Source organism: Herbaspirillum sp. BH-1 (assembly GCF_002870055.1).
Lineage (GTDB): Bacteria > Pseudomonadota > Gammaproteobacteria > Burkholderiales > Burkholderiaceae_D > Herbaspirillum > Herbaspirillum frisingense.
Map to the genome: position 1 here is coordinate 1 of NZ_PKOI01000010.1, position 113,327 is coordinate 113,327.

The window sequence follows — 113,327 nt, forward strand, 5'->3', positions numbered from 1 at the left end:
GGGGGAAGGGCGTGGCAGCTTGGTTCATGAACGGAAATGGTCGAAGGAATCCGGCGTGTCCTGCAGGGGTTCGCCTGCCGCATCCAGCAGGCGCAGGCCGGCAGCCGCATCGATGCTGCCGATGCGGGTGACCGGCGTGCCGGCGGCCTGGGCGGCCTTGTAGACGGCGTCGCGCTGGCGTACCGGAGCGGTGAAGCAGAGTTCGTAATCGTCACCACCGGAGAGCGTGAAGCGGCGGCGCAGGTGCAGGTCGCGCTGCTGCAGCGCCGGGCCGGGCGGCAGGGCGTCCACGTCCAGCGTCGCGCCGACGCGGGAGCGCGTCAGGATGTGGCCGAGGTCACCGGCCAGGCCATCCGAGATATCGATGGCGGCGTGGGCGATGCCGCGCAGGGCCAGGCCCAGTGCCACGCGTGGGGTCGGTGCGTGCATGCGCGGCGCGGCGACGGCTAGTTCTTCCGCATTGACGGCCTGGTCCTCGCTGAATTCGTGGCGATAGCCGGCCAGTGCCAGGCGCGCATCGCCCAGGCTGCCGGAGACCCAGAGATCGTCACCGGCGCGCGCGGCGTCGCGGCGCAGCGCCTGTTGCGGCGGCACTTCGCCGAACACGGTGATGCTGATGGTCAGCGGCCCCTTGGTGGTGTCGCCGCCGATCAGTTCGCAGCCATGTTCATCGGCCAGCGCCAGCATGCCCCGGGAAAACGGCGCCAGCCATTCGGCGCGGGCTTCCGGCAGGGCCAGCGCCAGCGTGAAGGCGATCGGCTGCGCACCCATGGCGGCCAGGTCGGACAGGTTCACGGCCAGGCACTTGTGGCCCAGCGTGGCGGGATCGGCATCGGGGAAGAAGTGGCGGCCGGCGACCAGCATGTCGCTGGAAATGGCCAGTTGCATGCCCGGTGCCGGTGTCATCAGCGCGCAGTCGTCCCCCACGCCGAGCGCCGTGCGGCTGTCGGGGGCGGGTGGGCGGCTGAAATAGCGCGCAATGAGTTCGAATTCGGAAAGCATGGGGCCGATTGTAACCAATCCGTCATGGCTTCAGGCGCACAATATCCGTCAGTTCTTGTGTGCGCATTGTGAATTGCTGCGGTGCAGCGAAAGCCGGCCGGGAGGGCGCTATCCAGGCTAGTCCCGTGTGTTCCTCAAAGTCTAGGGGTTTTCCCCAATACCCGTCATTGGGTGGCGGTGGCAGCCTGTCGTGCCGGAAATCAAGCTGTGCGCAAATGCGCACATCACACGGTAACCGGACGTCATCTGCCCGCTGAAAGGCCATGTTCGCGAACATCATGTGCCATTGGTGAAACGCCGCAAAGCCAGTCCCGAAAAGGCTTTGCGCGGGGCAGCATAAGGCCGTCGGCCTATGATTGAGGGCCGACCTCTGCTAGAATCGACCCCCTTCGCAAGTCAACTAGAGAATACAGAGTTATGGATTCGATGATCAGTAAGAAAGAAGAAGTGCGTCAGCAACTTCGTCAGGCAGCGCTGGATTACCACGAGTTTCCGACCCCGGGCAAGATCGCGGTCACGCCCACCAAGCTGCTGACCAACCAGCGTGATCTCTCCCTCGCGTATTCTCCCGGCGTGGCCGCGGCCTGCGAAGAAATCGTGGCCGACCCGCTCAACGCCTTCCGCTACACCGCCCGTGGCAACCTGGTGGCCGTCATCACCAACGGCACCGCCGTGCTGGGCCTGGGCAACATCGGTGCGCTGGCTTCCAAGCCGGTGATGGAAGGCAAGGGCGTGCTGTTCAAGAAGTTCGCCGGCATCGACGTCTTCGACATCGAAATCAACGAAACCGACCCGGACAAGCTGATCGACGTCATCGCGGCCCTGGAGCCGACCTTCGGCGGCATCAACCTGGAAGACATCAAGGCCCCCGAGTGCTTCTACATCGAGCGCAAGCTGCGCGAGAAGATGAAGATCCCGGTCTTCCACGATGACCAGCACGGCACCGCCATCATCGTCGGCGCCGCCATCCTGAACGGCCTCAAGGTGGTCGGCAAGGACATCAAGAACGTCAAGCTGGTGGTCTCCGGCGCGGGCGCGGCAGCGCTGGCCTGCCTGGACCTGATCGTCGACCTCGGCTTCCCGATCGAGAACATCTACGTCACCGACCTGGCCGGCGTGGTCTACAAGGGCCGCAAGGAACTGATGGACCCGGACAAGGAGCGTTTCGCCCGCGAAACCGATGCCCGTACCCTGGCCGAAGTGATCCCCGATGCCGACATCTTCCTGGGCCTGTCGGCCGCAGGCGTGTTGAAGCCGGAGATGGTCAAGCAGATGGCGGCCCGTCCGCTGGTGCTGGCCCTGGCCAACCCGACCCCGGAAATCCTGCCCGAAGAAGTGATGGCCGTGCGCGACGACGCCATCATCGCCACCGGCCGTTCGGACTATCCGAACCAGGTCAACAACGTCCTGTGCTTCCCCTACATCTTCCGTGGTGCGCTCGATTCGGGCGCCACCACCATCACCCGCGAGATGGAGATCGCCACCGTCCACGCCATCGCCGAGCTGGCCCAGGCCGAGCAGTCCGATATCGTGGCCGCCACCTATGGCATCGCCAACCTGTCCTTCGGCCCGGAATACATCATTCCCAAGCCCTTCGACCCGCGCCTGATGATCAAGATCGCGCCGGCCGTGGCGCGTGCTGCCGAGAGCTCCGGCGTGGCCGCCCGTCCGATCCAGGACATGGATGCCTACATCGAGAAGCTGGAACAGTTCGTCTACCACAGCGGCACCTTCATGCGCCCGATCTTCCAGGTCGCCAAGAAGGCCGCCGAAGCCAACAAGCGCATCGTCTACGCCGAAGGTGAAGAAGAGCGCGTGCTGCGCGCGGTGCAGGTGATCGTCGATGAAAACCTGGCCAAGCCCATCCTGGTGGGTCGTCCGGAAGTGCTGGAACAGCGCATCAAGAAGTTCGGCCTGCGCCTGCGCCCCGGCACCGACTTCGAGGTCATCAACCCCAACTTCGACAATCGCTACCGCGACTACTGGCAAAGCTTCCTGGAGATGTCCCGTCGCAAGGGCGTCACCGAGCAGTACGCCAAGCTGGAAATGCGTCGCCGCCACACCCTGATCGGCTCCATGGCGATCCACAAGGGCGATGCCGACGGCATGATCTGCGGCACCTACGGCACCACCCAGCTGCACCTGCACTACATCGACCAGGTCCTGGGAAAGCGCGAAGGCGTCAATGTCTATGCCGCGATGAATGCGGTGATCCTGCCCAATCGCCAACTGGTGATGGTGGACACCCACGTCAACGAAAACCCCAACGCCCGCGAGCTGGCCGAGATCACCATGCTGGCTGCCGAGGAAATGCGTCGCTTCGGCCTGCACCCGCGTGCCGCCCTGCTGTCGCACTCGAACTTCGGTTCCAGCAACAGCGAATCGGCCCGCAAGATGCGCGAAGCGCTGGGCATCCTGCGCGAGATCGCACCGGACCTGGAAGTGGATGGCGAAATGCACGGCGACACCGCGCTCGAATCCAAGCTGCTGCATGCAGTGATTCCGGATTCGCCGTTGAAGGGTGACGCCAACCTGCTGGTCATGCCCAACATCGATGCCGCCAACATCGCCTACAACCTGCTCAAGACCGCATCGGGCAACGGTGTGGCGATCGGCCCCATCCTGCTGGGTTGTGCCAAGCCGGTGCATATCCTGACGCCGTCGGCCACCGTGCGCCGCATCATCAACATGACCGCCCTGTGCGTCATGGATGCGCTCTCGGAGCGTTGATGGCACGCTGATGGCGCATTGATTCAAGCGCAAGACCGCGAAGGCGGCGCATGTCGAACAGACATGCGCCGTTTTTTTTCGTCCCGTCCAGCGGGGTGGTCAGGATGGATTCCCGGACATGCGGCGCGGCAGCATTCCGGGAATCCGCCCGGACGCCTGCACGTTTTTATCTGCCATGGAAATGAAAATACAATTAAATCAATGACTTACGTATTTTCGAGACCCTGCCTGGTTGTTGGCACGAAGCCTGCAATAAGAGCCACAAAACAAAAGCAAAAACGGAGACAGACCTCTGATGCGGGCCAGCATCGTCCACACCCTGACGGCTGCTTGCGTCGCTCTCCTGATTGCCTTGTTCCGGTTCCACCAAAAGCAAGATGACCCGCCGCACGACCGACGCGCCAGCGCCGGGAAGGAGCGGCCCACACAGGAGATATCCATGAGCGACAACGTCAAACTGAGCGCGGCAGAGTACCGCAAGCGCATCTTCGCCATCCTCGGCGCATCCTCGGGCAACCTGGTCGAATGGTTCGACTTCTATGTCTATTCCTTCTGCGCGATCTACTTCGCGCCGGCCTTCTTCCCCAAGGGCGACCCCACCAGCCAGTTGCTCAACACGGCAGGCGTGTTTGCCGCCGGCTTCCTGATGCGCCCCATCGGCGGCTGGCTGTTCGGCCGCATCGCCGACAAGCATGGCCGCAAGACCTCCATGCTGATCTCGGTGCTGATGATGTGCGGCGGCTCGCTGGCCGTGGCCGTGATGCCGACCTACGCCACCATCGGTGCCTGGGCTCCGGCCCTGCTGCTGCTGGCACGCCTGTTCCAGGGCCTGTCGGTGGGCGGTGAATACGGCACCTCGGCTACCTACATGAGTGAAGTGGCGCCCAATGGTCGTCGCGGCTTCTTCGCCTCCTTCCAGTACGTGACCCTGATCGGCGGCCAGTTGCTGGCCGTGCTGGTGCTGTTCGGCATGCAGCAATGGCTGACCAAGGCCGAGCTGATGGCCTGGGGCTGGCGCGTTCCCTTCGTGCTGGGCGCGGTCGGTGCGCTGGTGGCGATGTACCTGCGCAGCTCGCTGGCCGAGACCTCGTCGGCCGGTGCACGCAAGAAGAAGGACGCCGGCACCTTGAAGGGTCTGCTGCAGCACAAGCGCGCCTTCCTGAACGTGGTCGGCTTCACCGCCGGTGGGTCGCTGATGTTCTACACCTTCACCACCTACATGCAGAAGTACCTGGTCAACACTGCCGGCATGGACCCCAAGGTCGCCAACGGCGTCATGACCGGCGCGCTGTTCGTCTACATGATCCTGCAACCGATCTTCGGCGCCATCTCGGACAAGATCGGCCGTCGCAATTCCATGCTCTGCTTCGCCTTCTTCGGCATGATCGGCACCTTCCCCATCCTGCACTTCCTGAAGGATGTGAGCAGCCCGGGCGTGGCCATGGCGCTGGCCATCCTGGCCCTGACCATCGTCAGCTTCTACACCTCCATCAGTGGCCTGATCAAGGCCGAGATGTTCCCGCCCGAAGTGCGCGCCCTGGGCGTGGGCCTGTCCTATGCGGTGGGTAACGCCATCTTCGGCGGTTCGGCCGAGTTCGTGGCGCTGTCGCTGAAGTCGGCTGGCGTGGAATCGGCCTTCTACTGGTATGTCAGTGCCCTGTGCCTGGTGGCCCTGATCATCAGCCTGCGCATGCCCGACCCGCAACGCCATGGCCACCTCAAGGGTGATGTCGCCATGAACCCGGACGAGCAAGATACCGCCGAGCCGGGCAAGCTGCACAAGCCGGCCTGATTGGTGTAACGCCAGCATCAGCGCAGGTTCAGCGCGGCAGCTTCGGCGGTCGCGTTATCATGTGGCCTTCAACGCGGCGCCCAGCGGGGCGCCGCGCTGCTTTTATCCCCGCGGACCTGTCATTTCGAACGCATGCGAGCCAGACGCAACCTGCTGATCCTGATCCTGTTCTTCGCCACCACGCTGCTGGTGTGCGGGATCACCTATCGCGTAGCCCTGCGCAAGGCGGCGACCGACCAGCAGAACATGGGCGCGGCGCAATTGCAGATCGCCGCGCTGGACCTGGAATCGATCCTGCAGAAGTACGAGGCCTTGCCCTTTGCCCTGGGCTTCCAGACCGATGTGCGCCAGGTCCTGCAGCATCCCGAGGACGCCCTGGCGGTGGATCGCCTGAACCGCGCCTTCAAGACCATCCAGCAGCAATCCCGGGCGGTCAATATCTTCATGCTGGATCGCCGTGGACTGACGCTGGCGTCCAGCAACTGGGACGATGAGTTCAGCTTTGTCGGGCGCGACTTCGGTTTTCGCCCCTACTTCCGCGAGGCAGTACAGGGGCGGGCAGGGCGCTTCTACGGCATCGGCAATATCTCCAGCGAGCCGGGCTATTTCATCGCGCAACCGATCTACCGGCGCCAGGACCAGGCCGAGGGTGACCTGCCCATCGGCGTCATGGTGGTCAAGGTGGACCTGGCCGAATTCGAACATACCTGGCGCAGCAGCAGCGATCCGATCACCCTGACCGATGCCGGCGGCGTGGTCTTCCTCTCCAACCGGCCGGAATGGAAATACCACAGCTTGCAGGCCCTGAGCGCGCCGGTGCAGCAGGAGCTGGCCGGCACCCACCAATATGCGGACCTGCCCATCACTCCGGTGACGGCGCTGCCGCCGGCCCTGCAGCGCGGCTTCGGCACCCACGTCTCACGCACGGTGGGGCGGCTGGGCTGGCAGCTGATGCTGTTTCCCTCGCAGGCGCGCATGCAGCGCACGGCCATGCTCTCCACCATGGCCGCCGCCCTGTTCATGCTGGCGCTGGCCATTTCGCTGCTGGCCTGGTACCAGCACCGGCGCCGCCTGCAGGAGCGGCTGGAGTCACGCGATGCCCTGCGCCGCGCCGCCGAGGAACTGGATCAGCGCATCGCCCAGCGCACCGAAGAACTGACCGCCGCCAACCAGGCCATCGCCACCAAGTACGCCAAGCTGCAGCAGACCGAAAGCCTCTTGCGCAGCACCCAGGACGAGCTGGTCCAGGCCGGCAAGCTGGCCATGCTGGGGCAGATGGCGGCCGGCGTCACACACGAGCTGAACCAGCCGTTGGCGGCGATCCGCGCCTTTGCCGACAATTCGGTGAAGTTCCTGGCCCGTGGCCAGCAGGCCCAGGTGGCGGAAAACCTGCAACACATCAGCAGCGCCAGCGCCCACATGGGCCGCATCATCGGCCAGTTGAAGGGCTTTGCGCGCAAGAGCGGCGATGCGCCGGTGGCGGTCGATCTGCGCCAGGCCATCGAGGCCTCGGTGCTGCTGCTGTCGGGCGACTTCGAGAAGCAGGGCGTCGAAGTGCGCATCGAACTGCGCGAAGCCGTCCACGTCACCGGCGACGTGGTGCGCACCGAGCAGGTCCTGATCAATCTCTTGCGCAATGCCCTGGATGCCGTTGAAGAGGCGCCGCGCAAATGCGTCTGCGTGCTGCTGGAGGTCGATCACGCCCAGCGCCAGGCGGTGCTGCGCATCCGCGATTCCGGTACCGGCATTGCCGACGAGGTGGCCCCGCACCTGTTCGAACCCTTCTTCACTACCAAGTCTTCCAGCAAGGGCCTGGGGCTGGGACTGGCGATTTCCTCATCGATCGTGCAAGCCATGAATGGTCAGTTGAGCGCGCATAATCATGAACAAGGCGGCGCCGAATTCGTGGTGCGCCTGCCCCTGTTGAAGACGGAGAATTGATGGACAGACCAAGCGGCGCCCAGAGCGCCATCCTGATCGAGGACGAGCAGGCCGTGCGCCACGCCACCGCCCAGGCGCTGGAGCTGGAGGGTTTTACGGTGACCGCCTGCGCCAGCGCCGAGCAGGCCCTGCCTTTGCTGACCCGCGACTTTGCCGGCGTGCTGGTGACCGATGTGCGCCTGCCGGGCTGGTCCGGTCTGCAGGTGCTGGCGCATGTGGTGGCCATCGACCCCGACCTGCCGGTGATCGTGGTCACCGGCCACGGCGACGTCGGCATGGCGGTGGAGGCCATGCGTGCCGGCGCCTATGACTTCGTCGAAAAACCCTTCAGTTCGGACGGCCTGCTGGAGATCGCCCTGCGCGCCCAGGAAAAGCGCAGCCTGGTGCTGGAAAACCGCCGCCTGCGCGAAGCCTGGGCGCATGACCCGGAACTGCCACCGCTGGTCGGCCAGTCGCCCGCCATCGAACGCGTGCGCACGCTCATCCGCAGCCTGGGGCCGGCCGACGTGGATGTCCTGATCAACGGCCAGACCGGGACCGGCAAGGAAGTCGTGGCGCGCCAGCTGCATGCCGCCAGCGGCCGCAAGGGGCCGTTCGTGGCCCTCAATTGCGGCGCCTTGCCGGAAACCGTGTTCGAGAGCGAAATCTTCGGCCACGAAGCCGGCGCCTTCACCGGTGCGCAAAAGCGTCGCGTCGGCAAGCTGGAATATGCCGACGGCGGCACGCTCTTCCTCGATGAGATCGAAAGCATGCCGCTGGCCTTGCAGGTCAAACTGCTGCGCGTGCTGCAGGAGCGGCGCCTGGAGCGCCTGGGCGGCAACGAGTCGGTCGCCATCGATTGCCGCGTGATCGCCGCCAGCAAGGCCGACCTGCTGAAGCTGGCCGGCGAGGGCCAGTTCCGCGAAGACCTGTACTACCGCATCGGCGTGGTCGCCATCGACCTGCCGGCGCTGAACCAGCGCAGCAGCGACATCCCGCTGCTGCTGGCGCATTTCTGCCAGGCGGCGGCGGTGCGTTACCGGCGCGAGTCGCCCCCCTGGACGGCAGCGCAGATGCAGCAGTGGCAACAGCGCGACTGGCCCGGCAACGTGCGCGAGCTGCGCAATTTCGCCGACCGCTGGGTGCTGGGCGTGGAACAGATTGCCGGCCTTGGTGCGCCGGCCGGCGACCTGCCGGCGTCCCCCTTGCCGGAGCAGGTGGAACAGTTCGAAGCCGGCCTCATCGCCGCCGCCCTGAAGGACAGCGAGGGTAGCGTGGCAGTGGCCGCCGAACGATTGGGGATTCCGCGCAAGACGCTCTACGACAAGATTCGCAAGTACCAGCTGGCGGCTGCCTGACCTGACTGCCTACGCGCAAAACGCCAATCACAGATCGCCAATAGAAAACGCCGCTGCGAAGTGCTCGCAGCGGCGTTTGCTTGCCTGCTTACCTGGTTACTGATGGATCACGCCAGCAAGTTCAGTCCTTCTGGTATTGCGGCGAACGCGGGCCGTACAGCAGTCCGTTCTGGCTGCCGGCACGCAGCAGGCGATAGCTGGTGATACCGGCCATCTTGTAGCTGGTGTCGCTGGCGGTGTTGATGATCTGGTTGACCATCGCCGACACCAGCACGCCGAGCAGTCCGCCGCCGGAGTTCTGTTGCTGCTCCAGGCTGGACGCCCTGGCCGATCCCTCCCACAGCAGCTTGCCGGAGCGCAGGTCGACCAGCTTGGCATCGGCCGACACCAGGGTTTCACTCTGCACCACCTTATAGGCGGTGCCGTAGTTGGTGATGGTCATGTACAGCGCGGTGTCCGCACCAAAGATCTGGCGCAGCTTGGCCGGCGGCAGTTCCTGGATGTCCGTCGGATTGCTCAGGCCGTTCTGCTTGAAGGTCTCCGCCGCCAGCGAGACCGGGATCACGTAGTAACCCGATTCTGCCAGCGGTTGGGTGGCCTGGGACATCAGGCCGTAGGGTGCGATCACTTCCGACGAATTGTTCACCGGTGGCAGCACCAGGATCGAGGCCGGGCGGGCGGCCTTGAACTCGGCGTAGTCATAGGGCTTCTTCTGGGTGGCGCAGCCGGTGGCCAGCAGCACCAGCAGGGTAGCGGCGAGGCTCTTGAATGTGCCCGAAATCATTTTGCTGCTCCCTTCTTGTAGTTACGCATCAGGAAATCCATGTAGGCGGTCGATTCGGGGAACAGCGCCTTTTCGGTCTGCAGTTCCTGGATCAACTGGTCTTCCTTGCCGATGGAGGCGTACAGCATGCCCAGGTGGGCGTGATAACCAGGGGGAACGGCGTCGCCGCTGGCGCGGATCTTCTGCAGGTTTTCTTCCAGCGCAGCGATCTCGGCTTCATTGCCGTTGCCTTCGGTCTTGAAGTGTTCGTAGAGCTGGTCCTGGTAGTTGCCCCAGCCGTACAGGGACTTCTGTGCGTGATTGGCGCATCCGGTGAGTACCAGCGCCAGGCCGAGGGCGAAGCCTGCGGCAAGCTTTGTCTTCATCATTGGGTTACTCGCTTCCTGTGGGGGAATCAGGGCTTCCAGGCGCCGGAATCGATACCGGTCACCAGTTTCTGGACGGCTTCGCGGATGGCCAGGTCAAGCACCTTGCCATTGAGCGTGGAGTCATAGCTGGCGGTGCCGCCGAAGCCGATGATCTCGCGATTGTCCAGGCTGTATTCCCCCGCACCCTGGGTCGAATAGACCACCTGCGAGGTATTCACGTCCACGATGTTCAGGTTGACCTTGGCGTAGGCGACCTGCGACTTGCCGCGGCCGAGGATGCCGAACAGCTGGCGGTCGCCGGTTTCCTTGCGGCCGAACTCGGTGACGTCACCGGTGACCACATAGCTGGCACCCTTGAGGGATTGCGCCTGCTTGTTCAACTGGGCTTCCTGTGCCAGTTCGTTCATGTTGTCGCGATCCATCACCGAGAAGCGATTGCTCTGCTGCAGATGGGTGATCAGGATGGTCTTGGCCTGGCCGCCGAGACGGTCGACGCCGTCCGAGAAGATGCCGCGCAGATAGCTGGAACGGTTATCGAACTTGCCCACCGCGATCGGGCTGCGTGCGCCCTGATAGGCCTGGTTGGCGCTGGCCACCTGGGCCACTGGCAGACTGCGTGAACTTTCCGTGGCGCAACCCCCGAGCACGGAAACCATGGCGATAGCTGCCACGGTGGTGACATACCTAGTGATCATAAGTTTTTTTTCCCCGATTTATTAATAGAAATGGTCACCCCAAAGCGACCAGGACTGCCTCGAAAAGAGCCCACAGAGAGCGTGGTGCTCCTCCGAGCCTCGGAGTTTATCAAAGGAAAGTATTAGAAATCTCAAGTGAAAAACTTAATTTTTGCTATTCATTGCTATTCATTGCTATTTGCGCAAGAAAGGCGATGTGTCCCGATAGATAAGCGTAGCCGTCAGCATGTTCGAAATCCGGTTCATAATGTCGCCGTTGAAACTTAATATTTGAGGCGACTCCCCCCATGCGCGACATCATCAATGGCTTCCTGCGCTTCCAGCAGGACGTCTTCCCCTCCCGCAAGGAGCTGTTCAAGACCCTGGCCACCGGGCAGACACCCAAGGCCCTGTTCATCTCCTGTTCGGACAGCCGCATGGTGCCGGAGCTGGTCACCCAGCGCGAACCGGGCGACCTGTTCGTCATCCGCAACGCCGGCAACATCGTGCCGTCCTTCGGCCCCGAGCCGGGCGGCGTGAGTGCCACGGTGGAATACGCGGTGGCGCAGTTGAAAGTCTCCGACATCGTCATCTGCGGCCACTCCGACTGCGGCGCCATGACCGCGGTGGCGACCTGTGCCTGCCTGGATCACATGCCGGCCGTGCGCAACTGGCTGCACCATACGGATGCGGCCCGCATGATCAACGAATCCCGTCCGCACGCCACCGAAAAGGACCGTATCGACGGCATGGTGCGCGAGAACGTGATCGCCCAGCTGAACAACATCCGCACCCATCCCTCGGTGGCGGTGGCCCTGGCGCAGGGCCGCCTGGCGCTGCACGGCTGGGTCTATGACATCGAATCCGGCTCCATCCTGGCGCTGGATGCCGCCAGCAATACCTTCGTGCCGCTGGCCGAACATCCGGCTGCCAGCAGCGCCGACTGAGGCGCTTCTCGCTGCGTCACCGCCCGCCGTCGTTCGATGGCGGGACCCCTCCTGACTTACCGACCCCACCCCGGCAACAGCAAAACTACGAGATGCCAATCGGCGTCCGCAGTGATAGCATCTAGTAAGTTGCATTATGAAAGTAAGTTGCCTTCCGGCCTCTTGTCGGGATGGCAACGGTGTGCCGCTGCCTGTCAGCGCCCCCCGTCGGGTGGTCGCAGGCGGGGCATGGGTGATGAACGACTAGTGAGGAAGGAGCAGGCCATGCAGCAGGAAATCGTGATCAGTTCGCCGCGTCGCACCGCGATCGGCAGCTTTGGCGGCAGTCTGAAGGACGTCCCCGCCGTGGAGCTGGGCGCCCAGGCGATCCGGGCGGTCTTGCAGAACACCCGTATCGCCCCGGAAGTGGTCGATTCGGTGGTGATGGGCAATGTGATCCAGGCCGGCAACGCCATGAACCCGGCCCGCCAGGCCGCGATCAAGGGCGGTCTGCCGGTCGAGACCCCGGCCATGGCGATCAACCGCGTCTGCGGTTCCGGCGCCCAGGCGGTGGTGACGGCACTGGGCGAGATCAGCGCCGGGCTGTCGCGCTGTGTCATCGCCGGCGGCATGGAAAACATGGAGCGCGCCCCCTATCTGCTGCCCGGGGCGCGTGCCGGCATGCGCATGGGCGATGGCGCGGTGATCGACGCCATCCTCAGCGACGGCCTCAACGATGCCTTCTCCGGCAAGCATTCCGGCTGGCATACCGAAGACCTGGTGCAGCAGTTCAGCCTCAGCCGCGAGCAGCAGGACCACTACGCCGCGCAGAGCCAGCAGCGCTTCGCCGCCGCCCAGGCGGCCGGCTACTTCAGCCGCGAGATCCTGCCCATTACCCTCACCAGCAAGAAAGGTGAACAGATCTTCGACCAGGACGAGTCCGTGCGCCCGGACACCACGGTCGAATCGCTGGCCCGCCTGAAGCCGGCCTTCCGCAAGGACGGCAGCATCACCGCCGGCAATGCGCCCGGCGTGAATGCCGGTGCGGCGGCGATGATCGTGAGTACCCGCGAGACCGCCGATTCTTTGGGCCTGGCCCCGCTGGTGGTTGTGCGCGCAGCGGCCGTCAGCGGCGTGGAGCCGGGCATGTTCGGCCTGGGACCGGTGCCGGCGATCCGCCAGGCGCTGGCCCGCGCCCGTTGGAGCCTGGGCGAAGTGGACCGCTTCGAGATCAACGAAGCCTTTGCCGCCATCGCCCTGGCGGTGCAGCGTGAGCTGGACATTCCGTCCGACATCCTCAACATCGACGGTGGCGCCATCGCCCACGGTCACCCCATCGGCGCCACCGGGGCCATCCTCATCACCAAGGCCGCCCACGCACTGCAGCGCACCGGCCAGCGGCGCGCCGTGGTGTCGCTGTGCATCGGCGGTGGCCAGGGTATCGCCCTGTGTCTGGAAGCGCTGGCCTGAGAACGTAACGGCCACCGGCTTCGGGGAACAAAAAAGCCGAGTCCGACCACATGGGTCGGGCTCGGCTTTTCTACGACGGGCGCCCGCAGGCGCTCGCTCAGCGCTTCAGCGCGGGCTGCGAACCCTTGCCGAAGATCAGGTTGGCGATCACGGCCACGACCACGTTGAGGGTCAGGGCGATCAGGCCGGTGTAGAGCGTGTAGGTCTCGCCACCGATGATGAAGCTATGGACCGGCTTGATGCCATCGGCAAAGGCCATCCAGCTACCACCGACGATGCCCACCGCCCAGCCGCACAGCAGGGCGCGCGCACCGAACCAGCCCACGAACAGGCCGAACACCAGGGCCGGGAAGGTCTGCAGGATCCACACGCCGCCCAGCAACTGGAGGTCCAGCGCGAACTTGGTCGGCAGGAACAGGATGAACACCAGCGCGCCGAACTTGACCACCAGCGACACGATCTTGGCCACCTTGGCTTCGCCTTCATGGCTGATGCCAGGATCGACGTAAGGCTTCCAGAAGTTGCGGGTGAACAGGTTGGAGGCACCGATGGACATCACCGCAGCCGGCACCAGCGCACCGATGGCGATGGCAGCGAAGGCGAAGCCTGCGAACCAGCCCGGGAACAGGTTGTTGAACAGCGCCGGGACCACGTCGTTGTTGGCTTGCACCTTGATGCCAGCGGCATAGGCCATGTAACCCAGCAGCGCGATCAGACCCAGCAGCACGGTATAGGCCGGCAGGAACACCGCGTTCTTGCGGATGGTATTGGCGTCCTTGGCGGCGAAGATGCCGGTCAGCGTATGTGGATACATGAAGGCCGCCAGTGCCGAACCCAGGGCCAGCGAGGCGAAGGGCAGGAACTGCGTGGGCTTCAGGGTCAGGCCGGTAGCGCCACCCTTGAGGGCGAAGGCATCGCGCGCCGAGCTGAACACCGCACCGTAGCCACCCAGCTTGGCCGGCACCACCACCACCGCCACGATCACCACGATGTAGATCATGATGTCCTTGACGAAGGCGATCAGCGCCGGTGCCCGCAGGCCGGCCGAGTAGGTGTACAGCGCCAGGATCACGAAGGCCGCCAGCAGCGGCAGTTCACCGGTCAGGCCCAGGGCCTTGATGACCACTTCCATGCCGATCAGCTGCAGCGCGATGTAGGGCATGGTGGCGACCACGCCGGTCAGGGCGATGGCGAACTCCAGCGGACGCGACTGGTAGCGACCCCAGACCACGTCGGCGGCGGTCACGTGACCGGCCTTGTGGGCGGCACGCCACAGCTTGGGCATGATCACGAACACGATGGGATAGACCAGGATGGTGTAGGGCAGGGCGAAGAAGCCATAGGCCCCCACCGCATAGACCAGCGCCGGCACGGCGATGACGGTATAGGCGGTATAGAAGTCGCCGCCGACCAGGAACCAGGTGATCCAGGTGCCGAAGTTGCGGCCACCCAGGCCCCATTCATCGAGGTGGGCGCCCTTGTTGCTGGGGCCGGCCATCCATTTCGAGGCCATGAAGCCCAGCACGGTGACCAGCACGAAGAAGAACAGGAAGACCCAGAGGGCGGTCCAGTGGATGTTGGTGGTCTCCATCACTCGACTCCCTTTTTCAGGCCATCACGATAGACCAGCCAGATGATCAGGGAAGTCAGCGGCACCCACGCCAGCTGATACCAGTAGAAGAAGGGGAAGCCGAACAGGCTGGGCAGTTCCTGGTTGTAGAACGGTACCCAGAGCAGGGCGATGAAAGGCAGCAACAGCAATAGGCGCAAAGGACTCTTTGCGGATGGGGCAGCGACGGACATCTGTTCTCCTCTGTCGTTTTGAAGGTGGTAGGGCGTTTTTGACGCCCTGTTTTTTTATCCCCCGGACAGGTCATGTCCGGGTGTTGATGCTGAACCTGTGCGCAGCGGCAGCCTGCCGACGGATGCGCTCAGCCGGCTGGCTGCAGCCTGGTGGTGAATGTCCCTGATCGTGGATTGTCGGCACGCGGATGCGGCTTTTTTTGTTGGTCGTAGTATTGGCATTTACGACAAGCAGAACAAGCGGGGCACCACGTAGAGCGACTCAGTAGGACTACGTAGGGGCGGGGCGGAAGGTCGGTGGTTCGGGGAGGTCGCCGGCCCGGCGCCGAGGTCGGCGCCGGGTGCGGGGTCTGCTGCGGGATCGGCCAGGCGGCGGCCAGGGATCGGCCAGGGGGCGGCCAGAGAATCAGCCGTTGAGCAGTTTCATGCTGGCTTCGGTGTAGCGTTCACCGGCGGCGGCGCCGCGTGGGAAGACCGCGTCCAGGTTCTGCAGATCCTGGGCGGAAAGCTTCACATTGCAGGCGCCGGCATTTTCTTCCAGATAGTGCCGGCGCTTGGTGCCGGGGATGGGGACCAGATGCGGGTCCTGGGCCATCACCCAGGCCAGTGCCAGCTGGCTCGGCGTGCAGCCGTGCTGGCTGGCGATTTCCTTCACTTTTGCCACCAATTGCAGGTTGCGCTGGAAATTCTCGCCCTGGAAGCGCGGATTGCTGCGCCGGAAATCATCCTCGGCCAGATCCTCGACGCGCTGGATGGCGCCGCTCAGGAAGCCCCGGCCCAGCGGGCTGTAGGCCACGAAGCCGATGCCCAGTGCACGGCAGGTGGCCAGCACGTCGCTTTCCGGGTCGCGCGTCCACAGCGAATATTCGCTCTGCAGCGCGGTGACCGGGTGCACCCGGTGCGCCCGCTCCAGCGTGGCCGACGAGGCCTCGGACAGGCCGATGTAGCGGATCTTGCCGGCCCGCACCAGATCAGACAGCACGCCCATGCTGGCTTCGATGGGGGTGTTGGGATCGATGCGGTGCTGGTAGTAGAGGTCGATGGCCTCGATGCCCAGGCGCTTGAGACTGCCCTCGACCGCTTGCCGGATATAGGCCGGGCTGCCGTCCACGCCGCGCACGGTGGGATCGGCCGGGTCGCGCTTGAAACCGAACTTGGTGGCGATGAAGAACTTGTCGCGGCGCCCCTTGATGGCACGTCCGACCAGCTCTTCATTGGTGTAGGGGCCATACATGTCGGCCGTGTCCAGCAGGTTGATGCCCAGCTCCAGGGCGCGGTCGATGGTGGCCAGCGATTCCTGGTCGTCGCGCCGGGCGTAGAAATCGCTCATGCCCATGCAGCCCAGGCCGATGGCCGAGACCAGCGGGCCGTTGCTGCCCAGGCGGCGGGTGCCGACGGCGGATTCCGGTTGCAGGTGGGAGGTGATGGGTTCGGTCATGGTGCAATCCTTTCTTTGGTTGAGGCCGGTCGGGGCAGCCCTGCCGGAATGGCCGGCGCCATGCGCGCCTGCTGTTCCAGGGTGTCGTACAGCGCCAGCTTGTGGTGCAGCACGGCGAGGTTTTCCTGCAGTTCGGCCAGGGTTTGCTGGACGCTTAGCGTATGGGCCTGCAGCATCGCCTTGCGTTCCATGACACTCTCCACGGTATTGCCGTCGCGCCGCAGCTCGGCGTAGCGCAGCATGGCGCGCACCGGCAGGCCGGTGGCCTTGAGCTTCTTCAGGAAGGCGATCCAGTTCAGGTCTTCCTGGGTATAGCGCCGATGCCGGTTGTCGCGCCGCTCGACCGGATCGAGCAGGCCTATCCTCTCGTAGTAGCGCAGGGTATGCACCGACAGGCCGGTGGCCGCAGCAGCTTGGGCAATGGTCAGGGAAGAGGTCATGGCAGCCAGTCTAGAAGTTGGAGTGCGCTCGAAGTCAAGCGTGATTCTCTTCATTATCGGCGGGTCCGGGACAGCGTGCCGACGGGGCCGATTTCATCGCTTGGTCGAAGCTGGACTTTGGTCGATGGCGCCCCTGACAGTACAATGCGCGCTGCCCATTCCCCTCTCATTGCCGGAGCCCTCATGCACATCGACGCCGCCACCCAACTTCTGCTCGACGCCCGCCACAGCGGCCTGGCCCTGGACTGGCGCCGGCTGGCGGTGGGCGACGCCGAGACCGCCTACGCGGTGCAGGATGCACAACTGCGCCGGCTGGGGCCGGTGGGTGGCTGGAAGGTGGGCAGCAAGGGCGATGGCAGCACGCCCGGCTGCGCGCCGCTGCCTCAGTCCGGCATCCAGCCCTCGGGCGCCCGACTGGCCGGGCAGCAGTGGCGCATGCGCGGACTGGAAGTGGAACTGGCCTTGCGGGTGGGGCGCGATTTCGATCCCGGCGCGCAACTGCCTGACGAGGCCGAACTGCGCACCGTCTTCGACGCCATCCTGCCGGCCATCGAAGTGGTGGAGACGCGCCTGGGACATCCGCCCTGCGGCAATCCCTGGGCCGGCATGGCCGATCTGCAGAGCCATGGCGCGCTGGTGACCGGCCAGCCCCTGCCGCTGCCGCCGCAGTTGTCATTGCGCACGGTGGAGGCCAGCCTGGTCATCGATGGCCAGCCCATCACCCGCACCAGCGGCGGCAACCCGGCCGACCTGTGGCCCATGCTGGGCTGGCTGGCGCAGCATTGCGCCCAGCGCGGCCAGCCCTGGCGCCGGGGTCAGATCATCACCACCGGCTCCTGTACCGGCCTGCAACTGGCGCGCGGCGGTCTGCTGGTGGAAGCCGCGCTGGAAGGCGTGGGGCCGGTGTCGCTGCAGTTTGCCAACTGAGCCTCAACTGAACCTCAATTGAGCACGGACGCGCTCAGCCCATCACCTGCGCAATCAGGCGACCGACTTCGGCATGCACGGCGTCGCGCCGGGCCGCTTCGGCCGTGTTCTCGGTGAGATAGACCGCAAACAGCAGCGGCGCGCCCTGCGGCGTCCACACCACACCCACGTCGTTGGCCGTACCGCGGTCGCCGGTCCCGGTCTTGTCTCCCACCTTCCAGCCCGCCGGCAGGCCGGCGCGCACGCGCTTGTCGCCGGTCTGATTGGCCAGCAGCCACTGCGTGATCTGCTCGCGCGAGGCTGGTGCCAGGGCATTGCCCAGCACCACCTGGCGCAGGTCGTCGGTCATGGCGGCCGGGGTGGTGGTGTCACGCGGGTCGCCGGGGATGGCTTCGTTGAGCGTGGGTTCGTTGCGATCCAGGCGCGTGAGATCGTCGCCCAGGGTCCGCACGAAACCGGTCAGCCCGGCCGGGCCGCCCATGCTGGTCAGCATCAGGTTGGCGGCGGTATTGTCGGACAGCGTGATGGCCGCCTCGCACAACTGCGCCATGGACAGGCCGGCGCCGCCAGTGTGCTTGCCGGTGGTGGGCGAGTAGGGGACCAGGTCCTGCTTGCGATAGACGATGCGCCGTGCCAGGCGCTCCCGGCCTTCATCGACCCGGCGCAGTACCGCCGCCGCCGCCAGGAACTTGAAGGTGCTGCACATGGGGAAGCGCTCGTCGGCGCGATAACCCCACTGCCGGCCATGGACGGTATCCACCAGCGACACGCCCAGGCGACCGCCGATATCGGCTTCCAGCCGCGCCAGTTTCTGGACGACACTGGACGAGTCCATAGTTTTACTTGCGCCTTGTACGTCGCCAGCCCAGCTACGGCTGATCAGGCCACCGGCCGCCAGGGCCGTGAGGGCCAGGAAATTGCGTCTTCCGGACATGTTTTCTCCTAGTAATTTATTGATTGCGGGTTTGCGACAGGCCAGATCATAGGCAGTGGCGGCGATGGCCACAATTCATGATAATTGGCCGTAGACCCAAGAAAATCTGATGCCTGGAGACTCCATGTATTTGCCGTTGAATGCCTTGCGCGCCTTCGAGATGTCGGCCCGCCACCTGTCCTTCACCCGCGCCGCCGAGCAATTGAGCGTGACCCAGACTGCCGTGAGCATGCAGGTCAAGAACCTCGAACAGCGGCTCGGCGTGGCCCTGTTCCGGCGCTTGCCGCGTGGCCTGGCACTGACCGACGAGGGCCTGGCGCTGTTGCCGGTGGTGGCCCAGTCCTTCGGACGCATTGCCGACGTGCTGGGCCAGTTCGAACATGGCCGTCGCCGCGAAGTGCTCACCGTGGGTGTGGTCGGCACCTTTGCCGTGGGTTGGCTGATGCCGCGCCTGCGGGAATTCCAGCAGAACCATCCCTTCGTCGACCTGCGCCTGCTGACCAACAACAACCGGGTCGATCTGGCCGGCGAGGGTCTCGATTATGCGATCCGCTTTGGCGATGGTGCATGGCACGGCACCGAGGCTGAACGTCTGTTCGAGGCGCCGCTGGCGCCGATGTGCGCGCCGGCCCTGGCCGCGCAATTGCGCAGCCCTGCCGACCTGGCGAGCCAGACCCTGCTGCGTTCCTACCGCAGCGACGAGTGGAACCAGTGGTTCGCCGCCGCCGGCGCGCCTTGCCCACCCTTGCGCGGCTTCGTGTTCGACTCCTCGCTGGCGCTGGCCGAAGCGGCTGCCCAGCAGGCCGGTGTGGCCCTGCTGCCGGTACTGATGTTCGAACGGGAGCTGCGCCAGGGGCGGCTGGTCTGCCCCTTCGAGACCGGTATCGTCACCGGCGCCTACTGGCTCACCCGCCTCAAATCCCGGCCGCAGGGGACGGCCATGACGGCGTTTCGCGACTGGCTGCAGGGGCATGCGGCCGGGATGTAGGCGCACCGAAAGTGATGATTACCTGCAACAGGAAGCCAATGTCAGAAAATTCCTGATAGACGCGGCCGCCACATGCAAATAGAATAAATCATATAAACAATTTATACGGTTCGTGCCGGGCCGTGAAGCGGGTGATGTGGGTGGGGTGGTAAAGCCGGCATGGGTGGTTCGTCAAGCACGGACACCATCAGCCAACAGACAGCCAACAGAGGCACATTGAAAGGGGGTAAGTCATGCACTACTTCGCAAAGCTCTATCGCAAGCTGGTCGATTACCTGAACGATTCCAGCGAACTGGACACCGGTTCCCATCGTGGCGCGCCGCATAGCTGCAGCCTGTACTCGGGTTTGTCGACAATGTCGCGCGACAACTCTTCCCGCTGATCCTCCCGCCGGCGGCCCCTGGTCGCCGGTTACGGAGCGGGACTTCGCTGCCCGCACCGCCTGCCGCCTGCCTCCCACCACGCCCCATTCCACCGCGCCGCTCCAAAAAAAGGCCGCATCATCGATGCGGCCCAAGTACTGCTACTTACCGGAAGTGTTTCAGTACCGCACCTGGCGGCCACTGCATAAAGGTCTGATCTAGTCGGGAATCACCGCCGTGGCATCCACCTCGACCAGGTATTCCGGACGAGCGAAGGCGGTCACTACGATCCCTGTCGAGACCGGATAGACGCCCTTGAGCCACTTGCCCACCACCGTATAGACATCCTCGCGGAAACGCGGGTCGGAGATATAGATGGTGAGCTTGCAGATATGGTCCAGCTGGCTGCCGGCTTCCTTGAGCAGCATGTCGATGTTCTTCATGGCCTGCTCGGTCTGTCCCTTGACGTCGCCGATGCAGACGCTCTCGGAGGTATCGAGGTCCTGGCCGATCTGTCCCCGCAGGAAGACCATGGTGCCGCGGGCCACCACGGCCTGGCAGAGGTCGTTGTCCAGCTTCTGTTCGGGATAGGTTTCACGAGTGTTGAACTTGCGGATGCGGGTATGAGCCATGTCGGTTCCGGAAATGGGTGGTTGGGATAGTGAGCGGGGCTTCTTACTTCTTGTCGAAATAGCCGGCGCGGATGGTGGCGCCGATGAGATTGACGATCAGGCGGCCGGCGGTGACGCCACTGATCTTGCTGGCATTGTCCTTGGCCGGCTGGATTTCCACGATGTCCATGCCCACCACGCGGCCCTTGCGCACCAGGCCGTGGATCAGCTTGCGCGCCTGCAGGAAGGTGACGCCGCCCGGCGCGGGGCCATCGACGGCCGGCATGATGGCGCAGTCCAGGCCATCGGCATCGATGGTCAGGTAGTAGTTGCCGCCATCGGGAATGCGCGCCAGCACCGCATCCATGCCGATGTCGTGCAATTCATAGGCGCTGATCAGGTCGGCACCCCATTCCTTGGCGGCGCGATAGTCAGCCGGCCGCCCGCTGCCCTGGGCGCGCAGGCCGATCTGCACGATGTGCTTGACGTAGGGCAGTTCCGAGGCGCGCCGGATTACGCTGGACAGGCCGTCGCGCACGCCGTTGACCTCGTCGCGCCAGTCGAGGTGGGCATCGATATGGACCAGCGTGATCGGCCCGACTTCGTCGAAGCCGCGCAGCACCGGGTTGGTGATGCCATGGTCGCCACCCAGCACGATGGGCAGGGCGCCGCCGCGCAGGATCTGGCGCACCGCGCTTTCGGCACGCTGCTTGTGCAGCTCCGGCTGGGCCAGGTCGGGCAGGACATCGCCGCAGTCGACGAAGCGGATATCCTCGCGCTCCTGCAGCAGCGGGCCATCAATATCGAAGTCATAGTGGCTGGGATGGCGCACCATGCGGTCGCTCAGGTCGCGCAGGGCCTGAGGCGCATTGGTCTGGTCGTTGCTGTACTGGCGCGGGCCGTAGGCGGCGCCGAAGGGGACCCCCAGGACCGCGATGTCGGCCTTGAAGTCGGTGAGGTCGGTGACCAGCTCCGAATACAGCAGGGTCTTGTGGCCGGTGCGTGGTGCGGTGAGATTGTCCATGGGTGGTTTCCTGATAGAAGAAATGCAGCGGGCCTGCATGCATCGATGAGGCAGCGATGGGCCGCTGTGCATGCATTCACTGTAGTGAGTCGCGGTGATGATAGAAAATGATTCTTTTGGAGGTATAGTTTCATTTTTCGAGACTTTGCAATTTCACCGCAACGGTGCATGCAGACAGGAGCGTCATGATCAGGCTGGATTTCGATGAGCGCGACCTGCGCTCGCTGCGGGTCTTCTGCAACGTCGCCGAGGCCGGTGGCTTCGCCGCCGCCGAGCGGGTGCTGCTGATGTCCAAGGCCTCCATCAGTCGCCATGTACGCGAGGTGGAGGAACGCCTGGGCGTACGCTTGTGCGAACGCGGGCCGGCCGGTTTCCGGCTCACGCCCGAGGGCGAGGTGGCGCTCAAGCTGGCCACCACCGCCCTGCGCTCGCTGGAGCGCATCCGCCCCGAGATCGATGCCGTGCATGGTGTGCTGTCCGGGCCGCTGGCGCTGGGGGTGGTGGAGCATGCCCTGAGTCATCCCGATTGCAAGTTGCCGCAGGCCATCGCCGCGCTCAAGCGGCGCGCGCCCCAGGTACAGCCGCGTATCGAGGTGATGACCTTTCCCGAACTGAACCAGGCGCTGCGCGAGCAACGGGTCGATATCGCCATTCGCGGCCGTTATCCGGGCGATGATGAATTCGATTACCTGCCGCTGTTCGTCGAGAGCCATCGCCTCTATGGCGCCGTGCGCAAGGAGGGCGGCGAGCCGCGCAAGGCGGTCTGGCCCCTGGTCTACCGGCCCCATCCCTATGTCGATCAGGTGCTGGCCGGCGACGGATACGAGCGCGGGCCGGAGGCCGGTGGCCTGGAAGCCATCGCCCTGCTGGTGGCCAGCGGTGACTATGTCGGCCTGCTGCCCACCCACTACGCGCAATTGATCGGCAAGCGTTATGCCCTGCGCGCGCGCCGCGCCAGTCCCACCTTCGTCCATCCCATCTGCGCCGTGACCGACCCGCACCGTCCTTCCACGCACCGCGCTGAACTGTTCCTCTCCCTGCTGCGCGAATTGCACACCCGTTCCGCCGCGCATCTGGCGAGCTGAGGGCGCAACATCGCCCACGGCTTTGCGTCGGCATGGGGCGTGATGTCCCATGACGGGGCGCCGCGCAGCGGCTGACACGGTCCGGGCGCCGCGCCATCCCCATGGCGCGGGAGAGGCGACCGATACAGCAAGGGCCGATTTCTGTTTCGTTTGTATCGCCCCCGGTCGTCGCCGGGACGGGGCAAGCCTGGTGGCAGGCCCGTGCTGATGCAGGCCAAGCGCGGACGCAAATGGTTCATTTGTATCGTTTGCATCGGCAATTGGCACACATGTTGCTCATGCAGGGCTATCTTCCGCCCCTTGTCCTGCATCGTGAACCAAGCTGCGCTGACCGCCCTCATCAAGGAACGCTTCGACCGCCTGCCGCGTCAGGTGCGCGAGGTGGCTGCCTTCGTGCTGGATCACCCGCATGAGGTGGCGGTGCTGTCCATGCGCGAACAGGCGCGCCTGATCGAGCTGCCACCGTCCACCATGACGCGTTTTGCCAAGGCGCTCGGGCTGTCCGGCTACGACGCCGTGCGCGAAGTGTTCAAGGCCAGCCTGCGCAGCCATGGCAGCGAATTCGGTTCACGCGCCCAGGGCCTGGTGGAGTTGCACCAGCGCATCGGCGAGGAAGCCCTGGCCATGGACCTGGTGCAGACCGCCGAGGCGCAGATACGCTCCTTCGCCAGCGGCTCCACCATGCCGGCCATCATGCGCGCGGCCAAGCTGCTGTCGGCGGCGCGTGACATCTTTTGCCTGGGCCTGCGCGGCTCTTTCCCGGTGGCCTTCCAGTTTGCCCATGTGTGTGAATTCTTTGCGCGCAACGTCACACTGGTGGATGGCGCCGGCGAGAGCGGCATCATGAAGCTGATGCACCAGCCCTCCTCGCGCGACGTGGCGCTGATCTGCAGCATGGCGCCACATTCGCGCCGGGCCATGTCGATTGCCACCCATCTGCAGAAGGCCGGCGTGCGGCTGGTGGTCATCACCGACAGCGCCAGCTCGCCCATGGCGCGCATGGCCAGCGAAGCCATCATCGTGCCCAACAAGGGCGCATCGTTCTTCGATACCTTGCTGCCGGCCTTTCTGGTGGCAGAAATCCTGGCGGCGCTCATGGCCGCCACCGCAAAGATCAACATCAAGTCACAGATCGCCGACACCGAGAGAAAACTCTGGGGCGTGGGCGAATGGTGGGGCAGCCAGGGCGAGGAAGCCCCCGCGCTGGAACCGCGCGCGGCGGCGCCCACCCGCAACAGACGACGCCGCACCTGAAGAGGCAGCAGCGCAAAAAGCATTACCGGAGCGGCGCATGCCCGAGACATGCGACGGACAACAAGCACGCCAGAAGGCGGCAGGGGCTCGCCCCAGGTTCTCGAACTTTCTTACTGCGTATCGACGGAGCTTGGCTCCAGAAAGGTTTTCCATGAAACGCCGCTCCCTACTTGCCATGCTGACTCTTGCGGCTGGCCTGGCCGTGGCCAGCTCGCCCGTGCTGGCCGACGACCTCTACAGCACCATCATGGCGCGCAAGTCCATCCGCGTGGCCGTGCCGACCGACTACCCGCCCTATGGCTCGGTGGGCAGTGACATGACCCCGCGTGGCTACGACATCGACATGGCGCAACTGATCGGCAAGAAACTCGGCGTGAAGGTCGAACTGGTGCCGGTGACCGCGCCCAACCGCATCGCCTACCTGCAGACCAACAAGGCCGACATCACCATCTCGTCGCTGGGCAAGACCGCCGAGCGCGCCAAGGTGGTGGACTTCAGCCTGGCCTATGCACCGTTCTTCGATGCGGTGTTCGGCACCAAGAAGGTCAAGGCCAGCAGCTTTGCCGAACTCAACGGCAAGACCATCTCGGTGACCCGTGGCTCGATGCAGGACCAGGAGCTGGAACAGCTGGCGCCGGGCGCGGTGGTCAAGCGCTTCGAGGACAACAATGCCACGCTGTCGGCCTTCCTGGCCGGGCATGTGCAGATGTTCGCCACCGGCACCACGGTTGCCGCCGCGCTGCAGAAGATGAACCCCTCGCTGGACATGGAACTGAAGGTGATCCTGGCCAATGCGCCTTGCTACGTGGCCATGCCCAAGGGTGAATCGACCCTGCTGGCGAAGATCAACATGATCATCCGCGAAGCCCGCGCCGATGGCACCATCGACAAGTTCTCGCAGACCTGGCTGGGCGCCCCGGCCGGGCAGCTGCCGGATTGAGCGGGCCGCACTCCGCCACGACAGGCGATGCGCCGGGTGTGAGCCTCGCCATCCCTGCCATGGCACGCTGGCTGGTGCGGCAGGAGGCGGGAAGCATCCCCCCGCGCATCCGCCGCATCGCCCTGCATAGCCTCATCGATACCCTCGGCGTGATCAGCGCCGGTGGTCGCACCCGCGGGGCGGCCCATGCCCGCCTGCTGGTGCAGGGCGATGGCGCGGCCGGTACCTGTGGCCTGGCCGGCAGCGACCAGCGCACGCAGGCGCGCCACGCCGCGCTGGTCAATGCCGTGGCCGCACATGCGCTGGACTTCGATGACAACTGCTACGCCGGTTTCGTCCACGGTTCGGCGGTGATCGTGCCGGCCGCGCTGGCGGTGGCCCAGCAGATCGATGCCGATGGCCAGGCCCTGTTGACGGCCCTGGTGGTCGGCGCCGAATGCCAGTACACGCTGGGCCTGGCAAGCGACAACCGGCTCTATCGGCGTGGCTGGTGGAGCAGCGGGATACTCGGCCCCATCGGCGCTTGCGCGGCGGCAGCCTGGCTGCTGCGGCTGGATGCGCAGCAGGCCGCGCATGCACTCGGCCTGGCCGCTGCCAGTGCGGCCGGCATCAAGGCCGGCTTCGGCACCGACGCCAAGGCCCTGCTGGCCGGACGTGCCGCCGAGGCCGGGGTGATGGCGGCCTGGCTGGCACAGGCCGGCGCCACCGGCCCGATCGATGCCTTCGAGCATCGCCATGGCGTTGCGCATCTCTTCAATGACGATCATTTCGATGGCAGCGTCTTCAGCGCACTGGGACAACGCTGGACGCTCGAAGATCCGGGGCTGGACGTCAAGCGCATCCCGGTCTGCCTGTCTTCGCATGCCGCCGTCGATGTGGTGGTGGAGTTGATCGCGGCGCATGGTGTGCGCAGCGAGGAGATTCTTGCCATCCGCTGCGACGTGCCACCCATCGTGATTGCCAACCTGATCCATGATCGCCCACAGACGCCGCAGCAGGCACAGTTCAGCATGCCCTTCGCCATCGCGGCGGCGGTGCTGCACGGCGGGCCGCGCCTGCAGGACCTGGAGGCGGCGCGACTGGCGCAGGCCGACATGATCGCGCTCATGGCCAGGGTCAGCATGTGCAGTAGCACGCAATGGCAGAACCCGGCGCGGCAGCAGCAGGCCCCCGAGGGGGCCGAGGTCTGTATCCAATTGAGTGATGGCAGGCAGTTGCATGGCCGTCGCGATGCACCGCGTGGCGCAGCACGCGAGCCTTTGACGCCGGAACAGCGGCGCGAGAAATTCCTGGAATGCCTGCGCTACGGTGGCGTCGATGAGCACATCGCCAACGAGCGGCTGGCACAGCTGGAGGGGATGGAGGCGCTTACTGGCGTACGCACCCTGTTCCCCTTCTCGACCTGAACGGATCAGCGCGCCCCGAGGATGTGGGCAATCCGTTCGTCGTTGGCCGGATGGCTGGACAGGTAGGGTGACACGCCGCCGTCGGCACCGCCGCCGGCCTGTTCCAGCTTTTCGAACACCTTCGCCAGCTTCTGGCGCGGCAGGCCGTTGGCCTGGAACATGGCGATGGCGTAGTCGTCGGCTTCGCGCTCGATGTCGCGTGAATACTTCAGGTCCAGCATTACCGTCGGGATATTGGCCAGCACCGCCGAGACGTCCCCGAACAGCACCGTCGCCGTGGCCGCCATGGCCGAACTCTGGATCAGCCGGCGCATCAGGTGGCGTCGGTGGACATGGCCCAGCTCGTGCGCCAGCACGCCCATGAGCGCATCGTCATCGTCCAGCAGGCGCACGATCTCGTCAGTCACCACGATCTGTCCGGAGGGCAGGGCGAAGGCATTGGGACCGATGCGACTCTTGCGGAACACGATGTCATAGGCCGGCGCATCCGCCATGGGCGCCGTCAAAGCCTGGAAGCGCGCCTTGATGGCGGCCGCCCGGCGCACGTCCAGCTGGCTGGGGGCCAGCACATGCAGATCCAGGAATTCCAGCGTGCCGCGTCCGATCTGCTGATCCACCTGCACCGGCAGCGCCGCCGCGATGCCGCGCGCAGCCAGCGGCAGCAGATAGAGATAACCCAGTGCCACCACCGCGATCAGGACTGCGCAGGCGGTCAGGGCATGGCGCCAGCTCTGCTGCAGCCGCACCACCAGCGTGTCGCGGTGACCGGTCTGCTGCAGCAGATCGCGAAAGGCCTGGGCATCGATGATTTCCAGATAGGCGCCGTCGGCGAAGCTGACCTTGCGCGCCGCCCGGTTGAAGCGCTCGGACACGCGCAATTGCGAGATCGGGCAATCGCGCTCGACCTCGCCGCGCACCTGCGCCACGCCATCGACCACCGTCAGCGTCACCTGGTGACGCCGCGAGGTCTTGCCGTCGTAATAGGAAGCCTTGACCATCCCTGGCCTACATCGACAGGTCGAAGTCGAGCAGATCGCCCAGGCCCTCGCCGGTGGCCGAACCATGGGCTTCGCTGGAGGCGATGAAATCATCCAGGCCACTGGCTGGCAGCAGCGTCAGCGATTCGATGCGATACCGCAGCAGGCGGATCTGTGCGAAGGGGGTGAACAGACCCAGCGTGAAGGCGATGCCCAGGATATTGGTGAAGACGATGAAGGCAGTGCGGCCCCAACGCATCCTGCTCTGGAAGCGATGCTCGCCCAGGCGGGTGTTGTTCCAGACCAGGTTCTGCATCAAGGTCATCCACAGCGGGATGGCCAGGAAGCTCCAGACATACAGGGACAGGGACATCAGCACCAGCTTGCCTCCCCCCATGTCGCCCGACTTGGCAAGCTCGATCAGCATGAGGCCGCCAAAGCCGACGAAGATGACCACCAGCCCGCCCAGCCATAGCCCCAGCCCGATCACGACAGCCTTGTAGAACGCACCCACCGATCCATGGAAGGAAAAGTGCGTCGCCCCGAAGCGCGCTTCGCTGTGCTGGTAGCGCTTGAAACGCTGGTAGGCCAGCGGCGCCAGCAGGCCCAGGGAAACACTGGCCAGCATCGGCCACATCAGGAAGTTGCGGGCTGCGCCGCCGAGGCTACCGCGAAAACCGAAGCGGATGCCGCGATAGCTGGTGTTGTAGAGCTTGAACTGCAGGCTGCGCCAGATCAGCCAGGGGCCGGCCAGCACCATCATTAATGCCGCCGCCAGGCCCAGCAGTGGATTGGCCGCACCGGCAAAGTGATAGACCGCCAGCAACACCACGGCGATGATGCGGCCCTTGAGGATGGAAACGGGATTGCCGTGGTAGTCGAAGCTGCCCTCGGCCACCGAGGTATTGTCATAGAAGTAGCGCAGGCGGCGCACCTTGGCCCAGGCCGAGTAGATGCCCAGGGTGAGGATGGACAGCAAGAGATTGACGGTCCAGATGCGGAAATATTCCGAACCGCGCCCGCTGAAGACAAAGGGTTGCGAGGAAGGGGCTGGGGTGATGCTCGCTCTCGGCACTGGCTCGGGAGCTGGTTCGGACGGGAAGGGCAGGTCGATGGTGTCGTTCATGGGAGCTCTGGTTTGGATTTGTCTGAGGAAGAGGCTGCCGACGGGTCGGGCAAGAATCTATTGCTCGCAGACAAATGTCAAGCCAAGCCCTTATCCATGCGGCTTGTATGGAGATTGTAGGGAAACACCTCGCATTATGACGAGGTCAAGTGGTATGACCTCCTGCAGAAATGCACTGTTTGTGCGAACATTGTTGCCCTGATGCGGTCAAGGTGAAGGCATTGCTGAGCTGGTTTCCGGCTTGCGTTGTCAATCTGTAGCCGCAATCCGCGCCCAAATAAAAGTTTCCTGAGCGCCGGCCGGTCTCCACACCGGCCGGCGTTTTCCACCCAAAGGAGCCTCCATGTCCACGTCCTGGAACACCGCCGCCATTGCCGCCAAGCTCGGCATTGCGGTCAGCGATCTTGCCCTCGAAACGATTTCCCATAGCGCCGACGGCGTTGATTACGAAAGCGTCCTGCTCTATAACAAAGCCAAGCCGCCCGTTTCGGGTGTGCTGTCGGTGCCCAACTATTTCGGTCTGCGCCAGCAGGCACTGGAAATCGCCGCCACCACCATTGGTGCCGGCCACGCCATCCTGGTGGCCGACGTGTTCGGCAAGTCGGTACGTCCTACCGATGGTGACCAGGCCCTGGCCGCCATCATGCCCCTCAAGAAGGACCGTGCGCAACTGCGCCGGCGCATGCAGGCGGCGCTGAAGGTCTTGCGCGAGCAGAGTTTCGTGAAGCTCGCGGCCGACAAGATCGGCGCCTGCGGCTTCTGCTTCGGCGGCACGGCCGCGCTGGAACTGGCCCGTGATGGCGCCGAACTGCGCGGCACGGTCTCGTTGCACGGTGCGCTCGATACCCCGGCGCCGGCCGAGAGCAAGATCAAGGGCGCGGTACTGGTGCTGCATGGCGTGCAGGACCCTTCGGTCCCGCGTGAGCAGGTCAATGGCTTCATCGACGAGATGAGCGCGCTGAAGATCGACTGGCAACTGGTCAACTATGGCCAGGCCGGCCATTCCTTCACCGATCCGGATGCCAACAATCCCGGCTTCTTCTATCACCGCCAGACCGCCGAGCGCGCCGCCGTGGCGCTGCAGGCCTTCTTCGGCGAAGTGCTGGCCTGAGTTCGGACCGTGTTCCTGACCTTGCCGGTCGGCGCCAGGAGCCGGCCGGCAGGGGGCATCACCTTTACTACAAGAGACAAGCGTCCATCAAGGGGGCAGGGTGCGCATTCCTGCTTCCGGCCGTGGCGTAGTGTCCGTGTTTTTCCCTCGTCAAATCCCACGTCCAAAGGATAGTCATGTCACAAGATAAAGAGCCGAGGCGGCGTTTCCTGCGCCAGGTATTGGCCATCGTCCCAGCAGCAACAACGCTAGGTGGCGCCACTACCGTCGCAGTCAGCCAGCAGGCAATCGCCGACAGCGGCTCACCGGGCAAGCCCCGCGCCTACACCCCCACCTACTTCAACGCGGCCGAATGGGCCTTCATCAACGCCGCCGTCGACCACCTGATTCCCTCCGACCAGTACGGTGCCGGCGCCCTCGAAACGGGCGTGCCGGAGTTCATCGACCGCCAGATGGAAACCCCCTATGGCGCCGGCAAGCTGTGGTACATGCAAGGTCCTTTCCATCCTGACAGCGTTCCCGAACTGGGTTACCAGCTTTCGCTGGTGCCGCGTGACATCTATCGCCAGGGCATCGCCGCCTGCAACGACTGGTGCAGCAAGAACCACGGCAAGGTCTTCGCCGAACTGGACAAGGCCAAGCAGCTGGAAGTGCTGAAGATGATGGAAGGCGGCAAGATCGCCTTCGAGACTGTCCCGGCCAAGACCTTCTTCAGCTTCATGCTGGGCAATACCAAGGAAGGCTATTTCGCCGACCCGATGTACGGCGGCAATCAGAAGATGGGCGGCTGGAAGATGGTCGGCTTCCCCGGCGCGCGTGCCGACTACGCCGACTGGGTCGATCAATACAACGTGAAATATCCATACGGCCCCGTGTCGATTCTGGGAGAGAAGGGCTGATCATGGCTATCAAAAAAGACAAAGTGGATGTAGTGATGGTGGGCCTGGGCTGGACCGGTTCCATCATGGGCATGGAACTCACCGAAGCCGGCCTGAACGTGCTGGCGCTGGAACGCGGCGACATGCGCGACACCAATACCGATACGCCCTATCCCAAGGCGGTCGATGAACTGAAGTATTCCGTGCGCGGCGCGCTGTTCCAGGATCTCTCGCGCGAGACCGTGACCATCCGTCACACCCTCTCCGACGTGGCTGTCCCGTATCGCCAGCACGGTTCCTTCCTGCTGGGCGATGGCGTGGGCGGTGCCGGTTTCCACTGGAACGGCATGATGTACCGTAACCTGCCCGAAGAGCTGGAGATGCGCACTCACCACGAGCAGAAGTACGGCAAGAAATTCATTCCCGAGGACATGACCATCCAGGATCACGGCGTGACCTACAAGGAACTGGAGCCGTTCTACGACTTCTCGGAAAAGGTCATGGCCGTCTCCGGCAAGGCCGGCAACCTCAAGGGCAAGATCGTCCCCGGCGGCAACCCGCTGGAAGGCGAGCGCACCGACGAATTCCCGACCCCGCCGCTGCAATACCAGTACAGCGCCTCGCTGGTGGAAAAGGCCATGCGCGACGTCGGTTACCACCCGTATCCGGCACCCGCTGCCAATGCTTCGCAGCCTTTCACCAACCCGTATGGCGTGCGCATCGGCCCCTGCAACTACTGCGGCTTCTGCGAAAACTACGGCTGCTACATGTACTCCAAGGCCTCGCCGCAGACCACCATCCTGCCGGTGCTGTTGAAGCGCAAGAACTTCGAGGTGCGCACCAAGGCCCAGGTGATCAAGGTCAACCTGGACGCCTCCGGCAAGCGCGCCACGGGCGTCACCTACATCGACGCCCAGGGCCGCGAAGTGGAACAGCCGGCTGACCTGGTGCTGCTGACCGCCTTCCAGACCCACAACGTGCGCCTGCTGCTGCTGTCCGGCATCGGCAAGCCCTATGACCCGGTCACCGGTGAAGGCGTGGTGGGCAAGAACTTCGCCTACCAGTACAACGGCGGCATCAACGTGGTCATGCCCAAGGGCACCCAGTTCAATCCCTTCATCGGCACCGGTGCCGGTGGCGTGGGCATGGACGACCTCAACGCCGACCAGTTCGACCACGGTCCGCTGGGCTTCATCGGCGGCGCCTCGATCCGTCACGTGCGCTATGGCGGTCGTCCCATCAAGCAGGCCGGCACCATGCCGGGCGAGAAGGTGCCCAACTGGGGTTCCGAGTGGAAGGCCAGCGTGCAGGACGCCTACCAGCGCACCCTGACCATCGGCATGTCCGGTTCGGTGATGGCCTATCGCGACTGCTACCTGTCGCTGGACCCGACCTACAAGGATGCCAATGGCCAGCCGCTGCTGCGCATGACCCTGAACTGGAAGGAAAACGAAGGCAAGATGCTGACCTACATTGCCGGCGAGATGGAAAAGGTGGGCCACGCCATGAACCCCGAGAAGGTGGTCAAGGCCGTGCGCAAGACCGGTTCGTCCTGGGATACCCGGGTCTACCAGTCCACCCACCTGACCGGTGGCGCGATCATGGGTACCACGCCCAAGAACAGCGTGGTCAACAAGTATCTGCAGAGCTGGGATGTGCCCAACGTGTTCGTGTACGGCGCCTGCGCCTTCCCGCAGAACATGGGCTACAACCCGACCGGGCTGGTCACGGCGCTGGCGTATCACTCCGCCAAGGCGATCCGCGAGCAGTATCTGAAAAACCCCGGCCCGCTGGTGCAGGCATAAGGATAACGACCATGATCAAGCATTATTTCATCGCCGCCTGCGCGGCAGTCATGTCGCTGTCCGCGTTCACCGCAGCGGCACAAGGCACGACAGCGGCGCCGTCCGTCGACCAGCAACTGGTACAGCGCGGCGAATACCTGGCCAAGGCCGGCGACTGCGTGGCCTGCCACACGGCCAAGGGCGGCAAGCCGTTCGCCGGTGGTCTGGCCATCGCCACGCCCATCGGCACGGTGTATTCGTCCAACATCACGCCCGACAAGGAACAGGGCATCGGCAGCTACAGTGAGGCCGATTTCGACCAGGCCCTGCGCCACGGCATCCGCAAGGATGGCGCGTCGCTCTACCCGGCCATGCCCTATCCGTCCTACGCCAAGGTCAAGCCGGCCGACGTGAAGGCCTTGTATGCCTACTTCATGAACGGCGTGCAGGCTGATCCCACGCCCAACCGTGGCGTGGACATCACCTGGCCGCTGTCGATGCGCTGGCCGCTGTCGATCTGGCGCAAGGTATTCGCACCGGCGGTCGCGGTCGATGGTCCCGAGGACAACAGTCCTCTGGTTCGCGGCCAATACCTGGTCGAGGGCCTGGGCCACTGCGGCGCCTGCCACACCCCGCGTGGCGTGGGCATGCAGGAGAAGGCGCTGAGCAATGACAGCAGCGCATTCCTCTCCGGCGGCGTGATCGATGGCTACCTGGCCAACAACCTGCGCGGCGATGCCCGCGACGGTCTGGGCAACTGGAGCGAGGCCGACATCGTGGCCTTCCTCAAGACCGGCCGCAACAGCCATTCCGCTGCCTTTGGCGGCATGGCCGACGTGGTCGCCAACAGTACCCAGTACATGACCGAGCAAGACCTGGCGGCCATGGCCACGTACCTGAAGTCCCTGAAGCCGGTGAAGGAAGGCACGGCCGCGCTGGCCTATGACGACAAGACCCACCAGGCCTTGCGCAAGGGCAGCGACCAGAGCCCGGGCGCCATGGCCTTCCTGAACAACTGCGCGGCCTGCCACCGCAGCAGCGGCAAGGGCTATGACGAGACCTTCCCGACCCTGGCGCTGTCGCCCACGGTCAATGCGGAAAATCCGGCATCGCTGATCCGCATCGTGCTGGAAGGTGCAGAAATGCCCTGGACCCACAAGGCCCCGACGCAGTTCGCCATGCCGGCCTTCGGCAGCCGCCTGTCGGATCAGGAAGTGGCCGATGTGGTCACCTTCATCCGCAGCAGCTGGGGCAACCAGGCCTCGTCGGTGAGTGCCTCCGATGTGGCCAAGGTGCGCAAGCAAGTGCCGGAGAAGAAGACGGTGGAGGCGGGCAGTGCGCCGCTGGCCAAGCAATAGGTTCTTCTGCTTGAGCTGCAAGTAATACGCAGCAATGAAAAAGCCCGACGTCCGCGAGGACGTCGGGCTTTCTCTTTGGGGGACGAGGTTCTTATTCCTTCACCGCCCCCGTCATCCCCGAGACGTAATACTCCACGAAGAAGGAATACACCACCGCCACCGGTAGCGAGCCCAGCAGGGCGCCGGCCATCAGGGCGCCCCAGTGGTAGACGTCGCCATCGACCAGCTCGGTGACGATGCCCACCGGTACCGTCTTCACTTCGGATGAAGAGATGAAGGTCAGGGCGTAGATGAACTCGTTCCACGACAGCGTGAAGGCGAAGATGCCGGCCGAGATCAGGCCGGGCACGGCCAGCGGAAGGATGATCTTGACCAGGATCTCCCAGCGCGTGGCGCCGTCGATGAGGGCGCATTCTTCCAGCTCGTACGGAATCGAGCGGAAGTAACCCATCAACAGCCACGTGCAGAACGGGATGAGGAAGGTCGGGTAGGTCAGGATCAGCGCCCAGCGCGTGTCGAACAGGCCCAGCTTGAACACGATCGCCGCCAGCGGGATGAACAGGATCGAGGGCGGGATCAGGTAGGCCAGGAAGATGCCCAGGCCGACCTGCTTGGAACCCTGGAAGCGCAACCGTTCGATCGCATAGGCAGCAAAGACGCTGGCTGCCAGCGAGGCGAAGGTCGACACCACCGAGACGATCACCGTGTTCAGCAGCCAGGCCGGATACTGGGTGTCGAACAGCAGCTTCTTGAAGTGCGCCAGGGTCGGCGCCACCACCCAGAAGGGATTGCCGGTCTGGGAGAGCAGTTCGCCGTCAGGCTTGAAGGCGGTGATCACCATCCAGTAGAACGGGAACAGCAGCACGAACAGGAAGATCAGCAGCGGGATATAGATCGTCACCCAGCGGCGCGGTGTCGATTGCAGGAAATCCATGCCCTGGGTTTCCTGTTGGTCGTCTTTTTTCTTGGCCATTATTTGTCACCTCCTTGTTGCCAGCCGCGACGTTGCAGGCCGAAGTACGAGAACATGATCGCTGCCAGCAGGAACGGGATCATGTAGGTGGCCATCGCCGCACCTTCACCCAGGGCACCACCGGGGATCGCGCGCTGGAACGACAGCGTGGCCATCAGGTGGGTGGCATTCAACGGACCACCGCGGGTCAGCACGTAGATCAGCTGGAAGTCGGTGAAGGTGAACAGCACCGAGAAGGTCATCACCACCGCGATGATCGGGGTCAGCAGCGGCAGCGTCACATGGCGGAACTGCTGCCAGGGCGTGGCGCCGTCGATGGCGGCCGCTTCGTACAGCGAAGGCGAGATGGTCTGCAGCCCGGCCAGCAGCGAAATGGCCACGAACGGGATGCCGCGCCAGACGTTGGCAAAGACGGTAGACCAGCGCGCATTCCAGGGGTCGCCCAGGAAGTCGATGTAGTGGTTGATCAGGCCCATCTTGGTCAGCGCCCAGCTGATGACGGAGAACTGCGCGTCATACAGCCACCAGAACGCCAGCGCCGACAGTGCGGTCGGCACGATCCAGGGCAACAGCACGATGGCGCGGAAGAAGGTCTTCAGCGGCACGTTCTTGTTGAGCAGGATGGCCAGCCACAGGCCCAGTGCGAATTTGAGGATACTGGCGCTGACCGTGTAGAACACGGTGTTGAACAGCGACAGCTGGGCCAGCGAATCGCCGGCCAGGTAGGTGAAGTTGTCCAGGCCGACGAAGTTGCCTTCGCCACCGATCTTGGTGTCGGTGAAGCCCAGCCAGATGCCCAGTCCCAGCGGGTAGGTCAGGAACACCACCAGCAGGATCACGGCCGGGGCCATGAACAGCATGCCCAGTACGTTACGGTTGTTCAGGAATCGGGATAGCATGATTTGCCTCGATGAAAGGGCCGCAGGACAGGCCTGCGGCCGATACGGTGTTCGCTTCTGGTGATGGCCGGACGCCGTCGCGCCGGGTCGGCAGGCCCTGACAACCTGCCCCTTGCCCGCTGTCCCGAGGGAACCCGGCGCGGCGCCGTCCCGCCATCATGCCGTCGGCATCAAGCCTTGTAGTAGCGCTTGGCGCGTTCGGCGGCGCGGTCGATGGCCTGCTGCACGGTCTTGGAACCGCTGGCAGCTTCCGCCACCATGTCCACCACCACGTAGTCGGCCATGCAGGCCGCCGAGGCTTGTCCCAGCGGGCCTTCGTGACCGTGGTCCAGCATCAGCGAAGCCGAGTCGCGATAGACGGTGGCCTTCGGGTCTTCGGTCCAGATCGGGTTCTTCTCGTAGGCCTTCAGCGGCTGGCTGACGTAGCCGATGGAGGCCTTCATCCACGGGTTGTACTGGTCCGGCTCGAACATGAACTGCACGAAGGCCTTGGCGGCATTGGGGAACTTGGTGTGCTTGAACACCATCATCTGGGTGATCTGCATCAGCTCGGTGGGCTTGCCGGCCGGGCCGATCGGGAAGTGCGCGTGCTGCGTATCCTTGCCGATGTCCTGCATCTTCGGATCGGTGGAGTTCTTGGCCGCGTAATAGACCGAGATGCCGTTGGCGGTCATGCTGATCTGGCCGTCCAGGTAGGCCTTGTTGTTGGACGGGTCCTGCCAGGACAGGGTGCCGGGTACGAAGGTGGCGTACAGCTGCTTGGCGTATTCGAGTGCGGCACGGGTCTCGGGCGAGTTGATGGCGACCTTGCCGCTCTTGTCGACCAGCTTGCCGCCGTGCGACCACAGCAGCCAGTGCGCCCAGTTGTTGGCATCGCCCACGGCCTTGCCGAGGGCGAAACCGACCGGGGTGTCCTTGGCCTTCAAGGCCTGGCACAGCTTCAGGAAGCCGGCGGTGTCCTTGGGAATGGCGTCGAAGCCGGCGGCCTTGATCTGGCTTTCGCGATAGACCAGGGCATTGCCGATCACGCCCAGCGGCAGGGCGATCCACTTGCCGTCCTTGGTGCCGTACTTGCGGCAGACGTCGTACCAGCCACCATAGCGCTTGCCCAGCGAATCGGCCAGGTCGGTCATGTCGATCAGCTTGGTCGGATACTGCTGCGGGTCGTCGAACCAGCCCAGCACGATGTCCGGGCCGCTGCCCACGTTGGCGGCCACGGCCGACTTCGGACGCACGTCTTCCCAGCCTTCGCTGTCGGTACGCACGGCCACGCCGGTCAGTTCGGTGAATTTCTTGACGTTGGCGTTCCACAGGTCTTCGTCACCCTGGACGAAGCGCTTCCAGCGCAGCACGCGCAGGGTCGCACCTTGTTCGATCGGGTACTTGATGCTGTCGGCGCCGGCAGCGCCGGGGCCGGCGGCAAAGGCATTGACGCCCATGCCGGAAGCGGCCGCTGCGGCCGCACTGGTGACCAGGAATTCGCGTCGTGTCAGCTTGCTCATGTCTCCTACTCCTTCGGTTGAAAGTCGAATTGGACCGCTTTCGGATCGCGACGGAATCGCTCCCCTGCGGATGGACTCTTGTTCTTCTGATGCTGCGCTACTGGTGTTGCCTGGGTACTGCGGTAATGGAGCTTGCGGTTCAGCGGGCTGCCAGCGACTTGCCCGATTCGGCGTCGAACAGGTGCGTGCGGCTATGGTCCGGGACCAGGTGGATCAGGTCGCCGGCACCGAAATCGTGGCGTTCGCGGAAGATGGACGTCAGGCTGGTCTCGCCGAAGCGCGAGAACACTTCGGTATCGGCGCCGGTCGGCTCCACCACGATGACCTTGGTGGCGATGCCCTGGCCGGCGCCACCGATGGAGAGGTGTTCGGGACGCACGCCATAGGTCACCTTCTGGCCATCGCTGCCCTGCAGGGCGCTGCCGTAGGGGGCTGGTACGCGGGTGCCGTCGGCGAACTCGACCTCGGCCGCGCCGCCGTTCTTGCGCAGCGTGGCGGGGATGAAGTTCATGGCCGGCGAGCCGATGAAGCCGGCCACGAACAGGTTGGCCGGGTGGTCGTACAGGTCCAGCGGACGGCCGCGCTGTTCCACCAGGCCATCCCGCATGACCACGATCTGGTCGGCCATGGTCATGGCTTCGATCTGGTCGTGGGTGACGTAGATGGAGGTGGTCTTCAAGCGCTGGTGCAGTTCCTTGATCTCGGTGCGCATCTGCACGCGCAGCTTGGCGTCGAGGTTGGAGAGCGGTTCGTCGAAGAGGAACACCTGCGGATCGCGCACGATGGCGCGACCCATCGCCACGCGCTGGCGCTGGCCACCGGAGAGCTGGCGCGGATAGCGGTCCAGCAGCTGGTTCAGGCCGAGGATGTCGGCGGCTTTCTTGACGCGCTCATCGACGAAGGACTTGTCCTTCCTGGCCAGCGTGAGCGAGAAGGCCATGTTGTCGCGCACCGTCATGTGCGGGTAGAGCGCGTAGTTCTGGAACACCATGGCGATGTCGCGGTCCTTGGGCTGGACGTTGTTGACCACCGTGCCGCCGATCAGGATTTCGCCGCCGGTGATCTCCTCCAGCCCGGCCAGCATACGCAGCAGTGTCGACTTGCCGCAGCCGGAAGGGCCGACCAAAACCGTGAACTCGCCATCGGCGATATCGATGTCGACGCCCCGGATGATCTGGGTGCTGCCGAACTGTTTCTTGACTGCGCGAATCTGTACTGATGCCATCAAATGCTCCTCGTGTGTATCCTCGTATCGACGCTGCGGAACCGGTTCCAGGCGGAGACGGCCACAACGCACTTTGTTCATGCACACCCTGCTCGGGCATGTGGGGGATCTGGTCGATCCCCCTTTTTTTTCTGTTTTCTACACTGATGCATCGCCGGCTGGCGGCCGGCGATGGTGCTGCATTGGCGCCCCGCGGAGGGGTTGATGATTATGGATTCTTGCCAGCGACGACCACGTAGGAGGGCCGTCCGTTGCGGTCCCAGTCGATCAGGTTCTGGGCCGCCTTGCGCCGCAGTTCGCGCGCTGCGACATCGGAGAAGAAGGCCGCGTGCGGCGACAATAGCACACGTGGATGCTGGACGATAGCCGCCGATGTCTGGGGTGGTTCGACCGGCAACACATCCAGCGCCGCGCCCTTGAGCTTGCCGTTTTCCAGTGCCGCCAGCAGGTCGTCGATCTTGATCAGGCCACCGCGTGCGGAGTTGACCAGATAGCTTTGCGGCTGCAACAGGTTCAGCAGCGAGGCATCGATCATGTTGCGCGTTTCATCGTTGAGCGGCGTGTGCAGCGAGACCACATGGGCCTGGCGGAACAGTTCCTCGCGGCCGACGCGCTCCACGTAGGCGGGGAAGTCACCGTCGATGATGTAGGGGTCATAGGCGATCACGCGCTTGAAGAGATTGCGCGAGATATGCGCCATGCGCTTGCCGATGCGACCCAGGCCGATGATGCCGATGGTGAGGTCGGAGGCGCGCGGGATGATGCCGGCCGTGGTGTAGTGCCATTCCCCGGCCTTGACGGCACGGTCATAGACGGTGATGTTGCGGATCAGGTCCAGCGCCATCGCCAGGGCATGGGTAGAGACTTCGCCCACGCCATAGTCGGGCGAGTTGGCGACCCAGACGCCGTGCTGCGCAGCGTCGGCGGTATTGATGGTGTCGAAGCCGGCGCCATAGCGGCTGGCGATGCGGATTTCAGGACGTGCCGCGAACACCTTGGCGTTCACCGGTGCGTATTGCACCAGCAGGCCCTGGCAGCCCGCGGAGGCGGCGATGACCTCGTCTTCGGTGCGGCATTGCGCGGTCACGACTTCCACACCGGCTTCCTTGTAGAGCGCCAGCTCCAGGTCGACATCGGGGAAATCGTAATCGGTAATCAGTACTTTCATTGCTCGTCTCCGTGATGGTTGTCTTGGTCCACCTGATGCAATTACTTCCTGGAGCATGGCCGCCGCTTGTGTGGCTGTACCGTGATCCCGGGTACGACTGATGCTGATATTAATGTGCTGCTAATGCTGATTGAGTTGCCGTTAATCCTTGCTTAATGACGCTCGATGATGCTCGATGTTGCTTCAGGTGGAGTTCGCTGCAATCGTGTTTCTTGAAAAAAATCCTTGCTGCCCGCGTCCCGGCCAGCCAGCCGGGACGCGGATCGTTCTGCCTGCCTAGTGGTTATCCTTGGGTACATAGGGGCCGCTCTTGCCGACCAGGAAATCGAGGTCGGCACCCTGGTTGGCCTGCTGCACGTGGTCCACGTAGAGCTTGACCCAGCCACGCTGCATCTGCGGCGGCAGTTCCGGCTTCTGCCACTGGGCGCGACGGCGTGCCAGTTCTTCCTCCGACACATCCAGGTGCAGCTTGCGGGCTTCCACATCCAGTTCGATGAAGTCGCCGTTCTGCACCAGCGCCAGCGGTCCGCCAGCGGCGGCTTCCGGCGAGACGTGCAAGACCACGGTGCCATAGGCGGTACCGCTCATGCGCGCGTCCGAGACGCGCACCATGTCGGTGATGCCTTTACGCAGGACCTTCGGCGGCAGCGGCATGTTGCCGGCTTCGGCCATGCCGGGATAACCCTTGGGGCCGCAGTTCTTGAGCACCAGTACGCAGGTTTCATCGACGTCCAGATTCTCGTCGTCGATGCGGCGGTGCAGGTCGTCGCTGTTCTCGAAGACCACGGCGCGGCCGCGATGCTTCAACAGGGCAGGGGTGGCGGCCGAGGGCTTGATCACGGCGCCATCGGGGGCCAGGTTGCCCTTGAGGATGGCGATGCCGGCCGCTTCCTTGAATGGCTTGTCGAAGGAGCGGATGACTTCCTCGTTCCAGTTCGGCGCGTCCTGGCAGTTTTCCCACAGGGTCTTGCCGTTGGCGGTGAGGGCGGTCTTGTCGATCACGCTTTCCAGCTGGCGGATCACCGCCGGCAGGCCACCGGCATAGTAGAAATCTTCCATCAGGAATTTGCCGGAGGGCTGCAGGTCCAGCAGGCAAGGGAGCTTCTGGCCGATGTCGTCCCAGTCCTTGAGGTCGAGATCGATGCCGATGCGACCGGCGATGGCCAGCAGGTGGATCACCGCATTGGTGGAGCCACCGATGGCGGCATTGACGCGGATCGCATTTTCAAACGCTTGGCGCGTCAGGATCTTGGACAGCACCAGGTCTTCCTCGACCATCTGCACGATGCGGCGGCCGGCATTGCGGGCCAGCACGTTGCGGCGCGCGTCCACGGCAGGAATGGCGGCGTTGTGCGGCAGACCCACGCCCAGCGCCTCGACCATGCTGGCCATGGTGGAAGCGGTACCCATGGTCATGCAGTGCCCGTGCGAGCGGTGCATGCAGCTCTCGGCCTCGAAGAATTCTTCCTGCGACATCTTGCCGGCGCGCACATCTTCCGACATCTGCCACACGCCCGTGCCGGAACCGAGTTCACGGCCACGGTACTTGCCCGAGAGCATGGGGCCGCCGGACACGCCGATGGTCGGCACGTCCACCGAGGCCGCGCCCATGAGCAGGGCCGGGGTGGTCTTGTCGCAGCCCATCAACAGCACCACGCCGTCCAGTGGATTGGCGCGGATCGACTCTTCCACATCCATGCTGGCCAGGTTGCGGTAGAGCATGGCGGTGGGGCGCAGCAGGGTCTCGCCCAGCGACATCACCGGGAACTCCAGCGGGAAGCCGCCGGCTTCCCAGATGCCGATCTTGACCTGTTCGGCCAGGGCGCGGAAGTGCGAGTTGCAGGGGGTGAGTTCGGAATAGGTGTTGCAGATGCCGATCACCGGACGGCCATCGAACTGGTCGTGCGGGATGCCGCGGTTCTTGACCCAGGAGCGGTAGATGAAACCATCGCGGTCCTGGCGGCCGAACCAGGCCTGGCTGCGGCGGGTGGGTTTTTTTGTGTCGTCAGTCATGATCTTCCCTGACAGGCAGGCCGGATTGGGTGGCGCTGCCCGTGCAAATCCATCTGCTGCAGGCCGGATGGGCCTGCAGTGCGTGCAATGCGGTTGGTGCTTGCGTGATGCTTGCGTGCTGCTGCGCGCCGGCCCGGTCAGGACTGGCGCACGGGGACCGGGTGACTGTCGCCCTGGTCAAAGAAATAGCGGGAAAAATCGATCAGCAAAAAGGCCAGCAGGGACCCGAAGGAAGAGGCGCGATGCAGGGCGCGACGGGCGCGCACGCTGGAAGCCGAGGCGGCGCAGACGCTATGCGCCCAGCCAGCCGGGATCCTGCGGTTCAGACTCGTTGCTCTGCCTTGGTAAGCCAATGAGATGTCTCCGTTGCCTGAAGCCGCCGGCGTCTGCCGTGGCGGCTGGGTCTGTGCCGTCCGTTCTGCATGCGCTGCGGTCAACGGGTGGAAACCACCTGGGCCAGCCTGCGGATGCGACGTGACTTGTTCGATTGGCTGCGAGTCTATTGCAGCAGGATTTGTTTGGTCAAGTGGTAATACCAGAACATGGGAAAGCTTTTTCCGCGACACCACACCGGCGCTTTCTGCTGCGCCCCTGCAACATCGGGTGAAAGCGGCCATGTGGCTATAAACCAGTGCTGGCAAGGGTTTGCGGCCGGTGGAAAATGTTGCGGAGCACCAAGCATGAATTATTTTGATGCGTTCCATTCATCCTTGACACTGCCCAAGTGATGTGAAATTCTAGGCCCCGCTGGTCAGACCACATTACCTGTCGCTTTCATGCCTGCCTGGATGAAAGACCAATGAAGGGCGACGGGAAAGCGTCCAGAACAAACATCCGGCCCGAACCGGAGCATAAGAAAGCAGCAAGGCACCAGGCCTGCACAACGACGAGACAGTCGGAGACATTCCGCAAGCGCAGGGACAACATCTGTCCTGTCGTTTCGGCGCGCTCACGCAGGTCATGCAGCGGCAACGAAAGTCCTTTGCCAAACGTTGGCCGTCACCCAGTGTTAGTCGCAACCGACAACGGAGGAGACAATGGAATTGACCCGCAGAACCCTGTTGAAGAGCCTGCTCGCGGCCAGTGCCGCCTGCAGCATGCTGGCCGCGCCGATGGCCTTTGCCGCCTGGCCGGAACGTCCCGTGACCCTGGTGGTACCCTGGGGTGCCGGGGGCGGTACCGATGCCACCGCGCGCATCATCGGCGCCTTGCTGGAAAAAGACCTGGGCCAACCGGTCAACGTGGTCAACCGTACCGGCGGTAACGGTGCGGTGGGCCACCAGGCCATCGCCAGTGCGGCACCGGATGGCTACACCATCGGCATCGCCACCGTGGAAATCTCGATGATGCACCACCAGGGCCTGACCAAGCTGACCCCGCGCGACTTCACGCCACTGGCGCTGATGAACTTCGATCCGGCCGCCCTGACGGTGAGCCACGAGTCGCCCTACAAGAACTTCGACGACCTGCTCAAGGCGGTCAAGGCCAATCCGGGCAAGCTCAAGGCGTCCGGTACCGGGCAGGGCGGCATCTGGCACCTGGGTCTGGCGGGTATGTTGAATGACCTGAAGGTGGCGCCCAATGCGGTGCGCTTCGTTCCGTCCAACGGCGCGGCACCGGCCATGGTGGACCTGGCGGCCGGTGGCGTGGATATCGTGGCGGCATCGCTCCCCGAGGCGCGTTCGCTGATCGATGCCGGCAAGGCGGTACCGCTGGTGGTGATGGCCAATGAACCGGCGGCGCTCTATCCCAAGGTGCCGACCCTGAAGAGCCTCACCGGCAGCACCTGGACCAACGGCGCCTGGCGCGGCATCGTCGCGCCCAAGGGCTTGCCGGCCGACGTGCAGGGCAAGCTCTCGGCCAGCCTGAAGAAGATCTACGACAGCAAGGAGTACAAGGACTTCATGAGCGGACGCGGTTTCGGCGTGATGTATGCCGATTCGGCCGAGTTCGGCAAGTTCATGGACAAGAGCGACCAGGACATGGGCGCCATCCTGAAGACACTTGGCATGGCCAGGTAATGCCTTGAGCGCGCCCTGCCTCGTTGGGGGGGGCGCGCCGCTGTCGTCGTTTCTTTTCCAGGATCGCTTCCATGAAAATCAATGATGCTCTGTCCGGACTGCTGGTCGCGTTGTTCGCGGTGGTGCTCTGGATCGCCTCTTCCCGCCTGCCCGCGATGGGGCAGGATATCGGGCCCCACGTGTTTCCGCAGGCCCTGGCCGGCGGCCTGATGATCTGCGCCGTATTGCTGGTGCTGCGCGGCCTGCGTGGCTTGCGCAAGACGCGTTCGTCCCACGGCACCACCATCTCCACCATCTCCACCACCGGTGCCGATGACCAGGACGCGCACTGGTTCACGCTGCCGGACTGGTTCGGCAGCCGCCATGCGGTGCTGGCCTTCCTGCTTATTCCGCTTTCGCTGCTGTTCTATATCTGGGTGTCGGAACCGTTGGGCTTCCTGCCCACCGCCGTGGTGCTGCTGCTGGTGCTGTTCCTGACCTTCCGCACCCGTCTGATGGTGGCCGTGCCGGTGGCGCTGGCCAGCGCGCTGATCATCCATGCCATCTTCTACAAGCTGCTCAAGGTACCCCTGCCCTGGGGCATCCTGACGCCGCTGGCCTGGTAAGGAGAACACATGCTTGCCAATATCTATGCCGCCTTCGGGATGGTGTTCGATCCCTACGTGCTGGCGGTCATCCTCGGTGCGTCCATCTTCGGCCTGTTCATGGGAGCCGTGCCGGGCCTGTCGGCCACCATGGCGGTGGCGCTGCTGGTGCCGGTGACCTTCTTCATGCCGCCTGTACCGGCCATCGCGGCCATGGTGTCGGCCACGGCCATGGCGATCTTCTCGGGCGATATTCCGGGCTGCCTGCTGCGCATTCCCGGCACGCCCTCGTCAGCGGCCTATACCGATGAAGCCTATGCCATGACCATGAAGGGGCAGGGCGAGATCGCACTCGGCGCCAGCCTGGTGTTCTCGGTCATCGGTGGCCTGTTCGGTACCATCGTCCTGATCCTGGCCGCGCCCGCGCTGGCCGAGCTGGCGCTGAAGTTCTCCTCCTTCGAATACTTCTGGCTGGTGCTGCTGGGGTTGACCTGCGCCATCTTCATTGCGTCCGATAACCCGCTGAAGGGTTTTGTATCGCTGTTCCTGGGCATGTTCATCGCCTCGGTCGGCATGGGTAACCCGGCCGGTGCGCCGCGCTTCACCTTCGACCAGCCCGACCTGCTGGGCGGGGTCTCGCTGGTGCCGCTGATGGTGGGCATGTTCGCCATGTCGGAGGTGCTGCGCTTCGCGGTCTCGCGCGACTTCAGCATGAAGGTGGCCGAGAGCCGGGTCGGCAACGTCTTCAAGGGCATGTGGGGCCTGATGGTGAAGTACCCCAGGTCGGTACTGCGCGGCAGCGTGCTCGGTACGCTGGTGGGCGCCTTGCCGGGGGCCGGCGCCGATATCGCGGCCTGGATGTCGTATGCGATGAGCAAGAAGATGTCCAAGGAGCCGGAGAAGTTCGGCACCGGCCATCCGGAAGGCATCGTCGAATCGGGCGCGGCCAACAATTCGGCGCTGGCCGGTGCGTGGATCCCGGCGCTGGTGTTCGGCATCCCGGGAGACTCCATCACGGCCATCGTCATCGGGGTGCTGTACATGAAGAACCTCAATCCGGGGCCGATGATCTTCGTCGAAAATCCGGTGTCGATGTATGCGATCTTCCTCGTCTTCATCCTGGCCAATCTGCTGATGCTGCCGCTGGGCTTCTGGTGTATCAAGATGGCCAAGCGTATCCTGTCCATTCCGCGTGGCATCCTGATGCCGCTGATCCTGCTGTTCTGCATCGTCGGTTCCTACGCCACCAACAACAGCGTGACCGATGTGGGCATCATGCTGGTGTTCGGGCTGTTGGCCTATGTGATGGAAGAGAACGGCTTCCCGGTGGCGCCGGCAGTCCTGGGCGTGGTGCTGGGCGGCATGCTGGAAGAGCATTTCGTGACCTCGATGATCAAGTCGGACGGTCAGTTCCTGGCCTTCTTCGAGCGTCCCATCGCCGGCACGCTGGGCGTGATCACGCTGCTGCTGTGGTTGCTGCCGGTGGTGCTCGGGCTGGTGCGCAGGAAGAGCATGGCCGCCGCGTAGGACATGTCAGTTTCTGTCAATGATTCAAGCAAGGAAAGGATGGTTGTTGCAATGGCTGCACCCGAACGTTTTTCCGCTGATGCGTTGCGTCAGTTTGCCACCACGCTGCTGCAGAAGGCCGGGCTGGACGCCGACAAGGCCGACAGCGTCGCCACCACCCTGGTCGATGGCGACCTGCTGGGCCACGACACCCACGGACTGGCGCTGCTGGCGCCCTATGTCAAGGAGCTGGAAAAAGGCAGCATGACCAAGACCGGCCAGCCGGAGGTGCTGTCCGAACGCGCCGCCGCACTGGCCTGGGATGGCCGCCGCCTGCCGGGGCCGTGGCTGGTGCATCAGGGCATCGATGCGCTCATCCCCAAGGCGCGTGACTACGGCACTGCCTCGCTGACCATCCACCATAGCCATCACATCGCCTGCCTGGCTGCCTATCTGCTGCGCGCCACGCAGGAGGGCTTCATGATGATCCTGGCCAGTTCCGACCCGGCGGTGCAGAGCGTGGCGCCGTTCGGTGGCACCCAGGCGGTGTTTACGCCCAATCCGATTGCGGCCGGCATTCCCACCTCCGGCACGCCCTTCCTGGTCGATATCTCGGCCTCGATCACCACCAATGGCATGAGCAATCGCCTGCACAAGGCCGGCAAGCAGTTCGAGGAAGAATGGCTCATCGATGGCCAGGGCAATCCCAGCCGCGACCCGGCCGTGCTGGCCACCGATCCGCCTGGCACCATCCTGCCGCTGGGGGGCTTGTCGGCCGGGCACAAGGGCTTCGGGCTGGCGGTGCTGATCGAGGCGCTGACCGGCGGGCTGTCCGGTTTCGGTCGTGCCGATCCGCCAGCGGGATGGGGCGCGACGGTGTTCATGTCGCTCTACGATCCTTCGGCCTTTGGCGGCGAACAGGACTTCCGGCGCCAGATGGACCATATCGCCGCATCCTGCCGCAACAATCCGCCGCGTCCGGGCGTGGGCCAGGTGCGCATGCCGGGCGACCGGGGCATGCAGCGTCGGGCCGAGCAGATGGCGCAAGGGGTGGCGCTGCATCCGACGATTGCGCCCATACTGCGTGAAAGTGCCGCCGCCTACGGCCTGGAGTTTCCCGCCACCCTGAGCTGATCACACACAACATGCCCATCGAAGCGATCGAACCGCAGCGGCTGTACCGGCAGATCAGCGACCAGTTGCGCAAGCTGATCGTGGATGGCGAGTTTGCGGTCGGTTCGCGCCTGCCTTCCGAGCGCGACCTGGCGCTGCAACTGGGGGTGAGCCGGCCTTCCTTGCGCGAGGCCCTGATCGCGCTGGAGGTGGAAGGGCATATCGAGGTCAGGATGGGTTCGGGCATCTATGTCTGCCCGCCGGTGCAGCGCGAGCGTCGCAGTGACCTGTCCGGCGAGGAGGGACCGCTGGAGCTGATCCGTGCCCGCGAGATGATCGAAGGGGAGGTGGCCTATGCCGCCGCCCAGCATGGCAGCCGGCAGCAGATCGCCGCCATCGAGGAGGCCTATGCGCTGATGATTTCCAATGCCGAGGCCGGCATCGATCCGCTGGAGGCTGACCGGCTGTTCCATATCCGGATGGCCGAGGCGACCGGCAACAGCGTGCTGGTCGGGCTGGTGACGCAGTTGTTCGATGCCCGCCTGGGACCGCTGTTCGAACGCCTGCACAGTCACTTCGACGGGACCCGCGTGTGGCAGGAAGCCATCGATGAGCACGGCCTGATCATGCAGGCCCTGCGCGAGCGCAATCCCGAGCAGGCCCGTGCGGCCATGCGGCGGCACATGGATATCGCCTTCACGCGCTACAGCGCCAACCTGATCCGCGAATACGGCAATCGCCAGCAGCAGGAGGGCAAGCCGCGCAAGCGCACGGCCCGCAAGGTCGACACTCAGTTGAAATAGGTACGCGCCATCTCGAAGCGGGTGGCGAAGTAGGGGTTGTCCATCCGCGTGATGTGCACCTTGCCGTTGGTGGAGGGCGCATGCACGAAGCGGCCGTCACCGAGGTAGATGCCCACGTGCGAGAAGGGCTTGTTCATGGTGTTGAAGAACACCAGGTCACCGGCGCGCAATTGCGAGGGATCGATCTGCCGACCACGCCGCGCGATGTCGGCGGCGCTGCCGCTGATGCGGTAATTGGCGGCCTGACCGAAGATGTAGGAGACCATGCCGCTGCAATCCAGGCCGGCCGAGGGATTCTTGCCGCCGAAGCGATATCCGGTATCGATCAGCGAGAGCGCATAGAGCGCCACTTCATTGCCGTTTTCGCTGGCCGGCAGTGCCGGCACCTGCGATTGCGGGGCGCCGGGCAGCCGTTCGATGGGGGGCGCGGTCGGTGCCGTGCCGCAGGCGGCCAGCACCAGCGCGGTGGCCAATGCGGCCACTGCGGCCAGGGTCGATCGGGGGGATGGCGCGCTGGCCATCCGGTTCGAAACAATCCGCACGCGCCCCGCCATCGCTTACTTCCCGATCTTGGCCAGGACCACTTCCAGCATGTCGAACATCTGGTCGATTTCTTCCTTGGTTACGTTCAGGGCCGGCATGAAGCGCAGCAGGTTGGGGCGCGGGGAGTTCAGCAGCAGACCCACCGGTTCCAGGTTGCGTGCCGCTTCGACGATCTGCGGGCCGATGTCGCGACCCAGTTGCAGGGCGCGCAGCAGGCCTTCGCCACGCTCGCCTTCGAAGCCGTACTTCTCCGAGATTTCCAGCGAACGCTGGCGCAGGTACTGCCCGCGCTCGCGCACGCCTTCCATGAAGCCGGGCTTGAGCAGTTCCTTGATCACGGCCACGCCCACTGCGGTCATCAGCGGATTGCCGTTGTAGGTGCCGCCCTGTTCACCGGCTTCGAAGCAGGCGATCTCTTCACGCGCCAGCAGGGCTGCCAGCGGCACGCCGCCGCCGATGCCCTTGGCCAGGGTCATGATGTCGGGTTCGATACCGGAGTGCTGGTAGGCGAACAGCTGGCCGGTACGGCCCATGCCGCTCTGCACTTCATCGACGATCAGCAGCAGGTTCTTTTCCTTGGTCAGGGCGCGCAGGCCCTGCATGAATTCCTTGGTGGCGGGGATCACGCCGCCTTCGCCCTGCACCGGCTCCAGCATTACGGCCACGGTGTGTTCGCCGATGAGCGCCTTGACGCTGTCCAGGTCATTCAAGATGGCCTTGGGGAAGCCCGGCACCTGCGGGGCGAACATGGTGTCCCAGCCGTCCTTGCCGCTGGCCGACATGGTGGCCAGGGTACGGCCGTGGAAGCTGTGCTTGAAGGTGATGATCTCGAAGCGTGCCGAACCGTTGGCGGCCGGGTTCTTCTTGCCCCACTTGCGGGCCAGCTTGATGGCGCCTTCGTTGGCCTCGCCGCCGCTGTTGGCGAAGAACACGCGGTCGAACACCGAGTTCTCGGTCAGCAGTTTGGCCAGCTCGATGGAGGGCTGGTTGTAGAAGGCCGGGGAGGGATTGATCAGCTTCTTGCTCTGCGCGGCCAGGGCATCGGCGATACATTGCGGCGCATGACCCAGGGTGTTGACGGCCCAGCCCTGGAGGTAGTCGAGGTAACGCTTGCCGTTATGGTCGGTCAGCCACATGCCCTGGCCTTCGGTGAAGACCAGCTCGGGGCGGTTGGTGACGTACATCAGCTTGTTGGCGTCGGACTGGCTGTATTGCATCGATGGACTCCTGCAAGGATTGCTTGCGATAGGGTGATAGGAATGGTGCGGGACAGACCGTTGCTGACACACTGGCAGGAAGCGGTAGGCGCACGACAGACCCGGATGGCGGATAAAAAAAAGCCACAGGGTTTGCCTGTGGCTTCGCGATTCGTTTCACTTCACGCGCGCAGCAGCAAACCTTTCTCAGGTTGGCTGCGACGTCGTAAAAATGTGGCGTTGGCGATCATTCGGTGAATATTAGGACGTTTTGCGCATAGCGTCAAAAAGAAATTTCCCGTCGGACCCGCTCACGGGCGCATCCGGCGGGCCACCGTTGCAATTTCATCGTATCGCGCCGGGCCGCGTGGCGTCAGGCTTGGGCGGCATCTTCGCAAATGCGCGTGACGCCGGCATGACAGTACGCTGCTCAGCTTGCCGGGCTGTCCGAGACGGCCTTGGCCAGGTCGGCTTCGGAGGTGAAGGAGTCGGCGTAGAACTCGTCTTCCGGCAAACCGCACTGGGCGCTGAAGTCGCGCTGTGCCGATTCGACCACGATGGGCGCGCCGCAGGCGTAGACCTGGTGGCCGGAGAGGTCGGGGAAGTCTTCCATCACGGCACGGTGGACGAAGCCGCTGCGGCCGCTCCACTGGTCTTCCGGCTGGGCGTTGGATACCACCGGCACATACTTGAAGTTGGGCAGGTCGCGCTGCCACTGCTGGCACAGCGCGTCCATGTACAGGTCCTGCGGCCGGCGACCGCCCCAGTACAAGGTGACCGGGCGGGTGGAGCCGGCGTGTTCCAGCTGCTCGACGATGGCCTTGATGGGCGCGAAACCGGTGCCGGAGGCGAGCAGGACGATGGGCTTGTCGGAGTCCTCACGCAGGAAGAAGGTCCCCAGCGGGCCTTCGATGCGCAGGATGTCGCGTTCCTTCAGGGTGGTGAAGACCTGGTCGGTGAACAGGCCGCCCGGCAGATGGCGGATGTGCAGGCTCATGGGCTCATCCTTGTGCGGGGCGGTGGCCATGCTGTAGCTGCGGCGCTTGCCGTCACGCAGCAGGAATTCCACGTACTGGCCGGCCTTGTACTGCAGGCGGTCGTTGGCCGGCAGTTGCAGCGAGAGCACGATGACGTCCTCGGCCACCTTGTCCAGCTTGGCCACGCGCACCGGCAGCTTGCGCACCGGGATTTCGCCCACGCCGGCCACTTCGCGGGCCTCGATGGTGACATCGCTCTGCGGCTTGGCCACGCAGAACAGGGCATAGCCCAGTTGCTGCTCGTGCGCCGACAGGGCGCGTTCCTGGTGCGGGCCGTGCTCCACCTGGCCGGCCACCAGCTTGCCCTTGCAGGAGCTGCAGGCGCCGTTCTTGCAGCCGTAGGGCAGGCCCACGCCGGCGCGGATGGCCGCGGTGAGGATGGATTCACCTGCGTCGCAGGAGAACTGACGGCCGCTAGGCTGGACTGTGACTTGGAAACTCATACAATTCTGCTTCTGGATAAATTTGGATTGAATACCGTGAAAAAACTGGGCCTGCCCCGCGTACTGATCCTGGGCTGTGGCGATGTCGGCCTGCGCCTGCTGCCGCTGCTGCTGCCGCGCTATCGCGTGCTGGCCGTGACCAGCCACCCCGAGCGCTGCGCCGAACTGCGCGCGGCTGGCGCCATTCCCATCGTCGCCGACCTTGACGCCCCCCTGACGCTGGGCCGCCTGGCACGCCTGGCGCCGACCATCCTGCACCTGGCGCCACCGCAGTCGGACGGCCGCATCGACCGCCGTACCCGCAATTTGGCCGCCATTTTACCCGAGGGCGCGCGCCTGGTTTACATCAGCACCACCGGCGTGTATGGAGATTGCGCTGGCGCAAGCTTCGACGAGACCCGCCGCGTCAATCCGCAGAACCTGCGCGCCGTGCGCCGGGTCGATGCCGAAACGGTCCTGCGGGCCTGGGCGCGACGCCGGCACGGTCGCCTTTCGATCCTGCGCGTGCCGGGCATCTACGCCGCCGACCGCCTGCCGCTGGAACGCCTGCAGAAGGGCCTGCCGGCGTTGGTGGCCGGGGAGGACGTGCATACCAACCACATCCATGGCGACGACCTGGCCCGCATTGCCGCCGCTGCCATGCGCCTGGGCGCGCCCAACCGCGTCTATCATGCCGTCGACGACACGCAACTGAAGATGGCCGACTACTTCGACGCCGTGGCCGACGCTGCCGGCCTGGCCCGTCCGCCGCGCCTGCCGCGTGCCGAGCTGGAACGCAGCGTCTCGCCGATGATGCTGTCCTTCATGTCGGAATCGCGCCGTCTGGCCAACCAGCGCATCAAGCAGGAACTGGGCGTGCGGCTGCGTTATCCCGACGTCCAGGCCTTGTTGACTGAATGGAAACTGACGAAAACCTGACGCCTTTATGCGTTTTGGGTGTCTTTCTTATTCGAAATACGAATAAGCATACGATTTTTAAGTAGTTGTTCGGCCTGGCCGGCAACAGTACAGTGCATCCCTGACAAAAAGGGGGAAAGCGCGCCCGGGGGCGCTCTGCCATCCCTTCCATGCATCCTGATCCAGGCATTTCAACCGCATCTCAACCTGCGCGGCTCGGCCGCCGGACGACATGAAGCTATCTTTCAACAACGTCGCCAAGCGCTTCGGCGACCTGCACGTGATCGAGGAATTCACCCGCGACATCGCATCGGGTGAACTGGTCGCGCTGGTCGGCCCCTCCGGTTGCGGCAAGTCCACGCTGCTGCACATGGCGGCAGGCCTGGAGAAGCCCAGCAGCGGCACCGTTGCCGGTGACGGGCAGGCCATACGCGGCCCGCATCCCGAGCGCACCCTGATGTTCCAGGAAAACGCGCTCTATCCGTGGCTGACATTGCAGCAGAACGTGGCCCTGGCCCTCGAATTCCAGAACATCGACAAGAAGAAGGCCGCCGAGCAGGCCGCCGTCTGGCTGGACAACGTCAAGCTCAAGGGCTTCGAACACTATTACCCGCACCAGGTCTCGGGTGGCATGCGCCAGCGCGCCGCGCTGGCACGCGCCTTCATCTCGCAGCCCAAGGCCCTGCTGCTGGACGAGCCCTTCGGCGCCCTCGATGCACTCACCCGCATGACCCTGCAGGACGCCCTGCGCGACCTGATCCGCCAGCAGGGGCCGACCGTGGTGCTGGTCACCCACGATGTGGACGAGGCGCTGTTCCTGGCCGACCGCATCTTCGTGTTCAGCCCGCGCCCGGCCAAGGTCTTGAAGGAATTCAATCTCGTGCATCACGAAAAGACGCACGACCTGTCCGAATTCGCGGCCACCCGTCGCGAGATCCTCTGCCTGCTGGGCATCCATGCCGAGCAGGACGAATTTGCCAAAAACATTGAAGGGGTTGGAGTATGAAACTTGCACGCATCCTGGCACCGGCCATCGCCGCCGCGGCCCTGGCTTTCACCGGCAATGCCTTTGCCCTGGAAAAATTCAAGATCGGCTACCTGCGCGTCATGGACGATGCCCAGGCCATGGCCGCCTATGAAGCCGGCCTCTACAAGAAGTACGGCCTGGATGTGGAGCTGATCGAATTCAAGTCCGGTACCGACCTGGTCAAGGCCATCGTCGGCGGCCAGCTCGACAGCGGCGTGTTCGGTTTCTCCAACGCCGTGGCCTGGGCCTCCAAGGGCGCCGACCTGAAGGTGGTGGGCGGTGCGCAACTGGGCTATCACGCCCTGGTGGCACGCGAGGATTCGGGCATCAACAAGGTCGCCGACCTGAAGGGCAAGACCCTGGCCTCGCAAGCCGAGGGCAGCACCGCTGACACCGTGCTCAAGGGCGTGGTCCTGCGTGATGCCGGCGTCAATCCTGACGACGTCAACGTGATGGGCGTCTCGCCCCAGGTGGCGGTGCAGTCGCTGGTGGGCAAGCGTGTGGACGCGGCCTTCCTGTTCGAACCGCAGGCCCGCATCGCGCAGCTGATCGCACCGGTCAAGCAGGTCTACGAGATCGGTGAAGTCTGGCCCTTCCCCTGCATGGTGGTGATCACTTCCGGCGAGACATTGAAGAAGAAGCGCGACGCTGTCTGGAAGTCGCTCGACGCCCAGCGTGACGCCATCACCCTGCTGCAGAAGAAGCCCGCCGAGGCATCCAAGCTGATCGCCGGCTACTTCATCGCCGAGCCGACCCTGAAGACCTTGAAGCATGGCGAAATGCTGCGCGAAGACGTGATCCGCGATGCCATCAAGAGTCAGACCTTCACTGCCAAGATCAACAAGAAGGACCAGGACCGCATGCAGGAAATCGCCGATATCCTGCAATCCCAGGGTTCGCTCAAGACCCGCGATGGCAAGCCCTTCGACGTGAACTCCATCACCGACCTGTCGTGGCAGAACGCGCGCAAGCTGTGATGCCGGGATGGCCGGATGCCTGAGGATTGTGCTGCCTACCGTTCGCCCTGAGTAGCGGCGCAGCCGCGTATCGAAGGCACTCCGTCGGGGCGCCTTCGATACGGCCCTGCGGGCCTACTCAGTCCGAACGGTTGGAGGTCGGGTTGAAGAGGTTTAATGTTTTTTGATCTGGCCGGACCGAGTCCGGCCATCGTCTTTTCTTAGTCTTATGAGCTCACAGCGTCGCGTTACCGGCATCCGCAAAAAGCTGGCCATGGTTCTGGCCATCGTCTTCATCCTTCTGATGTGGCAGATCGCGGCCTGGTCGCTGCCGTCCTTCCTGATGCCGGGCGTGCCGTCGGTGGCCGCGCGCCTGTTTGAAGAGGTGCAGTCCGGCAATTTCCGCCTGGCCCTGTTCGGCAGCCTCTATCGCCTGGGCCTGGGCTATGGCTCGGCGCTGGTGCTGGGCATCGGTTTCGGCCTGATCGGCGCAGTATTGTTCTTCTTCCGCGAAGTGCTGAAGTCGGCCATCGTGATCCTGCAATCGATTCCTTCCATCGCCTGGGTACCGCTGTTCCTGATCCTGATGGGCTTCGGCAACCTGCCCATCGTAGTGGTGGTGGCCATCGCAGCCTTCTTCCCGGCGGCACTGTCGGTGATGAACGCCACCGAGAGCGTGCAGCAGGTGCATGTCTCGGCGGCCCGCGTGATGGGCGCGTCGCGCCTGTCCCTGCTGCGCCGGGTCTACCTGCCGGCGGTGATGCCGGAGCTGATCACCGGCGCCCAGCTGGCCTTCGGCAACGCCTGGCGCGCCCTGATCTCGGCCGAGATGCTGGTCGGTTTCGGCAAGGGGCTGGGCCGCACGCTGGCCTACTCGGGGGAGACTGCGGACATGATCGGCGTGATGGCCAACATCCTGACCATTGCCATCCTGGCGGCGCTGATCGACCAGGTCATCCTGGAAAACCTCAAGCATCGCCTGCTGCGGTATCAGTATGTCTGAGCAGGATGTCTGAGCAAGACTCCTGATCCGGGTTTGATCCAACACCAAGTATTCAAGTCATCTGGACTCACGATGCGCGGTCTTCATTCTTTCATTTTTGCGCTGGCGGCATTGCTGTCATGCAGCCTGCAGGCCGGTGTGCTGGATGACGCCCGTCGTAGCGGGCAACTGCGCATCGGGCTGGATCACGTTCCGCCGACGTACAAGGGCGGCATGAAATTCCGCACGCCGGAAAACATCGCCACCGTACTGGCCGATGACCTGGCCGCGCAGTGGAAGGTGAAGGCCGAGCTACAGACCAACGGTGCCGAACGTGCCGCCCTGAAGGGGATGCGGCCCGAACTGGTATTCACCCGCACGGCGCCCGGTCAGGCCGCGGTGAGCGATGTGGTCGAGATCCCCACCGGCTACAGCGCCGGCGGCATGGCCATCATGCGCACCGACACCACCATCCGCAAATGGGAAGACCTGAAAGGCCGCAGCGTCTGCGTCTCTACCGGTTCGCCCTATGTCGGCACGCTCGCTGCGCGTTACGGCGCCATCGAAAAAGTGATGCCGGCCCCCGCCGATTCCCTGCTGGCGGTGCGCATCGGCCAGTGTGACGCGGCGGTGCATGACGACACCCTGATGAAGGCCCTGCTCAAGCTGCCGGAGTGGAGGAAGTTTTCCGCCCAGTTGCCGCCCACCTCTCGCCAGGCACTGGTACTGCAGGTGCGCAGCAGCGACCCGGCCGATCTGGCGGCGGCACGTCAGGTGGCGGCGCGCTGGAACGATGCGTTCTGGGGCAATGCCATCAAGAAGTGGGTCAATAGCGTGGCCTTCGAGGTCTATCTGGATCAGAACGTTCCGGATTGTCACTGACCCGCCCGCAAAATTCGCGCCTTGCACTTCATCCCAAACGAGACTCGCAGCTACACGGTCGGCACTGTGCCGCCGTCTATCCGATACTCGGTTCCCGCCATCGAAGCCGCTCGCGGGGATGCCAGAAACGCGATCAGATCGGCGACCTCCTGCGGTTGTGCGGGCCGGCCTACCGGGATGCCTCCCAACCAGTCCATGATGATTTTCTTGCCACCCTCGTAGTCCGTCCCGGCCTGCGTCGCCATCCGCTGCGCGAACGTCACGGAAGCCTCGGTCTCGATCCAGCCCGGAGCGACGCTCAACACGCGCACGCCCTTTGGCGTCACCTCTCTCGCCAGCGACTTGCTGTAGGTCGTGAGCGCCGCCTTGGCAGCGGCATAAGCGGTGGTCGACTCGGGCAAGGGCAGCACGCGCTGGATGGAGCTGACGTGAATGATGACCCCGGAGCCTTGCGCCAGCATGGCGGGCAACAGTGCACGATCCAGACGCACGGCCGGCATCAGGTTCAGGTTGAGCTCGGCGAACCAGTGCTCGTCGCTGATCGCAGCAAAACCGCCCACGGGCGTCCTTGATCCGCCAAGCACGTTGATCACGATATCGACGCCGCCCCATTCCTGCAGGATGGCGTGGGCGAGTTGATCGCTACCCTCCGCCGTCGACAGGTCCGCAGCGAGGTAGGTCACCCCCTCGATGGGCTGCACAGGCAGGGAGCGTGCGGACGTCAGCACCCGGGCACCGGCCTGCGCAAGGGTTTTTACGACGGCAGCGCCAAGACCCTGCGTGCCACCGGTGACCACGGCCCGCAGGCCCTTGATCTGAAGGTCGAAGCTCATGCGCTGATCTCCAGCGAGGCGATCAGACCACCCTCCACGCGAAAGCGATAGTTCAGCACGATCGGGCTGCCGGGGAAGTTGCCGGAGACGTTGGCGCGTACGAGCTGGATGCCGTCGTCCAGTTCCATGGCAAACGGCACGCTGGTCGCGCTGTACCTGGCCGATGCCTCGGCCATGAAGGCCGTGATGGCGTTGACGCCGGTATAGGTATGGCCGTCATCCCTCATGACGGCCTGTGCCGAGAAGCAGCGCGCCAGCGCTTCGGGATTGTGTTCGGCCGCGAAGTACGCGGCAATTGGCTCAGGAAGGGGCAGGGTGTCCATGTGCTTGGCTCGGTGAGGTCAGTAGAGGCCTCAGGATGCGCGCCAATGTGAATTTAGTTAATATCCTAGAATTCGTATGTTCTATGTAGAAAATAATACATAATGCGTGGATCCGATTTTGCTGAGTTGAAGGCCTTCGTCGCTGTCGTGGAGCGGCAGAGTTTTGCCCGCGCGGCGGAGCATCTGGGTCTCTCGCCGTCGGCCCTGAGCCAGACCATCCGGCAACTCGAAGGCCGCATTGGCGCTCGTCTGCTGAACCGGACCACGCGCAGCGTCGCGCCCTCGGCAAGTGGTGAACTGCTCTACAGACGTGTGGCACCGCTGTTTCGGGAGATGGCTGCTGCAGTCGCCGAAGCCAGCGAGGCCACAGGCAAGATGAGTGGCACGCTGCGCATCAATACGCTAGGGATCGCGGCGCGAACCCTCATTGCGCCCCGGCTTTCACGTTTCCATCAGGCGCACCCGGACGTCGTCCTCGACATCGTCGTGGACGACGCGCTGGCCGACATCGTGGAGGGCCGTTTCGATGCAGGTATCCGCGTCGGTAACCGGCTCGAGAAAGACATGGTGGCGGTCCGCCTCACACCGGACCTGAACATGGTGGCCGTGGCGTCTCCGGACTATCTCGCCCGTCGCGGAACGCCCAGGACACCTGCCGACTTGCACCAGCACACCTGCATCAACTGGCGGCTCCAGATGGACGGCAGGCACTACCGTTGGGAATTCAAGAAACGTGGGCGACAGATGGAGGTCGCGGTGAACGGCCCCATCGTCACCAACCATGCCGATATCGGCATCGCTGCAGCACTCGACGGGCTTGGCATTGCCTATCACTTTGAACGGGATGGCGTGGCCGGACTTCTGGAACAGGGGCGGCTGGTCCAGGTGCTGGCGGACTGGTCGATTTCGCGCCCGGGGCTGTTCCTCTATTACCCGAACAGGCGGCATCGACCAGCTCTCCTCGGTGCGTTCATCGACTGTCTGCTGGATCGGGAGCCAGAGACCGTCTGACCGTATACGTCGACGGCCGGGAAGCCGGTCTAAGCCATCGTGGCCGCATTGAGCGTGCCGTTCTTGGCCATCTCCTTGATCCGCTCGCGGACCTTCTCTGCCAGTTTCTGCTTGTCGTCGGACGACATCTGCTCGTATTGATCTTTCGTTACCCCCAGGGACTGCAGCACCATATAGAACAGCCGCTGATCCGGCGACATGGCCGCCCATTCCTGCAGTTCCCGCGCCGGATCGGACTTCGTCGAGGCTGACAGCGAGCCACTGGCCTTGGCCAGCTGCAGCCTGCTCTCGAAAGAAGATCCCGATGCGTTGCCCCCGCCTTGCGTCGAACCACTGCCCGGATAGGTGGCATTTTTATCAATCGAATCGATGATGTTCATGATGAGTTTGTGATCTCCGATAAAACTTCATTGTGCGTGGGCTGGACGCATGCTTGCAGCCCAAGGTCTGACAGGTCAGCGGCCGCCGATCCGTCCTGGCGGGCGGAGTCATTTTAGAACTTATTTTATAAACAGGCGTGAGAACCGGCTGGGGCGACCACATCGATATGAGGTACCCCCCATCCGCAGCATGTGGGCTGGACGCCTGCTGTTTTCCGCCGGATCTTGGCCAAGGGTCTGAATGACAATACCCCGTGCGCCAATATAAACAGGGGATTGCATGCTCGTCGGGGCGGGGAACATCAGGGCTATCAACGCTTGCCAACAACCCGATAACTCTTTCCCGTGCGAACAATCTGGACGAAGCCTTCCTCACCGAGGTGCATACCCGCGATAAGTAGTTGATCAGCACTCACCCTATCCAGCAAATGAACCCGGGTTGCCGTCGCCAGATGCGGATCAAGGTCGAATGCGATGGAGACGTCGGGGCGAGCGATCTGCAGGTGCGGGAAATGCACGATATCGCCCCAGATCAACAGGCGCTGCCCATTTGAGTTGATGTGATAGCCGCAATGTCCGGCGGTATGTCCCGGCAGCGGCTGGGCGCTAATGCCGGGAAGGACCTCGCCGCCGGCGAAGGTGCGCAGCCTGTCCCGATACTTGCCGAATACCCGGCGCGCGAAGATGAAATTTCCGCGCGCCCGCTCGCTGGCACGGCAGAAATTGGCGTCGTTCTCCCAGAAGTCCAGTTCCTGCCCCTGCACTACCAACTCCGCATCGGGGAAGGCGCGGTCTCCTGCGCTATCGAGCAGGCCACCAATGTGGTCGGGATGAGCATGGGTCAGAAGGACGGTATCGATGTCGGAAGGCAGCACTCCGGCCCGCTTGAGATTGTCCTGTAATCGGCCGCCCCATTGCTTGAAGCCACCGGCGCCGGCATCGACCAACACGGTTTGCGTCGGGCTGCGGATCAAATAGCAATTGATATGGATGGCAGAAGGGTCGCTCATTCCTGCCGCATGCTGGAGCCTGGTCGCCTCTGCGGGATCGATATTGGACAGCAGCTCCAGAGGTGCGCTGAGAAAACCATCGCTGATGGCGGTGACGGAGAAATCACCGATTTGCTGACTGGGGAAATGCATTTTCGTCTCGTTTGCTGTGGGTAGGAATCAATGCCTTGCGCTGATGGACTGCGCGGCATAGGCAAAGCAGCGGATGCGGGGCAGCAGTCCGGTATGGTCCTGGATGGCCTCGTCCAGCTGCTGCATGAAATCTTCCATGACGGCCGGCGTCCTGTTTGCCGACATCCGATAACGGACGTCGGCGAATGCAGGGTGGCCTGTCCCATGACCGACCGCAACGTAGATGACGTGGATGTTCTCGGGCCGCGCCTCCAGAATCTTCGTGCAGAGCTGTATGCAGCGCGCGGTGAGCCGATCCAGGGATTGCGCGGCGGGCATCTGGTCCTGGCGGATGTATAAAGTGAGATTGGGCATCGTGCTAGCTCGCGCTGACGATGGCTGGCTCGCTACCGCTGCGCAGTTGCGCAGTCATCGGAGCATAGAGATACATTCCTTCGGGTAGGGTAATACCGTCGATATCGACAGGATCGGACAGGACTGCCATCCATCTCCATTCCGGGAATTTCTCCAGGGCGACGGCATGCAGGATCGATGGCGACAGCCCCATCGCCACCAAGGGATCGGGGCCACGCGCACTGAGCAGCAGATACTCCCCGCTACGCACCGCAGGCGCAGTAGCCGATGTTTCATAGAGATTGCGATGCCAGTCGGTGATGTGTTGCTGCCATCGCGCGAAATTGCCACCGCCTTTTCGCCGGTATTCTTCAGAGAGAAGCACGTCGTGATGGTCAATCGTATGCAGCGCGAGATAGACCGGGCAGCCTTCCCTCAAAGCCTTGAATCGCTGCGAAGTGTGAAAGCCGCGCACGGAGATAAGGGCGGGCAACTTTTCCAGGCTGTAGAAATCGTTCCATTCTGCTTCGCTGATGGGGTCGGCGAAGCTGCATTCGACGGTATAGATCATAATGATGACGGGCCACGGCCACCCTTGTGGCGGCTTGCTTGGTTGAGGAGTTGTCATGATAGGTAGCCAATGCCGGCCAATAAATCGATATTTAGGCAAGCTTCACTGACATAAGGTAAAGCTCACGTCATCAACCCGCTTATGGAATACGAGGAATACGATGCGGCGCAGGATTCCCAGCAACAGCTCACTGATGGCATTCGAGGCTGCGGCGCGTCACGGCAGCTTTGCACGTGCCGCCGAAGAACTGGCCTTGACCGAAGGCGCCATCAGTCGGCAGATTGGCCGCCTGGAGGGATTTCTGGGAGTGACCCTGTTCGAGCGGATCGGCAACCGCGTGCGCTTGCTGCCGCATGGCCAACGCTATGCCAGCCATGTCCGGGAAACCCTGGAGCGCCTGGACCGAGACAGCCAGCATCTGATGTCCCAGCCTCCCAACGGGGCCAGCCTGGATATCGCGGTCAGCCCTACGTTTGCGATGCGCTGGCTGATCCCTCGCCTGCCGCGCTTTGCTGCTCTGCATCCCCACATCACGGTGCATCTCTCCGAACGCATGGAGCCGTTCCTGCTGCCTGGTAGTGGCCTGGATGCGGCGATCCATTTCTTGCATCCGGCCTGGGCCGGAATGCACACCTATCGTCTGCTCGATGAGGTGCTGGTGCCGGTATGTCATCCTGCATTACTGGAAGGAGCGACAGGGACCCCTGCCTTGGACACTCTGCCTCGCCTGCATCGACGTCAGAATCACGATGCCTGGAACCGCTATGCCGCGCAGACAGGGATTAGCCTGAGCCATTCTGCGCAAGGGCCCCGCTATGATTTGCATGGAATGCTGATTGAGGCAGCATTGGCCGGGCTGGGCGTCGCGCTGGTGCCGCGTCTGTATGTGGAAGTCGAGCTGGCGCAAGGTCGCCTGGTCGCACCGTGGCCGCAGGACGGCAGCATTTCCAAGACATTTTGCCTTGTGCTCCCTGAGCCGTTGCAACTTGGCAGTGAGCCCCTCAGGGCGTTCGCACAATGGATTCTTGAAGAAGCGAGACCGTTGGCCGGACTTGAATGAGCGAATGGCCGACTTTCGTATGACCTCGTGGCACCCTCCGGAAGGCAATGAAAGGTGGTCAGGAGGAGCGAGTCATCCTGCGAGCGAATCATGAATGGCTATGTCCCCCGGATGATACGGTTCATCGGTGCGGAAAACGCGCGTGAGATGGCCTGGGCCAGCGCAGCCGAAATCATGAAGTAAGCGGGCAGGAGGACCATCTTTCCTCCTCCTGAAATGGTTTGCGGCGGGAATCCTGCGCGCATCAGGCCGAGTACGATCAGATGAAAAAGATAGAGCTCATAGCTCAAGCGCCCGCATGCAGCCAGCCCACGGCACGCGACTGTCGTGCAGCGTGCGGGCCTGTATTGCGCGGTGACCAGCATAAGTGCCGTCCCTGCAGCCATGACCGTGCAACCCAGCACCTTGCTCTGCGCGATCGGCCAAGCCAGATATAACACCGCCATGGATAGTCCGAGTGCGACCCGCACGACAGGGTGATTCAGCCATGCGAACCCGCCGCGCCTGGAAAAGATCGCAGCACAACAGCCGATCGCGATACTGTCGAAGCAGGCCCAATAGCCATACAGGAATTGCCCCTCGTCGCCGGGGTGCGCAAAACGATAGACCGGCCCGACCACGATGATCACCGCCATGAAGACCAGAAGCCGGCGCTCGCTTTTCAACACCAGACAGGCCAGCGGGAACACCAGATAGAACACCTCTTCTACGGAAAGCGACCACAGCACGCCGAGCGCATAGTTCACCCATCCATGCCGCGCAATCAGCACGTTCATGTGGAAAGCCACCCCGGCCAGGTTGACGCGCCACATCGACACGCTGCCTCCATCGACGACGCGGTTCTGAAAGATGGTCAGCCCCGCCATAGCCAGCAGATCCACGAGGCATAGCAGGAGCAGCAGGCAAGGCAGGATGCGCGCGATGCGCAGACGGTAGAAGCCGGCCAGGTCGATCTGGCCGATCTCCCGCCGGCGCTGAAAGACTTTGGACGTGATCAGGAAGCCCGAGATGGCGAAGAAGATGGTGACGCCGTAGTTGCCGTTGCGCGCCAAGGCGCGTAATGCCGGCCATCCGAACACGTCCGCCAGCCATGTCTCTTCAAGCCGATAGGCAATATTGAAATGGTGAAACAGTACTAGCAGGATCGCGATGCCTCTGAGTACATCGATCCGGGGATTATGCGTCGTCAGCATGCGGTCGTGACAATCGGTGGAGGGCATCGAGGGTATGTTGGCCTTTCAGAGGTATAGACATTTTAGTCTAGACACTTTGGTCTAGAAAATATATTCTACTTCGCAACGATCATGCCTTTTGGAATCCGATATGGAACCAGCCCACAAGAAATCCAGGCCCACCGCGGCCGAATTGAACCTGTTGCGCGTGCTGTGGCAGCTGGGCGGTGCCACCGTCAAGCAAGTGCATGAGGCCATGCTGCCGGAGCGGCCCGATCTCTCCTATGCCACCGTGTTGCGGCAGATGCAGGTCATGCACGGCAAAGGCTTGCTGACGCGCGATGAAAGCGAGCGCTCTCACGTCTATGCGCCGGCTCAGCGGCAGAAGTCGCTGCAGGCGACCCTGCTGAAGGATCTGATCCAGAAGGCGTTCTCGGGATCGGGCAAGGCGCTGGTGATGGCGGCATTGCGCCATCACGTGACGCAAGAAGAGAAAGACGAGATCAGGAGACTACTGCACGGAGATGAGCGGTGATCGCGGAATCATCTACCGTGGTCACGGCAATCGGCTGGGCGCTTCTGAATTTCCTCTGGAAAGGGGCACTGATCGGTGCCGTCGCTGTCGTGCTGCTGCGCCTGCTCCCCACTGCGGCTTGCAGGCAACGTTATCTGATGCTGTGTCTGGCGCAACTGTCGTGCCTGGCGTCGGTGTTGCTGGAGGCAGGCCTGTCTATTGCAATGACCACAGCATCGACAGGCGCCGGCCACGGTCTGGCCGGGATGATCGGAAGCCAGCCCTTTTCCATCTTCCTCACCTCCGCAATGCCATGGCTGGTTGCCTGCTGGTCGGTCGGCGTGATCGCAATGGGAGCGCGGCTGGCATCCGGGCTGTACTGGAGCAGGAATATCGCAGTACAGACCGGCGCAGCGCCCACGCGTTGGCAGGGCTGCGCCAGCTCCCTGGCGATATGTTGCGGCATCCGCCGACCGGTCTTGCTACGTGTGGCGCATGGCAACCATGGACCGCTGACGACAGGATGGTGGCGGCCAGTCATCATCGTCCCGGGAGCGATTTTTCTGAACATGCCACCGCAGATGCTGGAAGCCTTGCTGGCTCATGAGATCGCCCACATCAAGCGCCTGGATTACCTCATCAATCTGTTGCAGAACGCGATCGAGGCATTGCTCTTCTTCCATCCAGTGGTGTGGTGGCTCTCCCGGCACATCCGTATGGAGCGCGAGTTGATCGCCGACGATCTGGCCGGTACGCTGACCGGCGAGCCGCGGCAATTGGCGCTCGCGCTGGAGCGCCTGAGTCAATGCCAGACGCGGGACAATACGGTAGGCGTGTCGCTGCAAGCGGCGAGCGGGGAATTGCTGGAGCGCGTGAAGCGGCTGGCGCGGCCGTCAACACGGATACCGCCCACGGTCATGATATCCACGGTGCCGGCGGTGATGCTGGCCCTGACGATGGCTGCCGCGCTCGCGGCTGGTCTGCAGTTTGTGCCGGCTACGCCATCATCGATGGCAGCGACGCGCGCCGCGTCGGAGCATCGGCAAGCCGGCACCTTGACGGATGCCGTTCAGGAGGGGGAAGCCTCTATGCTGGGACGGCTGTTGGAGTCGAATCATGTGGCGGTTCTGGATAGCCATTCCGGTCGCGTGCTGCTGCGAAAGGACGCCGATGCGGTGGTGCCGATCGCCTCGCTGACCAAGCTGGTCACGGCGATGGTCGTACTCGATGCAAAGCCTGATCTGGATCGACTGGTTCGCATCGAACAGCAGCACGTCAGCGCCTTGCGGCAGGTCAGTTCCAGTCTGCCGCAAGGGGCCCGCGTCAGCCTGCGCACGCTCATGCAACTGGCACTGGCTTCTTCGGATAACCGTGCTGCCTATGCGCTCGCTCAAAGCTATCCGGGTGGTCTGCCTGCGTTCAGGCGAGCGGCCAGTGCCAAGCTCACGGAGCTCGGCCTGGCGCACACCACATTGGATGATCCGACCGGGCTCTCGCCGCGCAACACCTCGACTGCGCTGGAGCTGGCTGCCATCGCCGGCGCGGCCGCAGGCTATCCGGACATCGCACGTTATACGACAGCCCCGGCGGGCGCGATCACGATCGCCGGGCAGCGCGTCACCTATCGCAACACCAACCAGCTGGTCGGGCAAAAGGGATGGGACATCGCCTTGTCCAAGACTGGCTTCACGGCAGCGGCGGGCCGCTGCCTCATCATGCGGCTGAAGTCGCCACAGCAGGATGTCACGCTGGTCTTGCTCGACGGCGCCAGGCCTGACGCCATGGAACGTGACGCCCGCAGTATTCGCCGCTTGCTCCCCGCGATTCCGCAGCAGCAGCAGCAGAACGGCTGACACTTTTCCCGATCGCGGATCTCGTTCTGGTAGCGCCGATGCCTGCCGGGGCGAGTTGCGCCCTTTTTCCATCTCCTTGCACTGACGAGAAAATTTCCCCATGACCATTTCCTTCAAACGCCGGCAACTCAGCATCGGCCTTCCCCTGGCATTCGGCCTCGGCGGTATCGCCTTTGACCTGCGCGCCGCTACCTCGCCGCTAGCCGAACTGGAACAGCACTATGGCGGGCGCCTGGGCGTGTTCGCGGTCGATACCGGTTCGGGCAAGACACTGGCGCATCGGGCCGACGAACGTTTCCTGATGTGCAGCACGTTCAAGGGCATGCTCGCTGCACAGGTGCTCGCCCGCGTCGATCAAGGCAAGGAGAGCTTGCAACGATCAATACCCTATACCAGGAAGGATCTGATCTTCACCTCGCCGACCACCCTGACCAACGTCGGGCGCGGCAGCATGACGGTAGGCGAGCTGTGTCAGGCGACCGTCGAACTGAGTGATAACACTGCCGCCATCCTGCTGATGCGCAATGCTGGCGGCCCGGAGGGCTTGACTGCTTTCTTGCGAAGCCTGGGCGACACCGTGACGCGTTCCGACCGTTATGAGCCGATGTCCAATCAGTACAGTGGTGAGCGGGACACAACCACGCCGCGGGCCATCGTCGGCAATGCACGCGCCATCCTGACGGGCGATGTCTTGAGTCCGGATGCGCGCCAGCAACTGGAAGACTGGATGATCGCTTGCCGCCCGGGACGCAATCGCCTGCGTGCGGCCCTGCCGGCGGATTGGCAGGCAGGCGACCGCCCCGGCACCAGCGTGGAGCGGCAGACCAATGACTACGCGATCGTGCGTCCACCGCAGCGTAATCCGCTATTTGTCGCTGCTTACTATGATGCGCCGACGTTGGATATGCCGCGCCGCGAAGCCGCCCTCAGAGAGGTGGGAGATATATTTGTGGCGTGGGCCCAGACATCGTCCAGATAGATGGGTCTCCTTTGCATAGCGCTTCGCCCCCGAGTTATCCTGAATTCTTTCTGCACTATCCGAAGCATTGCCAAACACCAGTGGGACTTCGTGAATTCGAGGAGTTTCCAGAAAACTCATCCCGCGAGTTAGTGGCCGGTGCAAGCTCCGAAGCGGGCAGTTCCAGACATCCAATTGTCCGCATACAATGCGTATCCCCTTAATCAACACTCAAGCAATGAATCAAGTGCATCTCGTTGAAGGCCCTGTCGGGGCTGGCAAATCCACCTTCAGCACCGTCTTGGCGGAAAATGTCGGAGGTGTACCTATTGCGCTCGACGAGTGGTTCGCCAGCCTCTTTAGTCCTGATCGCCCCGAAGGTGATTTCGTCCCCTGGTATGTCCAGCGCAAAGAGCGCTTGTTGGACCTGATCTGGATTCATAGCCAAAAAATACTGGATTCAGGGCGAGATGTGGTGCTGGAACTCGGCTTGATCCAACAAACACCTCGAATGGCGTTTTGCCGGCGCATCATGGACCAGGGATTTTCACTTCGTATCCATGTGCTTGATGCCCCTCTGGAACTTCGTCGCGAACGTGTCCGACGAAGGAATGAGGAGCAAGGTCCCACATTCTCCATGCTCGTGCCGGATCATATATTCGAGATCGCGAGCGCACTTTGGGAGCCGCCGGATGAATTTGAGTGTGAAGAATTCGATATCGATTTCGTCAGCACTAGCCGATAGCGCCGACTCTTGCCTGAAGACATATGATGAATATTAGAAAATCACATCGCGACGATGGTGATCGAGTGCTGGACATCTGGCGCCATGCCGTACTGGCCACGCATGATTTTTTGAGTCCGACTGACTATGCGGAAATTGCCAATGAGGTCCGGGAATTTCTTCCAGATGCTCCATTGCTATTAGCCGTCGACGAGAACGACAGACCGTTGGGCTTCATGTTGTTGAATGACGCGCACATGGAGGCATTGTTTGTCGATCCCGCCCATCATGGCAAAGGCATCGGGCGTGGCCTGGTCGAATACGCATTGGGCTTATCGCCTGTTCTGACGACGGATGTCAACGAACAGAACGAGCAAGCATCCGCTTTTTACTTGCACTTGGGCTTCATCAAGACAGGGCGATCAGAACTGGACGGTCAAGGACGTCCTTACCCGTTGCTTCATCTGGAATGCCGACGCCTGCGGTCAATCTAGTGTTGACCCGGTTTGCGAGCAATACCGACACTGGGGGCATTGCAATTCGTAACTGTCACTTTCGGCCAGTGGGGAGGAAGCGCGACGCTTGCTGCGGGCTGCCCAACAGGCGGGAGCCATCCGCCGAGCGCTACGGTAAGGTTCCATCTGGCTTGTCTGTACGGCAATCACTTGCCGCCCTGATATCGTTGTGCACCGGGATTGGGCAGTTTATTTGCCAGATTCATCACAGTTTGCTCACCGCACCCCGGTAAATTCGCATGCCTCAGGTTTTTCCCTGTGGCAGAGCGCGACAATGGGCGTAACATAGCGAATTCGTACCGGCAGCGGTACGCCCGATCCGGTCCAGTATCCGTCTTCAGTCTTCGCAGTCACAGGGAGCCCAACATGCCCATCGACATTTCTTCCGCCGTCAACGCCGTCGTCTCCGACCCCAACGGCAATACACCCACCACGGGCAAAGCCAACGACCCGGTCGCCGTGCGTCGCGCCGAAGAGGCCGCAGCCGCCGCCAAGGCCGAAATGCGCCGCCAGGAAGAAATCCAGGCTGACGAAACCCGTGCCGAGACCGCCAACGAAGAACGCAATCGCCGCGAACAGGCTTCGCGCAACTCCACCGGCGAAATCATCGGCACCACCATCAATTCGGTGGCCTGAGCCGCTTCATTCCGTAGGGCAATGAAAAGCCCGCGCTGCCAATCCAATGGCAGCGCGGGCTTTGTCGTTGCCGCTCCTCCTCAGTGATGCTGGCCGGGGCCGTTCAGTGAGCCCAGCAGCCAGGTCTCGGCCATGTCGATCTGGTTGATCAGCATCAGGAAGGTTTCATCGTTGATGCGCTGTTCGGCGCGCAGGTAGTGCACCTCCAGGCGCTCGGCGCGGATCGCCTCCAGCCGCAGTTCGCGCTCGAACTGCTTGAAGCGGTTGGCGGCGCGCTGGGTGTCTTCCGAATCGCTCTCCGCATTCATCCGCATCCGGTAGGTGGCCAGCAGGCTGCCGCTGACTTCGGTCAGCAGCGCCAGGTCGTTTTCGTCCAGGGTCACGCCGATGCGTTCCTGGGCGGTCTCGATACTGCGCACGGCCGCCTCCGACAGGCGCAGGCGCGCCATCATCTCTTCGGCCCGGCGCCGCTTGACCTCGGCATCGAGCTGCAGGTCCTTGAGCATCCACGGCAGCAGGAAGCTGCCAAACAGCAGCGAGCAGACGATCACCCCGGTGGCCAGGAAGATCAGCAGGTCGCGTGCCGGGAAGGGCGTATGTTCCTTCAGCAGCAGCGGGATCGACATCACGCCGGCCAGGGTAATGGCGCCGCGCACGCCCGACAGCGCAGTGATGCTGATCAGGCGCAGGTCGAACTTGCGGTTGCGTCCGCTCTGGCCGCGCAGTGCCGACGCGAAGCGGCGCATGCGCAGGTTGATCCACACCCACACGAAACGCAGCACGATCAGCGCCAGCGTGATGGCCAGGATATACACGAACAGGTGCCACACCGGGACGTTGCCGGCCATCTGCGCATCCACGTGAGCCAGGCTGACGATGCCCGGCAACTGCAGGCCCAGCAGCAGGAAGGACATGCCGTTGAAGACGAACTCCAGCATCGTCATGATGCTGCGTCCCTGCAGCCGGGTGGCGGCCGATTCGCCGCCGGCCGTTTCCAGGTAGGGCATGAGCATGCCGGCAGCGACCGCCGCCAGGATGCCGGACAGACCAAAGTGTTCCGCGAAGATATAGGCCGTGAAGGGGATCAGCAGTAGCAATACGACCTGGATGCCCGGTTCGTCACCGGCCCATTCGATGATCTTGCGCCGGATCAGGCCGAAGCCCCAGGCCACGATCAGGCCCACCGCGATACCGCCGGCGGCGATCAGCACGAAGGAAATGCTGGCATCCAGCAGCGAGAAGCTGCCGGTGATGACGGCGGCGATGGCGAACTTGAAGGCCACCAGACCGGAGGCGTCGTTCATCAGCGCTTCGCCCTCCAGCACATGCTGCATCGACGCTGGCAGGCGCCCCTTGCCGATGATGGAAGAGACCGCCACCGCATCGGTGGGCGAGAGCACCGCCGCCAGGGCGAAGGCCGAGGGCAGCGAGATGACCGGGATCATCCAGTGGATGAAGTAGCCCACCCCGACCACGGTGAACATCACCAGACCCAGCGCCAGGGCCAGGATGGGGCGCGCCAGCCGGAAGAACTCGCGCTTGGGCATGCGCCAGCCATCGGTAAAGAGCAGTGGCGGGATGAACAGCAGCAGGAACAGTTCCGGATCGAAACTGATGCGCAGGCCGAACATGGGCAGGGCCAGTACGGCACCCAGCGCAATCTGGAACAGCGGCAGGGGCAGCTTGAATGGTGCCAGCCTTGCCACCACGCCGGAGACGGCGACGGCCAGCAGCAGGATCAGGACGGTAAAGACGATTTCCATGAGGCAGCGGTAGTGTGTTCTTGTGATGAGGCGCGGGAGGGTCAGACCCGCTTGACCGCACTGAGTTGCAGGGGAGTTACAAAGGCTTGCAAGCCGGTTGCAGATGGCTTGCCAGGCGATGCAGGAGAAGGGGAAGTATACGGCAGGAGGGTGCGATCCGTCGCCCGGGTGCGAAGCGGCCCTATGTCGTCAAAAGAAAATGCCGCCCGGCGTGGTACCGGGCGGCATCATGGTTCGGAGGAATTCAGCGGAAGACCGGTAGCGATCTCAGCCTGCGACCTTGGCCAGGTAGCGTGCGCGCCAGGGTTTCAGGACCATCAGCGCCAGGCAGGCGGTCAGGATATCCAGCGTGATGGCGGTGCCGAAGACCGGATGCCAGCTGCCGGTCTTCTCGTGCATCATCGCCGCCAGCGGACCGCCGAAGATGGAGCCGATGCCCTGCGAGATGTACAGCCAGCCATAGTTGGCGGTGGCGTTGCGGGTGCCGAAGGTATCGGTGAGGGTGGAGGGGAAGAGCGAAAAGATCTCGCCCCAGCCGAAGAACACCACGCCCGACAGCAACACGAACAGCACCGCGTTCTCGCGCGTGGCCAGCCACAGTGCCATGGCCACGCCTTCCAGCGCGAAGGCGAAGAACATGGTGTTCTCGCGACCGTAGCGGTCCGAGATCCAGCCGAAGAAGGGGCGGGTCAGGCCATTGGTGAGGCGGTCGATGGTCAGCGCCAGCGGCAGCGCGGCCAGGCCGAACACCATCACGTTGGCCACGCCGAAGTCGCGGGCGAAGGTGGCCATCTGCGAGGTCACCATCAGGCCCGAGGTCGACATCATGGTCATCATCGCGAACATCAGCCAGAACAGCGGGGTGCGCAGCATCTGGCGCGGCGCCAGGTCATGCGTGCTGGCGGCAATGGCCGGGGCCGGCATGGCGGCGGCGTGGCTGGCATCCGGCGAGCGCAGGGCCTGCGAGGCGATCACGCCGATCACGGCAAACACCAGGCCGAACTGCCAGAGCGTGGTTTCCAGACCGGCGCTGGCCAGCGAGGCGGAGATCGGGAAGGTGGTCAGGATCGCGCCCATGCCATAGCCGGCCGCCACCATGCCCACGGCGAAGCCGCGCCGGTCCGGGAACCAGCGCACCATCTGGCCGACCACGCCGACATAGACGATGCCGGTGCCCAGCCCGCCCACCAGTCCATAGGCCAGGTAGAACATGCCGATGCTGGAGACCTGCGCCGCCAGGACCCAGGACAGGCCGGACATGAAGGTACCGATGGCGATCAGGCGACGCGCGCCGAAGCGTTCGATCAGGCTGCCCTGGAAGGGCGAGAAGAAGGTCTGCAGCACGATCAGCATGGAAAAGGTGATCTGCAGTTCCGACAGCGGCACGCCCAGCTTGGCGGTCAGGGGTTTGGTGAACAGGGTCCAGACGTATTGCGGGCTGGAGATGGCCATCATGCAGATCAGGCCGATCAGCAACTGGAACCAGCGGTTGCGCAGCAAGCCCTGCGTGCTCGCCGGGGCGGTTTGGGTGAGGGTGGTCATGCGTTTCTCCTGTACAGAAAGCCGGATGGGAGGCCAGGGACTGCCGGATGAGGCAGCGGGCCGCGTGCCTGAATTTATGTATGCATAAATCCTGGGCTCACAAAAGCAGCTTTCATGCCATTTGCCTGGCGGCAAGCGCGCATGTGGAAAAAACCGTCCGCTACAGGTTCAGACAGAGGGGGTACAGGGCAACCGGGGAGGGTGAGCGGGCTTGCTCAGCCGAAGCGCTTGCGTCGTGCCGGTGCTCCGCCGGCGACCAGATTGCCTTGCAGCGGTGCGGTCTGCACCGACTCGGCGCGCACCTGTTCCAGGCGGGTGATGGTGAGGCGCTCGACCACAGTGTGGCTGTCCTCGATGTGACGGGCGATCAGGGCGCCGGCCAGCTCGGCGTCGGCGCCGGCGATGGCATCCAGGATGGCGCAGTGTTCGGCGTAGGTGTCGTCGATGCAGTCGCCATAGGCGAAATCGAGCCGGCGCATGATGCGCAGCTGGTCGGTCAGCTGGCGATAGACACTGTCGGCCTCGCCATTGCCGGCTGCCTGCACCAGCGCTGCATGGAAGCCTTCATCCAGGGCCGCCACGGCCAGGCCGTCCGGCAGGCGGTCGGTGGCGGCGCACTGCCAGATGGCACCCTGCGTCGCGACCAGTTGCTGGCGATGTTCGGGCGCGACGCGCGGGGAGCACAGCTTGCGCACCGCGTGCAGTTCCAGCATTTCACGCAATTCATAGAGGGAGGCGAAACGCGCCAGGTCGATCGGCACTACTTCCCAGCCGTTGCGGAAATGGCCGCGCACCAGTCCCTCGCTCTGCAGTCGCATCAGCGCTTCGCGCACGGGGGTACGCGAGACCTGCAGGCGTTCGGCCACGTCATTCTCGGCGAAGCGGTCGCCGGGCAGCAGGCGGAAGGCGTAGATGTCGTCGCGCAGGCTGGCGTACACGGTATCGGTCAGCTTGCCGGTGCGGTGCTGGGCCAGTTCGGTAGAGGCGATGCGGGGCTTCATGAGGGTGGCGGGCGGGCAGGTGCGCTGCATGGAATGACGTGGCGGCTATCTTAACGCGCGGTCGGCGTTGCTTGGAAGATGCTCGCCAGCAGAGTTTGCGGGCCACGCCTACAATGGTCGCCACTGTTTCCGACCATCATGACAAGGAGATTCCGATGCAACAACGCAAACTGGGTCAATCCGATATCACCGTGGCACCGCTGGCCTTCGGCGGCAACGTGTTCGGCTGGAGCATCGACGAGAAGACCTCCTTCTCCATCCTCGACAAGTTCGTCGAGGCCGGCCTGAACCTGATCGATACCGCCGACGTCTATTCGCGCTGGGCGCCCGGCAACCAGGGCGGCGAATCCGAGACCATCATCGGCAAGTGGCTAGCCCAGGGTGGCCGGCGCGACAAGGTGGTGATCGCCACCAAGGTCGGCAAGGACATGGGCGAGGGCCGCGTGGGCCTGAAGAAGGATTACATCCTGCGCGCCGTGGAAGATTCGCTGCGTCGCCTGCAGACCGACCATATCGACCTCTACCAGTCGCATGACGACGACCGCAGCACGCCGCTGGAAGAAACGCTGGCCGCCTACGACACCCTGGTCAAGGCCGGCAAGGTGCGCCTCATCGGGGGCTCCAACTACGAGGTGGACCGGCTCGCACAGGCGCGCGACATCGGCCGTCAGCTCGGCCTGCCGCTGTACCAGACCCTGCAGCCCGAATACAGCCTGGTCGCCCGCGAAGGGTTCGAACGCACGCTGGAGCCGTATTGCCTGGAGCAGGGCGTGGGCGTGATCGGCTTCTATTCGCTGGCCAGCGGCTTCCTCAGCGGCAAGTACCGGAGCGAGGCCGACCTCGGTAAAAGCGCCGCCCGTGGCGGCAAGGTGAAGTCCTATCTCAACCCGCGTGGCTTCCAGATCCTGGCTGCGCTGGATGCAGTCGCCGCCCGTCACGCCAGCACCTCGGCCGCCGTCGCGCTGGCCTGGCTGATTGCGCGCCCCAGCGTGACCGCGCCGATTGCCAGCGCCACCTCGCTGGCGCAGCTCGACGAACTGGTGGCCGCCACGCGCTTGCAGTTGAGCCGCGAAGACATCGCCGCGCTCGATCAGGCCAGTGCCTATTGAGCGACCCCGACCCGTCTCATACGAGGGCGCAATGCAAACAGGCCGGCGTTTTGGCGCCGGCCTGTGCTTGCTGCCCTGCGGGAACGGTCAGGCAGTGGTGACCGCCGCTTCCAGCTCCTTGCCCTGCGTTTCCGGCAGGATCAGGCAGGCCACGATCACCAGTCCGTAACAGCCGGCGGCGATCCAGCCGATGGTCTGTCCCAGCGGCATGCTGTTGCTCAGATAACCCACCAGCGCCGGGCAGATCGCACCGATGGCGCGGCCGAAGTTGTAGCAGAAGCCCTGGCCCGATCCCCGCACATCACTGGGGAACAGTTCGGACAGGTAGGCGCCCATGCCCGAGAAGATCCCCGACAGGAAGAACCCCAGCACGAAGCCCAGCGCCAGCATCCAGGCGTCGGTGATGATCATCTGCGTATAGCTCAGCACCAGCAGGATGCCCATGGCCGCGAACAGCATGAAGCAGCGGCGGCGACCGATGGTGTCGGACAGCCAGGCCGAGGTGAGATAGCCGCAGAAGGAGCCGCCGATCAGCACCAGCAGATAGGTACTGGTACCCAGCACCGAGAGATGACGCTCGGTCTTGAGGAAGGTCGGCAGCCAGGTGGTCACCGAGTAGTAGGCACCCTGCATGCCGGTGGCCAGCAGGCTCGCCAGGATGGTGGTGCGCAGCAGGTCGCGATGGAAGATGCGCAGGAAGTTGCCGCGCTGGCCGCTTTCACGCATCTTTGCCTGGGCCGCCACGAACACCGCCGGCTCGCTGATGGCGCGGCGGATGTAGAGCGTCAGCAGGGCCGGCAGTACGCCGATCCAGAACAGCACCTTCCACGCCTTTTCCGGCGGTAGCACTGCGTACATGCCCCAGAAGGCCAGTGCCGACGCCGCCCAGCCCACCGCCCAGCTGCTCTGCACCAGGCCCGAGGCCTTGCCGCGATGGCGCGCCGAGATGGTCTCGGCGATCAGCACCGAACCGACCGCCCACTCGCCTCCCATGCCGAAGCCCTGCATGGCGCGGGTGAAGAACAACTGGCCGAAGGAATCGGTGAAGCCGGAGAGGAAGGTGAAGAAGGCGAACCACAGCACCGTCCATTGCAGCACCCGCACGCGGCCGTAGCGGTCAGCCAGGATGCCGGCGGCCCAGCCCCCCACGGCCGAGGTCAGCAGGGCGCCGGTGGCAATGTAGCCGGCCTCGGCGCGGCTCATGCTCCAGGCCGCCAGCAGCGTGGGGATGAGGAAGGTGTAGATCATGTAATCGAAGCCGTCCACCGCATAGCCGGTGAAGGTCGCCGTCAGGGTGCGTCGTTCCGCGCTGCTGGTTTCTTTGAGCCACATGGTTGTCTCCGGGGCGGGGTGTCAGAGTTCGCTGTTGAGCTTGTCGGTGACCAGCATGTAGCCGGGCGCATGGGTGATGCAGAAGGCCGGGCGGGCCGCCACGATGGCCGCCTGCGGCGTGACGCCGCAGGCCCAGAACACCGGCAGTTCATCGTCGTGGACCGCCACTGCATCGCCGTAGTCGGGCTGGTTGATATCGCTAATGCCGATCAGGGCGGGGTCGCCGATGTGGATCGGTGCGCCATGCACCTGCGGTGTGCGGGCGGTGATCTGCACGGCGCGGATGGCGTCGGCGGCCTTGAGCGGGCGCATGGAGACCACCGTGGGGCCGGAGAAGACTCCCACCGGTTTGGTCGGAATATTGGTGCGATACATGGCCACGTTGCGGCCTTCGCTGACATGGCGCAGCGGGATGCCCTCGGCCAGCAGCGCGTGCTCGAAGGAGAACGAACAGCCCAGCGCGAAGGTCACCAGGTCGTCGCGCCAGTAGGCGCGCAGGTCGGTGACCTCGCTCACGCGTTCGCCATTGCGCCAGATGTGATAGCGCGGCACGTCGGTACGGATGTCCAGGTCCTGGCCCAGTCCCGGGATGGCCGGCGAGCCTGGCTCGGAGACGCCCAGCAGCGGACAGGGCACCGGATTGAGTTCGCAGAAGCGGCGGAAGTCATCGGCCAGCGCGGCCGGCAGGATGGCCAGGTTGACCTGCACATGGGCGCTGGCCACGCCACTGGTGTGGCCGGTGAAGTCGCCATGGCGGGCGGCCAGCCGCACTTCCAGTGCGGTCGAATCGGCGGTGAGGGAAATGCTGCGGGGGGCGTGCGGCATGGTGGGCGTTTCGGGCATGGCGGTCTCCTGCGTCGTGCTGGCGCTTGATGATGGGATGGGAATGCCACCGATGGTAGGAGGGGCATCCAGCACGCGTCCAACAAAAAATTTATATCTTTTGTTATCGATTTTTTCGATGACGTCAGCGTTTTTGTTGATTGACTTTTTGTTGTTCCCGTCAGCTGATAGGTGTTTCCCGACTGGCGCGAAACGGCTGCCTGATGGCGATGGCCGGGGGGATGGTGTCGGATTCAGTCTTCGTCCGCCGTGGAAGCGCCGCGCCGTTTGCCCTGGGCGCGCCGGGCGTGTTCCAGGGCCGAGTCCAGCACCAGTTCGGCCACGCTGGAGCCGGGCTCCTCGCGGTAGCTGGCGTGGATCTGCAGCGGCGGCAGCGTTTCTTCGCAGCGCAGGATGCGCAGCGGCAGGCGGCGGGTCAGTTCACGCATGGCCAGCTTGGGCAGGGTCGCCACGCCGAAGCCGCCCTCTACCAGTTGCACCATGGCCGAGATCGAGGAGATGGCGTGCACGCGTGGCATCGGCAGTCCCGACTCCTGCAGCAGCTGCAGCAGCCCCTGGTGCGGCTGCGAGCCGCGCTGGAAGGTGATGAGGTCATCGGCCGCCAGCTCTTCCAGCCGATAGCGACGCGTGCCATGGGTATCACGATGGCCGACGAAGACCATCTCCATGGACGCCATGATGCGCGAGCGTACCGCCGTATCGCTGCCCACGATGGAGGTGAAGACCAGGTCCTGGGCGCCGCGCCCGATCTGTTCCATCAGCACCGGCGAGGTTTCCACGGTCAGTTCCAGCGCGAAATCAGGATAGCGGCTGCGGATTTCCTTGAGCCAGCCGGGCAGCCAGCTGTGCACCACCGATTCGATGCTGCCGATGCGCAGCGCCATCGGCCCGGCCGGACTGCCGCCCAGTTCCTGGCGGATCTGGCTTTGCAGCGACAGCAGCTTCACCGCCAGCAACTGGAAGCGCTGGCCCGAGGCGGTGAGACGGAACTGCTTGGCGCGACGGTCCAGCAGGACCACGCCCAGTTCTTCTTCCAGCGAGGCGATGCGGCTGGACATGGTCGATTGCGTGATATGCAGCTTTTCGGCGGCGCGGGTGATGCTCTTGAGCGAGGCGGCCCAGTGGAAGGCCTCTACGAAGCGCAGGTTCATGGATGAGAGCGGTAAATTTGTTCGTCGATAGGCTACCAGAAGCCGGAGCTTGTATCGCTTGGCCGTGGCCCGGCGAGCAAGAGTGGCGGCAGTTTCTTGCGCGCCGCACCAATGTTCCCGCCGCTTGACACATCCCGCCCCGATACCTATCCTCCACAGCCATTGGTCTTACCTTTGCGACGCATGCGTCCCAGGCCAGCAAGACGTTGCCGATGCGGCAACGAATCATCCCTACAGGTCTTCACCCCCGACAGCATGTCCTTTGATCCCATCGTCCAGAAATCGATTTCCGAGCAGGTCGCGCAGCGCTTGCTGACCATGATCCGCAGCGGTCTGTTGAAGCCCGACCAGCAACTGCCGCCCGAGCGCGAGCTGGCGGCCATGCTGGGCGTGGGCCGGCCGGCCGTGCGCGAGGCCATCCGCGGGCTGGCACTGCTGGGCTTGCTGCGCATCCGCCAGGGCGAGGGGACCTTTGTCAGTTCGCTGGAAACCCGCGAACTGCTGGAGCCGCTGGAGATGATCATCGACCTCAATCCCGGCACCCTGGAAGCGCTGTTCGACGCCCGCCTCATCATCGAGACCGGGGTGGCGGCGCTGGCGGCCACGCACATGGAGCAGGCCGAGCTGGACCGGCTGGTGCGCAACGTCGAGGACGAGGCGCGCTTGCTGTCGGACCCCGCTGCTTTCTCTGCGGCCGACGTGGAATTCCACGAAGCCATCATCGAGGGCTGCAACAACCCCTTCCTGCAGAGCGTGGCTGGCAGCCTCTACATGCTGGGCAAGAAGAGCCGTTCCATCACCTCGCGCATTCCGGCCACGCTGGAGCGCAGCCTGCAGGACCATCGCGACATCCTTGATGCGCTCAAGGCCCGCGATCCGCAGAAGGCCTCCGAAGCCATGCGCAATCACCTCATGAATGTGCGCGACGCCTACCGCAGCGCCGGTCGCAACCGCGACGAATCGGTGCACGACTGATCAGGCAGCAAGCGTCGCCGTTGCCGCCGGACCGGGTCCCGCAGCACTCCACAACGGCGACGTGGCAGGACAGCCGCAGTGCGATTTTCTGCGGCGCCCAGAACACAAGAAGCGATACCGGCAGGGCGCGCAGGGCCGCCCCATGCACAAGCCGGAGCATGAATGATCAACCGTTTATGAACAGGAGAACAGCATGCTGGATCTGGCAGGAAAAGTCGTCTTCATCAGTGGTGCAAGCACCGGCATCGGCGCCGCCGCCGCGCGTGCCTTCGCCGCCCGTGGTTCCCATGTGGTGGTGCACTACAACAGCTCGGCCAAGGAAGCCGAAGCGGTCGCCGCCGAGGTGCGCGCCGCCGGCAGCAAGGCCATCACCATCGGCGCCGACGTGCGCGACAGCGCTGCCATCAATACCGCCGTGGCCAAGGCGGTGGAGCAGATGGGGCGCATCGACGTACTCATCAACAACGCCGGCAGCCTGGTCCAGCGTATGGCGCTGGAGCAGGTCACCGATGCCTTGTTCGACGACATCATCAATATCAATTCCCGCTCGGTGGTGGCCTTCACGCGGGCGGTGATTCCGGTCATGCGGGGCCAAGGCGGCGGCAACATCATCAACGTGACCTCGGTGGCGGCGCGGCATGGCGGCGGCCCGGGTGCGCTGATCTATGCGGCCTCCAAGGGCTTCGTGAGCACCATCACGCGTGGCATGGCCAAGGAATTGCTGGCCGACAAGATTCGCGTCAACGCCGTGGCGCCGGGCGTGATCATGACCCCGTTCCAGGAACGCTTCACCACCCCGGAACAGCTGGAGGGGTTCCGCAAGACCATCCCCATGGGCCGCATCGGCGACCCGGACGAGTGCAGCGGTGCCTTCCTCTACCTGGCCTCGGACCAGATGTCGGGCTATGTGACCGGCCAGATCATCGACGTCAACGGCGGGCAGTACATGCCGTAGCGGGGCCGGCCGGTACCACTGTCGGGCCAGGCCCCGGGCGGCGGGCACTGGCATGCCTCTTGCGGGCAGGTGGGGATCATGCACAACGATCCCCACCTGCCCGTTTTTGCTTCCGATGCCCTGGCCGCCCCCGGCGGCCTGCTGCGCGACAAGCTGGCGCTGCTGCTGGACTCCACCGGCGAAGGCATCTACGGCATCGACCTGGAGGGCCTGTGTACCTTCATCAATCGCGCCGGCGCCGACATGCTGGGCTATGCCCCGGCCGAGGTACTGGGACGTAACATGCACGATCTGGTGCACCACAGCCATGAGCACGGCGGTCATTATCCCGAGGCCGACTGCCCCATCCTGAAGGCCTTCCGCAAGGGCGAGTCCTGCCGGGTCGATCAGGAAGTGTTCTGGCGTGCCGATGGCAGCTTCTTCCCCACCGAATATTCTTCCTACCAGATCATCGACGGCGGCCAGGTACGCGGTGCGGTGATCACCTTCAGCGATATCTCCAAGCGCCGCCAGGCCGAGGAACAATTGCAGCGCGCCAAGGCCGAGCTGGAAGTGCGGGTGGCCGAGCGCACCCGCGAACTGTCGGCCGCCCTGCGCCAGGTCCGCCAGTTGTCGGCCCATGCCCACTCGGTGCGCGAGGATGAGCGCACCCGCATCGCCCGCGAGATCCACGATGAACTGGGCAGCCTGCTGGTGGCGTTGAAACTGGATGTGAACTGGATGGCCAAGCGCGTTACCGACCTGGAACCGGTGGCCCGCAAGTGTGATGCCATGAGCCGCCTGATCGAGACGGCGGTGGACAATGTGGGGCGCATCATCACCGACCTGCGGCCCAGCATCCTCGATCACCAGGGCCTGATCGCCGCGCTCGAATGGCAGGTGCAGGAGTTTTCGGAAGCCACCGAACTGCCCTGCGAGGTCGAGTTCGATATCGCACCCGAAGCCTTTCCCCCGGATGGTGCCAAGGCCACGGCGGCGTTTCGCATCTTCCAGGAAATGTTGTCCAACGTGGCGCGTCATGCCAATGCCACGCGGGTGCGCATCGCCGTGCACCTGAGTCCGTCGGAACTACGCATGGAGGTGGAAGACGATGGCGTGGGCGCCCCCCGTGCGGCGCTGGAGGCGGCCACCTCCTACGGCGTGATGGGCATGCGCGAACGGGCCTTGCACTTTGGCGGCGCATTGAGCATTGCTGGTGCGCGTCTTGCACCAGAGAGCGGCAGGCCGGGGACCCTGGTCTGCCTGCGCCTGCCCAGTCACGGCGGCCGGGAGGCGGCATGAGTGCCGGCGCCGAGACCATCCGCATTCTCTTGTGCGACGATCATCGCATCGTGCGCGAGGGCCTCAAGCAGATCCTGGCCGATACCCCCGATATCGAGGTCGCCGCCGAATGCGCCAGCGGGCCGGAAGTCTTGCACCGCGCCCGGGTGGAGGCCATCGACCTGGTGCTGCTGGACATCGCCATCCCCCAGCAGGATGGACTGGACGTGCTGCGCCAGATCAAGCAGGAGATGCCGCGCCTGCCGGTGCTGATGCTGTCCACCTATCCCGAGAAGCAATATGCGGCGCGCTGCTACAAGCTGGGCGCGGCCGGTTATCTCAACAAGAGCGCCGATCCCGAGCAACTGGTGGACGCCATCCGCAAGGCCGCCGGCGGTGGTCTCTACGTGAGCGCGCAGATGGCCGAGACGCTGGCCTCCGGCCTGGCCCAGCACGCCGGTGCTGCGCCGCGGGCTGCGCACGAGAGCCTGTCGCACCGTGAATACCAGGTGTTCCAGCTGATCGCCGCCGGCCGCAGTGTGCGCGAGATCGCCGAGCAGCTGGAACTGAGCCCCAATACGGTGAGCACCTATCGCAGCCGCATCCTGGAAAAGACCGGCGCCGCCAATGACGTCGGCATCGCCATGTATGCGGTACGTCATCAGTTGCTGCCGGTCTGACGCGGGTTTGGCCCCGGCTTGTAGTGCCAGCACTACAGGATGTCGTGACAGCATGACGTAGCCCATGAGGCTGGCAAGTCCCTTGCAATGGTGGATGGTGAAGCAAAGAAATCACCGCACACTCACCAAACGGGGGAATCATGCCGAACGCAGCAGACACCAATCTGTTCCACACCTACGACGCCGAGCGCGCCGGCCAGGGCTGTTCCTGTGGCCGCCACGGCAGCCAGCAGCAACACGATGTCGAGGTCGAAGCACTGCGCCAGCAGCGCGGCCAGGATGTGGAAGCCCTCACCAACGACGTGGTGGAAGAAGCTGTGATGCGTTCGCTCTTCCCGCGGGTGGCCGAGCGCCGCGACTTCCTGCGGGCGGTGGGCCGCAATGCGGCGCGGGCGGCCATTGCCAGCGTGTTGCCGCTGGGTTCGCTGCAGGCCATGGCGCAGGAAAAGAATGGCGCCCTGGAAAAGAAGGACCTCAAGATCGGCTTCATCGCCATCACCTGCGCGGCGCCGCTGATCATGGCCGACCCGCTGGGCTTCTACCGCAAGCAGGGCCTGAACGTGTCGCTCAACAAGACGGCCGGCTGGGCGCTGATCCGCGACAAGATGATCAACAAGGAACACGACGCCTCGCACTTCCTCTCGCCCATGCCCATGGCCATGTCCATGGGGGTGGGCAGCAATGCCACCCAGATGCGCGTGGCGACCATCCAGAACATCAACGGCCAGGCCATCACGCTGCACAACAAGCACAAGGACAAGCGCGATCCCCGGCAGTGGAAGGGCTTCAAGTTCGCGGTGCCCTTCGAGTATTCGATGCACAACTTCCTGTTGCGCTACTACCTGGCCGAACATGGCCTGGACCCGGACCGCGATGTGCAGATCCGCGTCACGCCGCCGCCGGAGATGGTGGCCAACCTGCGGGCCGGCAACATCGACGGCTTCCTCGGCCCCGATCCCTTCAACCAGCGCGCGGTGTATGACGAGATCGGTTTCATCCACATCCTCTCGCGCGACATCTGGGACGGCCACCCCTGCTGTGCCTTCGGTACGTCGGAAGAATTCATCAAGCAGAACCCCAACACCTTCGCCGCGCTGTTCCGCGCCGTGCTGACCGCCGCCGCGATGGCGCGCGACCCGTCCAACCGCTCGCTGGTGGCCAAGGTGATCTCGCCGGCAGCCTACCTCAACCAGCCCGAGACGGTGGTGGAGCAGGTGCTGACCGGGCGCTTTGCCGATGGTCTGGGCAATGTGAAGAACGTGCCGGGCCGTGCCGACTTCGACCCGGTGCCCTGGGATTCGATGGGGGTGTGGATTCTCACGCAGATGAAGCGTTGGGGTTACATCAAGGGTGATATCGACTACAAGGCCATCACCGAGAAGGTGCTGCTGCTGACCGAGGCCAAGAAGCACATGAAGGAACTGGGCCAGCCGGTGCCGGAAGGCGCCTATCGCAAGTATTCCATCATGGGCAAGGAGTTCGATGCCAACAAGGCCGAGGCCTACGTCAACAGCTTCGCCATCAAGAGGAGCGCATGATGCCGGCCAGGCATCTCGGCTGGCGTGCCGCACTGATCTCGCTGTTGCTGCTGGCAGCGTTGCTGATGGTGTGGCATTTCGCGACGCTGCCGCAGGAGGGCGCGGCCAGTGCCGCCCAGGATGAATACGCCAAGCTGATGGGCAAGAGCAGTGGCGCGGCCAAGCGCGACGGCTTTCCCGGACTGGCGCAGATGGGTGAGACCATCCGCAAGGAATTGGCCAATCCCTTCTACGACAACGGCCCCAATGACAAGGGCATCGGCATCCAGCTGGCCTATTCGCTGGGCCGGGTCGGACTGGGGTTTGCGATTGCGGCGGTGGTGGCGATTCCGCTGGGTTTCCTGCTGGGCATGTCGCCGCTGATGCAGCGCGCCTTGAATCCCTTCATCCAGATCCTCAAGCCCATCTCGCCGCTGGCCTGGATGCCGCTGGCGCTGTACACGATCAAGGATTCGTCGATCTCGGGCGTGTTCGTGATCTTCATCTGCTCGGTCTGGCCGATGCTGATGAACACCGCCTTCGGCGTGGCCTCGGTGCGGCGCGACTGGCTCAACGTGGCCAAGACGCTGGAGGTGTCCTCGTTGCGGCGCGCCTTCCTGGTGATCCTGCCGGCGGCGGCGCCCACCATCCTGACCGGCATGCGCATTTCCATGGGGATCGCCTGGCTGGTGATCGTGGCGGCCGAGATGCTGGTGGGCGGCACCGGCATCGGCTACTTCGTCTGGAACGAATGGAACAACCTGTCGCTGACCAGCGTGATCTTCGCCATCCTGGTCATCGGCGTGACCGGCATGGTGCTGGACCTGATCTTCGCCCGGCTGCAAAGACTGGTGACCTATGTCGAGTAAATCGCGTACATCGAATGAAGAGGGTAAGAGCATGGACCACAATTTCCTGAGCGTGCAGGGGCTCTCCAAGCGCTATGCGGCGGGCGCGCCGCCGGTGTTCGAACAGGTTTCCTTCGGCATCGATCGCGGTGAATTCGTCTGCGTGATCGGCCACTCCGGCTGCGGCAAGACCACCATCCTCAACGTGTTGGCGGGGCTGGAGGCGGCCAGCGACGGCGTGGTCATCATGGACCGGCGCGAGATCAAGGGGCCGAGCCTGGATCGCGGCGTGGTGTTCCAGAGCCATGCACTCATGCCCTGGTTCAGCGTGCTGGGTAACGTCGTGTTCGCGGTACGTTCGCGCTGGCCGGACTGGTCGCGCGCCAGGGCCGAGGAACATGCGCGTCGCTTCATCGCGATGGTGGGGCTGAAGGGGGCGGAGCACAAGAAGCCCTCCGAACTCTCGGGCGGCATGAAGCAGCGGGTGGGTATCGCCCGGGCCTTTTCCATCGAGCCCAAGATGCTGCTGATGGATGAACCCTTCGGCGCCCTCGATGCCCTCACACGCGGCGTGGTGCAGGACGAGCTGCTGAAGATCTGCGCGGCCACCGGGCAGACCGTGTTCATGATCACTCATGACGTGGACGAGGCCATCCTGCTGGCCGACAAGATATTCCTGATGTCCAACGGCCCGCAGGCCTGCATCGCCGAAGTGGTCATCAACACCTTGCCCAAGACCCGCAGCCGGGAAGCCATGCATCACGATCCGCAGTTCTATCGCATCCGCAATCACCTGGTGGACTTCCTGGTACACCGCTCGCGCCAGATCCAGGCGGCCCAGGCCAGCGGGGTGCCGCGTCCTCCCACGCGCATCGTGATGCCGGGGCTGGAGCAGGCGGTGGCCTGAAAACCGGCAGGGCAGCCCAAGAGATTTCGTCATTGTGTCGCAAGCATTCGTCACGATCGATGACGCGCACTGAGAGGTGTGTCGTCGATCTTTATTCCGTCCACCCAAAAGGAGATAGCCATGGACCGCAACCAAGTCACCCAGAAGATCGTTACCGCCAAGGTCAGCAAGAAGATGACCTGGGCCCAGATCGCCGAGCGCATCGGCCAGAGCAAGGAGTGGACCACCGCTGCCATGCTGGGCCAGATGACCCTGACCGCCAAGCAGGCCGCCACCGCCCAGGAGCTGTTCGAACTCACCGATGAAGAAACCCTGTGGCTGCAGATCGTGCCCTACAAGGGTTCGCTGCCGACCCCGGTGCCGACCGATCCGCTGATCTACCGCTGGTACGAGATCGTCAGCGTCTATGGCAGCACCATCAAGGAACTGATCCACGAAGAATTCGGCGACGGCATCATGAGCGCCATCGATTTCAAGATGGATATCCAGCGCCAGGCCGATCCCAATGGTGACCGCGTGAACGTGATGCTGTCGGGCAAGTTCCTGCCGTACAAGACCTACTGAGCGACTGACGCGGAGAGTCACATCGCGTTACAAGGCGGTGCAGCCCAAAGCGGGGCGGCGCGGCTAGAATAGCGCGCATGCTCAAAGACAAGAAACTCTCCGCCTACGCCCCGTCGGCGACCCGCATCCGGGCGCGCTTCGTGGCCATCTCCTGGCGCGACCTGGCCGTCAGCTTCGGTCCCATCATCCTGCTGATCCTGATCGGCGCCTGGCTGGTGATCTGGCTGATCCGCCCGGCCCCGCCGTCTTCGATCACGATCGCTGCCGGTCCCAAGGACAGCAATTTCTGGCGCGTGGCCGAACGCTACAAGGCCATCCTGGCGCGCGATGGCATCCGGCTCGATATCGTCGAGACCGGAGGTTCGCTGGACAACCTGAAACGCCTGGCCGATCCCGACCAGAGCCTGGACGTCGGCTTCGTGCAGGGCGGCCTGGCCGGTGCGGTACCGGCCGAGGCGCTGGCGCCGCTGGTCTCGCTGGGCAGCATTTCCTATGTGCCGGTGTCGGTGTACTACCGCACGCCGCCGCCACGCGAGGACGGCAAGCCGGTCCCGCCGCTGCGCCAGTTGTCGGAGCTGGCCGGCAAGCGCATCGCCATCGGTGGTGCCGGTAGCGGTTCCAGCGTGCTGGCCGCGACCCTGCTCAAGGCCAACGGTGTGGAAGAGGGCGGCAGCACCCAGCTGTTGAACATTGGCGGCGATGAGGCGGCCCAGGCGCTGACCGGTGGCAAGATCGATGCGGCCTTCCTGATGGGCGATTCGGTGTCGGTGGCGACCATGGGCAAGCTGCTGCGCGCCCCTGGCATCCGCTTGCTGGATTTCTCCCAGGCCGATGCCTATGTGCGGCGTTTCCGCTATCTCAATACCCTGAAGATGCCCATGGGCGTGTTCGACCTGGCGCGCAACCTGCCGGCCCGCGATACCCAGCTGATCGCGCCCACGGCCGAACTGGTGGCGCGCGAGGACTTGCATCCGGCGCTGTCGGACCTGCTGATCGCGGCCGCCCGCGAAGTGCATGGCAAGGCCAACGTGATGCAGAAGGCGGGGGAGTTCCCGGCGCCGCTGGAGCATGAATATCCGATCAGCGACGATGCGGCGCGCTACTACAAGTCCGGCAAGACCTTCTTCTACCGCACCCTGCCGTTCTGGATGGCCAGCCTGGTGGACCGGGCGGTGGTGATCGTGCTGCCGGTGATCCTGCTGCTTATCCCGGGTATCCGCCTGGTGCCGATGCTCTATGGCTGGCGCGTGCGTTCGCGCATCTATCGCTGGTATGGCGAGCTGATCTCGCTGGAACGCGGCTTGTCCCGCGAATCGCCGGAAGACCAGGCCGAGATGCTCAGGCGCCTGGACGAGATCGAGATCGCGGTGAACCGGATGAAGATGCCGCTGGCCTTTGCCGACCAGTTCTATGTGCTGCGGGAACACATCGGCTTCGTGCGGGCGCGGCTGGCGGCCGGTGTGGCTTAGGCGCCACGGCGGGAAATGCAGGATGGGCCGGCTGTTGTATGCTCGCCATGGTGCATACAGTACTGTATAAAAAATACTGTGTATTCATACAGTGCTTGTGCTAAAGTGAAGCCTCCAATCGACAAGAAGAGGAATCGCTGCCATGACACACTTTGATCTTGCTTCCGACGCTCGCTTCGCTGTTGCATCTTCCAGCCCGTCTTCGCTGGCGATCCGCCTGGGTCGTCGCGAAATCTTCATCTGCCGTGACACCTATGTGCGCCGTTATCGCGTCAATCCGGTGATCGAGTGCAGCGCCGGCATCGAGCCCGGCCATGTGGAAATCCTGCTGCTGCGCCGCTGGCTGGTGGTGCTGTCGAAGGCGCGCGCCTGATGCGGCGCGCCCTCGACTGGCTGGTGGTGGATGCGCTCGGCCGGGCGGCCTGCGTGGATCAGCGTGTGAGCACTCCAGCACTGGCGGTGCCGGCCTCTAAGGCCGCCGCCAATGACGACTCCATGCTGGGGAAGGTCACCAGATGCGTGACGTCCAGCCTGATGCCTATCCACTCGCCCACCGCGTGATCGTGGTGGGAGGGGACCAGCGACAGCAGTTGCTGCCCGTTCTCCAGCGCCAGCGTGTAGAGAAATTCCGCTCCCCTGAATGATTTGCGAACGACTCTTGCCTTGAAGGGCGAGGCGTCGTCATGCATCACGTCGTCAGCCCGCAGCAGCACGTCCACCTGCGCATTTGCCGGCAGGGGCTGATCGTGCAAGGGCATGCCGCGCAACAGGCCGGCTGCGGTCTGCACTTCGATTTCTCCCTCGCTCCCGTCCCTGCCTGAGGCCGGGGCAGATGTCTGCATCAGTGTTCCCTGCAGCAGCACGCCGTGCCCGATGAAATCGGCCGCGAAGCGGGTGGCCGGGCGGTGGTAGAGGGCGTAGGGGCTATCCCACTGTTCCAGGCGGCCTTGCCGCATCACGCCCACCACGTCGGCCACGGCAAAGGCTTCCATCTGGTCATGCGTGACCATCAGGGCGGTGGTGCCGGTGCGCTTGAGGATGTCGCGCACGTCGTGCGCCAGACGTTCGCGCAATTCCACATCGAGGCTGGAAAACGGTTCGTCCAGCAACAGCAGGCGTGGCTGCGGTGCCAGCGCCCGCGCCAGGGCGATGCGTTGCTGCTGGCCGCCGGAAAGCTGGTGCGGGAACTTGCCGCCCGACCCCGACAGACCGACCAGTTCCAGCATGGCCGTGACCACCTGTTCGCGCTGGCTGCGTGCCATGCCGCGCAGGCCGAAGCCGATGTTGGCCGCCACATCCAGATGCGGGAACAACGCGAAATCCTGGAACACCATGCCGATGCGGCGCCCCTCGGCCGCCACCCGGATGCCATCGCCTTCCAGCAGCGCCCCGGCCAGCCGGATGCGGCCCGCCTGTGCCGGCTCCAGCCCGGCCACGGCGCGCAGCAGGCTGGTCTTGCCGCTGCCGGAGGGCCCGATCAGCGCACCCAGTTCGCCCGGCTGCAGGCGCAGCGAGACGTCGTCCACGGCGGCGGAGGGGGTGCGGGGATAGCGGATGCTGAGGTGCTCGACTTCCAGAAACATGGAGATGCCCGGTGAAATGGTTACAATTCGCGATTGCCTGAGGGTGTGCAGTGTAGCGCAAGCCCTCGCGTCTTCCACCTGGGTAGTCCATTTTCACCGTTTCCTTGTTATGCACATCATCGGTTTGCTTGCTGTCCTGATCGCCTTGCCGCTGTTGGGCATCCTTGCCGCCTGGTTCGGCCTGGACGCGGCGGGCGTGGACAGCCTGCGCCAGCAGATGCAGACCGTCCTGCCCGGTTACCTGGCGACCTCCGGCTGGCTGGCGCTGATGGTGCCGCTGGGCGTGGTGCTGGTGGGCGGTGCGGCGGGGGTGACGGTGAGCCTGTTCGAATTTCCCGGACGGCGCTGGCTGTCCTGGGCCTTGCTGCTGCCCATGGCAATGCCGGCCTATGTCTCGGCCTATGCCTATACCGATTTCCTGCAATACGCCGGGCTGGTGCAGAGCACGCTGCGCGGCTGGTTCCCGGGCTGGCGCATGGATGTGCGGGGCTTGCCGGGGGCGATCTGCATGTTCGTCTTCACGCTCTATCCCTATGCCTATCTGCTGGCGCGCAATGCGCTGTCCGAACGCGGCAACCACCTGATGGAAGCGGCCCGCATGCTGGGTACGCCGCTGGCCGAGCGCATCGTGCGCGTGGCGCTGCCGCTGGCGCGCCCGGCCCTGGCGGCCGGCGCCGCGCTGGCGCTGATGGAGACGCTGGCGGACTACGGCGTGTCGGCCTACTTCGGCCTGACCACCTTTACCACCGGCATCTACAAGGCCTGGGTGGTGCTGGACGACCGCATCGCGGCGGCCCAGTACGCTTCGCTGTTGCTGCTGTTCGTGGCGGTGCTGCTGTGGCTGGAACGCCGCGAGCAGGGCCGCATGCGCTTTGCTGCCACCCGTGGCGCGCGCAGCGCCGATGCCGCTGACAGCGCCGAGGGTACCCGCCCGCACCTGACGCGCGGCCCGACGGTGCTGGCCTGGCTGGTGTGCGGCTTGCCGGTGGTGGCAGGGTTCCTGCTGCCGGTGGGCATCCTGTTACACCTGTGGTGGGGTGAGGCGGGGCGTGACGTGGGTCATGAAGCCAGCGTCGCCTTCGATCTTGCTCGTTATGCCGGCTGGGTGTGGAACAGTTTCCGCTTCGGGGGCATGGCGGCGCTGGCGGCCATCGTGCTGGCGCTGGCCCTGTGCTTTGCGCTGCGTGCCGGTGGTCTGCCGCGTCTGCAGGGGGCGATGTTGCGTCTGACGGCGCGGCTGGCCGGCATGGGCTATGCGATTCCCGGATCGGTGATTGCGGTGGGCATCCTGCTGCCGGTGGCCTGGTTGCAGGCGCGGTGGCCGGCGGCCGGTCTGGGCGTGCTGCTCACGGCCAGCTCGCTGGGCGTGGTCTATGCGTATCTGGTACGCTTCACGGCGGTTGCGGTGCAGTCGGTGGAGTCCGGCTATACCCGCATCCCGGTCAGTCTGGATGAAGCGGCGCGTACCCTGGGCAGTTCGCGCGCGGCCATTGCCTGGCGCCTGCACCTGCCCTTGCTGTGGCGTTCGCTGGCGGTGGCAGCCTTGATGGTGTTTGTCGATGTGGTCAAGGAACTGCCGGCGACCTTGCTGTTGCGTCCCTTCGATACCGATACCCTGGCCGTGATCGCGCACAACCTGGCGCGTGACGAGCGTCTGGGCGAAGCGGCGCTGCCGGCGCTGTCCATCGTGCTGGTGGGGCTGGCACCGGTGCTGCTGGTGATGCGGGCGCTGGATGGCCGGCGCCGGGCGCCCTTGCAAAGCGGCAGTACGCCCGCATAACGGTCAGACCGACCAGATAGAACACGGACGCCGCCAGGGGGCAGCGTCCATGCAATGGAGAAACCATGAGCCAATACGATTACGACCTCTTCACCATCGGCGGCGGGTCCGGTGGTGTGCGCGCTGCGCGCTTCGCCGGCCAGACCGGCGCCCGCGTGGGTCTGGCGGAGAAGGGCGACCTGGGCGGCACCTGCGTCAACGTGGGCTGCATTCCGAAGAAGCTGATGTCCTACAGTGCGCACTACCACGAGGACTTCGCCGACGCCGCCGGCTATGGCTGGACCCTCAACGGCAAGCCCAGCTTCGACTGGTCGGCCCTGATCGCCAACAAGGATCGCGAGATCGCCCACCTCAACGACATCTACCAGCGTCTGCTGGATGGGGCCAACGTCAAGCTGCATCGCGGCTTTGCCACGGTGGAGGATGCCCACACGGTCAACGTCGATGGCCAGCGCTTCACCGCCCGCCACATCCTGATCGCCACCGGTGGCCATCCGGACAAGCCGCAGATTCCGGGGAGCGAACTGGGGATCACCTCGGATGACTTCTTCCACCTCAAGGGCCTGCCCAAGCGCGCGGTGGTGCTGGGGGGCGGCTATATCGCGGTGGAACTGGCCTCCATCCTCAACGGCCTGGGCAGCGAGGTGACCCTGGTCTATCGCCGTGAGCGCCTGTTGCGCAACATGGATGCCGACCTCGGCGTACACCTGGCCGACGAGATGGCCAAGAAGGGCATTCGCCTGGTGTTCAATGCCAGCATCGATGCCATCGGCGCCGAGGATGCCGCAGGCGCCACGGAGGACAGCGTCAAGCAGGTGCGCCTGACCAATGGCGAGACCCTGCAGGCCGAGTGCGTGCTGTTCGCCACCGGCCGCACGCCCAATACGGGCCGGCTGGGGCTGGAGAAGGTCGGTATCGCGCTGGCGAAGAACGGCGCCATCCCGGTCAACGACAACTTCGAGAGCAGCGTGCCCTCCATCCTGGCCGTGGGCGATGTCATCGACCGCGTGGCGCTCACGCCGGTGGCGCTGGCCGAGGCCATGGTGGTGGTGGCGCGCCTGTTCGGAAAGGGCGAGCGCAGCATGTCCTACCGCAACATCCCCACCGCCGTCTTCAGCCACCCCAACATCGGCACCGTGGGCATGAGCGAGGAAGAGGCCAGGAAGGAAGTGGGTGCGGTGAAGATCTTCAAGACCGATTTCAAGCCGCTCAAGAACACGCTTTCGCGCAATACTGAACGAACCTTCATGAAGCTGGTGGTCGATGCCGCCAGTGACCGGGTGCTGGGCGTACACATGGTGGGCGGCGACGCCGGCGAAGTGATCCAGGGTTTCGCCGTGGCCCTGCAGTGTGGTGCCACCAAGGCGCAGTTCGATACCACCATCGGCATCCATCCGACCTCGGCCGAGGAGTTCGTCACGATGCGTACGCCGGTGGCCTGACGAGCGACCCAGGTCCGCTGCAACAATGAACAACGGGGATGCAGTGCATCCCCGTTGTGCTTTTGCGGGTCAGGTCGCCGTGCTTAATGCCACAACGCCGTGCTTAACGCCACAAGGCATAGCCGATGCGCAGTTGCGGGCTGTCCTTCTGGTTGTAGGTCAGCAGGCTTTCGCCGTAGCCGGAGAAGTAGCTGGCCATCAGGTAGCCGGCGGTACCGGGCAGCAGGCGCGAGAGCGGATAGGAAATCTGCGTCTCGGCGCTGTACTTGCCGCCCAGCCTGCCCTTGCGCAGCATGGTCGCCACTTCCACCCCGTCCGGTTTGCCATAGGCCAGCTTCAGGTCCAGGTGGCCACGGTAGTCGGCGATGTCCGGATTGTCGCGCGTCGGGCCGAGATAGGCGTAGACCTTGGGCGCGACCTTGAAGTGATAGTCGTTGAGGTTGCCGAAGTTGAAGGTCGGTTCGATGAAATAGGTATTGATGCTGCGCGATTCGGGACCGTCGCGACCGTTGGACTCGTGCTCCAGGCCGGTGGCGATGCCGATGCGGCTGAACACGCCGTTCTGGATGCCCAGGTCCGGCAGGTAGTAGTAGAGGCTGGGGCGATAGCTGGTATCGCGGAAGGGCGCGGAAGGCGCCGACAGGTCCCACAGCGAGAACTGGGTGTAGCCCAGGTAGAGATTGTCCAGCAGGCCGCGCGAGCGCGGATCGTCCGGCACGAAGACGCGGAACTTGAAGCTGAACTGGAAGCGGGCATTGGTATCGCCGTGGTTGTGCCCGACCGTGAAGTACATCGGCTCGTTGAAGGACAGGCGGCGATTGTTTGAGAGGATGTCTTCGGCCGCCGGTGCGCTGTCGATGGGCGAGGCATTGGTGCCGGGCGTGAGCACCGTGGCCGAGGGCGCCACCGGGGCCACCTTGCTGCTGGAGTCGGCCAGCGGGGTGTTGATCAGGTCGGGCGACTCCGGCAGCGGCCCCAGGCTGGCATCCGGACGCACCACCGCCACCAGCACCGGCGAGGCGTCGATGCCGATCGGTTCGATGCGCACCATGCCGCGCAGGCGCTCCGGCAGTACGCCGCGATAACGCACCTTGCGGAACTCGCCTTGCCGCAGCGTGAGGCGGTCCTCGCCATCGACCCGCTGCAGGGTGATCTGCTGGGGCGGGATCATGTCGGCCGAGGCTGCTACCAGCAGGGTGGGCGGCAGGCTGTAGCTGCGTTCGGCCTGTTCGTCCTCGGACACCAGCAGCGTCAGTTCCAGGGGTTTGCTGGCATCGATGCGCTTGGGTGGCTGCACCATGGAGATGCCGGCCTGGGCCGGGCTGCTCCAGAGCGGCGCTGCGCCGATGCCACACAAAGCCAGCGCAATCAGGCGGGAAGTGCGTTTCCAGCGTGGGGGCAGGCAGTTTTTCCGATGGCGCGGACGGGTTTGGGGTAAGCTCAGCATGATGTCCTTGTTGTCGATTTGTTGTGTTTTGTTTTCATTTTGCATGTTGTCTTGCTGCGCGGGCGGGCCGGGGAGGGCAGCGCCCTCCAGAAAAACCGGGAAACAGGGACGCAAAGGCTGGCCGGCAGGCGCACTGCAGTCAGAACAGATCGGTTGCGCCCGATAAAGTTGCCAATCATGTGGAGATCAGTTGCCGATAGCTAGCAGCTTGTTACTCCCAGGCTGAGGACGGGCGCCGAAACATATCAGGATGACAACGGGTATTTCCTGATTGTGGGACAATGCTGCGCCTTCTAAGCTGGGTTCCATGGGCATCCTGGGTCACTGATATCGGCTGCTAGCTCCTGAGATTGGCTGACATTCCCTGATTTTCCTGGTTGCCTTCCGCGATTTTCGTCCTGTTCCTGTCCTGATACTAATACGCCGTACCGTTCGCCATGCTCATCGCCACCTACGACAAGTTGCTGGTTGTCGTCTCACTGCTGGTTGCCATCCTCGCCTCCTATACGGCGCTGGACATGGCCGAGCGTATCAATACCACCAGCAACCAGCATCCGCGCGTGGCCCGCTTCTGGCTGACCGGCGGCGCCATCGCCATGGGCGTAGGGATCTGGTCCATGCACTTCATCGGCATGCTGGCTTTCCGCCTGCCGATCGCCCTGGGTTATGACGCCTGGATCACGGCGGTATCGCTGTTGATCGCCATCGCCACCTCCGGCTTTGCGCTGTGGATCGTCACCCGCAGGGACCTGCCCCTGCGGCGCCTGTTCGGCAGTGCGCTGCTGATGGGGGTGGGGATCGCCGGCATGCACTATACCGGCATGGCCGCCATGCGCATGCAACCGGGCATCGATTATGACGTGGCGCTGTTCGTGGTGTCGGTATTCATCGCCATCGCGGCCTCGGCTGCGGCCTTGTGGATCGCCTTCAGCCTGCGCAAGAATACCCCGCATGTGAAGGCCGCGCGCGCCGGTGCTTCGGTGGTGATGGGCGTGGCCATCGTCGGCATGCATTACACCGGCATGGCGGCGGCCAGTTTCCCCAGCGGCTCGGTCTGCATGTCGGCGCGCGAAGGTGTGGGCATCGGCTGGCTGGCAATCCTGATCATCGTGGTCACGCTGGCGGTGCTGACGATTGCCTTGCTGACCTCGGTGCTGGACGCACGACTGGAGTCGCGCACCGCCAAACTGGCCCGCTCGCTGGCCGAGGCCAATGAAGAACTGACACAGATGGTGCTGCACGACCATCTCACCAAGCTGCCCAACCGCACCCTGCTGGAAGACCGCCTGACCCAGGCGATCAACAAGGCGGCCCGCAGCAACGGCCATTTCGCGCTGATGTTCATGGACCTGGACGGCTTCAAGGCCATCAACGATTCGCTGGGTCACCATGTGGGCGACCGCCTGCTGGTGGAGGTGGCGCGCCGTCTCACGGCCACCACCCGCGCCCACGATACGGTGGCGCGCCTGGGCGGGGACGAGTTCGTGATCCTGGTCGACCTGACGCTACCCGATGATGCCATGCCGGTGGCCGAGAAGCTGGTGGAGGCGGTCAACCAGCCCTTCTGTGTGGGCGAGCACGAGTTGCGGGTCTCGGCCAGCATTGGCATCGCCATCTATCCGGAAGACGGCAATACCCGCCACGACCTGGTCATCAACGCCGATGCCGCGATGTACCACACCAAGCGCGCCGGTCGCAACGGCTACAACTTCTTCGAGCCTTCGATGAATGCCAATGCCCACCATCAACTGCAGTGGCTGCAAGACCTGCGGGTGGCGCTGGAGCGCAAGCAGTTCCGGCTGGTCTACCAGCCCAAGTTCAGCCTGCCCGATGGCCCGGTGCTGGGCGCCGAGGCGCTGCTACGCTGGCAGCATCCCGAACGTGGCCTGGTGGGGCCGGATGAATTCATCGGCCTGGCCGAGCGCTCCGGGCTGATCATCCCTATCGGTGCCTGGGTGCTGGACGAGGCCTGTCGCCAGATGCATGAGTGGCTGACCCTGGGCTATGCCGACTGGAAGATCGCGGTGAACCTGTCGGCGGTGCAGTTTGCCGATCCGCATCTGCTGGAGGTGGTGCGTGGCGCGCTGGAACGCCATCAGCTGCCGCCGCAGAGCCTGACGCTGGAAGTCACCGAATCGACCGCCATGCACGATACTGAGGCCAGCCTGCTGACCCTGCAGAAGATTGCCGACCTGGGGGTGGAGATTTCCATCGATGACTTCGGGACCGGCTATTCCAGCCTGTTGTATCTGAAGCGTCTGCCGGCCAATGAATTGAAGATCGATCGCGGCTTCGTGCGTGATCTCAGCGACGGCACCGAGGATGCGGCCATCGTCTCGGCCATCGTGGCCCTGGGACGCACGCTGAACCTGCGCATCGTGGCCGAGGGCGTGGAGACCGAGCGCCAGCAGCAATTCCTCGCCTCGGTGGGCTGCGACGCCCTGCAGGGCTATCTCAGGGGGAGGCCGATGGCGCCCGACCTGTTCCTGCAGACCATGCGCGAGCAGCACAAGAGCGCGGCATGATCGGCCTGCTCCGTCTGATCCGGGAAATTGGCCGTGGCATTGCTCGCTATTCCTCGGATTGCCAGGCAGCGGGAGATGCAAAGATGACTACATAGAGAAACCTTGCTGCGGCAAGGGTTTCAGGCAGGCTCCTGAGGGGGAGGTTGGGGCGGACGGCTCGTGATAGCGTCCGTCCCTTTTTGTTTGCCGGCCCGTACTGCCCTGGCGGCTATAGCACCTTGCCCGGATTCATCAGCTGCTGCGGGTCCAGCGCCTGCTTGATGGCGCGCATGAGCCGCAGTTCCACCGGCGACTTGTAGCGCAGGATTTCCTCGCGCTTGAGCGCACCCAGTCCGTGTTCGGCCGAGATCGAGCCACCGAAGCGGTCCACGCTGTCATGCACCACCAGGTTGATGGCTGACTGCTGGCCGAGGAATGCGCTATCGGCCACGCCCACCGGTGGCGAGACGTTGTAGTGGAGGTTGCCATCGCCCAGGTGGCCGAAGGTCACCATGCGGCAGCCGGGCGCGGCCTGCTGCACCAGCACGTCGGTGGTGGCGATGAAGTCGGCGATGCGCGAGATCGGCACCGAGATGTCGTGCTTGATGTTCTTGCCTTCGTGCGCCTGCGCCATGGAGATGCTTTCACGCAATTGCCACAGCGCCCGCGATTGCGCCAGCGAGGCGGCGATCACGGCATCGTTGGCCAGGGCCTGTTCCAGGGCGTCGCCGATGACGCTTTCGAAGAGGGCGCGGGCGTGCTCTTCCGATTCGCTGTCCGACAGTTCCAGCAGGACGTATTGCGCATGCCGCTGGGCGAAGGGCAGGCGCTGCTCGGGGAAGTGCTTGCAGACCAGCTGCAGGCAGAAGTCCGACATCAGTTCGAAGCCGGTCAGTGCCGACGCACAGCGTGACTGCGCCAGTTGCAGCAGCTGCAGTGCCTGGGCCGGGGTATCCAGCGCCACCAGTGCCGTCACCTGCGCAAGCGGTTGCGGGAAGAGCTTGACCACGGCGGCGGTGATGACGCCCAGCGTACCCTCGGCACCGATGAAGAGGTCGCGCAGGTCGTAGCCGGTATTGTCCTTGCGCAAGCCCTTCAGGCTGCTCATCACCTCGCCCTCGGCGGTGACCACTTCCAGACCCAGGCACAGTTCGCGGGTATTGCCATAGCGCAGCACGCCGGTGCCGCCGGCATTGGTGGAGAGGTTGCCGCCGATGGTGCAACTGCCCTCGGCCGCCAGCGACAGCGGGAACAGTCGCCCCACGGCGGTGGCCTGCTCCTGCAGATGCTGCAGCACGCAGCCGGCTTCCACGGTCATCGTATTGTTGATCGGGTCGACGGCGCGGATGCGGTTGAGCCGCCGCAGCGACAGCAGCACCGCATTGCCCTGCTGGTCCGGCACGCTGCCCAGCACCAGGCCGGTGTTGCCGCCTTGCGGTACCAGTGGCACCGCATAGTGCGCACACAGCTTGACGATCTCGGCCACCTCGCCGGTATCGGCCGGACGCAGTACGGCCAGGGCACGGCCGGTGTAGCGGCCGCGCTGGTCGGTCAGGTAGCCGCCGGTGTCGCTCGGCTCGGTGAGGACATGGGCGGCGCCGATGGCGGCGCGGCAGGCGGCGAGGAATTCGGTGGTGGTGTCGGTCATGGCGGTCATGGCAACAGGTGCGCGCCGCCACCGGGGCGGCGCGTCGTATTGGAGCGGATTGGAGCAGCGGATCGCGTTGGCGAAGATCAGCGCGAGGCCTTGTGGATGGCCTGGCGGGCGATTTCCTTGGCGGCCTTCTTGAAGGGGTGCAGGTAGGCCAGCGCGCAGATGAAATAGATGGTGGTCAATGCCACCTCGCCCCAGGCCAGCCAGACCGAGGTGTGATTGGCATCGCTGGTGGCGCGTACCAGGCCCTCGGCCAGGTAGACCAGGATCAGCATGGACGACCACTGCAGGGTATAGACATCGCGCTTGAGGATGCCGCGCAAGGGCAGCAGCAGCGGCACCACCTTGAGCACCATCCACGAGCCGCCCGGGCGCAGCGGCGCCAGCGCCAGTTCCCATGCCACACAGAGCAGGATCAGGACGACCAGGCTGGAACTGGCTCCCAGGTGGAAATAGCGCGCGCTGCTGTTCATGATGGTCTCCGTAGTTTTAATGCGGTCTCTGCCAGCCGTTTGCCCAGCGCGATGGCCAGGGTACGCGAGTCGTCCGACAGTGGCTGGTTGCCGTTGACGCCCGCCCAGTGACTGGCGCCGTAGGGGCTGCCGCCGCTGTGGGTATTCATCAGTTCGGGGTGCGCATAGGGCAGGCCCAGCAACAGCATGCCGTGATGCAGCAGGGGAATCATCATGGTCAGCAGCGTCGACTCCTGGCCGCCATGCAGGCTGCCGGTGGAGGTGAACACGCAGGCCGGTTTGCCGGTCAGGGTGCCGGAAAGCCACTGCGGCGAGGTGCCGTCCCAGAAATACTTCATGGCCGCGGCCATGTTGCCAAAGCGCGTGGGCGAACCCAGGGCCAGGCCGTCGCACTGCGCCAGGTCGGCCGCTTCCACATAGGGCGCGCCGGAGCTGGGGACGTCCGGCTCCACGGCCTCGGTGACGGTGGAGACCGCCGGCACGGTACGCAGGCGGGCATCGCAGCCGGGGACGCTTTCCACGCCCTGGGCGATCAGTTCGGCCAGCTTGCGGGTGGCGCCATGGCGCGAATAGTAGAGCACCAGGACGGTGGCGTTGGAGGGAGCGTTCACGGAAGAGGGGGAGGAGCTGGTCATCATGTGACTTATTATATTTCCGTTTTTTTCCTCCCAGCGTGAGGGAAAAAGAGAGAAATCTCCTCGACTGCTGCCTTTTGCCTCGCATCCTTGAGGTCATAACTGCAACTTTAGGATGCAGCTTCGTTTTTTGCGGGATTTTGCCGGCGGCTTGGGCGATAATCGCCAAACTTGTCATCCTGCCGCCTGGCGGCGGGAAAGAACCCGGGTGTGGCGCTGTTGCTTGCCGTCACCCCATGAAGTCGAACCGATGCCCTCTTTGCGTTTTCCCTTTTCCCGTATGCGTGGTCTGTCCCGAGAACAGTTGAGCGATCTGTTGCGCTTCGCCGGCCGGCGACTGCGCGAGGATCGTCTGCCCCAGGTGGCCGGCAGCCTGACGTTCACCACCATCCTCTCGCTGGTGCCGGTGCTGACCATCGCGCTGGCGCTGTTTACGGCCTTCCCGCTGTTCTCGACCTTCCGCGCTTCGCTGGAAGCCTATTTCGTCGAAAACCTCATGCCCAAGGGGGTGGCCAATACCATCCTGGGCTATCTGAACCAGTTCGCGGCCAAGTCGGCGCGCATCTCGGCGGTGGGCGGGGTGGTGCTGATCCTGACCTCGGTGCTGACCATGTCCACCATCGAGAGCGTGTTCAACCAGATCTGGCGGGTCAAGAAGTCGCGTCCGCTGGTGCAGCGGGTGCTGGTGTACTGGGCCATCATCACCCTGGGACCGCTCTTGATCGGGGTGTCCATCAGCGTGACCTCCTACCTCTCCAGCGCCACCGGTGGTGCGGTCAAGAGCCTGCCGTGGCTGGGCGCGGGCTTCTATACGCTGGTCTCGCTGATGTTTTCGACGCTGGCCTATACGCTGCTCTACAGCACCGTACCCAACCAGACCGTGGACTGGCGCGACGCCCTGGCCGGCGGCCTGCTGGCCGGTGTCGGCCTGGAAATCGCCAAGCGCCTCTTCGCGGTCTACATCATGCAGTTCCCGACCTACACCATGGTCTATGGCACGGTGGCGGTGCTGCCGATCTTCCTGGTGTGGATCTACATGATGTGGATGATCACCCTGTTCGGCGCCCTGCTGACGGCGGCGCTGCCGGTGGTGCGCTACGAGCGCTGGTGGCATGTGGCCTCGCCGGGGGCGGAGTTCATCGATGCGGTGAAGGTCCTGAAATTCCTGCATGCGGCCCGGGTCGGCGTGGAGTCGGCGGTGGTGAGCATGGATGAGGTGCGTCGCGCCACGCGACTGGGGCTGGGTGAATTGCAGCAGTTGCTGAGCCGGATGAGTGAAGAAGGCTGGGTGGCCTCGGTCAAGCCGGAGACCAGTCGCCGCACCGGCTGGAACCGCCGCATCACCGATGACATGGACCGCTGGACGCTGGTGGCCAACCCCAGCACGATCCTGCTGGCGCAGGTGTATCGGCTGTTCGTATTCGATCCCGCCGTGCTGGCGCAGGCGGGTGACGAGGAGGCTCTGGTGAGGCGGGTGGAAGACGCCATCGACGGCGTGCTCGGCCAGTCGCTGGATGACTACTGCGGTCCCGCAGGCCTTGCCAGCGTCGACCCGCAGGCGCAGAGCACCGTGGCTGCCATGCCCTATGCCGCCGTGCCGCTGGATGAGCGGCGCCGCATGTGGGAGCGCTGAGCGCTCAGAACGAGACCTGCCCGGTCAGCATCTGCCAGTACATGACCCAGTCGCCCATGAAGGAATACAGGGGATGGCGGAAGGTGGCCGGCTGGTTCTTCTCCACCATGAAATGCCCGACCCAGGCAAAGCCGTAACCACAGAACAGGGCCACCGCCAGCCACCACCACTGGTGGGTGATGAGCAGCAGCAACAGGCTCAGCAGCGCCAGCGTCGACCCCAGGAAGTGCAGCTGCCGGTTGACCCGGTGCGCATGTTCGCTCAGGTAGGTCGGATAGAACTCGCTGAAGCTGGCGTAGTGTCGGTCGGGCAGGGTGGCGGCCATGGGCTTCTCCAGGTGATCCTGACGATTCCAGCTTAGTCAGCGCAGCGCGCATATGCAAACCTTGTGCTGAAGCAAGCTTCGCATGATTGCTGGAAATACTGCATGGCAGCGTGATTGCCGGTTGCCCAAAGGGCGCGCTTGACCGTACCATGTGCATGCATCGCGCGCCCCGCCAGCGGCGGCATCCAGGATCAGTTATCCTGTTGCCCCCATGAATTGGATTTTCCGGGCGTCATCGCCTACAGTCAAAACAGCTTCATACAACTAGGACGACATCATGAAAGTCTCTGAAATCCTCAAGGTCAAAGGCAACATTCTCTTCACCGTCACGCCGGACACCCCGATTCAGGAGGCGGTCGCCGCGATGGCAGAGAAAGACATCGGCTCGCTGGTGGTCATGGAATATGGCGACCTGGTCGGCATGCTGACCTTCCGCGAAGTGCTGCTGACGCTGCACAAGAACGGCGGCGCCCTGGGTGGCTCGACCGTGCGCAAGCACATGAACGACGCCCCCATCACCGTCACCCCCGATACCGATCTGAACGAAGTGCGCCGCATCATGCTGGAAAAGCATGCACGCTACGTGCCGGTGATGGAAGCGCGCACCGTGCTGGGCGTAATGTCCTTCTACGACGTGGCCAAGGCCGTGCTGGATGCGCAAGGCTTCGAGAACAAGATGCTCAAGGCCTACATCCGCGACTGGCCGGCCGAGGAAGAAGAGCGCGAAGGCAACGCCTGAGCGTCGCTGGCCCGGTTGCCGTTTCCTGCGCTGACGCCGCCTGCCACCGCAGGCGGCCTGGTTCTGACCGTTCCTGCTGGAGCGGTTTTTTATTGTCCATTGAGGTTGTTGTCATTTCGGCCCGGCCTGCGTAGGCTGCGCATTCCGTTTCCCTGACCTGATTGCCCATGCAAAAGAACAGCCAGTTCTCGCTTTTCTCCCAACGGCGTTTCGCTCCCTTCTTCTGGACCCAGTTCCTGGGCGCGCTCAACGACAATGTCTTCAAGACCGCGCTGCTGACCATCCTCACCTATGACGCCCTGTCCTGGACCGAGATGGATCCGGGCCTGCTCAACAACCTCATCCCGGGTTTGTTCATCCTGCCGTTCTTCCTGTTCTCGGCCACCTCCGGCCAGTTGGCGGACAAGCTGGAAAAGGGCCGCGTGGCGCGTTTCGTGAAGCTGCTGGAAATCGTCATCATGGGCATCGCCGCCTATGGCTGGATGACGCACCACCTGTGGCTGCTGATTGCGGCGGTGGTCGGCATGGGCATCCATTCCACGCTGTTCGGACCGGTCAAGTATGCCTACCTGCCGCAGCAGTTGAAGCGCGAGGAACTGATCGGCGGCAATGGCCTGATCGAGATGGGGACCTTCGTCGGCATCCTGCTGGGGGAAATCCTGGGTGCGGTGCTGGTGGTGCACAAGCCCTGGGGGCTGCAACTGGTGGCTGGCGTGACCATCGGCATTGCCGTGCTGGGCTGGCTGGCCAGCCTGCGCATTCCGCTTTCGCCGGCCCCGGCGCCGGAGCTGAGGGTGAACTGGAATCCCTTCACGGAAACGGTGCGCAACCTTGGTTTCTCGCGCCGCAACCGGCCGGTGTTCCTCTCCTTGCTGGGCAATTCCTGGTTCTGGTTCTATGGCGCCATCATGCTGGCGCAATTCCCTGTCTATGCGAAGAACTACCTGCACGGCGACCATAGCGTCTTCGTGCTGCTGCTGGCGGTGTTCTCGGTGGGCATCGGCGTGGGTTCGCTGCTGTGCGAGCGGCTGTCGGGCCACAAGGTGGAAATCGGGCTGGTGCCCTTCGGCTCCATCGGCCTGTCGGTCTTCGGGCTGGAACTGTATTTTGCCAGCCAGGCCTATGTGACGCCGGCGGCGATGCTGGACCTGGGCGGCTTCCTGGCGCACGGCGGCAGCTGGCGCATCCTCGGTGATTGCCTGGGCATCGGCCTGTTCGGCGGACTCTACATCGTGCCGCTGTTTGCGCTGATCCAGACCCGCTGCGATCCGGCGCACGTCTCGCGCACCATCGCCGGGATGAACATCATGAATTCGCTGTTCATGGTGGTGTCGGCGCTGGTGGCCATGGTCATGCTGAAATCAGGGATGACGATTCCGCAGATCTTCCTGGCTACGGCCATCATGAACGGCGTGGTGGCGGTCTACATCTTCTCACTGGTGCCTGAGTTCCTGATCCGCTTCCTGGCCTGGCTGCTGATCCATACCTTCTACCGGGTGCGCATCGTCAATGGCCAGGCCATTCCCGACCAGGGCGCGGCGGTGCTGGTGTGCAACCATGTGAGCTATGTCGATGCCATCGCCATCATGGCGGCCAGCCCGCGCCCGGTGCGCTTCGTGATGGATTACCAGATCTTCCGGATCCCGGTGATGGCCTGGCTGTTCCGCAATGTGCGGGCGATCCCGATTGCGCCGGTCAAGGCCGACCCCTGGCTGACCGAGAAGGCCTTCGTCGATATCGCCCAGGCTTTGCACGAGGGTGAATTGGTGTGCATTTTCCCTGAGGGAAAACTGACGCGTGATGGCGAGCTCAACCCCTTCCGGGGCGGCGTGCAGAAGATCATCGACCGCAGCCCGGTGCCGGTGGTGCCGCTGGCCTTGCGCGGCTTGTGGGGCAGCCTGTTCTCGCGCGATCCCAGCAACCCGGTCACGCGTACCTTCCGGCGTGGCTTGTTCTCGCGGCTGGAGCTGGTGGCCGGCGAGCCCATCCCGGCCGAGCAGGTCAGCCCCGAGCTGCTGCAGGAAAAGGTGCGCGAACTGCGCGGCGACTGGAAGTAGGCTGCAGGCGGGAAGGGCGCCGTGGCTCGTCGGCGGCGCCCGGGGCTGGTAAAATCGCGTCTTTCTCCCCTTTTGCGCGAATTCCATCATGTCCGGCAATACCTTCGGCACGCTCTTCACCGTCACCACCTTCGGCGAATCCCACGGCCCGGCCATCGGCTGCGTGATCGATGGCTGCCCCCCGGGCATGACGCTGTCGGAAGCCGATATCCAGCCGGAACTGGATCGCCGCCGTCCCGGCACCTCGCGCCACGTCACCCAGCGCCAGGAGCCTGATACCGTCGAGATCCTCTCCGGCGTCTATGAGGGCAAGACCACCGGTACCCCGATTGCGCTGCTGATCCGCAACCAGGACCAGCGCAGCAAGGACTACGGCAATATCCTCGATACCTTCCGTCCCGGTCATGCCGACTACACCTACTGGCACAAGTACGGCATCCGCGATCCCCGCGGCGGTGGCCGTTCCTCGGCACGCCTGACCGCACCAGTGGTGGGCGCGGCGGCCATCGCCAAGAAGTGGCTGTTCGAAAAGTACGGCACCACCTTCAAGGGCTGCATGAGCCAGCTGGGCGAGATCGCGATTCCCTTCGAATCCTGGGAGCATGTGCCCAACAATCCCTTCTTCGCCGCCAATGCCAGCCTCATCGGGCGCCTGGAAGACTACATGGATGCCCTGCGCAAGGACGGCGACTCCATCGGTGCGCGCATCGACGTGGTGGCGCAGAACGTGCCGGTCGGCCTGGGCGAGCCGCTGTATGACAAGCTCGACGCCGAGATCGCCTTTGCCCTGATGGGTATCAACGCCGTCAAGGGGGTGGAGATCGGCGCCGGCTTCCGTTCGGTGGCGCAGAAGGGTTCCGAGCACGGCGATGCGCTCACGCCGGAAGGCTTCGTCGGCAACAACGCCGGTGGCATCCTGGGCGGCATCTCGACCGGCCAGGACATCACGGCCTCCATTGCCATCAAGCCCACTTCCAGCATCCGCACCCCGCGCCCTTCCATCGACAAGAACGGCCAGCCGATCGCGGTGGAAACCTTCGGTCGCCATGACCCCTGCGTGGGCATCCGCGCCACGCCCATCGCCGAAGCCATGCTGGCCCTGGTGCTGATGGACCACGCCTTGCGCAACCGCGCCCAGTGCGGTGATGTGAAGGTCGATACACCGGCGCTGCGCTGAACCGGGCAGAACCGAGCGCAAGCCGGCCATCGCGCAAGCGGTCGCCGGCTTTTTCCTGCCTGAAACAATTTGCGGCTGTCCGGGTCGAAGCCGCTCACGGTGGGCGGGCGCGTGCAGGCCTGCCCACCGGCTGACCCGGAATCAAGATCAATTATTCAATGGAGGCGGGCATGAAGCTCAAACCTATCATCAAGAACAGTCTGCTGGCCGCAGCCCTGGTGGGCCTGGTGGCATGCGAGACCGTACAGACCACCCAGGGCGGTGCCGTGGGCATCGAGCGCAAGCAGCAGATGCTGGTGTCCTCGGCCGAGATGGAAGCGGCATCCAGCAAGGAATATGCGCAGGTACTGGCCGAGGCCAAGGGCAAGGGCCTGCTCAACCGCAACGCTGCGCAGGTGCAGCGGGTGCGCGCCATCGCCAATCGCCTGATCCCGCAGACCGGGGTGTTCCGCCCCGATGCGCTGAAGTGGAACTGGGAAGTCAATGTCCTGAGCTCGGAGGAAACCAATGCCTGGTGCATGCCGGGCGGCAAGATCGCGGTCTATACCGGCCTGATCGACAAGCTCAAGATCACCGACGATGAACTGGCCGCCGTGATGGGCCACGAGATCGCCCACGCCCTGCGCGAGCATGCCCGCGAGCGCGCTTCGCAGCAGGTGGTGGCCAATTCGGCCATTTCCATCGGTGCGGCCCTGCTGGGGCTGGGCGACGTGGGCAAGCAGGGTGGCCAGTATCTCTACATGGGCCTGATGGGCTTGCCCAATTCGCGCGCCAACGAGACCGAGGCCGATCGCATCGGCGTGGAACTGGCCGCACGCGGCGGCTATGATCCCAAGGCGGCGGTGACCCTGTGGCAGAAGATGGCCAGCCTGGGCGGGGACGAGCCGATGCAGTTCATGTCCACCCACCCCTCCAGCAGTGAGCGCATTGCCGATCTGACGGTCTATGCGCAGCGCGTCGATCCCTTGTACCAGCAGACCCGCAAGCGCTGAGCGCTGAACCTCGCTGCAGACGGTATCGCAATCCGGCATGGCCCCGACGGGATGGGGAAATGCCGGATTTTTCATGTGGGCCGCAACTTCTGCGCTTTTTCTGCTGCCTTGCAGCATTATTGCCTGTTGTGGCGACGCGGCGGAAAACACGGCAAGGAGGTCAGACCCTTCGCTTTATGGCATAATCAAAAGCTATTTTTCCCGATCAGCACCCCTTTCCAGTTCCGCCGGACCGCAACATGCTCAAGACGCTCTACGACAAACTCTGGGAGTCGCACGTCGTTCATACGGAAGATGACGGCACCGCCATCCTGTATATCGACCGCCACCTGCTCCATGAAGTGACCAGCCCGCAAGCCTTCGAAGGCCTCAAGCTAGCCGGTCGTCAACCCTGGCGCAATTCGGCCAACCTGATGGTGGCGGACCACAACGTCCCCACCACCGACCGCGCCCACGGCATCGCCGACCCCATCTCGCGCCTGCAGGTGGAGACGCTGGACGGCAATGCCAAGGAATACAACCTGACCTACTTCGGCATGAACGACAAGCGTCAGGGCATCGTGCACGTGATCGGCCCCGAGCAGGGCGCCACGCTGCCGGGCATGACGGTGGTCTGCGGTGACTCGCACACTTCCACCCACGGCGCCTTCGCCGCGCTGGCCCATGGCATCGGCACCTCAGAAGTGGAACACGTACTGGCCACGCAGACGCTGCTGGCACGCAAGTCCAAGTCCATGCTGGTCCAGGTCGACGGCGCACTGCCGGCCGGCGTGACCGCCAAGGACATCGTGCTGGCCATCATCGGCAGGATCGGCACGGCCGGTGGTACCGGTTATGCGATCGAATTCGCTGGCTCGACCATCCGCTCGCTGTCCATGGAAGGCCGCATGACGGTCTGCAACATGGCCATCGAAGCCGGTGCCCGTGCCGGCATGGTGGCCTTCGACGACACCACGTTGAATTACCTCAAGGGCCGTCCTTATTCGCCCTCCGGCCCGCACTGGGAGCGCGCCGTGTCCTATTGGCGCACGCTGCATTCCGACCAGGGTGCCAAGTTCGACATGGTGGTCACGCTCAATGCCGCCGACATCAAGCCGCAAGTCACCTGGGGTACTTCGCCCGAGATGGTGGTGGCCGTGGATGCCCGCGTCCCCGATCCGGACAAGGAAAAGGATGCCACCAAGCGCGACGGCATGGAAAAGGCCTTGGCCTACATGGCCCTGAAGCCCAATACCCCGATCGAGGACATCCGCATCGACAAGGTCTTCATCGGCTCCTGTACCAATTCCCGCATCGAAGACCTGCGCGAAGCCGCCAAGGTGGTGCGCGGCAAGTTCCGCGCCTCCAACGTCAAGCTGGCGATGGTGGTGCCGGGCTCCGGCCTGGTCAAGGAACAGGCCGAGCGCGAAGGCCTGGACAAGATCTTCCGCGACGCCGGTTTCGAATGGCGCGAACCGGGCTGCTCCATGTGCCTGGCCATGAACGCCGACCGCCTGGAACCGGGCGAGCGCTGCGCCTCGACCTCGAACCGCAACTTCGAAGGTCGCCAGGGTGCCGGTGGCCGTACCCACCTGGTGAGCCCGGCCATGGCCGCGGCGGCCGGCATCGCCGGTCACTTTGTGGATGTGCGCTCGCTGTAAGCGCCGGAAGCGGGCCATGTGGCCCGTAGCTTCAGTTTTTGAACAGAAATCAGGAAGGACTGGGCGGCCGGATTGCCCGTCCGACCCAAGGTCAAGACCATGAATAAATTTATCCTGCACGAAGGACTGGTGGCGCCGCTGGATCGCGCCAACGTCGATACCGATGCGATCATCCCCAAGCAGTTCCTGAAGTCGATCAAGCGCAGCGGCTTCGGCCCCAACCTGTTCGACGAATGGCGTTACCTGGATCATGGCGAGCCGGGCATGGACAACAGCAAGCGCCCGCTGAACCCGGACTTCGTGCTCAACCAGGAGCGCTATCAGGGCGCTTCGATCCTGCTCTCGCGCAAGAACTTCGGCTGCGGCTCCTCGCGCGAGCACGCGCCGTGGGCGCTGGACCAGTTCGGCTTCCGCGCGGTGATCGCGCCCAGCTTCGCCGACATCTTCTTCAACAACTGCTACAAGAACGGTCTGCTGCCCATCGTCCTGACCGAGCAACAGGTCGATCACCTGTTCAATGAAGTCAAGGCCTTCCCGGGTTATCGCCTGGTCATCGACCTGGAAAAGCAGGTCGTCAGCACCACCAACGGCAGCCAGGCCTATCCCTTCGATATCAGCGAGTTCCGCAAGTACTGCCTGCTCAACGGTTTCGACGACATTGGCCTGACCCTACGCAAAGCCGACACCATTCGTGCCTACGAAGAGAAACACCTGCACGAACAGCCCTGGCTGAGCAACACGATCTGACAGGATCGTTGAAACAACAGCAAAGGGCGGTCAGATGACCGCCCTTGTCATTGATAACCCGAATTCGCTGCATAACTGAGAAAGAGAAGCCATGAAGATTGCTATCCTGCCGGGCGACGGCATCGGTCCTGAAATCGTCGATGAAGCCGTGCGTGTGCTCAATGCACTGGACGAGAAGTTCGAGATGGAATCGGCCCCGGTCGGCGGCGCCGGCTACGAGGCCCACGGCCACCCGCTGCCGGATGGCACCCTGAAGCTGGCCAAGGAAGCCGACGCCATCCTCTTCGGCGCCGTCGGCGACTGGAAGTACGACAAGCTGGAGCGCGCCCTGCGCCCGGAGCAGGCCATCCTGGGCCTGCGCAAGCACCTGCAGCTGTTCGCCAACTTCCGTCCCGCCATCTGCTATCCGGAACTGACCGGTGCTTCGTCGTTGAAGCCCGAGCTGGTGGCCAACCTGGACATCCTGATCGTGCGCGAACTGAACGGCGACATCTATTTCGGCCAGCCGCGTGGCATGCGCGAAGCGCCGGACGGTCCTTTCAAGGGGGCACGTGAAGGATTTGATACCATGCGCTATTCGGAACCGGAAATCCGCCGTATCGCGCATGTTGCCTTCCAGGCCGCGGCCAAGCGCGGCAAGCGCCTGTGCAGCGTGGACAAGGCCAACGTGCTGGAAACCTTCCAGTTCTGGAAAGACGTCGTCACCGAAGTGGGCAAGGAATACCCGGACGTGGAGCTGTCGCACATGTACGTGGACAACGCCGCCATGCAACTGGTGAAGGCACCGAAGAACTTCGATGTCATCGTCACCGGCAACATGTTCGGCGACATCCTCTCCGACGCCGCCGCCATGCTGACCGGTTCCATCGGCATGCTGCCCTCGGCTTCGCTGGATGCCAACAACAAGGGCCTGTACGAGCCCTCGCACGGCTCGGCACCGGACATCGCTGGCAAGGGCATCGCCAATCCGCTGGCGACCATCCTGTCGGCGGCGATGATGCTGCGTTTCTCGCTGAACCGCGCCGAACAGGCCGACCGCATCGAGAACGCCGTGAAGAAAGTGCTTGCGCAAGGTCTGCGCACCGCCGATATTTATGAAGAAGGCTGCACCAAGGTCAATACCCAGCAGATGGGCGAGGCCGTGGTCAAGGCCCTCGCGTAGGCTCAGTGCCTCGTCCGCCCGCACAAGCCGGGCAGGGCGGGGCGCCTGAAATGCCGGATGGTCCGGCGCATATGTGTTCAATCTGAGTTGTTCACCATGGATGTTCTAAATAGGGAAAGATGATGAAACTGGTTGGTTTGGTTGGCTGGCGTGGAATGGTGGGTTCGGTCCTGATGCAACGCATGCAGGACGAGGGTGATTTCGATCACATCGAACCGGTATTTTTCTCGACTTCGAATGCGGGCGGCAAAGCGCCGTCGTTTGCCAAAACGGCAACGACGCTCAAAGACGCCAACAGCATCGATGAGCTGAAGAAATGCGACATCATCATTACCGCACAGGGTGGCGACTACACCAACGAGATCTTCCCCAAGCTGCGTGCAGCCGGCTGGGACGGCTACTGGATCGACGCCGCCTCCTCGCTGCGCATGAAGGATGATGCCGTGATCGTGCTGGACCCGGTCAACAGCAACGTCATCAAGGACGCACTGGCCAAGGGCGTGAAGAACTACATCGGTGGCAACTGCACCAACTCCATCCTGTTGATGGGCGTGGGTGGCCTGTTCAAGGAAGGCCTGGTCGAGTGGGTCAGCTCCATGACCTACCAGGCAGCCTCCGGTGGCGGCGCCAACCACATGCGCGAACTGTTGAAGGGCATGGGCGTCATCAACGCCGCTGTGGCCGAAGAGCTGGCCACGCCGTCCTCGGCCATCCTGGACATCGACCGCAAGGTCGCCAAGACCATCCGTGAAGACGTGCCTACCGAGTTCTTCGGCGCACCGCTGGCCGGCGGCCTGATCCCCTGGATCGACGCCCAGCTGGAAAACGGTCAGTCCAAGGAAGAGTGGAAGGGCCAGGCCGAAGTCAACAAGATCCTCGGCAACGAGAAGATCATCCCGGTCGACGGCCTGTGCGTGCGTATCGGTGCCATGCGTTGCCACAGCCTGGCGCTGACCATCAAGTTGAAGCGCGACCTGCCCCTGGCCGAGATCGAGTCCATCATCCGTGCCGGCAACCAGTGGGTGAAGTGGGTTCCCAATGACCGCGCCATCACGGTCAAGGAACTGACCCCGGCAGCCATCACCGGCGGCCTGGAAATCGGCGTGGGCCGCGTGCGCAAGCTGAACCAGGGTCCGGAATACATTTCCGCCTTCGTCATCGGTGACCAGTTGCTGTGGGGCGCGGCCGAGCCGCTGCGCCGCATGCTGCGCATCATCCTGGGCAACCTGGAGTAATGCGACGGCCGGAAAAATATCCGGCCGGCAACCGCCGTGCGTTGCTGCAATGCGAATAGGGCTTGCCTATCCCGTTGTCAGTCTGCAACAATAGCCCGCCAGCTTTTCCCCAGGGAGAAGCTGGCGGGTTTTTCTCATCTTGAGAACTTAAGTACACTTGCGGGTGTAAGTTCTTGATGTTAATTTGAAAAGCCCATTCATTTCATGAAAACCAACATGGCAGCGCCATCGCCGGGCGCCTGCTGGATTTGATGAAATGGATCTGCATTTCCGTTCCCTGAGCTGCAAAACAATGCTTTCAAGACAGCAAGGGCTGCAGGGACAGGAGCAGCGACGGCCCACAGTAAGGCTGCGCGGCACATGCCCCATTCACGGCTTCCACCGGGTAGAACGCGAGCGTGACGGGTTTCAAGCGGAACGTTTCTCTAAGCCATATAAAACATGCCTCTGAATACTAACAAGAAGCTTCCCCTGTCCCAGATGAAGACCCTGAGCGCCGCCGTCGCGCTGGCCCTGGCCTTGCCGCTGGGTGCGCAGGCGGCCGGACTGGGCAAGCTGACCGTGCTGTCCTCGCTGGGCCAGCCGTTGCGGGCCGAGATCGAGGTCACTTCCGTGAGCGCCGACGAGGCCGGCAAGCTGTCGGCCCGCCTGGCACCGGCCGAGGCCTTCCGCCGCGCCAACATGGACTACAACCCGGTACTGGGTTCGCTGTCCTTCGTGGTCGAACAGCGCCAGGGGCGCCACTTCATCCGTATCAGCTCTTCCCAGCCGGTCAGTGATCCGTTTGTCGACCTCCTGATGGAATTGAGCGCGGGCGATTCCCGCCTGCTGCGTGAATATACCTTCCTGCTTGATCCACCTGACAGCAAGGCACCGCGCAACGCCCAGGTGGCACCGCTGACCCCGGGCAATGCCGGTGCCACCAACGGTTCGGCTGCCCGTAGCGAGGCTGCAGCAAGCGCAGCGGCCGCCCCCCCAGCCCCTGCTGCGGCGACCACGCCTGCTGCGCCGTCTGCTCCGGCTTCCGATTCTGAACCGACCGCTGCACCGGCCGCCACTGCCGCGCCGACCCCCGCCCCTGCACCAGCACAGGCTGCCGCACCCGCTGCCGCTCCTGCTGCCAGCAGCACCCCGATCCCGGTCAGCGGCGAAGAGCCCGCGACCACCATCGTCCAGCGGCCTGCACCATCGGCCCTGGCCGAGGAACTGATCCGTCGCCAGCAGGCGGCGCCTGCCGATACCCCGGCCTCGGCCAGTCCGGACGCGCTTGCCGCTTCCCGTCCGGCGACGCAAAGCGCCACGGGGACGGTGGCCCAGCCGGCCGCGGCTAATCCGTCAGCGGCCGCTGCGCCGGCTGCTGCCGGCAAGAGCGCCGACTACCGCGTCAAGCAGGGCGATACCCTGGGCGCGATTGCCGCCCGCAACCAGCCGGCCAATGTCTCGCTGGACCAGATGCTCATCGCCCTGTATCGCGCCAATCCCGACGCCTTCCAGGGCAACAACATCAACCGCCTGCGCGCCGGCAGGATCCTCAGCATTCCCGATCAGCCCACCGCCGCCGCCGTCGACCGCGATGAGGCACGCGGCATGGTCGTGGCGCAGGCGCAGGACTTCAACGCCTACCGCAACAAGCTGGCCGGCCAGGTCGCCAACGCACCGGCCGGCAAGCCCGGCGCCAGCCGCCAGAGTGGCGGCGGCAAGATCACCACGCGGGTGGAAGAACGTTCCGGCACCCAGTCGGCGCGTGATCGCCTGGAGCTGTCCCGCGCCAACAAGGGCAATGGCAAGACCGGCAGCGCCGGCACTGCCGCCGAAGACAAGGCCGCCAGCGAGCGCGCTCTGGCCGAGGCCAATGACCGCGTCAAGGACCTGGAAAAGAACGTCGACAACCTCCAGAAACTGCTGGAGCTGAAGAACAAGACCATCGCCGAACTGAGCGCGCAACAACCGAAGGAGGGCGAAGCCGCCAAGCCGGCCGCCGACACCGCCGCACCCAAGGCCGAGGACAAGCCGGCCGATGCGCCCGCCACCCCTGCGCCTGAACCTGCAACGGCACCGGCGCCGGCTGCGGCAGTCGCTTCGTCGACTACGCCTCCAGCGGCCAGCGCCAAACCGGCAGACAAGAACGGTGGTAGCTTCATCGACAAGGTGAAGGAAAATCCCGCCTTCCTGATCGGTGCCGGCGTGCTGGTCGCGCTGCTGGCCGCCGGTGGTGGTGTGCTGGCCATGCGTCGTCGCAAGAAGAAGTCCGAGGAAGGCGCCGTCGAACCTGCCGTCGAACCCGAGCCTGCGCCGCCTGCACCTGCAGCAGCGGCTGCGGCAGCGGCAGCGGTGGCTGCGGCGGAGCCTGAAGCAGAACCCGAGGTTCCGGCGACCGTCGCAGTCGTCGCGCCCGTGGTCGAGGAGGCAGCTCCGGTGGCCGCCGTGGTTCCGGAAGAGCCGGTCGATCCGATCTCCGAAGCCGACATGTACATCGCCTATGGCCGTGACGAGCAGGCCGAGGACATTCTCAAGCTGGCCCTGCAGACAACGCCCGAGCGCCAGGCGCTGCACGCCAAGCTGCTGGAAATCTATGCCAAGCGCGGCGACGTGGCGAACTTCAACAAGGTCGCGCTCGACCTGCATCAGCTCAGCGGCGGTCTCAACGAAACCTGGGTCAAGGCCGCCGCCCTGGGCCTGGAAGTCGATCCCACCAATCCGCTGTACGGTGGTGTCCCGGCCGAAGAGGAACCGATCCTCAGCAGCGAGGAAGAGCAGGGCATGGAGTTCGACCTCAGCGACTTCAAGGGCGCCGAGCTGCAAGCCACGTCGACCCCGCCGGCAGGCGCGGCCATGGACCTGGGCAAGGACATCGATTTCGACCTGGACCTGGAAAACGGTGCCAAGCCCGACGCCAACGAGCCCATCCTGCCGGCATCGAGCGGCGCCACCTCGGCATCGGCCCTGCTGGACAGCCTGGATGAGACGCCCGCTTCACCTGCTCCCGCTCCCGCTACGGATCTGGCCGATCTGGACCTGAGCCTGCCGGAGGAGGACGCAGCGCCAACGTCCACCAACCTGCTGGAAGAAGATGAAGAGTCCGCCTTCGAGGCCGAGATGACCACCAAGCTCGACCTGGCCGCCGCCTATGAGGAAATCGGCGACAAGGAAGGTGCTCGCGAATTGCTGGAAGAAGTCATGCGCGGCGGCAACGATGCCCAGATCGCACGTGCCAAGCAAATGATGGCCGCCCTGGGCTGAAGCCCACGGCCGCAGCGATTACAATAGCTTGATCTCGCGGGCAGCTCGCATGAGCTGCCCGTTTGTTTTCATCGTGCCGCCTGAGCCTGGCAAGCAGCGCAAGGGCGGCCTGCAGTGATCACCATGACAGACTTTTCCCCCCAGGCCGACGGCCTGCGCCGCGTGGTACTGGGCGTGCAATACGACGGCGCCTGCTGGCAGGGCTGGCAGACCCAGCCGCACCGCCAGACCGTGCAGGATCAGCTGGAGGCGGCCCTGCTGCGCTTCAGTACCCAGCCCATCGCCACCACCTGTGCCGGCCGCACCGACTCCGGCGTACATGCGCTGGAGCAGGTGGTCCATTTCGACACCGCCATCGCCCGCGACAGCTTTTCCTGGGTGCGCGGCACCAACGCCTTCCTGCCGCCGACGATTGCGGTGCGCTGGGCTTGCGAGCTGCCTTACGTGGATGACGCGGCCATTGCCAACGCCAGCGCCGCTGCCGGTGTCGGCACTGGCGAGGTCGCCGCGCTGCATGGCGCCGAGCGTGAAGGGGCGGCGCAGCTGGCGCAGTTCGGCTTCCATGCGCGCTTTTCGGCCATCGCCCGTACCTATCACTACGTGCTCTACAACCATGCGGTCCGTTCGCCGCTGCTGGCCGGCAAGGCCGGCTGGACCTTCCGGCCGCTGGACGCGGACCGCATGCACCGCGCCGCCCAGCACCTGATCGGCGAACATGATTTCACCAGCTTCCGGGCTGTGGAGTGCCAGGCCAAGTCGCCCATCCGCAAGATGGAGAGCCTCGCCGTGCGTCGCCATGGCGACATGATCGTCTTCACCCTCAAGGCCAATGCCTTCCTGCATCACATGGTGCGCAACATCGTCGGCTCGCTGATCGTGGTCGGCAGCGGCAAGCAGGGGCCGGAGTGGATAGGGCAGGTGCTGGCCCTGCGCGACCGCAGCCGGGCCGCCCCGACCTTCATGCCGGACGGCCTCTACCTGGCGCGGGTAGACTATCCGGATGCCTGGGCGCTGCCGCAGGAGAACCGCTCCTGGCCCTGGTTGTAGCGCGTTGGGCCGCTGCGCGCACCCCTGAAATTCTTGCAAAAAGGCAATATCGATGAGCTTGCGTACCCGTATCAAGATCTGTGGACTGACCCGCGAAGAGGATGTCCGCGCCACCGTGGCCGCTGGCGCCGATGCGCTGGGCCTGGTGTTCTATCCAAAAAGCCCGCGCTATGTCACGCCGCAACGTGCCGGCGAGCTGGCGCGGGCGGTGCCGCCGCTGGTGAGCATCGTCGGCCTGTTCGTCAACCCGACCCTGGAAGAGGTGCAACAGGTGCTGGCCGAGGCACCCCTGACGATATTGCAGTTCCACGGCGACGAAACCCCCGAGCACTGCGCCGCGATCGCCCGCGCCGTTGTCAGACCCTTCATGCGCGCGGCCAGAATAGGAAGTTCGACGCAGCCCTCGGATTTGTTAGAATATGAACAGGCATATCGCTCCGCCAGTCCGTTTTTCACCGGACTGCTGCTCGACACCCTGGTCGAGGAGTACGGCGGCAGTGGAAAGGTTTTCGATTGGTCTCTCATTCCAAAAGAACTCGCGCCTCGGGCCGTTTTGAGTGGTGGCTTGAGCGTACACAACGTCACTGAGGCGGTGACCCGCGTTCGTCCCTACGCGGTCGATATCAGCAGTGG

103 protein-coding genes (1 of these 103 running past the window's edge) are annotated in these 113,327 nt (G+C 64.1%); 61 read left to right on the forward strand and 42 right to left on the reverse strand.

The window, feature by feature from the left end:
* Positions 1–24: 24 nt before the first annotated feature.
* On the reverse strand, positions 25–1,002 hold the full coding sequence (gene thiL / locus HBH1_RS14425; RefSeq protein ID WP_102663313.1) for a thiamine-phosphate kinase: 978 nt from the start codon (positions 1,000–1,002) through the stop codon (positions 25–27).
* Between the two features lie 417 nt (positions 1,003–1,419).
* Between thiL and HBH1_RS14430 the strand changes: the two genes are divergently transcribed.
* The 4 genes from HBH1_RS14430 to HBH1_RS14445 all read left to right on the forward strand — a co-directional run bounded on the left by HBH1_RS14430 (position 1,420) and on the right by HBH1_RS14445 (position 8,802).
* Positions 1,420–3,732, forward strand: a complete 2,313-nt coding sequence (locus HBH1_RS14430; protein WP_102663314.1) for an NADP-dependent malic enzyme — start codon at positions 1,420–1,422, stop codon at positions 3,730–3,732.
* Between the two features lie 439 nt (positions 3,733–4,171).
* The gene (locus tag HBH1_RS14435; protein WP_006462819.1) at positions 4,172–5,524 is read left to right on the forward strand and encodes an MFS family transporter; all 1,353 of its coding nucleotides are present in this window, start codon (positions 4,172–4,174) and stop codon (positions 5,522–5,524) included.
* Positions 5,525–5,656: 132 nt separating this feature from the next.
* Complete coding sequence (locus tag HBH1_RS14440; protein WP_102663315.1) at positions 5,657–7,465, forward strand: sensor histidine kinase; 1,809 nt, start codon at positions 5,657–5,659, stop codon at positions 7,463–7,465.
* Positions 7,465–8,802 carry a sigma-54-dependent transcriptional regulator gene (locus HBH1_RS14445; RefSeq protein ID WP_102663316.1) on the forward strand — a complete coding sequence of 446 codons (1,338 nt, stop codon included), beginning with the start codon at positions 7,465–7,467 and terminating at the stop codon, positions 8,800–8,802. Before HBH1_RS14440 ends, HBH1_RS14445 begins: the two co-directional genes overlap by 1 nt.
* Positions 8,803–8,923: 121 nt before the next feature.
* Here HBH1_RS14445 and HBH1_RS14450 read toward each other — a convergent pair whose 3' ends face one another.
* The 3 genes from HBH1_RS14450 to HBH1_RS14460 are packed head-to-tail and all read right to left on the reverse strand — an operon-like array spanning position 8,924 to position 10,649.
* Positions 8,924–9,586, reverse strand: a complete 663-nt coding sequence (locus HBH1_RS14450; protein ID WP_102663317.1) for a DUF799 domain-containing protein — start codon at positions 9,584–9,586, stop codon at positions 8,924–8,926.
* Positions 9,583–9,954 carry a DUF4810 domain-containing protein gene (locus HBH1_RS14455; RefSeq protein ID WP_102663318.1) on the reverse strand — a complete coding sequence of 124 codons (372 nt, stop codon included), beginning with the start codon at positions 9,952–9,954 and terminating at the stop codon, positions 9,583–9,585. The genes HBH1_RS14450 and HBH1_RS14455 overlap by 4 nt, the downstream gene beginning before the upstream one ends.
* Before the next feature lie 26 nt (positions 9,955–9,980).
* Positions 9,981–10,649, reverse strand: a complete 669-nt coding sequence (locus HBH1_RS14460) for a CsgG/HfaB family protein (RefSeq protein WP_102663319.1) — start codon at positions 10,647–10,649, stop codon at positions 9,981–9,983.
* Positions 10,650–10,936: 287 nt separating this feature from the next.
* Here HBH1_RS14460 and HBH1_RS14465 point away from each other — a divergent pair, with 287 nt between their 5' ends.
* Together HBH1_RS14465 and HBH1_RS14470 are read left to right on the forward strand one after the other, a co-directional pair.
* On the forward strand, positions 10,937–11,575 hold the full coding sequence (locus HBH1_RS14465; protein ID WP_006462816.1) for a carbonic anhydrase: 639 nt from the start codon (positions 10,937–10,939) through the stop codon (positions 11,573–11,575).
* 264 nt (positions 11,576–11,839) lie between these two features.
* A complete protein-coding gene (locus HBH1_RS14470; protein WP_102663320.1) occupies positions 11,840–13,024 on the forward strand; it encodes a thiolase family protein in 1,185 nt (394 codons plus the stop codon).
* Between the two features lie 97 nt (positions 13,025–13,121).
* On the opposite strand, the gene mctP is transcribed toward HBH1_RS14470, so the two are convergent.
* The 4 genes from mctP to HBH1_RS14490 form a co-directional block, all read right to left on the reverse strand.
* Positions 13,122–14,615: a monocarboxylate uptake permease MctP gene (gene mctP / locus HBH1_RS14475; RefSeq protein WP_102663321.1), complete on the reverse strand. Its 1,494-nt coding sequence runs from the start codon at positions 14,613–14,615 to the stop codon at positions 13,122–13,124.
* On the reverse strand, positions 14,615–14,794 hold the full coding sequence (locus tag HBH1_RS14480) for a DUF3311 domain-containing protein (RefSeq protein WP_102663322.1): 180 nt from the start codon (positions 14,792–14,794) through the stop codon (positions 14,615–14,617). The genes mctP and HBH1_RS14480 overlap by 1 nt, the downstream gene beginning before the upstream one ends.
* Positions 14,795–15,233: 439 nt before the next feature.
* Positions 15,234–16,265 carry an aldo/keto reductase gene (locus tag HBH1_RS14485; RefSeq protein WP_102663323.1) on the reverse strand — a complete coding sequence of 344 codons (1,032 nt, stop codon included), beginning with the start codon at positions 16,263–16,265 and terminating at the stop codon, positions 15,234–15,236.
* Positions 16,262–16,705, reverse strand: a complete 444-nt coding sequence (locus HBH1_RS14490; RefSeq protein ID WP_006462811.1) for a MerR family transcriptional regulator — start codon at positions 16,703–16,705, stop codon at positions 16,262–16,264. The genes HBH1_RS14485 and HBH1_RS14490 overlap by 4 nt, the downstream gene beginning before the upstream one ends.
* A gap of 183 nt (positions 16,706–16,888) precedes the next feature.
* Between HBH1_RS14490 and HBH1_RS14495 the strand changes: the two genes are divergently transcribed.
* Positions 16,889–17,632: a fumarylacetoacetate hydrolase family protein gene (locus HBH1_RS14495; RefSeq protein WP_102663324.1), complete on the forward strand. Its 744-nt coding sequence runs from the start codon at positions 16,889–16,891 to the stop codon at positions 17,630–17,632.
* Between the two features lie 34 nt (positions 17,633–17,666).
* On the opposite strand, the gene bla (HBH1_RS14500) is transcribed toward HBH1_RS14495, so the two are convergent.
* Positions 17,667–18,566, reverse strand: a complete 900-nt coding sequence (gene bla, locus HBH1_RS14500) for a class A beta-lactamase (RefSeq protein WP_102663325.1) — start codon at positions 18,564–18,566, stop codon at positions 17,667–17,669.
* A gap of 124 nt (positions 18,567–18,690) precedes the next feature.
* Here bla (HBH1_RS14500) and HBH1_RS14505 point away from each other — a divergent pair, with 124 nt between their 5' ends.
* Together HBH1_RS14505 and HBH1_RS25210 are read left to right on the forward strand one after the other, a co-directional pair.
* The gene (locus tag HBH1_RS14505) at positions 18,691–19,554 is read left to right on the forward strand and encodes a LysR family transcriptional regulator (protein WP_102663326.1); all 864 of its coding nucleotides are present in this window, start codon (positions 18,691–18,693) and stop codon (positions 19,552–19,554) included.
* Between the two features lie 233 nt (positions 19,555–19,787).
* Positions 19,788–19,937 (forward strand): hypothetical protein, encoded by a 150-nt coding sequence (locus tag HBH1_RS25210; protein ID WP_006462807.1) that lies wholly within the window; start codon positions 19,788–19,790, stop codon positions 19,935–19,937.
* A 198-nt stretch (positions 19,938–20,135) separates the two neighbouring features.
* Here HBH1_RS25210 and HBH1_RS14510 read toward each other — a convergent pair whose 3' ends face one another.
* Entirely contained in the window at positions 20,136–20,549 is a 414-nt protein-coding gene (locus HBH1_RS14510; RefSeq protein WP_006462806.1) for a RidA family protein, read from the reverse strand.
* Positions 20,550–20,592: 43 nt separating this feature from the next.
* Positions 20,593–21,552, reverse strand: coding sequence for an agmatinase (locus HBH1_RS14515; protein WP_006462805.1), 960 nt, complete (start codon positions 21,550–21,552; stop codon positions 20,593–20,595).
* 185 nt (positions 21,553–21,737) lie between these two features.
* Here HBH1_RS14515 and HBH1_RS14520 point away from each other — a divergent pair, with 185 nt between their 5' ends.
* The 4 genes from HBH1_RS14520 to HBH1_RS14535 all read left to right on the forward strand — a co-directional run bounded on the left by HBH1_RS14520 (position 21,738) and on the right by HBH1_RS14535 (position 26,237).
* Positions 21,738–22,637: a LysR family transcriptional regulator gene (locus HBH1_RS14520; protein ID WP_102663327.1), complete on the forward strand. Its 900-nt coding sequence runs from the start codon at positions 21,738–21,740 to the stop codon at positions 22,635–22,637.
* Between the two features lie 312 nt (positions 22,638–22,949).
* Positions 22,950–23,891, forward strand: a complete 942-nt coding sequence (locus HBH1_RS14525) for a MurR/RpiR family transcriptional regulator (protein WP_039874981.1) — start codon at positions 22,950–22,952, stop codon at positions 23,889–23,891.
* Positions 23,892–24,042: 151 nt separating this feature from the next.
* Entirely contained in the window at positions 24,043–24,831 is a 789-nt protein-coding gene (locus tag HBH1_RS14530) for a transporter substrate-binding domain-containing protein (RefSeq protein WP_102663329.1), read from the forward strand.
* 38 nt (positions 24,832–24,869) lie between these two features.
* Positions 24,870–26,237: an MmgE/PrpD family protein gene (locus tag HBH1_RS14535; protein ID WP_233207617.1), complete on the forward strand. Its 1,368-nt coding sequence runs from the start codon at positions 24,870–24,872 to the stop codon at positions 26,235–26,237.
* Between the two features lie 5 nt (positions 26,238–26,242).
* On the opposite strand, the gene HBH1_RS14540 is transcribed toward HBH1_RS14535, so the two are convergent.
* Positions 26,243–27,235 (reverse strand): M48 family metallopeptidase, encoded by a 993-nt coding sequence (locus HBH1_RS14540; RefSeq protein ID WP_102663331.1) that lies wholly within the window; start codon positions 27,233–27,235, stop codon positions 26,243–26,245.
* A 7-nt stretch (positions 27,236–27,242) separates the two neighbouring features.
* A complete protein-coding gene (locus HBH1_RS14545; protein WP_102663332.1) occupies positions 27,243–28,340 on the reverse strand; it encodes a YjgN family protein in 1,098 nt (365 codons plus the stop codon).
* Between the two features lie 343 nt (positions 28,341–28,683).
* On the opposite strand from HBH1_RS14545, the gene HBH1_RS14550 reads away from it, so the two are divergent.
* The 4 genes from HBH1_RS14550 to HBH1_RS14565 all read left to right on the forward strand — a co-directional run bounded on the left by HBH1_RS14550 (position 28,684) and on the right by HBH1_RS14565 (position 33,471).
* Positions 28,684–29,451: a dienelactone hydrolase family protein gene (locus HBH1_RS14550; RefSeq protein WP_102663333.1), complete on the forward strand. Its 768-nt coding sequence runs from the start codon at positions 28,684–28,686 to the stop codon at positions 29,449–29,451.
* Between the two features lie 176 nt (positions 29,452–29,627).
* Positions 29,628–30,350: a gluconate 2-dehydrogenase subunit 3 family protein gene (locus HBH1_RS14555; RefSeq protein WP_077238325.1), complete on the forward strand. Its 723-nt coding sequence runs from the start codon at positions 29,628–29,630 to the stop codon at positions 30,348–30,350.
* A gap of 2 nt (positions 30,351–30,352) precedes the next feature.
* Entirely contained in the window at positions 30,353–32,134 is a 1,782-nt protein-coding gene (locus HBH1_RS14560; protein WP_102663334.1) for a GMC family oxidoreductase, read from the forward strand.
* An 11-nt stretch (positions 32,135–32,145) separates the two neighbouring features.
* Entirely contained in the window at positions 32,146–33,471 is a 1,326-nt protein-coding gene (locus tag HBH1_RS14565; RefSeq protein WP_199181591.1) for a cytochrome c, read from the forward strand.
* Between the two features lie 91 nt (positions 33,472–33,562).
* Here HBH1_RS14565 and HBH1_RS14570 read toward each other — a convergent pair whose 3' ends face one another.
* The 7 genes from HBH1_RS14570 to HBH1_RS24935 all read right to left on the reverse strand — a co-directional run bounded on the left by HBH1_RS14570 (position 33,563) and on the right by HBH1_RS24935 (position 41,955).
* A complete protein-coding gene (locus tag HBH1_RS14570; protein ID WP_006462792.1) occupies positions 33,563–34,444 on the reverse strand; it encodes a carbohydrate ABC transporter permease in 882 nt (293 codons plus the stop codon).
* Entirely contained in the window at positions 34,444–35,343 is a 900-nt protein-coding gene (locus tag HBH1_RS14575; RefSeq protein WP_102663335.1) for a carbohydrate ABC transporter permease, read from the reverse strand. Before HBH1_RS14575 ends, HBH1_RS14570 begins: the two co-directional genes overlap by 1 nt.
* 170 nt (positions 35,344–35,513) lie before the next feature.
* Entirely contained in the window at positions 35,514–36,845 is a 1,332-nt protein-coding gene (locus HBH1_RS14580) for an ABC transporter substrate-binding protein (protein ID WP_006462790.1), read from the reverse strand.
* Between the two features lie 139 nt (positions 36,846–36,984).
* Positions 36,985–38,070, reverse strand: a complete 1,086-nt coding sequence (locus HBH1_RS14585; RefSeq protein ID WP_102663336.1) for an ABC transporter ATP-binding protein — start codon at positions 38,068–38,070, stop codon at positions 36,985–36,987.
* A 208-nt stretch (positions 38,071–38,278) separates the two neighbouring features.
* The gene (locus HBH1_RS14590) at positions 38,279–39,238 is read right to left on the reverse strand and encodes a C-terminal binding protein (protein WP_102663337.1); all 960 of its coding nucleotides are present in this window, start codon (positions 39,236–39,238) and stop codon (positions 38,279–38,281) included.
* Positions 39,239–39,514: 276 nt separating this feature from the next.
* Complete coding sequence (locus HBH1_RS14595; RefSeq protein ID WP_102663338.1) at positions 39,515–41,251, reverse strand: IlvD/Edd family dehydratase; 1,737 nt, start codon at positions 41,249–41,251, stop codon at positions 39,515–39,517.
* A 137-nt stretch (positions 41,252–41,388) separates the two neighbouring features.
* Positions 41,389–41,955 (reverse strand): hypothetical protein, encoded by a 567-nt coding sequence (locus HBH1_RS24935; protein ID WP_146012859.1) that lies wholly within the window; start codon positions 41,953–41,955, stop codon positions 41,389–41,391.
* A gap of 333 nt (positions 41,956–42,288) precedes the next feature.
* On the opposite strand from HBH1_RS24935, the gene HBH1_RS14600 reads away from it, so the two are divergent.
* The 5 genes from HBH1_RS14600 to HBH1_RS14620 all read left to right on the forward strand — a co-directional run bounded on the left by HBH1_RS14600 (position 42,289) and on the right by HBH1_RS14620 (position 47,278).
* Complete coding sequence (locus HBH1_RS14600; protein ID WP_102663339.1) at positions 42,289–43,272, forward strand: Bug family tripartite tricarboxylate transporter substrate binding protein; 984 nt, start codon at positions 42,289–42,291, stop codon at positions 43,270–43,272.
* A gap of 71 nt (positions 43,273–43,343) precedes the next feature.
* Positions 43,344–43,877 carry a tripartite tricarboxylate transporter TctB family protein gene (locus HBH1_RS14605; protein WP_102663340.1) on the forward strand — a complete coding sequence of 178 codons (534 nt, stop codon included), beginning with the start codon at positions 43,344–43,346 and terminating at the stop codon, positions 43,875–43,877.
* Between the two features lie 9 nt (positions 43,878–43,886).
* Positions 43,887–45,383, forward strand: coding sequence for a tripartite tricarboxylate transporter permease (locus HBH1_RS14610; RefSeq protein WP_102663341.1), 1,497 nt, complete (start codon positions 43,887–43,889; stop codon positions 45,381–45,383).
* Positions 45,384–45,434: 51 nt separating this feature from the next.
* Complete coding sequence (locus HBH1_RS14615) at positions 45,435–46,496, forward strand: Ldh family oxidoreductase (protein WP_199181592.1); 1,062 nt, start codon at positions 45,435–45,437, stop codon at positions 46,494–46,496.
* 11 nt (positions 46,497–46,507) lie between these two features.
* Positions 46,508–47,278, forward strand: a complete 771-nt coding sequence (locus HBH1_RS14620) for a FadR/GntR family transcriptional regulator (protein WP_006462781.1) — start codon at positions 46,508–46,510, stop codon at positions 47,276–47,278.
* Here the strand turns inward: HBH1_RS14620 and HBH1_RS14625 are convergent.
* From HBH1_RS14625 to HBH1_RS14635, 3 genes are all read right to left on the reverse strand, one after another.
* Positions 47,266–47,799: a C40 family peptidase gene (locus HBH1_RS14625; protein WP_182994990.1), complete on the reverse strand. Its 534-nt coding sequence runs from the start codon at positions 47,797–47,799 to the stop codon at positions 47,266–47,268. The two genes, HBH1_RS14620 and HBH1_RS14625, sit on opposite strands and share 13 nt — an antisense overlap.
* Positions 47,800–47,835: 36 nt before the next feature.
* The gene (locus HBH1_RS14630) at positions 47,836–49,038 is read right to left on the reverse strand and encodes an acetylornithine transaminase (protein ID WP_006462779.1); all 1,203 of its coding nucleotides are present in this window, start codon (positions 49,036–49,038) and stop codon (positions 47,836–47,838) included.
* A 409-nt stretch (positions 49,039–49,447) separates the two neighbouring features.
* A complete protein-coding gene (locus HBH1_RS14635; protein WP_102663344.1) occupies positions 49,448–50,497 on the reverse strand; it encodes a CDP-6-deoxy-delta-3,4-glucoseen reductase in 1,050 nt (349 codons plus the stop codon).
* 36 nt (positions 50,498–50,533) lie between these two features.
* Here HBH1_RS14635 and HBH1_RS14640 point away from each other — a divergent pair, with 36 nt between their 5' ends.
* The 5 genes from HBH1_RS14640 (at position 50,534) to HBH1_RS14660 (ending at position 55,241) form a co-directional block, all read left to right on the forward strand.
* Positions 50,534–51,415, forward strand: coding sequence for a sugar nucleotide-binding protein (locus HBH1_RS14640; protein WP_102663418.1), 882 nt, complete (start codon positions 50,534–50,536; stop codon positions 51,413–51,415).
* Positions 51,416–51,626: 211 nt separating this feature from the next.
* On the forward strand, positions 51,627–52,400 hold the full coding sequence (locus HBH1_RS14645; RefSeq protein WP_006462776.1) for an ABC transporter ATP-binding protein: 774 nt from the start codon (positions 51,627–51,629) through the stop codon (positions 52,398–52,400).
* The gene (locus HBH1_RS14650; protein WP_102663345.1) at positions 52,397–53,398 is read left to right on the forward strand and encodes an ABC transporter substrate-binding protein; all 1,002 of its coding nucleotides are present in this window, start codon (positions 52,397–52,399) and stop codon (positions 53,396–53,398) included. Before HBH1_RS14645 ends, HBH1_RS14650 begins: the two co-directional genes overlap by 4 nt.
* Positions 53,399–53,606: 208 nt before the next feature.
* Positions 53,607–54,380 carry an ABC transporter permease gene (locus HBH1_RS14655; protein ID WP_102663346.1) on the forward strand — a complete coding sequence of 258 codons (774 nt, stop codon included), beginning with the start codon at positions 53,607–53,609 and terminating at the stop codon, positions 54,378–54,380.
* Positions 54,381–54,452: 72 nt separating this feature from the next.
* Positions 54,453–55,241, forward strand: a complete 789-nt coding sequence (locus HBH1_RS14660) for a type 2 periplasmic-binding domain-containing protein (protein ID WP_102663347.1) — start codon at positions 54,453–54,455, stop codon at positions 55,239–55,241.
* 50 nt (positions 55,242–55,291) lie between these two features.
* On the opposite strand, the gene HBH1_RS14665 is transcribed toward HBH1_RS14660, so the two are convergent.
* Positions 55,292–56,074 carry an SDR family oxidoreductase gene (locus tag HBH1_RS14665; RefSeq protein WP_102663348.1) on the reverse strand — a complete coding sequence of 261 codons (783 nt, stop codon included), beginning with the start codon at positions 56,072–56,074 and terminating at the stop codon, positions 55,292–55,294.
* A complete protein-coding gene (locus HBH1_RS14670; RefSeq protein ID WP_102663349.1) occupies positions 56,071–56,397 on the reverse strand; it encodes a nuclear transport factor 2 family protein in 327 nt (108 codons plus the stop codon). The genes HBH1_RS14665 and HBH1_RS14670 overlap by 4 nt, the downstream gene beginning before the upstream one ends.
* Positions 56,398–56,499: 102 nt before the next feature.
* On the opposite strand from HBH1_RS14670, the gene HBH1_RS14675 reads away from it, so the two are divergent.
* Complete coding sequence (locus HBH1_RS14675) at positions 56,500–57,408, forward strand: LysR family transcriptional regulator (RefSeq protein WP_102663350.1); 909 nt, start codon at positions 56,500–56,502, stop codon at positions 57,406–57,408.
* Positions 57,409–57,437: 29 nt separating this feature from the next.
* Here the strand turns inward: HBH1_RS14675 and HBH1_RS14680 are convergent, their stop codons facing one another.
* The 4 genes from HBH1_RS14680 to HBH1_RS14695 form a co-directional block, all read right to left on the reverse strand.
* Positions 57,438–57,788, reverse strand: a complete 351-nt coding sequence (locus HBH1_RS14680) for a hypothetical protein (protein WP_006462767.1) — start codon at positions 57,786–57,788, stop codon at positions 57,438–57,440.
* Between the two features lie 311 nt (positions 57,789–58,099).
* On the reverse strand, positions 58,100–58,930 hold the full coding sequence (locus HBH1_RS14685; RefSeq protein WP_102663351.1) for an MBL fold metallo-hydrolase: 831 nt from the start codon (positions 58,928–58,930) through the stop codon (positions 58,100–58,102).
* Between the two features lie 27 nt (positions 58,931–58,957).
* Positions 58,958–59,284, reverse strand: a complete 327-nt coding sequence (locus tag HBH1_RS14690; protein ID WP_102663352.1) for a hypothetical protein — start codon at positions 59,282–59,284, stop codon at positions 58,958–58,960.
* A 4-nt stretch (positions 59,285–59,288) separates the two neighbouring features.
* A complete protein-coding gene (locus HBH1_RS14695) occupies positions 59,289–59,834 on the reverse strand; it encodes a sugar ABC transporter (RefSeq protein ID WP_102663353.1) in 546 nt (181 codons plus the stop codon).
* Between the two features lie 160 nt (positions 59,835–59,994).
* Between HBH1_RS14695 and HBH1_RS14700 the strand changes: the two genes are divergently transcribed.
* A complete protein-coding gene (locus HBH1_RS14700; protein WP_102663354.1) occupies positions 59,995–60,894 on the forward strand; it encodes a LysR substrate-binding domain-containing protein in 900 nt (299 codons plus the stop codon).
* A 98-nt stretch (positions 60,895–60,992) separates the two neighbouring features.
* On the opposite strand, the gene HBH1_RS14705 is transcribed toward HBH1_RS14700, so the two are convergent.
* On the reverse strand, positions 60,993–62,114 hold the full coding sequence (locus HBH1_RS14705; protein WP_102663355.1) for an acyltransferase family protein: 1,122 nt from the start codon (positions 62,112–62,114) through the stop codon (positions 60,993–60,995).
* A 103-nt stretch (positions 62,115–62,217) separates the two neighbouring features.
* Here HBH1_RS14705 and HBH1_RS14710 point away from each other — a divergent pair, with 103 nt between their 5' ends.
* From HBH1_RS14710 to HBH1_RS14735, 6 genes are all read left to right on the forward strand, one after another.
* Entirely contained in the window at positions 62,218–62,601 is a 384-nt protein-coding gene (locus tag HBH1_RS14710; protein ID WP_102663356.1) for a BlaI/MecI/CopY family transcriptional regulator, read from the forward strand.
* Between the two features lie 17 nt (positions 62,602–62,618).
* A complete protein-coding gene (locus tag HBH1_RS14715) occupies positions 62,619–64,433 on the forward strand; it encodes a M56 family metallopeptidase (protein WP_146012860.1) in 1,815 nt (604 codons plus the stop codon).
* 100 nt (positions 64,434–64,533) lie between these two features.
* A complete protein-coding gene (gene bla / locus HBH1_RS14720) occupies positions 64,534–65,412 on the forward strand; it encodes a class A beta-lactamase (protein WP_102663358.1) in 879 nt (292 codons plus the stop codon).
* A gap of 217 nt (positions 65,413–65,629) precedes the next feature.
* Positions 65,630–66,136: a P-loop nucleotide/nucleoside kinase family protein gene (locus HBH1_RS14725; protein WP_102663359.1), complete on the forward strand. Its 507-nt coding sequence runs from the start codon at positions 65,630–65,632 to the stop codon at positions 66,134–66,136.
* Positions 66,137–66,159: 23 nt separating this feature from the next.
* Positions 66,160–66,609 (forward strand): acetyltransferase, encoded by a 450-nt coding sequence (locus HBH1_RS14730; RefSeq protein ID WP_102663360.1) that lies wholly within the window; start codon positions 66,160–66,162, stop codon positions 66,607–66,609.
* 387 nt (positions 66,610–66,996) lie between these two features.
* Positions 66,997–67,266: a hypothetical protein gene (locus HBH1_RS14735; protein WP_006462755.1), complete on the forward strand. Its 270-nt coding sequence runs from the start codon at positions 66,997–66,999 to the stop codon at positions 67,264–67,266.
* A gap of 80 nt (positions 67,267–67,346) precedes the next feature.
* Here HBH1_RS14735 and HBH1_RS14740 read toward each other — a convergent pair whose 3' ends face one another.
* The 3 genes from HBH1_RS14740 to HBH1_RS14750 form a co-directional block, all read right to left on the reverse strand.
* Positions 67,347–69,029: a Na+/H+ antiporter gene (locus HBH1_RS14740; RefSeq protein WP_006462754.1), complete on the reverse strand. Its 1,683-nt coding sequence runs from the start codon at positions 69,027–69,029 to the stop codon at positions 67,347–67,349.
* Between the two features lie 267 nt (positions 69,030–69,296).
* Positions 69,297–70,571, reverse strand: coding sequence for an oxalate/formate MFS antiporter (oxlT, locus tag HBH1_RS14745; RefSeq protein ID WP_006462753.1), 1,275 nt, complete (start codon positions 70,569–70,571; stop codon positions 69,297–69,299).
* Positions 70,572–70,786: 215 nt separating this feature from the next.
* Complete coding sequence (locus HBH1_RS14750) at positions 70,787–71,572, reverse strand: GntR family transcriptional regulator (protein WP_102663419.1); 786 nt, start codon at positions 71,570–71,572, stop codon at positions 70,787–70,789.
* A gap of 155 nt (positions 71,573–71,727) precedes the next feature.
* Here HBH1_RS14750 and HBH1_RS14755 point away from each other — a divergent pair, with 155 nt between their 5' ends.
* On the forward strand, positions 71,728–72,681 hold the full coding sequence (locus HBH1_RS14755) for an aldo/keto reductase (protein ID WP_102663361.1): 954 nt from the start codon (positions 71,728–71,730) through the stop codon (positions 72,679–72,681).
* 87 nt (positions 72,682–72,768) lie between these two features.
* Here HBH1_RS14755 and HBH1_RS14760 read toward each other — a convergent pair whose 3' ends face one another.
* The 3 genes from HBH1_RS14760 to HBH1_RS14770 all read right to left on the reverse strand — a co-directional run bounded on the left by HBH1_RS14760 (position 72,769) and on the right by HBH1_RS14770 (position 76,007).
* Positions 72,769–74,013 carry an MFS transporter gene (locus tag HBH1_RS14760; RefSeq protein WP_006462750.1) on the reverse strand — a complete coding sequence of 415 codons (1,245 nt, stop codon included), beginning with the start codon at positions 74,011–74,013 and terminating at the stop codon, positions 72,769–72,771.
* Positions 74,014–74,034: 21 nt separating this feature from the next.
* The gene (locus HBH1_RS14765) at positions 74,035–74,856 is read right to left on the reverse strand and encodes a putative hydro-lyase (RefSeq protein ID WP_102663362.1); all 822 of its coding nucleotides are present in this window, start codon (positions 74,854–74,856) and stop codon (positions 74,035–74,037) included.
* Between the two features lie 233 nt (positions 74,857–75,089).
* On the reverse strand, positions 75,090–76,007 hold the full coding sequence (locus HBH1_RS14770) for a LysR family transcriptional regulator (RefSeq protein ID WP_102663363.1): 918 nt from the start codon (positions 76,005–76,007) through the stop codon (positions 75,090–75,092).
* 255 nt (positions 76,008–76,262) lie between these two features.
* Here HBH1_RS14770 and HBH1_RS14775 point away from each other — a divergent pair, with 255 nt between their 5' ends.
* The 10 genes from HBH1_RS14775 (at position 76,263) to HBH1_RS14820 (ending at position 85,555) form a co-directional block, all read left to right on the forward strand.
* Entirely contained in the window at positions 76,263–76,982 is a 720-nt protein-coding gene (locus HBH1_RS14775; protein ID WP_006462747.1) for a FadR/GntR family transcriptional regulator, read from the forward strand.
* Positions 76,983–77,175: 193 nt separating this feature from the next.
* On the forward strand, positions 77,176–77,937 hold the full coding sequence (locus HBH1_RS14780; RefSeq protein ID WP_102663364.1) for an SDR family NAD(P)-dependent oxidoreductase: 762 nt from the start codon (positions 77,176–77,178) through the stop codon (positions 77,935–77,937).
* 78 nt (positions 77,938–78,015) lie between these two features.
* Complete coding sequence (locus tag HBH1_RS14785; protein WP_102663365.1) at positions 78,016–79,218, forward strand: sensor histidine kinase; 1,203 nt, start codon at positions 78,016–78,018, stop codon at positions 79,216–79,218.
* On the forward strand, positions 79,215–79,877 hold the full coding sequence (locus tag HBH1_RS14790) for a response regulator (RefSeq protein ID WP_006462744.1): 663 nt from the start codon (positions 79,215–79,217) through the stop codon (positions 79,875–79,877). Before HBH1_RS14785 ends, HBH1_RS14790 begins: the two co-directional genes overlap by 4 nt.
* A 140-nt stretch (positions 79,878–80,017) precedes the next feature.
* A complete protein-coding gene (locus tag HBH1_RS14795) occupies positions 80,018–81,415 on the forward strand; it encodes a CmpA/NrtA family ABC transporter substrate-binding protein (protein ID WP_006462743.1) in 1,398 nt (465 codons plus the stop codon).
* A complete protein-coding gene (ntrB, locus tag HBH1_RS14800; RefSeq protein ID WP_039874908.1) occupies positions 81,412–82,263 on the forward strand; it encodes a nitrate ABC transporter permease in 852 nt (283 codons plus the stop codon). Before HBH1_RS14795 ends, ntrB begins: the two co-directional genes overlap by 4 nt.
* A gap of 31 nt (positions 82,264–82,294) precedes the next feature.
* Positions 82,295–83,149, forward strand: a complete 855-nt coding sequence (locus HBH1_RS14805) for an ABC transporter ATP-binding protein (protein ID WP_102663366.1) — start codon at positions 82,295–82,297, stop codon at positions 83,147–83,149.
* Between the two features lie 120 nt (positions 83,150–83,269).
* Positions 83,270–83,713 (forward strand): cyanase, encoded by a 444-nt coding sequence (gene cynS, locus HBH1_RS14810; RefSeq protein ID WP_006462740.1) that lies wholly within the window; start codon positions 83,270–83,272, stop codon positions 83,711–83,713.
* 77 nt (positions 83,714–83,790) lie between these two features.
* Positions 83,791–85,182: a TAXI family TRAP transporter solute-binding subunit gene (locus tag HBH1_RS14815; protein ID WP_077236322.1), complete on the forward strand. Its 1,392-nt coding sequence runs from the start codon at positions 83,791–83,793 to the stop codon at positions 85,180–85,182.
* A gap of 142 nt (positions 85,183–85,324) precedes the next feature.
* Positions 85,325–85,555 (forward strand): hypothetical protein, encoded by a 231-nt coding sequence (locus tag HBH1_RS14820; RefSeq protein ID WP_102663367.1) that lies wholly within the window; start codon positions 85,325–85,327, stop codon positions 85,553–85,555.
* A gap of 58 nt (positions 85,556–85,613) precedes the next feature.
* Here HBH1_RS14820 and HBH1_RS14825 read toward each other — a convergent pair whose 3' ends face one another.
* Positions 85,614–86,765: an ABC transporter ATP-binding protein gene (locus HBH1_RS14825; RefSeq protein WP_102663368.1), complete on the reverse strand. Its 1,152-nt coding sequence runs from the start codon at positions 86,763–86,765 to the stop codon at positions 85,614–85,616.
* A 109-nt stretch (positions 86,766–86,874) separates the two neighbouring features.
* On the opposite strand from HBH1_RS14825, the gene HBH1_RS14830 reads away from it, so the two are divergent.
* Together HBH1_RS14830 and gorA are read left to right on the forward strand one after the other, a co-directional pair.
* Positions 86,875–88,545 (forward strand): ABC transporter permease, encoded by a 1,671-nt coding sequence (locus HBH1_RS14830; RefSeq protein WP_102663369.1) that lies wholly within the window; start codon positions 86,875–86,877, stop codon positions 88,543–88,545.
* A gap of 65 nt (positions 88,546–88,610) precedes the next feature.
* On the forward strand, positions 88,611–89,987 hold the full coding sequence (gene gorA, locus HBH1_RS14835; protein ID WP_102663370.1) for a glutathione-disulfide reductase: 1,377 nt from the start codon (positions 88,611–88,613) through the stop codon (positions 89,985–89,987).
* 103 nt (positions 89,988–90,090) lie between these two features.
* On the opposite strand, the gene HBH1_RS14840 is transcribed toward gorA, so the two are convergent.
* Positions 90,091–91,434, reverse strand: coding sequence for a phospholipase A (locus HBH1_RS14840; protein WP_310010299.1), 1,344 nt, complete (start codon positions 91,432–91,434; stop codon positions 90,091–90,093).
* A 437-nt stretch (positions 91,435–91,871) separates the two neighbouring features.
* On the opposite strand from HBH1_RS14840, the gene HBH1_RS14845 reads away from it, so the two are divergent.
* Positions 91,872–93,959, forward strand: a complete 2,088-nt coding sequence (locus HBH1_RS14845) for a putative bifunctional diguanylate cyclase/phosphodiesterase (protein WP_102663372.1) — start codon at positions 91,872–91,874, stop codon at positions 93,957–93,959.
* Positions 93,960–94,167: 208 nt separating this feature from the next.
* Here HBH1_RS14845 and HBH1_RS14850 read toward each other — a convergent pair whose 3' ends face one another.
* From HBH1_RS14850 to wrbA, 3 genes are all read right to left on the reverse strand, one after another.
* Positions 94,168–95,595 (reverse strand): FAD-binding oxidoreductase, encoded by a 1,428-nt coding sequence (locus HBH1_RS14850; protein ID WP_102663373.1) that lies wholly within the window; start codon positions 95,593–95,595, stop codon positions 94,168–94,170.
* A gap of 77 nt (positions 95,596–95,672) precedes the next feature.
* Entirely contained in the window at positions 95,673–96,065 is a 393-nt protein-coding gene (locus tag HBH1_RS14855; RefSeq protein ID WP_102663374.1) for a DUF2069 domain-containing protein, read from the reverse strand.
* Complete coding sequence (gene wrbA, locus HBH1_RS14860) at positions 96,062–96,700, reverse strand: NAD(P)H:quinone oxidoreductase (RefSeq protein ID WP_102663420.1); 639 nt, start codon at positions 96,698–96,700, stop codon at positions 96,062–96,064. Before wrbA ends, HBH1_RS14855 begins: the two co-directional genes overlap by 4 nt.
* A 280-nt stretch (positions 96,701–96,980) precedes the next feature.
* On the opposite strand from wrbA, the gene HBH1_RS14865 reads away from it, so the two are divergent.
* A complete protein-coding gene (locus HBH1_RS14865; protein WP_102663375.1) occupies positions 96,981–98,333 on the forward strand; it encodes a YihY family inner membrane protein in 1,353 nt (450 codons plus the stop codon).
* Positions 98,334–98,337: 4 nt separating this feature from the next.
* On the opposite strand, the gene HBH1_RS14870 is transcribed toward HBH1_RS14865, so the two are convergent.
* Positions 98,338–98,658, reverse strand: a complete 321-nt coding sequence (locus HBH1_RS14870) for an Mpo1-like protein (protein ID WP_006462728.1) — start codon at positions 98,656–98,658, stop codon at positions 98,338–98,340.
* Positions 98,659–98,935: 277 nt separating this feature from the next.
* Here HBH1_RS14870 and HBH1_RS14875 point away from each other — a divergent pair, with 277 nt between their 5' ends.
* The 11 genes from HBH1_RS14875 to HBH1_RS14925 form a co-directional block, all read left to right on the forward strand.
* Entirely contained in the window at positions 98,936–99,397 is a 462-nt protein-coding gene (locus HBH1_RS14875) for a CBS domain-containing protein (protein WP_006462727.1), read from the forward strand.
* 167 nt (positions 99,398–99,564) lie between these two features.
* Positions 99,565–101,454 carry an MFS transporter gene (locus HBH1_RS14880; protein WP_006462726.1) on the forward strand — a complete coding sequence of 630 codons (1,890 nt, stop codon included), beginning with the start codon at positions 99,565–99,567 and terminating at the stop codon, positions 101,452–101,454.
* Positions 101,455–101,542: 88 nt separating this feature from the next.
* Entirely contained in the window at positions 101,543–102,631 is a 1,089-nt protein-coding gene (gene aroC, locus HBH1_RS14885) for a chorismate synthase (RefSeq protein ID WP_102663376.1), read from the forward strand.
* Positions 102,632–102,801: 170 nt separating this feature from the next.
* Positions 102,802–103,623: a M48 family metallopeptidase gene (locus HBH1_RS14890; protein ID WP_199181593.1), complete on the forward strand. Its 822-nt coding sequence runs from the start codon at positions 102,802–102,804 to the stop codon at positions 103,621–103,623.
* A gap of 239 nt (positions 103,624–103,862) precedes the next feature.
* Positions 103,863–105,263: a 3-isopropylmalate dehydratase large subunit gene (leuC, locus tag HBH1_RS14895; RefSeq protein ID WP_102663378.1), complete on the forward strand. Its 1,401-nt coding sequence runs from the start codon at positions 103,863–103,865 to the stop codon at positions 105,261–105,263.
* 99 nt (positions 105,264–105,362) lie between these two features.
* The gene (leuD, locus tag HBH1_RS14900; protein ID WP_077236331.1) at positions 105,363–106,010 is read left to right on the forward strand and encodes a 3-isopropylmalate dehydratase small subunit; all 648 of its coding nucleotides are present in this window, start codon (positions 105,363–105,365) and stop codon (positions 106,008–106,010) included.
* Positions 106,011–106,101: 91 nt separating this feature from the next.
* Positions 106,102–107,172, forward strand: a complete 1,071-nt coding sequence (gene leuB / locus HBH1_RS14905; RefSeq protein WP_006462721.1) for a 3-isopropylmalate dehydrogenase — start codon at positions 106,102–106,104, stop codon at positions 107,170–107,172.
* A gap of 122 nt (positions 107,173–107,294) precedes the next feature.
* Entirely contained in the window at positions 107,295–108,407 is a 1,113-nt protein-coding gene (gene asd / locus HBH1_RS14910) for an aspartate-semialdehyde dehydrogenase (RefSeq protein ID WP_102663379.1), read from the forward strand.
* Positions 108,408–108,848: 441 nt separating this feature from the next.
* The gene (locus tag HBH1_RS14915; RefSeq protein WP_102663380.1) at positions 108,849–111,647 is read left to right on the forward strand and encodes a motility hub landmark protein FimV; all 2,799 of its coding nucleotides are present in this window, start codon (positions 108,849–108,851) and stop codon (positions 111,645–111,647) included.
* 123 nt (positions 111,648–111,770) lie between these two features.
* Entirely contained in the window at positions 111,771–112,694 is a 924-nt protein-coding gene (locus tag HBH1_RS14920) for a tRNA pseudouridine synthase A (RefSeq protein ID WP_102663421.1), read from the forward strand.
* A 52-nt stretch (positions 112,695–112,746) separates the two neighbouring features.
* Positions 112,747–113,327 carry the 5' portion of a phosphoribosylanthranilate isomerase gene (locus HBH1_RS14925; protein WP_102663381.1) on the forward strand. 88 nt of this gene lie beyond the right edge of the window, so only the first 581 of its 669 coding nucleotides appear in the window; it begins with the start codon at positions 112,747–112,749; the stop codon falls past the right edge of the window.

Bases quoted from the DNA above. Each gene is read 5' to 3' on its own strand.
- thiL (WP_102663313.1), bottom strand. From the start codon at position 1,002: ATGCTTTCCGAATTCGAACTCATTGCGCGCTATTTCAGCCGCCCACCC.
- HBH1_RS14430 (WP_102663314.1), top strand. From the start codon at position 1,420: ATGGATTCGATGATCAGTAAGAAAGAAGAAGTGCGTCAGCAACTTCGT.
- HBH1_RS14435 (WP_006462819.1), top strand. From the start codon at position 4,172: ATGAGCGACAACGTCAAACTGAGCGCGGCAGAGTACCGCAAGCGCATC.
- HBH1_RS14440 (WP_102663315.1), top strand. From the start codon at position 5,657: ATGCGAGCCAGACGCAACCTGCTGATCCTGATCCTGTTCTTCGCCACC.
- HBH1_RS14445 (WP_102663316.1), top strand. From the start codon at position 7,465: ATGGACAGACCAAGCGGCGCCCAGAGCGCCATCCTGATCGAGGACGAG.
- HBH1_RS14450 (WP_102663317.1), bottom strand. From the start codon at position 9,586: ATGATTTCGGGCACATTCAAGAGCCTCGCCGCTACCCTGCTGGTGCTG.
- HBH1_RS14455 (WP_102663318.1), bottom strand. From the start codon at position 9,954: ATGATGAAGACAAAGCTTGCCGCAGGCTTCGCCCTCGGCCTGGCGCTG.
- HBH1_RS14460 (WP_102663319.1), bottom strand. From the start codon at position 10,649: ATGATCACTAGGTATGTCACCACCGTGGCAGCTATCGCCATGGTTTCC.
- HBH1_RS14465 (WP_006462816.1), top strand. From the start codon at position 10,937: ATGCGCGACATCATCAATGGCTTCCTGCGCTTCCAGCAGGACGTCTTC.
- HBH1_RS14470 (WP_102663320.1), top strand. From the start codon at position 11,840: ATGCAGCAGGAAATCGTGATCAGTTCGCCGCGTCGCACCGCGATCGGC.
- mctP (WP_102663321.1), bottom strand. From the start codon at position 14,615: ATGGAGACCACCAACATCCACTGGACCGCCCTCTGGGTCTTCCTGTTC.
- HBH1_RS14485 (WP_102663323.1), bottom strand. From the start codon at position 16,265: ATGACCGAACCCATCACCTCCCACCTGCAACCGGAATCCGCCGTCGGC.
- HBH1_RS14490 (WP_006462811.1), bottom strand. From the start codon at position 16,705: ATGACCTCTTCCCTGACCATTGCCCAAGCTGCTGCGGCCACCGGCCTG.
- HBH1_RS14495 (WP_102663324.1), top strand. From the start codon at position 16,889: ATGCACATCGACGCCGCCACCCAACTTCTGCTCGACGCCCGCCACAGC.
- bla (WP_102663325.1), bottom strand. From the start codon at position 18,566: ATGTCCGGAAGACGCAATTTCCTGGCCCTCACGGCCCTGGCGGCCGGT.
- HBH1_RS14505 (WP_102663326.1), top strand. From the start codon at position 18,691: ATGTATTTGCCGTTGAATGCCTTGCGCGCCTTCGAGATGTCGGCCCGC.
- HBH1_RS25210 (WP_006462807.1), top strand. From the start codon at position 19,788: ATGCACTACTTCGCAAAGCTCTATCGCAAGCTGGTCGATTACCTGAAC.
- HBH1_RS14510 (WP_006462806.1), bottom strand. From the start codon at position 20,549: ATGGCTCATACCCGCATCCGCAAGTTCAACACTCGTGAAACCTATCCC.
- HBH1_RS14515 (WP_006462805.1), bottom strand. From the start codon at position 21,552: ATGGACAATCTCACCGCACCACGCACCGGCCACAAGACCCTGCTGTAT.
- HBH1_RS14520 (WP_102663327.1), top strand. From the start codon at position 21,738: ATGATCAGGCTGGATTTCGATGAGCGCGACCTGCGCTCGCTGCGGGTC.
- HBH1_RS14530 (WP_102663329.1), top strand. From the start codon at position 24,043: ATGAAACGCCGCTCCCTACTTGCCATGCTGACTCTTGCGGCTGGCCTG.
- HBH1_RS14540 (WP_102663331.1), bottom strand. From the start codon at position 27,235: ATGGTCAAGGCTTCCTATTACGACGGCAAGACCTCGCGGCGTCACCAG.
- HBH1_RS14545 (WP_102663332.1), bottom strand. From the start codon at position 28,340: ATGAACGACACCATCGACCTGCCCTTCCCGTCCGAACCAGCTCCCGAG.
- HBH1_RS14550 (WP_102663333.1), top strand. From the start codon at position 28,684: ATGTCCACGTCCTGGAACACCGCCGCCATTGCCGCCAAGCTCGGCATT.
- HBH1_RS14555 (WP_077238325.1), top strand. From the start codon at position 29,628: ATGTCACAAGATAAAGAGCCGAGGCGGCGTTTCCTGCGCCAGGTATTG.
- HBH1_RS14560 (WP_102663334.1), top strand. From the start codon at position 30,353: ATGGCTATCAAAAAAGACAAAGTGGATGTAGTGATGGTGGGCCTGGGC.
- HBH1_RS14565 (WP_199181591.1), top strand. From the start codon at position 32,146: ATGATCAAGCATTATTTCATCGCCGCCTGCGCGGCAGTCATGTCGCTG.
- HBH1_RS14570 (WP_006462792.1), bottom strand. From the start codon at position 34,444: ATGGCCAAGAAAAAAGACGACCAACAGGAAACCCAGGGCATGGATTTC.
- HBH1_RS14575 (WP_102663335.1), bottom strand. From the start codon at position 35,343: ATGCTATCCCGATTCCTGAACAACCGTAACGTACTGGGCATGCTGTTC.
- HBH1_RS14580 (WP_006462790.1), bottom strand. From the start codon at position 36,845: ATGAGCAAGCTGACACGACGCGAATTCCTGGTCACCAGTGCGGCCGCA.
- HBH1_RS14585 (WP_102663336.1), bottom strand. From the start codon at position 38,070: ATGGCATCAGTACAGATTCGCGCAGTCAAGAAACAGTTCGGCAGCACC.
- HBH1_RS14590 (WP_102663337.1), bottom strand. From the start codon at position 39,238: ATGAAAGTACTGATTACCGATTACGATTTCCCCGATGTCGACCTGGAG.
- HBH1_RS14595 (WP_102663338.1), bottom strand. From the start codon at position 41,251: ATGACTGACGACACAAAAAAACCCACCCGCCGCAGCCAGGCCTGGTTC.
- HBH1_RS24935 (WP_146012859.1), bottom strand. From the start codon at position 41,955: ATGGAACGCATCAAAATAATTCATGCTTGGTGCTCCGCAACATTTTCC.
- HBH1_RS14600 (WP_102663339.1), top strand. From the start codon at position 42,289: ATGGAATTGACCCGCAGAACCCTGTTGAAGAGCCTGCTCGCGGCCAGT.
- HBH1_RS14605 (WP_102663340.1), top strand. From the start codon at position 43,344: ATGAAAATCAATGATGCTCTGTCCGGACTGCTGGTCGCGTTGTTCGCG.
- HBH1_RS14610 (WP_102663341.1), top strand. From the start codon at position 43,887: ATGCTTGCCAATATCTATGCCGCCTTCGGGATGGTGTTCGATCCCTAC.
- HBH1_RS14615 (WP_199181592.1), top strand. From the start codon at position 45,435: ATGGCTGCACCCGAACGTTTTTCCGCTGATGCGTTGCGTCAGTTTGCC.
- HBH1_RS14620 (WP_006462781.1), top strand. From the start codon at position 46,508: ATGCCCATCGAAGCGATCGAACCGCAGCGGCTGTACCGGCAGATCAGC.
- HBH1_RS14625 (WP_182994990.1), bottom strand. From the start codon at position 47,799: ATGGCCAGCGCGCCATCCCCCCGATCGACCCTGGCCGCAGTGGCCGCA.
- HBH1_RS14630 (WP_006462779.1), bottom strand. From the start codon at position 49,038: ATGCAATACAGCCAGTCCGACGCCAACAAGCTGATGTACGTCACCAAC.
- HBH1_RS14635 (WP_102663344.1), bottom strand. From the start codon at position 50,497: ATGAGTTTCCAAGTCACAGTCCAGCCTAGCGGCCGTCAGTTCTCCTGC.
- HBH1_RS14645 (WP_006462776.1), top strand. From the start codon at position 51,627: ATGAAGCTATCTTTCAACAACGTCGCCAAGCGCTTCGGCGACCTGCAC.
- HBH1_RS14650 (WP_102663345.1), top strand. From the start codon at position 52,397: ATGAAACTTGCACGCATCCTGGCACCGGCCATCGCCGCCGCGGCCCTG.
- HBH1_RS14655 (WP_102663346.1), top strand. From the start codon at position 53,607: ATGAGCTCACAGCGTCGCGTTACCGGCATCCGCAAAAAGCTGGCCATG.
- HBH1_RS14660 (WP_102663347.1), top strand. From the start codon at position 54,453: ATGCGCGGTCTTCATTCTTTCATTTTTGCGCTGGCGGCATTGCTGTCA.
- HBH1_RS14665 (WP_102663348.1), bottom strand. From the start codon at position 56,074: ATGAGCTTCGACCTTCAGATCAAGGGCCTGCGGGCCGTGGTCACCGGT.
- HBH1_RS14670 (WP_102663349.1), bottom strand. From the start codon at position 56,397: ATGGACACCCTGCCCCTTCCTGAGCCAATTGCCGCGTACTTCGCGGCC.
- HBH1_RS14675 (WP_102663350.1), top strand. From the start codon at position 56,500: ATGCGTGGATCCGATTTTGCTGAGTTGAAGGCCTTCGTCGCTGTCGTG.
- HBH1_RS14680 (WP_006462767.1), bottom strand. From the start codon at position 57,788: ATGAACATCATCGATTCGATTGATAAAAATGCCACCTATCCGGGCAGT.
- HBH1_RS14685 (WP_102663351.1), bottom strand. From the start codon at position 58,930: ATGCATTTCCCCAGTCAGCAAATCGGTGATTTCTCCGTCACCGCCATC.
- HBH1_RS14690 (WP_102663352.1), bottom strand. From the start codon at position 59,284: ATGCCCAATCTCACTTTATACATCCGCCAGGACCAGATGCCCGCCGCG.
- HBH1_RS14695 (WP_102663353.1), bottom strand. From the start codon at position 59,834: ATGATCTATACCGTCGAATGCAGCTTCGCCGACCCCATCAGCGAAGCA.
- HBH1_RS14700 (WP_102663354.1), top strand. From the start codon at position 59,995: ATGCGGCGCAGGATTCCCAGCAACAGCTCACTGATGGCATTCGAGGCT.
- HBH1_RS14705 (WP_102663355.1), bottom strand. From the start codon at position 62,114: ATGCCCTCCACCGATTGTCACGACCGCATGCTGACGACGCATAATCCC.
- HBH1_RS14710 (WP_102663356.1), top strand. From the start codon at position 62,218: ATGGAACCAGCCCACAAGAAATCCAGGCCCACCGCGGCCGAATTGAAC.
- bla (WP_102663358.1), top strand. From the start codon at position 64,534: ATGACCATTTCCTTCAAACGCCGGCAACTCAGCATCGGCCTTCCCCTG.
- HBH1_RS14725 (WP_102663359.1), top strand. From the start codon at position 65,630: ATGAATCAAGTGCATCTCGTTGAAGGCCCTGTCGGGGCTGGCAAATCC.
- HBH1_RS14730 (WP_102663360.1), top strand. From the start codon at position 66,160: ATGATGAATATTAGAAAATCACATCGCGACGATGGTGATCGAGTGCTG.
- HBH1_RS14735 (WP_006462755.1), top strand. From the start codon at position 66,997: ATGCCCATCGACATTTCTTCCGCCGTCAACGCCGTCGTCTCCGACCCC.
- HBH1_RS14740 (WP_006462754.1), bottom strand. From the start codon at position 69,029: ATGGAAATCGTCTTTACCGTCCTGATCCTGCTGCTGGCCGTCGCCGTC.
- oxlT (WP_006462753.1), bottom strand. From the start codon at position 70,571: ATGACCACCCTCACCCAAACCGCCCCGGCGAGCACGCAGGGCTTGCTG.
- HBH1_RS14750 (WP_102663419.1), bottom strand. From the start codon at position 71,572: ATGAAGCCCCGCATCGCCTCTACCGAACTGGCCCAGCACCGCACCGGC.
- HBH1_RS14755 (WP_102663361.1), top strand. From the start codon at position 71,728: ATGCAACAACGCAAACTGGGTCAATCCGATATCACCGTGGCACCGCTG.
- HBH1_RS14760 (WP_006462750.1), bottom strand. From the start codon at position 74,013: ATGTGGCTCAAAGAAACCAGCAGCGCGGAACGACGCACCCTGACGGCG.
- HBH1_RS14765 (WP_102663362.1), bottom strand. From the start codon at position 74,856: ATGCCCGAAACGCCCACCATGCCGCACGCCCCCCGCAGCATTTCCCTC.
- HBH1_RS14770 (WP_102663363.1), bottom strand. From the start codon at position 76,007: ATGAACCTGCGCTTCGTAGAGGCCTTCCACTGGGCCGCCTCGCTCAAG.
- HBH1_RS14775 (WP_006462747.1), top strand. From the start codon at position 76,263: ATGTCCTTTGATCCCATCGTCCAGAAATCGATTTCCGAGCAGGTCGCG.
- HBH1_RS14780 (WP_102663364.1), top strand. From the start codon at position 77,176: ATGCTGGATCTGGCAGGAAAAGTCGTCTTCATCAGTGGTGCAAGCACC.
- HBH1_RS14785 (WP_102663365.1), top strand. From the start codon at position 78,016: ATGCACAACGATCCCCACCTGCCCGTTTTTGCTTCCGATGCCCTGGCC.
- HBH1_RS14790 (WP_006462744.1), top strand. From the start codon at position 79,215: ATGAGTGCCGGCGCCGAGACCATCCGCATTCTCTTGTGCGACGATCAT.
- HBH1_RS14795 (WP_006462743.1), top strand. From the start codon at position 80,018: ATGCCGAACGCAGCAGACACCAATCTGTTCCACACCTACGACGCCGAG.
- ntrB (WP_039874908.1), top strand. From the start codon at position 81,412: ATGATGCCGGCCAGGCATCTCGGCTGGCGTGCCGCACTGATCTCGCTG.
- HBH1_RS14805 (WP_102663366.1), top strand. From the start codon at position 82,295: ATGGACCACAATTTCCTGAGCGTGCAGGGGCTCTCCAAGCGCTATGCG.
- cynS (WP_006462740.1), top strand. From the start codon at position 83,270: ATGGACCGCAACCAAGTCACCCAGAAGATCGTTACCGCCAAGGTCAGC.
- HBH1_RS14815 (WP_077236322.1), top strand. From the start codon at position 83,791: ATGCTCAAAGACAAGAAACTCTCCGCCTACGCCCCGTCGGCGACCCGC.
- HBH1_RS14820 (WP_102663367.1), top strand. From the start codon at position 85,325: ATGACACACTTTGATCTTGCTTCCGACGCTCGCTTCGCTGTTGCATCT.
- HBH1_RS14825 (WP_102663368.1), bottom strand. From the start codon at position 86,765: ATGTTTCTGGAAGTCGAGCACCTCAGCATCCGCTATCCCCGCACCCCC.
- HBH1_RS14830 (WP_102663369.1), top strand. From the start codon at position 86,875: ATGCACATCATCGGTTTGCTTGCTGTCCTGATCGCCTTGCCGCTGTTG.
- gorA (WP_102663370.1), top strand. From the start codon at position 88,611: ATGAGCCAATACGATTACGACCTCTTCACCATCGGCGGCGGGTCCGGT.
- HBH1_RS14840 (WP_310010299.1), bottom strand. From the start codon at position 91,434: ATGCTGAGCTTACCCCAAACCCGTCCGCGCCATCGGAAAAACTGCCTG.
- HBH1_RS14845 (WP_102663372.1), top strand. From the start codon at position 91,872: ATGCTCATCGCCACCTACGACAAGTTGCTGGTTGTCGTCTCACTGCTG.
- HBH1_RS14850 (WP_102663373.1), bottom strand. From the start codon at position 95,595: ATGACCGCCATGACCGACACCACCACCGAATTCCTCGCCGCCTGCCGC.
- HBH1_RS14855 (WP_102663374.1), bottom strand. From the start codon at position 96,065: ATGAACAGCAGCGCGCGCTATTTCCACCTGGGAGCCAGTTCCAGCCTG.
- wrbA (WP_102663420.1), bottom strand. From the start codon at position 96,700: ATGACCAGCTCCTCCCCCTCTTCCGTGAACGCTCCCTCCAACGCCACC.
- HBH1_RS14865 (WP_102663375.1), top strand. From the start codon at position 96,981: ATGCGTGGTCTGTCCCGAGAACAGTTGAGCGATCTGTTGCGCTTCGCC.
- HBH1_RS14870 (WP_006462728.1), bottom strand. From the start codon at position 98,658: ATGGCCGCCACCCTGCCCGACCGACACTACGCCAGCTTCAGCGAGTTC.
- HBH1_RS14875 (WP_006462727.1), top strand. From the start codon at position 98,936: ATGAAAGTCTCTGAAATCCTCAAGGTCAAAGGCAACATTCTCTTCACC.
- HBH1_RS14880 (WP_006462726.1), top strand. From the start codon at position 99,565: ATGCAAAAGAACAGCCAGTTCTCGCTTTTCTCCCAACGGCGTTTCGCT.
- aroC (WP_102663376.1), top strand. From the start codon at position 101,543: ATGTCCGGCAATACCTTCGGCACGCTCTTCACCGTCACCACCTTCGGC.
- HBH1_RS14890 (WP_199181593.1), top strand. From the start codon at position 102,802: ATGAAGCTCAAACCTATCATCAAGAACAGTCTGCTGGCCGCAGCCCTG.
- leuC (WP_102663378.1), top strand. From the start codon at position 103,863: ATGCTCAAGACGCTCTACGACAAACTCTGGGAGTCGCACGTCGTTCAT.
- leuD (WP_077236331.1), top strand. From the start codon at position 105,363: ATGAATAAATTTATCCTGCACGAAGGACTGGTGGCGCCGCTGGATCGC.
- leuB (WP_006462721.1), top strand. From the start codon at position 106,102: ATGAAGATTGCTATCCTGCCGGGCGACGGCATCGGTCCTGAAATCGTC.
- asd (WP_102663379.1), top strand. From the start codon at position 107,295: ATGAAACTGGTTGGTTTGGTTGGCTGGCGTGGAATGGTGGGTTCGGTC.
- HBH1_RS14915 (WP_102663380.1), top strand. From the start codon at position 108,849: ATGCCTCTGAATACTAACAAGAAGCTTCCCCTGTCCCAGATGAAGACC.
- HBH1_RS14920 (WP_102663421.1), top strand. From the start codon at position 111,771: ATGACAGACTTTTCCCCCCAGGCCGACGGCCTGCGCCGCGTGGTACTG.